The sequence below is a fragment of the Porphyromonas crevioricanis genome (genome assembly GCF_900167225.1).
In the GTDB taxonomy this organism is placed as follows: Bacteria; Bacteroidota; Bacteroidia; order Bacteroidales; family Porphyromonadaceae; genus Porphyromonas; species Porphyromonas crevioricanis.
Map to the genome: position 1 here is coordinate 193371 of NZ_FUXH01000001.1, position 88521 is coordinate 281891.

Genomic DNA, 88521 nt, shown 5'->3' on the forward strand with positions numbered 1-88521 from the left:
TGGATGGCATAGCGCACACAGGCTCCTCTGCTTTCCAACTCATCTGCCAGCTGTTTCACCTGATGCTGAGCCTGCGCCAAAGCCATACCGTAGCCGGGTACTATGATTACGCTATTAGCTGCTGCCAATATTTCTCCTGCATTTTTTTGAGTCGGTGCATCGGAGGAGCATTCTGCTGTTTGCTGAGAGACTTTCCCTTGCTCTTGGGGCTTTATGCTGCTTTGTTTTGCTTTGGGTTTGTTCGATACTCCCATCAATATGCTCACCAAGCTGCGGTTCATAGCTCTACACATAATTTGCGTGAGCAGCAGACCGGAAGCTCCAACAATGCCTCCTACGGCAACAAGGAATATATCCCCAATAGCCATACCGGCAATAGACCCGGCAACCCCAGATAAGGAGTTGAGTAGGGAGATAGTGATAGGCATATCAGCCCCCCCTACACGAACGGAGAAGTATAAGCCAAACAAACCAGAGAAGATCACGCAACCCAAGATAAGAATGGACATACTTCCATCCTGTGGAATTGCTTGAGAAAGCATGATAAAACTAAGTGTAACGACCAAAGACAAGATCGTAACGACAGAGTGGAAAGGCCAGAAAATAGGCTTTTGCGGTAATAGTCGATGAAGTTTGCCTGCAGCCACCAAACTGCCGACCAACGTGATCATCCCAACCGCAATAGCGAGCATGGATGTAAACCGTATGAAGGGAATATAGCCATCAGATGCAGTATTGAAAATAAAGCCAATCATCGAAGCCGAAAGGATACCTACCAAGGCCGATGCCCCTCCACCCAATCCGTTGAAGAGGGCTACGAGTTGTGGCATCTGTATCATTTTGACTCTCTGTGCCATAACTCCGCCTATCAGAGCTCCCACAATCAGAGCTGGGTAGATAGTCCAAGCACTCAATATATCACTATGGATGATTGTAAGAACAATGCCTACAAGCATAGCGAATGCAGAGATGGTATTCCCCATGACGGCTGTTTTCACTCGGCTCATCATGGCTATACCCAGAAGCACAGCCAAAGAGAGGATTGTGCTAATGATAACGACCGATGTGCTAATCATGACTGTTTGTCTCCTTTCTTCTTCTTGTTGAACATCTGGAGCATCCTATGCGTGATGCCAAAGCCTCCGACCACGTTAATTGTAGCCAATATAATGGCTATGGTGCCGAACAACTGGGAAACGAAAAGATGGTTGCGCATTAACAGGGCTACCCCGGTAGCCGACAGAGCCCCCACGATAGTAACCCCGGAAAGAGCATTCATCCCGGACATGAGAGGTGTGTGTAGCAGACTCGGTACTGTTTTGATGATGAAATAGCCAACTATGGTGGCAATAACAAATACGGCTAATAATATCAGTGGATGTATCATCGTTTCTTTTTCTTTTTTCTGGACATAAAGCTCAAAGGGTGGTCGCCGAGTTTTTCAATTCCACGGTGGCCACCCTTCGGTTATGAGTTAATATTTCGTTGATCTATATCAGATTCCCATTGCCTCACGAGCCCCAGCGTGCACCAACTCTCCGTCTATGCAAACAAGGCTTTTGGCAATTACTTCGTCATTTCTGTCAAGAACTACCTGGCCATCTTTTACCAGATATTTTACCAAGTTGTAGAGGTTGTTCGAGAACATCCAAGTAGAGCTTGTAGGTAACAAGCCAGGGATATTCTTGACTCCCATAAGGGTTACATCGTGCTTCACTACGATGTCTCCAGCCGGAGTCAGAGCACAGTTACCTCCTTGGTCGATAGAGATATCCACAATTACCGATCCTCGTTTCATACCTTTGACCATTTCCTCTGTGATAATGACCGGAGCAATCTTGCCAGGGATAAGAGCTGAGCAGAAGACAATATCCATCTCCTGTATCGCTGCTGTGAGGGCTTTTCTTTCGCGCTCCAGTACATCATCGGGCAGTTTGTTGGCATAGCCACCCTCTGCGATGGCCAGTTCGGCGGGTACTGTGGTGTCGATGACTTTGGCTCCAAGGCTTTGTGCCTGTTCAGCTGCTGCCGGACGTATATCGGCTGCATAGGTGATGGCTCCCAATCGTTTGGCTGTGGCCAGGGCTTGCAAACCTGCCACACCTACTCCGATAACCATAACCTTGGCTGCATCTATCTTGCCCACTGCGGTAAACATCTGCGGCAAGAAACTGGTCACACGGTCTGCGGCCATGATAATCCCTTTGTAGCCTGCACAAGTACTCATAGAGGTCAAGGCGTCGAGGTTTTGGGCTCTGGAGATACGGGGGATCCCATCCAAAGTGATAGCTGTTACTCCCTTGTTGGCAAGATTTTTTACCATCTCGTGGTTGACAGGAGAAGCTGGGTGGATAAAGGTGATCAAATACTGACCCTTGTGCATCATGTCTACCTCGTGTTTCCCGACCTTCTCATTGAAAAGAGGTTCTTTAACCTTAAGGATCATTTCAGCCTCGTTGTAGATTTCTTCGGGCTTGTCTATCATACGGGCTCCGGCTTTGGTATAGTCCTCATCTCGATAGAGGGCTGCATCTCCGGCTCCTCGCTCTACAAGTACAGTAAATCCGTCTTGAACCAACTTTGCCACTGTCTCCGGAGTGGATGCCACACGAGCTTCGTCGTGCATAATCTCCTTGGGAATACCAATAATCATGTCTTTTTGTTGTTTGAGTTTGTATGTTGCGAAATCTTAGGTCTGCCTAAAGATTTCTTTTTGCTTAAAACTTCGCAAATATAAGAAGTATAATGGTAGGATTTGCGACTTTCCTGCTAATTTTTGATACTGTGGAATGAAAGAGGGTATACTACTGGTCGGGTGGGGCTCAGTACCCCATCATGGTAGGCCAAAGAGCCGTTTACATAGGTACGTCTGACACTGTGGGAAAAGGAATAGCCATCAAAGGGAGACCAGCCACATTTCGATAGAACTCGGCCGTCCTGCACCAAAAGAGGACGATGAGGATCTACCAATACAAGGTCTGCCCGATAACCCGGCCTGATGTAGCCACGATCGGGAATGCCAAATAGCTCTGCCGGCTGATGGGCCATTTTGCTTACAACTTGTTCCAGACTGAACTCTCCCATTCGGCTCAACTCCAGCATAAGCAGCAGAGAATGTTCTACCAATGGCCCCCCACTGGCCGCTGTGAGTACGTTGCCTTCTTTCTCTGTCAGTAGATGTGGGGCATGGTCTGTTGCAACAATATCTATGCATCCGTTGCGTACTGCTTGCCGAAGAGCTGCTCTATCGGAAGCGGCCTTGATGGCAGGGTTCCACTTTATTCTGTTGCCCAAGAGGGCGTAATCACTGTCACTGAACCAAAGATGATGCACACAAACTTCTGCCGTAATTCGCTTCTGACTCAGAGGTAAATCGGAGCGGAAGAGCCCCAGTTCTCGAGCCGTGGATATGTGCAAAATGTGGAGTCGCGCATTTGTCTTATCGGCCAATTCGACAGCTTCGGAGGAGGAGCGATAGCAAGCCTCTTCCGACCGTATAAGCGGATGAAAATGAATATCCAGATTTTTGCCAAATTTCTCCGTATAATAGGCCTTATTGGATTGTATAATGTTCTCTTGTTCACAGTGTGTAGCTATTAGCAGATCTGTTTCTCCAAATATCCTTCTGAGTGTTTCTTTGTTGTCTACCAGCATATTTCCGGTAGAAGCACCGAGGAAGAGCTTTAGCCCCGGCACCGTATGTTTGTCTACTCGCTTTATCTCGTCTATGTTGTCGTTCGTTCCACCGAAGAAAAAACCATAGTTCCCCCACGAGCATTCAGCCGCTCTCTCCTTTTTGGCCTGCCAAGCCTCCAGTGTAACGGTGGGGGGCTTGGTGTTCGGCATATCCATAAAAGACGTTATTCCTCCAGCTATAGCTGCCCGGCTTTCACTATAGAGGTCGGCTTTGTGAGTTAGCCCTGGGTCACGAAAATGTACCTGATCGTCAATACAACCGGGGAGCAAATACAGCCCTTGGCAGTTTACGACTTCATCTGCAATAGATCGCAAATGTTCTTCCTTTTCCGGTTCATAGAGGACAGCCTTGATGTCCGATCCTTCTATCAATACTGAGCCTCTCAGTCTTTGTCCCTCATTTATGATAAGAGCATCGGAGAGCAGGGTTTTCATCTTTCAGTTCCTTTCTTTTTGGGGAAGCCTTTGAATAAATGCCAATACCTCAACTTCAAAACACCTAAGAAAGCTTCTCCAAAGATGGATGAATTCATCTTGGATGTCCCCAATACTCTATTGGTAAATGTGATAGGGACTTCCTTGATTTTGTACTTCATGCAATGAGCTGTGTATTTCATTTCTATTTGGAAGGCATAGCCTTTGAAGTGTATCGAATCCAAGTCGATCGAATTCAAGACTTCTCGTTTGTAGCAAACAAATCCGGCGGTTGTATCCCGAACATTCATCCAAGTGATAAGACGCACGTACACGGAGGCGAAGTAGGACATCAAAATCCGTCCCAAAGGCCAGTTGTCTACTCTCCCTCCACGGATATAACGAGATCCTACGGAGACGTCTGCACCTTCTTGCGAACAGGCTTGGTACAGCTCCAGTAGCTTGTCTACAGGATGACTGAAATCACAGTCCATCTCAAAAATATAGTCGTAACCTTTCTCCAAAGACCATTTGAAGCCGGCAATGTAGGCTGTTCCTAATCCCTGTTTGCCTGAGCGTTCGATCATATGCACTCGAGATGGGTAGTCCTGCTGTTTTTGTCGTACGATGTCTGCGGTTCCATCCGGAGAATTGTCATCCACAACAAGAAGATCGAATTTATGAGGCAGGGACATTACCTTGTCGATCATAGAAGCGATGTTTTCTCGCTCATTGTAGGTCGGGATAATTACAATGCTATCCATTGGCAAAATTCTGTCATACGAAACTGTGCTTGAGAGACCAAGAGCGTGGAAAATCTTTCACACAAAGCCCTTGCAGATTTTCCTCGAGATTTGAAAGTCAAAACCAAGACTCGAAGGAGAGTCAAGGTACGAGCTCAACCTCTAATTGTCGGTAATACTGCATACCTCACTGCGCAACATGTTTCAAATGCGTTATTATTGAGGCAAATGTATGCAAAACCCTTTATACATAGTTCAATTTGGAAAAGAGAGCACGAGAGATAGGTCTCGGTCTTTGCAAGTCGATAGATTGACTGAAATAAGAGTCAGAAATGTTGAGGTTGGTGGGGTTTTCGTAAGTTTGTCTATCATGAAAGAATTGGAACAGGTAAGCGAATTTCGTTCATCTCCTGAGCTGGTAGAGAAGCTCTATAAATACAGCATCCTCAAAACTTATGAAGCCGGTAGCGTTATCCTCAATGAGAATGCCTATATACGCTCTATCCCTATCGTAACTCGTGGAGTAATGCGGGTAATTCGTACGGAAGAGGATGGGCGAGAGATTTTGTTGTACTATATCAAGGCAGGGGAGAGTTGTATTATGTCTTTTCTTGGAGGGCTACACAACGAAACGAGTAAGGTCAGGGTAGAAGTGGAGGATGATGCAGAGATCCTTTTTCTTCCGATGGACAAGGTCTCGCTTTTTATGAAAGAGCATCCCGAGTGGCTCAACTACATCTTTCGATCTTATCACAAGCGTTTTGAGGAATTGTTGGAGACGATCAATGCTATTGCTTTTAAGAAAGTGGATGAGCGTATGTTATCTCTCCTTCGGAAGAAATCCGAACTTACCGGCTCATCTACCATTCAGATCACACATGAGCAATTGGCAACAGAACTGGGTACGGCACGAGCTGTTGTCTCCAGGTTGCTCAAACAGCTGGAAGAAGCTGGTCAGGTTCGTCTTGGGCGTAACAAAATCTCTCTTATGTAACCAAAGTAGCTGTACGAGTCTCGGGAGAAGAAGACCTTTGTGCTATTATTTAATCCCGAGGATTTATGTACATAGCAGGTTATTTAGCTTCTGTCTTTATTGGGGTTGCTCTTGGTCTGATCGGAGGAGGTGGTAGTATACTTACCGTGCCCGTATTGGTCTATCTGATGGGAGTAGACCCCATGTTGGCCACGGCCTATTCGCTTTTCATTGTTGGGATAACCAGTGCAGTAGGGAGTGTCTCTTATTTCCGTCTTAATTTGGTAAATATTCGTACTGCAGCTGTCTTTGGCTTCCCTTCCATTGTGGCAGTGTTTCTTACCAGAGCCTACTTGGTCCCTGCTATTCCGTATGAGGTCTTTCGTATCAATGGCTTTTTAGTTACACGGGGGATGCTGTTGATGCTGCTCTTTGCTGTCATGATGCTTGTGACTTCTTTGAGTATGATCCGAACAGAGAAAGACAAACCGAAAGCAGAAACTAATAGAAGTCATTTCAACTATGGACTTATTCTACTCGAAGGAACTATAGTTGGTACTCTCACCGGCCTTGTTGGAGCCGGTGGTGGCTTTTTGGTCATTCCGGCTTTGCTTGTTCTTGGCAAACTTCCCATGAAAGAGGCGGTTGGGACATCTTTAATCATCATTTCTGCCAAATCCCTTATTGGTGTACTTGGGGAGCAAGGGATTGCCTATTGGAATTGGAGCCTTCTTTTGTTAGTTACGGTATTTGCTTCTGTGGGCATTTATTTTGGTATAATACTTTCCAAGAGAATTGACAGCAATAAATTGAAACCGCTCTTTGGTTGGTTTGTCTTGGCGATGGGAGTATACATCATTTTTAGGGAAGTAATCGGTATATGATTTCGATTTCCCCATTTGTGTAACAAAAGTAGCTGTACAGCTAATTGCTTTGGTGGATCTTTGTGTTCAGAAAAAATAGACATCAAAATATTTAGAACGGATGAAAGTAGAACAGATTTATACCGGTTGTTTGGCTCAAGGAGCTTATTACATTTCCTCGGAAGGAGAAGCAGCCATTATAGACCCTTTGCGTGATACGAAGCCTTATTTAGATAGGCTTGCGCATGATGCCGTGCAGCTTAAATATATCTTCGAGACACATTTTCATGCAGATTTTGTGAGTGGGCATCTTGACTTGAGTCATGACACTGGAGCACAGATCGTTTATGGCCCCACTGCCAAGCCTGGTTTTGAAGCTATTGTCGCTGAGGATAATCAAATTTTCAAAGTAGGGAAGGTTTCAATTCGCGTGATTCATACACCCGGACATACGATGGAGAGCTCTTGCTTTTTGCTCACGGATGAGGAAGGGCATGAACACGCCCTTTTTAGTGGTGATACACTCTTTTTGGGAGACGTGGGACGCCCTGATTTGGCACAAAAAGCAGCCAATTTGACCAAAGAAGAGCTGGCAGGTCTGCTCTATGATAGCCTCTACAACAAGATATTGCCTCTTGCGGATGACATTGTTATCTATCCGGCACATGGAGCTGGATCTGCTTGTGGAAAAAATATGATGAAAGAGACGGTGGACACTCTTGGCAATCAAAAGCGTGTAAACTATGCTTTCAACCAACCTTCTCGAGAGGCTTTCATCGCTTCTGTGATTGATGGGCTACTACCCCCTCCGGCTTATTTTGGAGGGAATGTAGCAATGAATAAACTTGGTTATGACCATTTTGAAAAGGTACTTGGTCGCAGTCTTGAGGCTCTCTCTCCGGACGAGTTTGAGAGTAAAGCAAAGTTGTTTGGAGCATTGATACTTGATACCAGAGCTATAGAGGATTTTGCTTCGGCATTTATTCCTCAATCTGTGAACATTGGAGTAGATGGTGATTTTGCGCCTTGGGCTGGGGCTATGATCATAGATGTGCAGCAACCTATTCTTATTGTTGCGGATCCGGGTCGAGAAGAGGAAGTTATTACTCGATTGGGGCGTGTAGGCTTCGATCATGTATTGGGCTATCTTGGCAGAGGCTTTGAGAGCTGGCTTGCTTCTGGCAAGCAGATCGATAGGGTAGAGCGTATCTCTGCCGAGCAGTTTGCCCACACAGTTGATTTAGGCATTGATCTTGTGATAGATGTACGCAAAGAGAGCGAGTTCCTTTCTGAGCACGTAGAGGGAGCTGACAATAAGCCTCTGGATTACATCAATGACTGGATTGGCAAGTTACCACGAGACAGACACTTCTATCTGCATTGTGCCGGTGGTTATCGCAGTATGATTGCTGCAAGCATTTTGCAAGCACGAGGTTATCGCAATTTTACGGACATAATCGGAGGCTTTTCCGCTATTGCTCAGACCAATATTTCTAAAACTGATTTTGTATGTCAAAGCAGAGTATCAAAAAAATAGTATTAACCATCGTATATATATCAATCGTATTTATCATGTTCGGATTATTCAAGAATCTTTTCGGCCAGCCAGATAACAATCGTTTGGCACAGGCTATACAAGAAGGTGCTTATCTCGTAGATGTTCGTACTCCTGGAGAATTTGCCTCTGGCAGTGTGCGGGGAGCTGTAAATATCCCATTGGATCAGATTCAGGCCCAGATCGACAAATTCAAAGACAAGAAGACTATTGTTGTTTTCTGTCGTAGTGGAGGTCGAAGTTTGCAGGCCAAGAGCATACTTGAGCGAAATGGATTTGACAATGTGATCAATGGAGGAACTTGGGAGAATGTAGCCTCTGTCAAACAAATCTGTAGAAGCCAATAAGGAGGCCTTGTTTCTTGATGTGAGGAACAAAAAGGGAGGTCATAGAGAAGTGCACCCTGAAAGTTTTTCGTCCAATTTTTAGGGTTCACTTCGTAGTCCGAAAACTTAAAGTTTGAGTAGTGCTCTCGAATATGAAGATGCTCAAAGTAAATGTCTGATGCAGTTGCGAGTTAGATCATTGCTAAATTTTTTCGATCAAAATAGAGGATCTTCTTTTATGCTTTTACTTTTTCGAGAGGGGGTAGTCCAATTTTCTATATATTTGTCTCGGCTGAGGAATCAAACTCTCTGATGAATAGGGGTGGATTGTTTACGAGAGCGGTCTCTCGTAATATGGTTTAATTCTTGTTATCCTTGTTGTCGAGAGAGGTTGCTTTCTCTTCTTTTGTCTTATCGCCTCGCAATTATCTGAGAAATAGAGGAGCTCTGAGAATTGAGCAGAGGTGGTGATATAATTATCCTTTTGAGTGTGGACTCCTCTATCTAGTGATCGAAGAAAAACTATTCTAAAAATTGAAGTGAGATGAGCAAATCTACAATTTCTCTTGCCAAGTTTTTTGGCATACTGTTGTCAGGCCTGTTCCTGATGACAACTTATTCTTATGCAGTAGAACCAGTAGTAACTTTGACGGTGAACGATACGTCCGGTGAATGGGCATTCAGTATATCTGCTCGAGATGAAGATAAGAAAGATTGTTGGATCGACTGGAACAACAATGGTCAAAAAGATGGTGGTGAGGAAATTGATCAACAAGAATGGGAGGATATTATTAGACGTCCTATTACAAAGACAACAATTAAGCTGCATGGTAAGCTTTCTACTTTTGAATGCACCAGAGTCAATCAACTTTCTGCAGTATCTTTTTCCGAAAGTGAAGATCTGTATGAAGTTCTGATAGAAAATGGACAGCTGACAAGTTTAGATGTCAGTCCTCTAAAAAGACTTCAGGCTTTGCACTGCACGAACAATAACCTTTCTTCATTAGATGTTTCTTCTAATGAGTCTCTGGAGACACTTATGTGTCGAAAGAATAAAATAACCTCATTGAAGCTCCCTTCTTCGGATGACTTTACTACACTTACTTGTTCTGAGAATTATCTTGAGTCGATAGATCTGTCAACAGTTCCTTATCTGGAAATTTTTGGCTGCTCCGACAATAGAATATCTGAGATAATTATAGATGGTTTTGAGAGTATGGAGGAACTGGACTTGAGTAATAACAATCTTAGTAAAATAACTCTGAGTAATCTCCCTTCCTTGACAGCTCTGCATATAAGCAAGAATGGACTCGAAAAAATAGATCTTTCCTCCCTTAGCAAGTTGGAGAAGCTTGAGTGTGATAACAATAAGTTGAGTGAGATTGATTTGACTAAGAACCCACAGTGTCGAATCCTTAAATGCTACGGAAACCGAATTGGAGATGCATCTAAGATGGAAAAGTTGATATCTTCTCTTGGAGCTAAAACAGATGATCTTCCCGGTCTTTTTGCAGTTGTGGATACGAAGAATGCCAACGAAGGCAACAGAATTACTCCCACACAGGTACAGGGAATGAAAGCAAAGAAATGGAGAGTATTTGATCATAAGGGAGGCGCAAATGATGGTAAAAATGAATATGATGGAGATGGGACGGAAACACCTAAGTTTAGTGTAACTCTGGATTTTGATCCACAGTTTGCTACAATGCGTATCGAACAGGATGTTGATTTGAAATCAGTTGAGAGAGACACTGAGTTGAGTGTAATTATTGACTATAAGTTCCAAGGTATATATCTGTCCGAACTTACTGCCAATGGTGTGGATATTCGTGATAAAAAGAAATTTGTAGTGAGAGAAAATACGGTTGTAAAAGCAACTTTTGGAAGATTGGTTTACCCTGTAACAACTAAGGTTATAGGAGAGGGGGATGTTGTTGTAAAAGGATTTCATGATCTAAGCAAAGTCCCAGTAGGAGAAAAACTTACCGTTGAGGCCACACCTAAGGCTGGTTGGGCTTTGCAGAGTATCAAAGTCGGTAAAGAGGATATTACCGAGAATAAGGAGTTTCATCTAAAGGAAAAGAGCGAAGTGGTAGTGACATTCGTACAAGGTGGGGCTGCTGAAATCGTAGAAAATCCTTCTTTGAAACTCTATCCCAATCCCGTTGCAAGCTACATAACTCTTACTGGAGCGCGAGCACAAGCTGAGATACGTATCTTCTCGATTGATGGTAGCCCTGTATATACAGGACTGGCAGATACTCAGGGGCACGCTCTTATTGACTTGTCTGGCTTGTTGAATGGATTTTACTTAGTACAGGTGGGTAAAGATATTCAGACCATAGAGGTGCGTCATTGATCTTCCTTCCAATTTTTTAATACTAAATTCAGATAGAGAGTTCCCTTCCCGAGGAGATTAACCTTGGGGAGGGAACTTTTTTATTGTCTCTGTCTTGAGGCTTCTGATTCTTTTGAGACTGTTGCGTTAATGAGCATATGTAATGATCTCTTTTGTTTTTGATTTTCTCTCATGAAACTGCTTGAGAAAGCTGTTTCAACACTCTTTTCTGAGACTAAAGAATAAGTCTTAATAAGAGCCCATGAGTCGAAATAAAAGGCTACTTTTGCGAAGCAAAGGCCGATACAACGTGCCTTAAAACCTAAAACAACAATATGTTATGAAGCTTCCTTTTTCCGAATCTTACCGCATCAAAATGGTAGAGCACATTCGCAGAAGTACCCGTGAGGAACGTGAAGAATGGATCAAAGATGCGCATTACAATCTTTTCCAACTCAAAAGTGAGCAAGTATTTATCGATTTGCTTACTGACTCCGGTACCGGAGCGATGAGTGATCGTCAGTGGTCTGCCATGATGTTGGGTGATGAAAGCTATGCAGGAGCCAGTTCATATTACAATATGAAGTCAGCAATCAAAGATATTTTGGGGTTTGATTACTTCTTGCCTACTCACCAAGGGCGTGCGGCTGAGAATGTCCTATTCTCCACTATATTGAAGGAGGGAGATGTGGTGCCCGGTAATTCTCACTTTGATACGACTAAGGGACATATCGAATTCAGGCGTTGTGCTGCGCCGGACTGCACGATAGATGAAGCTGCAGATACTCAGTTGGAAATCCCTTTCAAAGGAAATATGGATCCTGCCAAATTGGAGAAAATCCTCAAAGAAACTCCACATGACAAGCTCCCCTGTGTGGTATTGACCGTTACAAACAATACGGCTGGAGGGCAACCTGTTTCTATGAAGAATATCAAAGAGGTTGCTGCTTTATGTAAGCAGTACGATGTACCTCTTTTGATGGACTCCGCTCGATTTGCCGAGAATGCATATTTCATCAAACAAAGAGAAGAAGGCTATGCGGATAAGACAATAAAGGAAATCGTAAGGGAGATGTACCAATACGCTGATATAATGACGATGTCCAGCAAGAAAGATGCGATCGTAAATATGGGCGGATTTGTTGCTTTCAAGAGCAAAGACTTATGGCATAGGTGCCAAATGTTCTGCATTATGAATGAGGGCTATATCACCTACGGTGGAATGAGCGGACGTGACATGAACGCTTTGGCTCAAGGATTGGATGAGGGGACCGAGTTCGATACTTTGGATTCTCGCATTCATCAGGTTGCTTATTTGGGTGCCAAATTGGATGAATATGGCATCCCTTACCAGCGACCAGCAGGTGGACATGCCATATTTCTCGATGCAAAAAAGATCCTTACGAATGTCCCCAAGGAAGAATTTATTGCTCAAACATTGGCTGTAGAGCTTTATCTCGAAGCTGGCATCCGAGGCGTGGAGATTGGTTCTATTTTGGCAGACCGTGATCCGGTTACAAGAGAGAACCGTTATCCTCGTTTGGAATTGTTGCGCTTGGCCATCCCGAGACGCACCTATACGGACAACCACATGGACGTAGTGGCTGCTGCCGTGAAGAATGTATATGACAGACGAGACAGCATCAAGAGAGGATATGTGATTACAGCAGAATTGCCAGTGATGCGTCATTTTACGGTGGAGCTGGACAAGGCCAAATAAGTGCGAACTTATCAGTATTACTACATAAAAATAACAGATTAAGTACAATGAAGAAGGACAATGTAATCTTCGACCTGATTGAGAAAGAGCATCAGCGCCAACTCAAAGGTATTGAGCTAATCGCTTCGGAGAACTTTGTAAGTGATCAGGTGATGGCTGCGATGGGTAGCTACATGACCAATAAATATGCTGAAGGATACCCTGGTAAACGGTATTATGGAGGTTGCGAAGTGGTGGACCAAAGCGAACAAATCGCCATAGATCGTATCAAGCAACTCTACAACGCCGAATGGGCGAATGTGCAGCCTCACTCGGGAGCTCAAGCCAATATGGCAGTGTTGCTTGCTTGTTTGGAGCCGGGGGATACTTTTATGGGGCTCAATTTGGCGCATGGCGGACACCTTTCGCATGGAGCTCCAGTCAATAGCTCTGGTTTGATTTATCGTCCTTGTGAGTATAACGTAGGCGAAGAGGATGGCCGTGTAGACTACGATATGATGGAACGTGTGGCTTTGGAGAAAAAGCCTAAACTGATCATTGGTGGTGGTTCGGCTTATTGTCGTGAGTGGGACTACAAGCGTATGCGTGAGATAGCAGACAAGATTGGTGCAATCCTCATGGTAGATATGGCACACCCTGCCGGGCTGATTGCTGCGGGTCTGCTTGAGAATCCGCTCAAATATGCCCACGTTGTAACTTCTACTACACACAAAACACTCCGTGGCCCTCGTGGTGGAATTATTTTGCTTGGCAAAGACTTTGAAAACCCATGGGATAAGAAAACATCTAAGGGGGAAATCAAGAAAATGTCTGCACTTTTGGATTCTGCTGTATTCCCAGGCGTGCAGGGAGGTCCTTTGGAACACGTGATTGCAGCCAAGGCTGTTGCTTTTGGAGAAGCTTTGCAGCCTGAGTTCAAGGCTTACCAACAGCAGGTTAAGCTCAATGCTTCTACCATGGCCCAAGCTCTCGTAGATAAGGGTTATAAACTCGTTTCTGGCGGAACGGATAACCACTGTATACTGGTAGACTTGAGGACTAAGTTCCCCGAGCTGACAGGAAAGGTGGCAGAGAAAGCTCTTGTGGCAGCCGATATTACTTGCAACAAGAATATGGTACCCTTCGACACACGTTCTCCTTTCCAGACCTCTGGGATCCGTCTGGGTACACCGGCGATCACTACCCGTGGGGTGAAAGAAGACCAAATGGGAGTAATTGTAGAAATGATCGACCGTGTGTTGTCTTCTCCAGAGGATGAGAAAGTCATAGCAGCCGTACGAGCAGAGGTGAACAAGATGATGTCGGCCTACGAATTGTATGCCTGGTAATTCTCTCGCAGTAAAGTTATTGCTCAATGAATGATTAAAAGCCCTCGCAAATCGTTTGATTTGACGAGGGCTTTTGGGTATATGAAATCTGTAGATTCTCTATATCTGACCTACAATTTAGAATTAAAGACAGAGGCTTGGCCGAACGAGACTTTGCCTCAAAACATCGAAGCGATATGATGAAAAATGAAGAGCTGAAAAAAAGCGGCTTTGCTACCCGCGCCATCCATGCCGGATCTGTAGAAAATGAGTTTGGTACATTGGCTGCTCCTATCTACCAAACTTCCACTTTCGTGTTTGAGAATGCTGCCCAAGGAGGTAAACGTTTTGCATTGGAAGAAGAAGGTTATATCTATACCAGACTCGGCAATCCCACTTGTACCATGGTGGAAGAAAAGTTGGCCATGCTGGAAGGTGGAGAGGCTGCGTGCAGTATGTCTTCTGGAATAGGAGCTATTAGCTCCGCTATCTGGGTCCTGGTTAAGGCTGGAGATCACATTGTAGCAGGCAAGACCCTCTATGGTTGTACCTTCTCTTTCCTGGAGCATGGTCTTAGTCGCTATGGAGTAGAGGTCACATTTGTAGATATGCGCGATCCAGAAAACGTGCGTAAGGCCATGAGACCCAATACTAAACTTGTGTACATAGAGACTCCTGCCAACCCCAATATGTACATCACGGACATTGATGCGGTAGCTAAGATCGCCCACAGTCAAGAAGGCGTGCAAGTAATGGTGGATAATACCTACGCCACTCCTTATCTCACTCGCCCATTAGAGCATGGCGCAGATATGGTAGTTCATTCGGCAACAAAATATCTCAATGGGCATGGTGATGTAATCGCCGGATTTGCAGTGGGGAAAAAGGAGTATATCGATCAAGTGCGTTTGTTGGGAGTAAAAGACCTGACTGGAGCTTCCATGAGCCCGTTCGATGCTTGGCTTATCAACCGAGGAATGAAGACTCTTGAGGTTCGCATGGATCGTCATTGCAGTAATGCTCAAAAAGTGGCCGAGTTCCTTGAGCAGCATCCCGCTGTGCAAAATATCGCCTATCCGGGTCTGAAGAGCTTCCCTCAATATGACTTGGCTAAAAGGCTTATGGATCAGCCCGGTGCGATGATTGCTTTTGAAGTCAAAGGCGGACGAGAAGCCGGTATTACTCTTATGGATAGCGTGCAACTTTGTTCTCTTGCTGTCAGTCTTGGAGATACTGAAACATTGATACAGCACCCGGCCTCTATGACTCACTCTCCTTATACTCCCGAAGAGCGTGCCGCCAGTGATATTTCCGAAGGTCTTGTGCGGCTTTCCGTCGGTTTGGAAAATCCGGAAGATATCATAGCTGACCTTAAACAAGGGTTAGACAAACTGATCTGATTATATCCCTATTTTCCCAAGCCTCTTTAGGCAGGATTTTTTTAGGACATTTATGTTGCCCCCCAATCGTGCTCGGTTGGGGGGCTTGTGTTTGGGAAAGTGCTCAAAGCAAATTTGTTATCTTCGCAGACAATAGTAATTCCTTTCTGTCTCACTAATCAAAACAACAAGTATGAAAAAAACGCTTTTAGCTTTAGCTCTGTTAGTTATGGTATCATCATGTACACAACGGGCAAAGCAGGGCGAAGAAAATCCCTTGCTCCGACCTTCCGAGCTGTTCATGGGTGCGCCCGACTTTGCCAGTATCAAAAATTCCGATTTTAAGCCGGCTTTCGAAGTGGCCATGAATGAGCAATTGGCCAAAATTGACTCTATTGTAAACAACGGTGAAAAACCAAGTTTCGACAATACGGTATTGGCTTTGGAACTTTCCGGTAAGTCTTTGCGCAGAGTATCGGCTGTCTTTTTTGGCTTGGTCTCGGCTCATACCAATGATGAGTTGAAAGCCATTGAATCTGAAATGATGCCCAAACTCTCTGATCATAGCGATGCGATCTTTCTGAATGAGGCTCTTTTTGCTCGTATCAAGAAAGTCTATGAAACACGCTCTGAGGCATTGGAGGGAGAAGACAAACGCTTAGTTGAGTATTATTACAATGATTTTGTCCGTGCCGGGGCTAATTTGTCGGCTCAGGATAAAGCAGAGTTGAAAAAGATCAATGCTCAATTGGCTTCTCTTTCTACTGAGTTCGGGCAGAAGCTGACTGACGCAACTTATGCCAATTATATTTTGGTTTCAGACAAAGATTCATTGGCAGGACTTACGGACATAGAGATTTCCTCTGCAGCTGAAGAAGCCAAGAAAAAGGGGCATGAAGGGAAATATCTGCTCCAGCTCACTAATACAACACAGCAACCTCAGATGGCTTTCCTCGAAAACCGAGAGGTGAGGCGTCGTTTCTACGAAGCTTCGGTAAATCGTTGCTCCAAAGGGGATGTCAATGATACAAGAGATATTATTCGTCGTATTGCCAAATTGAGAGCACAAAAAGCAAAGTTGCTTGGGTACAACTCTTTTGCCGCATGGAAAGTAGAAGACCAAATGGCTAAGACTCCTGAGCATATCTATGATTTGCTTGGTACCCTTGCAGCCGGTTATAGCAAAAAAGTTAAGACCGATGCAAATGAGCTTCAGAGCTATATGCAGAAGCTCACCGGAGATAAGAGTATGAAGCTCGAAGCCTGGGATTGGGCTTATTATGCCGAGAAGCTACGTAAGGAAAAGTACGATCTGGACGAAAATACACTGAAGTCGTATTTTGTGCTTGACAGCGTATTGCACAATGGTGTTTTCTATGCAGCCAATGCCCTCTATGGATTGAGCTTCAAGGAGAGAGATGACTTGCCTGTATATCAAGAAGATGTGAGAGTTTTTGATGTGTTTGACAAAGGTGGCGAACAGATAGCTTTGCTCTACACTGACTTCTATAAACGTCCATCTAAGAGTGGCGGAGCATGGATGAGCAACTGGCAAGAACAAAGTACAGTGGAGGGAACCAAGCCCATCATATACAATGTCTGCAACTACACCAAGCCGGAGCCAGGCAAACCTTGTCTATTGACTTTTGATGAAGTAGGTACTCTTTTCCATGAGTTTGGACACACCCTGCATGGGTTGTTTGCCTCGCAGAAGTATGTATCTCTGTCCGGTACAGCCGTACCTCGTGATTTTGTGGAAATGCCTTCGCAGTTTAATGAACACTGGGCCGTTGAGCCTTCTGTGCTGACTCATTATGCCAAGCATTATCAGACGGGAGAAGTTGTGCCAGATTCTCTATTGACAAAAATGGAAGAGGCCTCTCATTTCAATCAGGCATATAGCTTGGGTGAAAATCTTTCTGCTGTGACTATCGATATGGCTTGGCATAGCATTTCGGCTGATACGGACATAAACGATATAGAGGCTTTTGAAGCCGAAGCATTGAAGAAAATGGGGATATTGAATGCCCAGGTTCCTCCTCGCTACAAGTCTCCTTATTTCCGCCATATTTTCTCCATTGGCTACGCTGCCGGCTATTATGCTTATTTGTGGTCGGAAGTTTTGGATCAAAACATCTACACATGGTTCAAGGCTAACGGAGGAATGACAGCTGAGGGAGGGCAACGTTTCCGTGAAATGATTTTGTCTAAAGGACATACGGAAGATCTAGCCAAGTTGTTCTCTCTTTTCACTGGTCTGGAAAAGCCTAAAGTGGAAGATCTGTTGAAATCGAGAGGGGTGATGTAGTCAGTCCTTTTCTTGAGCTCAACAAAAACGACTCAAAAAGATAGAGAGAGTCTGCCCGAGAAGAAGGCAGGCACTCTCTATCTTTTTGATAGGAAAGGATTTGTTGGTTCAGCTTTTGGAGTCCGTCGTATGGGCATTCAAAATCTCTTTGCCTCGACTGTTTGATTGTATATGTTTTGTAAACTCTTGTGCCCTGTAAGAATTGGAAAAAGAGAAAAAAGAGAGACCTTTTTTAGGAAGTAAACAGCAGCCTTTTTTATGCATTATATCGACCTCTCAAAACCCCGATGAATAGGCTGTTCTGAGAGGGTCAAAATTCTCTCCTGAGAGAAATTTTGCTAACACAGGAGAAAAAGTTTGCTCTCACGGGAGAGAATTTTCGTTCTCTCCCGTGTTAGCAAAAAACGGCTCCCATGCACATCAAAAAAAGAGCAGAAAAACTCAATGAAGGACCTCTGATTTGAGTAGAGAAAACCTCTCAGATAGGAAACAATAGAATATAAAAATAAACAGAAGGAAGCATCTTGGAAAGAGCCTTGTGGAATGCAGATGAGACGAGAAAAATGCAGCCGAAAATCCGCATATAAAAGATTGCACAATCCGGAAGAGAGTGGATTGTGCAATACTCTCAAAGAGCTATGCGACTTTGAGACTGGAATGCTTAAGCGAATTTCCTTAGTATTTCTTTTTTCGCGAAAGGGTATAAGAGGATTTGTGTAGGATAAACACCGGCAAAATAGAGCCAACTCCCAAGGTGAAAAGTACTGTTACAGCAATAATCATATTCGTTTGGAAGTCTTGCATATACTGAATAGCCAATGCGCCCTCTTTGTGGTGTATCACAAAGCGTACCAAACTCAACACGGCATTGTAGGCATACATACCGGGTATCATGGGTAGAAGAGCTGGAATGTAGAGTACTGTCATGGGGCAGTGGGTCCACCAACGGCCAAATACATAACTACCAAACCCGATAAGGATAGAGGCTAAGAGAGAGGCTCCTACAATATCCACTCCCAAACGGTTCATTAGGAACCAGCGGAGTCCGTGCCCCAAAGCTGCTAATATGATAATTGGAGGAAAAGATCGGCGGGGAGGAACGGATACGGCTGCAAATCCAACTGCAGCCATGCCGGCAAAGAAAGCATCGAGTAAAAGAGGGGTGAGGAAGTCCATAAGCGATTATATTTGGGCTATAGTTCCCGTGGTGATTAGTAGGGTGATGGCCATACCGCAGGCTATACTTAGGATGATGAGAGCACTGTGAATGAGTCGAGAGGTTCCCGAGAGAGTATGCCCCTCCACAATATCTATAATACCATTGATCAGGGGAACTCCGGGGATAATGTATAGGACAGAGGTTGCGAGAGCTGTGCCAGGAGTCGTTGTCGGATATCCGAGATAAAGGGCCAGAGCCGGCAATCCGGAGGAGATCGCAGCGGCTATTGTTATGGCTACATAGGCATTCAAGCCTCGTTTCTCAATCAAATACTTACGAACATAGAAGCCCGCTGCTGTTGCGAAAGCAACCAGTATGCAGGCAAAAAAATCTCCACCGAAAAGAGCACAAAAACATGCATTGGATAGAGAGATCAATAGCCAGGCTTGCCAGAATTTTTGCCTGTTCGACTTGAGCAGCACTTCTTCATACCGCTCCTGCGCCTGATCTATAGAGAGCTTTTTGTCGTGTATTTCCCAGCTGAGTGCACTTAGTTCGGAGTTTAGTACGAATTTTATTGGGAGTGTGGGTATATCGATCACTTCAGTGATAATATCTCCGCTCTCTTGATCACAGACCGTGAGAGTCATGGTTTTCATCGAGAGGTTTAGGTGAACTTCCGCTCCGAGGGCATTCCCTATGCGTTTCGTATTGCGGACTGTCCGTGAAGTATGAACACCGGAGCCAATGAGTCTGGCAGAATATTCAGCCAAAAAAGTGGCGATTTGTTTGAGGTGGTTAATAGTCATTTTGCTATCTGTGCGGTAATTCCATAAAACAGGGCAGGATGTATATAAAATCGTATTACATAGACAAATAAATCCATATGAGGGTTGTTTTGTCGATTATCCTTTTGTAATCTTGGCAGAATAGCTTCCAGACAGGAATTTCTATCACCCAACTCTGAACATCAACACTGACCAATACAACCTCAATTTTACCTACACCCTTCCCAGCCTTGCCCGGGAAATTGATAAAGATTGTTAGGTCTCTTCCCAACTACCCCGACATACTTGTTTGGTGCAGCAAAGATAGCTCCTTTAGTTGTTTGGCAAGCGATCAAATGGAGGACATTTCTCGCACGGAACAGTTCAGACACTGTGAGGTTTTGCTTACTTTTGTAGTGCTCAAAACGAACAGTTAAAAGCAAATACATCTTAATAAACATATCCATAATGAACGTATTACAAGAAATTATCAACCGGGCAAAGGCCATGCCTCAGCGCATTGTCCTACCGGAGGGTAATGAACCCCGTACATTGCAGGCGGCTGACAAACTGTTGGCTGACGGCGTAGTGAAAGTAATATTACTGGGCAAATCAGCCGAGATAAAAGTCAAGGCTGATGAGTTGGGCCTGAAACATATCGGGCAAGCTGAAATCATAGACCCACAGAATAATCCTCACAAACAGACCTACATAGATCTTCTGGTTGAATTGCGCAAATCAAAAGGGATGACCCCCGAACAGGCTGCTAAGCTGGTCGAGGATCCTTTGTATATGGCTTGTTTGATGATCAAGAATGGAGATGCAGATGGAGAAGTAGCCGGTGCCATCAACACTACTGGTAATGTACTTCGTCCTGCCCTACAGATTATCAAGACAGCTCCGGGCTTTAGCTGTGTGAGTGGTTTCTTTATGCTCTTTACCAAGGCCGAAGATTTGGGCGAAAAGGGTATGATCTGCTGTGCTGACTGTGCAGTGATCCCCAACCCCAGTGCCGAGGAGTTGGCACAGATAGCAGTAGCTTCTGCTCAGTCTGCTCGCGTTCTGGCCGGCATCGAGCCTCGTGTGGCTATGTTGAGCTTCTCCACAAAGGGAAGTGCCAAACACGAATTTGTAGATAAGGTGGTAGAAGCAACCAAACTTGCTCAGCAGAAAGCCCCTAATGAAATGATTGACGGAGAATTACAGGCCGATGCGGCTTTGATCAAAGAGGTGGGTGAGCTGAAAGCTCCAGGCAGCCCGGTGGCAGGTAAGGCCAATGTGCTGGTTTTCCCGAGTCTGGAAGTCGGAAATATCGGATACAAGTTGGTGCAACGGTTGGGTCATGCCGAAGCGATTGGCCCGGTACTTCAGGGAATGGGGGCTCCGGTGAACGATCTCAGCCGTGGATGTTCTGTGGATGATATATACAAGCTCGTGGCTATCACGGCTAATCAAGCTATTGCTTTGAAAAAATAATTGATTGAATTTTCTTTAGACAGATATGAAGATATTGGTTCTTAACTGTGGTAGCTCCTCAGTAAAATATAAGCTTATAGATATGCCTCAGGGCAGTGTGTTGGCCGAAGGTGGAGTGGAGAAATTGGGCTTGCCCGATAGCTTCCTAAAGCTCAAACTTCCCAATGGAGAGAAGGTTGTGCTGGAGAAGAATATGCCTGAACATACTGTGGCTGTAGGATTTATTCTTGAGACATTGCGCAGTGAGAAATATGGCTGTATCAAGGATTACAACGAGATAGAAGCTGTTGGCCACCGTTTGGTACATGGCGGTAGCAAATACGCCAATAGTGTGGAGATCGATGTGAATGTGATTACGACTCTCCAAGAGTGTACAGATTTGGCTCCAGCACATAATCCTGCCAATATCAAAGGGATAGAGGCTATTAAGGCCATCCTCCCCAATATCCGCCAGGTAGGGGTATTTGATACGGCTTTTCATCAGACGATGCCGGACTATGCCTACATGAGTACTTTGCCATACGAGATGTATGAGAAACATGGAGTACGTCGCTATGGCTTTCACGGAACCAGCCACCGCTATGTAAGTCAGAGAGCTTGCGAGATACTCAACTTGGATATCAACAAAGTGAATATCATTACGGCTCACATTGGTAATGGAGCTTCTATCGCCGCTATCAAGCAGGGCAAGGTTATTGATGTATCATTGGGTATGAGTACAGTGTCCGGTCTGATGATGGGAACTCGCTGTGGAGATGTAGACCCGGGTGCCTTGACTTTTGTTATGGAGAAAGAAAACATGACTCTGGCTCAGCTCTCCGAGATGATCAATAAAAAGAGCGGTGTCTTGGGTGTAAGTGGTGTATCAAGCGATATGCGTGACATAGAAGGAGCCATCAAGGCCGGTAATCCTCGTGCGATATTGGCAATGAAGATGTATGACTATCGTATTAAGAAATACATCGGCTCCTACGCTGCTGCTCTCGGTGGTGTGGACGTGATTGTCTTCACCGGAGGGGTAGGCGAAAACCAATGGACAACTCGTGAAATAGCTTGCGAAGGGCTTGAGTTTATGGGAGTCAAGATTGACAAGTCCGTCAATACCAATATGCGTGGTGAGGAGAAAGTGATCAGCTCTTCTGACAGTCGAGTGAAAGTGATTGTCGTTCCTACAGACGAAGAATTCTTGATAGCTAAAGATACAATGGAGATATTGGGGTAATGTAAGCCCCTTCCTCTCGAATTTATAGATAAGAGGCGCGCCAAAATATGATTTTTTGGCGCGCCTCTTATTTTTTTGTTTTTATGGAGGACAGTCTTGCAGAAACTGTTGCTCCTTTTTTATGCAAATCATATTCTATGAAAAAAATCTCTCACTACCGAAATACCAGAGATGAGAGACTTTTTGTGGATTGCAGAGCCGATTGCAAACTCACTTATTCCATTCGTACTCCCATTCGTTGTGCAGCCCCATCTGTTCTATCATAGCCATATCATGAGCTACCTGTTCTCCGTCTGTGGTGAGCATATCTCCAGTGATAGCAGCATTGATCCCTATGTATATAGCCTTGCGTTGCTCCTCATCGGAGAGCCTTTTTCGGCCACCTGAGAAGCGTAAATAAGCTGTAGGATTGACAAATCGGAAGTAGGCAATGGTGCAGAAAATCTCATCTACAGACAGAGGGGGTGCTGAGCCAAGAGGAGTACCGGGTATAGGTTGTAGAATGTTTATTGGGATAGAGAGAGACCCGATGGAACGCAAATAGAGAGCCAGCTCGATGCGTTGCCGGGCGGTTTCGCCCATACCGATAATGCCACCTGAGCATATTTGCATTCCTACCCGGCGAGCGGCCTCTATCGTTGCAAGTTTGTCTTGCTGAGTATGAGTGGTGCAGAGTTGTCGGAAAAAGGATGGAGCCGTTTCCATATTGCAGTGATAAGTCTTCACTCCAGCCAAATAGAGCTTGGATAACTGTTCTTCATTAAGCAGTCCGAGCGAAGCACAGCACTTGATATCAGTAACTTGGGCAATGGCTTTGTATGTTGCCGATAGATGTTCGATTTCCCTGTTTGAGGCTTTTCGTCCACTGCCAACAAGGGAAAAACGGCTGATGCCGTTTTGTCGATTGTAGCGGGCTAGTTTGACTGATGGCTCGTCGGACAGTAGAGCATAAGCCTCTGCTTGAGTGCTGTAGTGGGCACTCTGTGCACACCATTTACAGTCTTCCGGACAATTACCGCTTTTGCAGTTGATGATGGAACAGGTGTCAAATCGCACTCCATTAAGACTCCGGGTGATGCGGTGAGAGGCCTCGTAAAGCCTTTCCCGAGCTGCTTCTTTACCTTGCTCCACATAGTCGAGTAGTGCGTAAGCTTCTGACTCTGATATAAGGCCGCCTTCTATAATTCTCGAGGCTAAAAAATCGATCATGTTATTCAGAAGGTATATGAGTTGTATCCTCGATTAATGAGGGTGGGTAATGAATTTGAGTTGATGGGAATTTCATTACCCTTCTCAACTCTCATTGCCCTCTATACGTCGGATACTTCCTGTTTCCGGGTCGAAATAGATCTGTATGGATCCTCCCTTTCGAGGTTTGAACATACGAGGAGCCAGAGCTTCCCTATGGCCGAATTGGACTATCGGAAGTCTTGTCTTGGCTATTTCTTTCCCATCCAGACTGAGTCGAACAATAGCTAAGCCTGGTACATTGTAAACAACCCCTTTGAGCTTTCGGTCGTGTTTGATTTCCTCTTCTGCCCGTGCAAAGGAGGAGTTTTCGACGATTTCCAGATCCAATCGTACCGGTCTGCCACTCAAATCGTCTGAGGTTGTGAGTCCCCATTCTTCGGAATAGCGGAAAAGAACTCTGTTGGAGATTGCATCTCCCGGCTGTATTCTTGCACGGAAATGTTTGTATTCTTTTTTCTCTTGGCCATAGAATAGCTGCATCGATGCTTCTTCTTGCTCGCTAAGGGCGTCTATGGCCAACTTGAGAGATGCTCCGTCTTTGGGCATGCTCTCCACATTCCCTTTCATCAAGTCTATCTTGGCTTCTCGTATCTCATAGAGATACCGGGCTGCAATCTCAGCCTGTCTGGATTGCGAACCTGCAATTGCAAATTCTTGAGGGAGAGAAGGTTGTATGGGGTTTTGTCTTTCTTGATGATTGAGTGAGTTCAAGTCGAAAGGTTCAGATTCTCTCAGAGGCCAATTGTGAATTTCGGAACTGCCGGCGTTGATGGCGCAGATGAGCCCACGATCGTTGAGAATTACGTAGGGGGCGAGTGTTCCCGATCGAAACTCCACCTTGTAGCTGTGGTTCGGGTCGGGTACCCCTTTGGAGGATATTTTGATGTCTTTAATATGGTATTGTTGCAAAGGCTGGGCCTTGGCTTCAGATCCGAGTAAGGATGATGCATAGATTGCCAAAGGACCTGGCTGATAGCTGGTGTGTTCGACTAAGACATCTACCACAATCTCCGATTGAGGCAAGGTATATGTCACTCCGTAGTCGTTGTCCTTTTCTGCTGTTACTTTGCTGACATGAGTTTGAGCCTGCATGGATAAATCCCCACATAGAGACAGGAAAGACAAGCAGAGCCAACTCCATATGATTATGGTTCGTTGCATATCGGTAGAAGTCTTGTTCCAAGTGTCGCAAAGCTAATACAATCTTTTTGGCCTGATTACCCTCTGTCTTTTCAAAGTCCGATTTTGAGAGATCGAGGTATAGGGATTGAGCCTATTTGATTCAAAGGTTTGGGTGAAATTAAACATTCATACCCTTTTGTGATCTGAGGAATAGGCGAGCGATCGTAGTGCTTATTATTTTTCGCTCTATTTGATTGTTTGATAATTGCGATAGATAAAAACTGTAAGTATGAAAGTAAACTTTTGGACACTTCTTATCCTCCTCCTTTGTGCCTTTTCCCCCTGGGGAAATGTATCTGCCCAAAATGACCTGCATACAGCTACCGGTTTGGTGTTGGATATGCAAGGTGAAGCCATTATCGGAGCACACGTACAGCTCAAGAATGATCAGAAAACATACGGTGCTGCCACCAATACTAACGGTTTTTTTTCGGTCAAGAATGTGCCGGCCGGCAAATATCGGCTTTCGGTTTCCTACATAGGGTACGCAACCGTGGACAAAGAGGTTAGGTTGAGCCGGACAAAAGATTGGCAACTGGGAAATATAAATTTGCGGGAAGATGCTTTGCATTTGCAAACTCTGACTGTGAAGGCCTTAGCTGCGGATATGCAGGTGCGAGGAGATACGCTGGAGTTTAGTGCAGCTAATTATGGCCTTTCCGAAGGATCTGTGCTTGAAGATCTCATCAAGAAACTTCCTGGAGCGGAAGTGGATGAGTCGGGGAAGATTAAGATAAACGGGAAAGAAATCTCCAAAATCTTGATAGACGGCAAGGAGTTTTTTGCCGGGGATCCCAAGGTAGCCGGCAAGAATCTGCCGACAAATATGATTGATAAGTTGCAAGTATTGGAGAGACTCTCCGACATGGCTCGTATGAGCGGATTTGATGACGGAGAAGAAGAAACGGTGATCAACCTGACCACAAAGAAAAGTCTCAGGAAAGGGCTTTTCGGGTCTGCTTATGGGAGCTATGGAACGGTCTCCAGATATGAGGCTGGTACTATGATTAATCGTTTCAGCGGAGACAGTCAATTCACTTTCATTGCTGCTGCCAATAATACCAATAATCAAGGCTTTTCTGACCTTGATTTGGATATGTCACAAGCATCCTTTATTAATCCAAATTCTGGAATGGGGCGTCAGAGAGGGGCTGTTGCTTCTCCAATGCAGGTACCTCGGATTGATCCGAGTAAGGGGCTTACTGAGTCTGTGGTTGCAGGAGTCAATGCTGCGACTGATCTGTTTTCCCAACTCTCTCTCAACGGGAATGGTCAGTATGGATATGCAGATCAGTTTGTACGTACAGATCGGTCTATTATCAACATCTTGCCAGACGGAAAGAACACTCATCAGACGGAGCACAGCTTAGATCGGAGTTACAGGCACAATGCTGGGGTTGAGTTACGCTTGGTGTGGAAACCCGATTCGCTCACCGAGCTTATATACAGACCCTCTTTGCGCATGAATATCGGGCGACGGCTTTATGATGTCGATTATCGTACAACCCCCGAGGGTAGTGAGACCTTGATCAATGAGGGACATTACGCAATGAAGGAGGACAGCCGTCTGTGGTCCACATTCCATTTTCTCAATTTCAGTCGCCGGCTCAATAGCCGAGGACGCACGATTTCTTCGATGCTTAGTTTCAATTATAGGGGAGAAGATCGTGAAGCTGATCACCAATCGGAAGGAATGCCTTTCAGGAAAGACAACAATGATATTTCCAGATATGGTTATCGTTTGTGGTTATCCTATGTAGAGCCTGTTTGGAGTAGCTTTTTTCTGCAAGGAACGTATTCGTTGAGGCAGCAGCAACAGGAAAACAATAGAAGTTGGGATCGATTTGTATCCAACGATGTGAAAACATCGAATGGGGAGTTCAGCAACCGTTTCACAAGCCAAAAATTGGGTGTCAATCTGAAGTACATCCGTAAGTTCAGTGATTTTACATTGGGTTTTAGTGTCGATCCGAGCCAGACCCATAGCAAAAGAGTCGGTAGCTCAGAGATTTCTGCTTTGGACACAACTATTAGGGCTCTCAATTTTGCTCCGATAATGAGCTTTACTTATAACCCTCGGAAGCAAACCTCCGTGCGCTTGACCTATAGAGGACGGAGCTTGCAGCCCGGACTTGAGCAGTTGATCCCAATACCTGATGACACCAATCCTTTGCTTGAGATTGTAGGTAACCCGACTCTTAAACCCGGATTTGCTCATAACTTATTTGCTCGCATACAGCACTATAATAGTGCTTCTAAATCTTCTATCCGGAGTTCTCTTTTTGCTTCATACTTTATGAATGCCATTGTCCCTTATTCTCAGTATGATCCTAAGACTGGTAAGCGAACATTGAGCTATACAAATGAAAGTGGTGGCTATATGCTCCATGGCAATGCTTCTTACACCAGACCTTTGGGAAATCGTGGGCTTAGCTTGAGGATGAGTTTGAGTGGTGCCTATTCGCAAAATCCCAGCTTTGTAAACGGACAAAAGAATACATCCAAAGGGTTGAGAACAAATAATCGTCTGACTCTCGCCTATCAAAACAGCTTCCTCTATACATCATTGAACGGTAGACTTGGATGGAGCTATGTGACGAATACGACAGCCGGGAAAAATGAGATCAATACACAAGACTACACATTCAATCACGAAATCACTCTTAATATACCTTGGGGATTGAGTTTAGGTTCGGACATGAATTATAATGCCAACTCCGGATTTAGTCAGGACTTCAGAAATAGAGCTGTTAATTGGGATACGTTTGTGTCTTATAGCTTCCTCGCAGAGAAGAGAGCTACACTTCGTCTCAAGATATATGATATGTTGGATCAGGGAGCAGCTGTTTCCTCAGTCAGCACCCCTTTGACACTTTCCGAGGAAAAAGTGAACTCGATGGGACGGCATGTAATGTTGCATTTTATATATAAGTTCGACTCGTTTAGTGGCGGAGCTTCCCATAAGGATATGAAGCTTCCGGCTTCGACGATGCCCGGTCCTCGTCGTCATTGATTTACCTCCAATAGATTATCTTTGCGAGTGGAGGGTACTAAGTTCGGTACTGCAATGTTGTAATATTTATAAACACAGGAAAAATGGGAAAAGTCTTGATAATAGGCGCCGGAGGAGTCGGTACTGTAGTCGCTAAGAAGGTGGCAATGAACTCCGATATATTCACTGAGATTATGCTTGCCAGTCGCACCAAATCGAAGTGCGATAAGATAGTCGCAGAGATCAAAAATGTACACATACGAACTGCTGCTGTAGATGCAGATAACGTTGATGAACTTTGCCGACTGTTCGATGATTTCAAGCCCGAGCTCGTTATCAATGTGGCTTTGCCATATCAAGATCTCAGTATCATGGAGGCCTGTCTCAGGTCGGGAGTAAATTATTTGGATACTGCTAATTATGAGCCTTTGGACGAGGCCAAATATGAGTATAGCTGGCAGTGGGCATACCACGATAGATTCCGTGAAGCCGGCCTTACGGCTATTTTGGGATGTGGTTTCGACCCTGGATGTACCAGCGTGTACACGGCTTATGCAGCCAAGCACCATTTCGATGAGATTCATTACTTGGATATTGTGGATTGCAATGGTGGCGATCATCACAAGGCTTTTGCAACGAACTTCAACCCTGAAATTAACATCAGAGAAATTACCCAGCGAGGAAAATATTATGAGGATGGAAATTGGCATGAGACAGACCCTCTGTCCGTACACAAGACTTTGAATTATCCCAATATCGGGCCTCGGGAGTCTTATCTGATGTATCACGAAGAATTGGAGAGTCTGGTCAAGAATTTCCCCTCTATCAAGCGTGCTCGTTTTTGGATGACTTTCGGGCAGGAATATCTTACTCACCTCAGAGTATTGCAAAATGTTGGGATGACGAGAATCGATCCTGTGTTGTACAATGGAATGGAGATTGTTCCCATCCAATTCTTAAAGGCCGTATTGCCAGATCCTGGAGAGTTGGGAGAGAATTACAGTGGAGAGACCTCTATTGGCTGTCGTATCCGAGGAGTGAAAGATGGTAAGGAACGTACCTACTACATTTGGAATAACTGTAGTCACCAGGCCGCTTACCAAGAAACTGGAGCTCAAGGAGTGAGCTATACGACGGGAGTCCCGGCTACAACCGGGGCTATGATGTTCTTCCGTGGATTGTGGCGCAAGCCGGGTGTGTTCAATGTGGAGGATTTCGATCCGGATCCCTTTATGCAAGAAGTTGCAAAACAGGGTCTGCCTTGGCATGAGGCTCATGATCTGGATTTGGAGCTATGAGCAAACAGCATACAGTGCTGATCGTAGATCCACAGATTGATTTTGTAAGTGGTTCACTCGCTGTGCCCGGAGGGGACAAAGCACTTGATTGGCTAGCTGTCTATCTCCGGGAGCATTGGGCGGATATAACCCAAGTGGTAGTAACCCTTGACGAGCATACCGCCGATCATTGCAGTTTTTTGTCCCAAGGAGGGGAATGGCCGCCTCATTGCATCCGATATACCGTGGGGGCAGCTATTTATCCTCCTATATCCGATGTCTTGGCTTTCTTTGTTTCCAAGGGAATCCCGATTCTTTATTTGGAGAAGGCGACAGATAAAGATGTTGATGCATACAGTGCTTTTGAAGAGGTTGTCCCGGAATGTCTTCGTCAAGCAAATCGCATTTGTGTAGCCGGATTGGCTGGAGACTTTTGCGTGAAGAAGTCGGTAGAAGACCTGAAAAAGTATGGGCTTGGAGATAAGATAGAGCTACTGCAGCGTGGGATTGCTTATATCAATTCAACAATATTGTAATTATATATGAGAAAGAGACTGTGTCGTAATTGATTTATGGCACAGTCTCTTTTTTTGTTTTCTCGAAGGAATAATATGCTTGATATCAAGACTGATACGGAGGAGAAGATCCTCACCCCGGTTTGTGTGGTTCCACTTGGTCCCGGAAATCCCGAGGATTTAACCTTGGGTTGTTGGCATAAATTGCAGGCAGCCGATCTGATATTCTGTCCCTCTACGCTTTCCGGAGAGAGCAAAGCTCGGCAGATCATGCTTGCTGTAGGTATCAAACCGGAGCAAATACGGGCTTATCCTTTGCCGATGTCGAAGGATAGGACAGCTGCTCTGCGTGCATACGACAAGGTTACAGAGGAGGCTGCCGAAAACTATCGTCTTGGACTTCGAGTGGTAATTACAGCGGAGGGAGACGCCGGCTTGTATAGTAGCTCGGGCTATATCTTTAGCCGACTGGATCAATTAGGGGTGCAGACAGAACGGAAGGCTGGCATCCCAGCTTTTGTGGCTGCAGCAGCCTTGTCGAAGGTAATTCTTACAGAGGGGGATGAATCTTTGTTGATTCTCCCGATTGTGAAATCTGCCGAGAGTTTACTCAATCAAATAGATCAGGGTGCCACTGTTGTTTTGATGAAATGTTCGCAATCAGTGGAAACCATAAAGTCAGCCATTCGAAAAAGACCGGATTTGAATTGGCACTATTTTGAATCTGTCGGATATGCACAGGAGTACTGCACCTCTTCTGTCGAGGAGATAATAGAGAGATCTTTCCCCTATTTTTCTCTTATCATTGTTCGGAGGTGAAGCCTTCTTGAGTGGCTGCAATTTGTTTCTTCTCGGTTTCATAATGGGAGCCGTGTAGTGCTCTTCTCGAGGTTGGTAATACACTTTCTTAAGGGTGTTTACATCCAAATCGCAGGAAAGTCCTCCATCGACTCTCTGGCACAAACTGACTATCGCAAGAGAACTATTGGAGACAAAGCATTCGCTTGAGGGGGATGTTTCTGCTCCATTTAGGTGCCACGCAAAAGAAGTTGCCGAATGGTGGCCCAAAAGATACCGGGCGATCGCAAGATTGCTCGGTATCTTTTTTTCGATTGCTCAGTATCCTTTCTGGGAAACTTCTAATTAGTGCATCAAAAACTCCTAAGCTTTTGATTGATTGCTTGGCACATTTTTTTAGAAAGCACCTGATGAGAGCATCAAAAGCAACTAAGCTTTCGAGCAAAAGCAACTAAGCTTTCGAGCAAAAGCAACTAAGCTTTCGAGCAAAAGCAACTAAGCTTTCGAGCAAAAGCAACTAAGCTTTCGAGCAAAAGCAACTAAGCTTTCAGACAAAAGCAACTAAGCTTTCACGCAAAAGCAGCTAAGCTTTCGAGCAAAAGCAACTAAGCTTTCACGCAAAAGCAGCTAAGCTTTCGAGTAAAAGCAACTAAGCTTTCACGCAAAAGCAACTAAGCTTTCAGACAAAAGCAGCTAAGCTTTCGAGCAAAAGCAACTAAGCTTTCAGACAAAAGCAACTAAGCTTTCGGACAAAAGCAACTAAGCTTTCACGCAAAAGCAATAAAGCTTTTGATTGATTGCTCAGCATCTTTCCCGAAAGCTCCTAATTAGTGTATGAAAAGCACCTAAGCTTTCGATTGATGCCTCAGTAGCTTTTGATTGATTGCTTGCCGGCTTTCTCCAAATTGGTAATACGCTTTCTCGAGATTGGCAATACATAATCTTAAGGCTGCTTACATCTAAATCACAGGAAAATCCTCTATTGACTCTCCGACAGACATCAACTGACTACTGCAGAAGAGCTATTGGAGATAAAGCTTTCGTTCGGGGGATATTTCTGCCCCATTTAGGTGTCGCTCAAAAGAACTTGCCAAATGGGCAACTTGTCCAAATCCTTAGTCCTTCCGTTACAGTTTGGATAACATTTCTAAATTCTTCCCTCAAGAGCTGAGAGCATACCGCAAGCCGCAGCTATGTCTTCTCCTCGTGATTGACGGATCGTTACGGTATGTCCCTTTCGCTCCAACATCTCTTTGAATTGGATTAGTCTGTCTTCATCGGTGGAGGGCAGGTCGACATTCGGTATTCGGTGGTATCGGATCAAGTTGATCAAGGCCGGCAGTCCCTTGAGGAGAGTGGATAATCTGTTTGCGTGGTTGAGAGTGTCATTGAGTTTGCCAAAGACGATATACTCAAAACTTAATTTTCGTTGCCCTCCAAAGTTGTGCTGTCTTAGCAGTTCTATTGTTCGTTCAATAGGGAAAGCCTTTTCGGTGGGCATTATTTGTGCTCGCTCTTCCGGAATTGCATTGTGAATGCTGATAGCCAAATGACAGTTGCATTCTTTGAGGAATGTCTCCAAGGCCTTTGTCACTCCAATTGTGCTGAGAGTTATTCGTTTGGGACTCCAAGCAATTCCCCAATTAGAAGTCAATATGCTTATGGATTTCATAACAGCCGAAAGGTTGTCAAGCGGTTCGCCCATACCCATGTAGACGATATTGGTTAGCAGTGAAGCTTCTTCTACTGAGAAGATTTGGTTGATAATTTCTGCAGCCGAGAGATGACCACTGAACCCCTGTTTCCCTGTCATGCAGAATAGACAATTCATTTTGCAACCGACTTGAGTGGAAATACAGAGGGTATATCGCCCTTTATCCGGTATCATTACGGATTCTACATATTGTCCCTCCTTGATGCGAAACAGATATTTACGAGTACCATCTGCAGATTGCTGTACGTATTGGGGAGCATATCGTCCTACTGTGTATTCTTGGGATAGTTTCTCTCTATTACTCAAGCTCAAATTAGTCATTTCCTCTATCTGAGAAATTCGTTTTACATAAAGCCAATCGGCTATCTGTTTGGCAGTGAATTTGGGCATTCCTGACCGGATAACGATCTCCTGTAATTCTTGTAGAGAAAGGCCTAAAAGAGGTTTCTTATTCTGCTCCATATGGCTCTTGGTGAGAAAGACTTTGTTGTAACCAATGAAAAGATTGAGATGTATATTCTTTACTTGCTTGCTTTGAGACGAGCTTCCAGCTTGTGCAGCTCATCTCTAAGCCTTGCTGCCTCCAGAAAATCCAGCTCGGCTGCTGCATCGAGCATCTTCTTACGTGTGAGCTCTATCAGATCTTTCAGTTTATCAGAGGTCAGCTTGTCTACTATCGGATCGGTAACTCGTCCTGCTGCGGGCTCTACATAGGCATGAAGCCCTCCCATATCTTTGTCGTCTAAATCTCTGTTATCCAGTATGGATTTGAGGTTCTTGACAACTTGTTTGGGCGTGATACGATTAGCTCGATTGTATGCCATTTGCTTCTCTCTCCTGCGCTCCGTCTCGTCAATGGTGCGCTGCATACTTTCTGTGATTTTATCTGCATAGAAGATTACTCTGCCGTTGATATGTCTTGCAGCACGTCCGGCTGTTTGTGTCAGAGAGCGATGAGAGCGAAGAAAACCTTCTTTGTCTGCGTCAAGTATTGCTACAAGAGAGACTTCCGGCAGATCCAACCCTTCGCGGAGCAGGTTTACCCCGACAAGCACATCGTACACTCCTCTGCGAAGATCTTCCATGATACGTATTCGCTCCAGAGTATCCACATCGCTGTGAATATAGGCTGTGTTGTAGTTGTGTTCGGATAGATAGTCGGACAGCTCTTCTGCCATGCGTTTGGTCAGGGTTGTTACCAATACGCGTTCTTTCCGTTCGATGCAACAGCTTATTTCCTCTTCCAAGTCGTCTATCTGATGCTCTGTGGGACGAACTTCGATGATCGGATCGAGCAGACCAGTGGGTCGAATCACTTGCTCCACCACTATGCCTTCGGATTCTCCCAGCTCATAATCTGCCGGAGTGGCACTGATATAAATTGTCTGATGAGTGAGGGTACAAAACTCTTCAAAGGTCAAAGGCCTGTTGTCCAGAGCTGCCGGAAGACGGAAACCATAGTGTACCAAGTTTTCTTTTCGAGAACGGTCCCCTCCGTACATGGCTCGTACTTGAGGGATCGTCACGTGGCTTTCATCTATCACCATGAGGAAGTCTTTTGGGAAATAGTCGAGTAAGCAAAATGGGCGTTCCCCGGCTTTCCTGCCGTCGAAGTAGCGAGAATAGTTCTCTATTCCCGAACAGTAACCCAGCTCTCGGATCATCTCAAGATCATAGGTTACTCGCTCATACAGACGCTGAGCTTCGAGAGCTTTGCCTTCTTTTTCGAGGAATGCCTTTTGAGTGCCCAAGTCTACGTCTATCAGGCTTACAGCTCTGTCTACCTGCTCTTTGGTTGTGACAAAGAGGTTAGCTGGATGTATTTGCAGACTGCTCATCGGGCCGTATTCCTCTCCACTGATCGGATTGAATGAGGCTATATGCTCTATTTCGTTGTCCCAAAATTCTATTCTATAGGCCATTCCCTCGTATCCCTCAATAGCCGGAAATACGTCTATCGTATCTCCTCGTACACGAAAGTCCCCACTGTTGAATTCTATTTTGTCGTTTGTGTAGTAGCTCTCTACCAGTTGTCTCATCAATATATTTCGAGAGAGCTTCTGACCGATCCTCAGATGAATAACTTTTTCTTCAAAAGCCTTTGGATCGGCCATTCCATACAAACAGCTTACAGAAGATACCACTATCACATCTTGTCTGCCACTCAATAAAGCGGCAGTAGCTTTCAAGCGAAGTTTCTCTATTTCAGCATTGATTGCCATATCCTTCTCTATGTAAGTATCACTTACAGGTATATAGGCTTCCGGTTGGTAATAGTCGTAGTAAGAAACAAAATACTCGACAGCATTGTCGGGGAAGAAGGATTTGAATTCACCATAGAGTTGTGCTGCCAAAGTTTTGTTGTGACTGAGCACTAAGGTTGGTTTATTGATTTGAGCTATTACGTTCGCCACAGTGAATGTTTTGCCCGATCCCGTTACCCCCAGCAAGGTCTGTGCAGCGTCTCCATTCCGCACACCTGCTACTAGTTGAGAGATGGCCTGAGGTTGATCCCCGGTCGGGACAAAAGAAGATTTGAGTTCGAATTTCATTTGTATGTAGGGAGGTGTTTATATGGCATCGACATCGAAGTGTATCTTGCACTTTTTGGAGTCTGGAACGGAGATGGAAAGCTCATTGTAAGCTGCGATAATCGCTTGACGCTCGGCATTTGAGTTCATGAAAGTAGGCCTGCGAAGTATAATTTGCCGGATGTAGTAGCGATCTATACGCTCAATGTCGGGAGTATGGATGTCGGTGATCAGTTCATGTGGAAGGTTTCGATTGATAATGGTTGCAAATTGTCTTGCAACATTGGATACAACAGACCTATCCAAGGCTCTTATAACTACTGTTGTGAGTCTGGTAAAGGGAGGAAATTGACAGGCTTGACGTTCTTGAAGTTGCTCCTCAATGAAAAGCCTGTAATCCCCGAGAGACAAGGCCTCTATAAAAGGGTTTTGAGGATCATTCGTTTGCAATATCATTCTTGTATTTCCCTCCTTTACTCCGAAGGAAGAACGGATAGCAAGTTGATACAGAAGTTGATAGGCTTTTTCGTCTGCTCTAAAGTCTGGAAAGGCTAAAATGCTGTCCAAGTTTATCACTCCAATGAGATCGATATCGTGCCAGATCGGGAGAGCAGCCATCATCTGTGTTCCTACTATAATGTTGACATTGCCAGTTTCTATCTGGTTGAGCAGAGTTTCCAGCCGCTTCTTGCTTTTCGCAATATCGGAGTCTATGCGGAGTATTTGGGCCTGAGGGAACAGCTTCTTTATTTCTTCGGCCACCCTCTCTGTGCCAAAACCATATGGCTGCAACTCTTCTCTATTGGGGTTTCCACAGCTCGGACAAATGTAAGGAAGCAGCTGTTCGTACCCGCAGTAGTGGCAGCAAAGTTTTTCACTCTGTTTGTGGTATGTAAGGCTTACGGAGCAACGAGGGCAACAGAGACTATTGTTGCACTTCTTGCATTTGACATACATTCCGTATCCTCGCCTATTTTGTATCAATACTACGCGCCGCCCTTTTTCCAAGATTGATTTTACAGCAGTTTCAAGTTGTGGAGAGATCGTTTCGTCCGATTGAAGACGTCTTTGACGGTAGAGTGTTTTCATGTTTACCGTTTCTATGTCTATCGGTCTGGGCCGGGGTTGTTCTTCTCCTTGTAGGAGATTTTTCCATTTCCCTATTGACATATTGTATAGCGTCTCAGCAGATGGAGTCTCGGAGGTGATGAGCACCTTTGCCCCTTTCAGTTGTCCTAACATGATAGCGGCATCTCGGGCATGGTATCGAGGTGCCAGGAGTTGTTGTTTATAGGCATATTCTTGTTCCTCATCGATAATGATTAACCCCAGACGTTTCATTGGCAGAAAGAGAGCAGAGCGATTTCCAATCACAACAACTGGTATATCTTGTTGAGCAAGTTGCTGAAAAAGAGTGATACGTTGGCTGGTTGTTTGTCGAGAGGAATAGAGCTGACATCTATCTCCATAACGTAGACAGAGTCTTTCGGTAAGACTGTCAGCCGATGGAGGGTATTGAGATTCAGGACTAAGAAGTAACACTTGTTTGCCCTCTGCATATGTTTGGCTTATCTGCTGCTCCAAAAAAAACTCCTTACGCTTAATACTCTCTTGATAGTGGACAGATACGCCCTCCGGCAGGATTATTTTCTCTTTTGGATTTAGTGGAGAAGTAGGAAAGACCGATCCAACAGTTTTAGTCAGTTTTCTTAGTCTTTCTTTTCGGATCAGAATACCTTTCCTGATCAGAGCTCTCAGGGTAGTAGCTTCATTCGCATTATTGCCACAGAGAAGTCGCAAAGGAATTTCTCCATGAGGGAATATGTCTTGAGAATCTAATAGAGCAATCAGTTTTTGCAATAGCTTTTGTTGTTTTGGTGCTCGGTGCAGGAGGTCTATTTGCTTCATCAGAAGCATTTCATCCTCAGCTAACGAGTCTGCTAAGGCAACCGTTTGTTCGTGTTTCCCTTTTGTTCTAATGTTAAGCTCTTCTTTCAGCTGTATGGCTCCTGATTTTACCAAACGTAAAAAAGAAGGTAGGGCAGGGCGACCGATACTTTTCTGTATTTCGGCTATGGATAAGGATTCTTTCCCTCTTTTGATAATGAGATCTAAGATGTTTAAGTCTGCACAAGGGAGAGGCTCCGAAGCTTCGTATTCAGGGTTTGCGATAACTTCTGTATGACTTTCAGGTAAGAGGGCAGAGGGCAGAGCTGTCCGGAGGACTTCTCCTTCAGTACACAAATAGTATTTGGCTATCCATGTCCAAAAAGCAATGTCATCACTACTGACCAGCGGAACTTCATCCACGACAAAAAGGATCGGCTTGATTTCTTTGACTCCCTCAGGTGGTAGTTGATCGATCCTTATAACAACAGCCGTATAAAAGCGTTTGCTGCCCAAGGGCACTGCTACTCGCATACCTACCTTTATCTTTTCTTCCAAATCCTGTGGTATGGAGTAGTGATAGCTCCCGGGGATAGCCAAAGGGATGAGGACGTTGGCGTACATTGTTCTTTGGCTGATTATAGAATGACTCTTTCCCCCAAAGCTTGGGCGAAGGACGCTTTTGTGTTGTTTAGGTCTTTTAACTCAGAGAGAAGGTCCAGTATTTGCTCGGATTCGTTATTTCGTTGGGCGATTACTATTTCTCGTTGCACTTCGTGAATCCGTTTTATTACAAATGCGTTTTGGAAAATCTGTATCGCTCGCACACACTGATCTGCCAAGCGTTTTTGTTCTTTCAAGGCTTCTGCTTCTTGCTCTTTTTCCATATCCTCATCCGATTTAAGCAGGTCACTCAGTCGATAACGATCGGAAATTAGATCCATAGCCAGGCAGTTGATTTCCTCTTGTGGATGGTGAATGAAGTAGGATTGACTGTTGAAGTCTCTATTTTCACGAGTCTTCATTGCGGCCTCCTCCAGTATTTGTCGGACAAGAGGCGTGGTAAAATCCAAAATTCCATCAGAGGCAAGTTCTTCATAGACAAAAGAAGCCAATACGATGCGATTTGCCGGTTTCCCATCCCTATCCAGAAAGAGGATATCTTCTCCTCCATGCTTTACCACAAGTCTGATAAGCTCCAGTTCTTCCTTTTTGGGAGGTTCTTTTTGTTTTGTCTCTTCCCGAGTTTGGAGAAGGGTTTCTTTTTCATTTGTCGTATTCTCTCTCGGAGTATTGTGAGCGGTGTATTTGCTATTTCTATGTTTCTGGACTTCGATCAGTAGCAGCTCTTCTGATATTTCAAGTTTTTGAGAAGTAGCTTGCACATAGACGGACCGATTGATGGCATCCGGTATTATGGATATGCTGTGCACAATGTCCGAAATGACTTTGGCTCGTTGCATCGGATCACTTCCCGAGTCATGCAACAGAAGATTGGTTTTGAAGCTGATGAAGTCTTGTTCGTTTCTCTGCAAATAGGTTTGAAACTCCTCCGCAGTATGAGATTTGGCGTAAGAGTCTGGGTCTTCCCCCTCCGGAAGCAGTACAACCTTTATGTTCATCCCTTCGGCCAGAAGCAGATCTATTCCTCTTAATGCAGCTTTAATACCTGGTGCATCACCATCGTACAAAACAGTGACGTTCGATGTAAACCTCTGTATTAGACGAATTTGAGGGATTGTAAGAGCTGTGCCGGAGGAGGAGACTACATTCTCAACGCCGGATTGTGTCATTTGGAGCACATCGAGGTAGCCCTCCACCAGATAGCATTTATCCAGCTTTGATATGGCTCGCTTGGCTTGGTGTAAACCATAGAGCTGGTAACTTTTGTCGTATATGATGCTCTGTGGAGAGTTGACATATTTGGCCAGTTTGTCGGACTTTTTGAGAATGCGTCCTCCAAAGCCCACTGGCTTGCCACTGACCGTGTATATCGGGAATATTATGCGCCCTCTGAACCGGTCTGTAAGGAGTTTCCCAGCCTGCGTTTGGGAAGACAGCCCAGTAGTGATCAGAAGTTCGGTTGAGAATCCTTTGTGTATGGCAGTTTCTGAGAAAAGATTCCATTCGTCCGGAGCATACCCCAGGCCGAAACGTTCTATTGTATCCGGTCGGATTCCCCGTTCTTGGAAATAGGACAGACCGATGCGTTTCCCCTCATCACTTTCCAATAGATATTTATGGAAATATTTAGCAGCAAATTCGTTGAGGATAAAAAGACTTTGTCGTTTGTCAGCCTCTCTTTTTTCCTCGTCGGTGAGTTCTCTCTCTTCTATGGGAATGCCATACTTGCGAGCCAGATACTTGAGAGCCTCTGTATAGCTCATTTGCTCCAGCTTCATCAGAAAGTTGATAGGATTTCCTCCCTCTCCGCAAGAAAAGCATTTGCAGAAGTTTTTCCCTGGAGTGACATAAAAAGAAGGGTTGCGATCGGCATGGAAAGGGCATAGTCCCACGTAGCTTGCTCCGCGTTTTCGTAAGGACACGAAGTCGCTCACCACATCTAATATTTGTGCGGCATCTGTGATTTTCTGTATGGTAACAGGATCTATCACGATTATTGCTCTGCTTTCAATTTTTCTATAGCAAGAGAGAGGTCTTCTGCTGTGTCTATGCCTATTGTCTCTTCTTCGGCCTGCAGCACACGTATGCAGTAGCCTGCTTCTAACCAGCGGAGTTGTTCCAAACTCTCCGCTTGCTCTAATGGGCTGACGGGCAGGTCTGTCAGTTCTCTCAGTATATTAGCACGAAAGGCGTACAGCCCTATGTGTTTGAAAAAGACATGAGAACTGGACCACTGTGTCGGGTCTACATTCCTTAGATATGGAATGACCGATCGGCTAAAGTAGATAGCATTACCAAATGAATTGACAATCAACTTTGGGGAGTTGGGATTAGACAGATTCGCAAAGCCACAGTCAGCAGGGAATGGTATAGCAGTAGTAGCTATATCTACCTTGTTGTCCTCAAAAGAAGAGGCCAGTCTTCGTATGAGTTTGGGGTCGATGAAGGGTTCATCTCCCTGCAAGTTGATTACGATATCTGCTTCTTCTCCCAATTTGTCGAGAGCTTCCCGACAGCGGTCCGTGCCAGACTTACAGCTCTCGGATGTGAGTATTGCTGTCCCTCCAAAACTCTCTACTGCGGAGATTATACGCTCGTCATCGGTAGCAACGATTACTCGTTCTACAGCTTTGCTTGCTTGCTCTACAACTCGCTGTATCATGGGCTTCCCAAGCATGTCTATCAGAGGTTTCCCAGGCAATCGAGTCGAAGCATACCGGGCCGGGATGATGGCTATTACCTTATCCATATGTGCAAAGGTACTATCTTTGGGTCACCAAGTTATTAAGTAACCGTCCTTTCTGAATATGAAGAAGACTTTGATCATAGTAGCTCATCCCTCTTTGAGAAAAAAATCAGTTATCAATAGCGCATGGTGTAATGCACTTAGTGGTCATGAATCCATAACAATTAGGGATCTCTATGCCGAATACCCTGACGGGAAGATAAACATTGCAAAAGAACAAGCTCTGGTAGAGGCACATGAGCGCATCATATTTCAGTTCCCCCTATGGTGGTATGCTGCTCCGGCTTTGCTCAAAGTTTGGTTAGACGAGGTTCTTACAGAGGGTTGGGCCTATGGAGCCGGAGGAGATAAAATGTTGCCCAAGGAAATCGGTGCAGCTGTTAGTTGCGGTGGGAAAATAACAGATTTTCAAGAAGGAGCCGCTCAGCGTCATACATTGGCCCACTATCTCGATGTCTTTGATGGTGTGGCTGCTTTCACTCGTTGTAAATACATTGGTTTCCACGCTGTGTATGACACTTACAATCCCGAAACCGTTGCTCATATTGATGAGAATTGCCGTGATTATCTCTCTTTTTTGGAGCGCTGATGTCCCCCCATTATGATATTCTTACCACGTATCTTTTTTTGCTTATACGCTGAGGCGTGGTTGAGACTTGTGTAGAATTTTGCTCATAGCGAATCTAAGATATGAATTCCACCAAAAAGAAGTTTATTTCCAAGCATCCTATTTTGTCTAGCTTGCTGCTCATGCTCGTATTATCTCTTTTGATTGTATTTGTATTGGGTTCGTTCACGGACATTTATACCTCTCATGGACAGGAGAGAGAGGTTCCCATGCTGAAAGGATTGACACAACAGCAAGCTGTCGAAAAGCTTGAGACTCTGGACCTGAAATGTGAGGTTGTTGATTCGGTTCATTTGGGTTATAATCGGAATGTCCTACCGGGTGCCATTGTTGAGAGTGTACCCGAGGCCGGATCAAAGGTGAAACCCGGGCGTATCATATTTCTCACGGTTAATGCCTTTTCTCCCCAAAAGGGGACTATCCCGGACCTCAAAGATTTGTCTTTGAGACAAGCAGTATCTGTCCTGAAGTCTATTGGATTTACCAATGTAAGGCAGAGGTATATTAGTGGAGATTTCTTAGATCTGGTTTCTGCGGTGGAGACAGCAGATGGGCGTGAGATACGCCCGGGAGATCGAATAGCCCTTTCGGATCCTCTTGTATTGGTCGTAATACGAGGAGGTTTTTCTCTTGTTGATTCTCTACAGCCTGAGCTAGAATCTGTTCCCGATTCTATGACCGTTGAGGAGGAAGGACCACGCAAGAACGATCGGGAAGAAAATGAATCTTGGTGGTAATTCATATTCAGATTTGGAGGAATGTTTGTAGAAGAATCTGAAAGAGTCAGTGTTCCGGATTCGGATTTGGATGAAGATCTGGATTGGGATTCCGAGCAACTAGCCGATACATCTACCCCTCTCTACGAGCATTACCGGTTTGTTGCCGACCCAGGACAGACTCCTGTCCGTGCCGACAAATTTTTGTTCGATAGGATAGGGCGTATTTCCCGCAATCGTATACAGTTAGCAGCCGAAGCAGGCTGCGTATTTGCTGGTGATAATCCTATCCGTAGCAGTTATAAGGTAAAGCCAGGGGATGTGCTGACTATCCGGATGGAACGCCCTCGGAATGAACTGGAGATACTTCCGGAAGATATATCTCTGGATATAGTATATGAAGACGATTCGCTTTTGGTGGTAAATAAGGCAGCCGGGATGGTGGTGCATCCGGGACACGGCAATTTTACCGGGACTTTGCTCAATGCCTTGGCTTATTATCTGCGTCATGATAACAATTTCGATCCTACCGATCCCAGGTTAGGCTTAGTACACCGTATAGACAAGGATACATCCGGATTGCTTGTTATTGCCAAAAATCCAGATACCAAAACACATCTGTCGAGGCAGTTTTTCAACAAAACGACACAACGAACTTACCGAGCTCTTGCTTGGGGACGATTTGAGGAGAAAGAGGGAACCATAGAGGGAAATATCGGTCGAGACTTGCGTAACAGAACCGTTATGGCTGTTTATCCCCCGAATTCAGAAGAAGGAAAACCGGCTGTCACACATTATAGTGTGTTGGAGGAAATGGCCTTTGTCAGCTGGATAGAATGTCGTTTGGAAACTGGTCGTACGCATCAGATACGCGCTCACATGAGTCATATAGGACACCCTCTATTTTCAGACGAAAAATATGGCGGTACTTGTATATTGAGAGGGAATAATACACCTAAGTATCGCCAATTCATCAATAATTGTTTCGATATTTGTCCTCGTCAGGCTTTGCATGCCAAGACTTTGGGTTTTGAACATCCGATTACAGGCCAATGGATGAGTTTCGACTCGGAATTACCTACGGATTTAGAAAAACTCCTCTTGCGTTGGCAGGCCTATACACAAACTCTTTTTGATAAATGAAACCTCATGTTATTGCTGTTGTAGCCGGTGGTTACTCCGGGGAGGCAGAAGTATCGCTTCGCTCTGCACAGTCTTTGATGGGCTGGATCGACAGAGATTACTGTAGCCCTTATTTGTTGAAGGTAGACCGGGAAAGCTGGACCGTATTGAATGGTCCTGATGGAGAGCCGGTGGATAAGCCGGTGGATAGAAATCTTTTTGGTTTTGAGGATGCAGACGGCAATTCAATTAAGTTCAAGTATGCGTTCATCACAATACATGGTACTCCCGGAGAGAATGGGCTGCTCCAAGGATATTTGGATATGATGGCTGTGCCATACAATACCGGAGGGGTGCTTACTGAGGCTCTCACTTCGGACAAGTATACTTGCAATAGATATTTATCCACTTTTCCCGATATTCATACAGCGCAGTCTGTCCGAATATCTTGTGAGGAACATCCGTTGGAAATAGAAGACTTGGTTTCCCAATTGGGGCTTCCTCTTTTTGTCAAGCCTAATACGGGGGGGTCGAGTATTGCTACATCTCGTGTAGATAAACTGCAGGATTTGTCGCCGGCTATTGATAAAGCCTTTGAAGAAACACCAGATGTTTTGGTGGAATCATTGCTCTCCGGTACGGAGCTTACTTGTGGCTGCTATATGTCATCCGAGGGTCTGCGGGCTCTTCCTGTGACAGAAGTTGTAAGCAAGAACGAGTTTTTTGACTACGAGGCTAAATATCAGGGAGCGGTGGAAGAAATTACCCCTGCTCGCATATCTCCAGAGCTGACTCTGCATATACAGGATCTTACGAAGAAGATATACAAATATGTTTCGGCGCACGGGATTATACGTGTAGATTACATCGTCTCTCCGGAAGGAGTTCCTTTTTTGTTGGAAGTAAATACAACCCCGGGGATGACCTCTACAAGTTTTATCCCCCAGCAGGTGACAGCTGCCGGTCTTTGTATGAAACAGGTGCTCACTGATATTATATCCCAAGATTTGGGCCGGAAAGAAAATTAAGCATAGGAAGATACTTATGGTAGACTGTAAATTCGATGATATTCGCCCCTTTAGTGATGAAGAGGTCCCTTCAGCAATGGATGGCTTGCTCAAGGATCCTGAGTTTGAAAAATTCCGTTCGGTAGTTTTGTCTGGGTTGTCCTCTGAGGAGTTTTCTTCCTATTGTCGCCAGTTTGTTACGGGCAAAGGCTTTAAGGAAAATGTAGGATACATGGTGGTAAACCATATTGTCGAACAGTCGGCTTTTTCCTTGGATGCTTCTGGGCGCAGTCGATTGAAAGAAGACAAGCCGTTTACCTACATCAGTAATCATCGGGATATCATTCTTGACTCAGCGTTTCTTAATGTTTGCCTGAAAAACATTGGTCATCGTATGTGCCAAATAGCAATTGGAGACAACTTGCTCAAACGGCCTTGGATCAAGACTTTAGTAAAACTCCTGGGGAGTTTTATTGTTAAGCGAAAACCTGATATTAGAGAGATGCTGCACGAGAGCAATAAGCTCTCCTCCTACATCCGAGCTTGTATCACGGAGCTGGATGAGTCTGTTTGGATTGCGCAAAGAGAAGGACGTGCCAAGGATTCAGACGACCGGACCCAGACGGCTCTTCTCAAGATGCTTGCCATGTCCGGCGAAGGTGATTTGCTTGATCGTTTCAGAGAACTAAACATAGTCCCTGTTTCGTTGAGTTACGAATACGATCCCTGCGACTACCTCAAAGCCCGAGAGCTTCAGGCCAAGCGAGATAATCCGCAATATGCCAAGTCTCCCATGGAGGATTTACTCAACATGTCCACCGGATTGAGAGGCTACAAAGGGCGAGTACATATCACATTCGGTTCTCCTTTGAACAATGTTTTGGACGGTGTAAATAAGAGCTTACCCAACAAACAGCAATTGGAAGCTGTAGCCGACTTGATCGATAGAGAAATACATAGGCATTACAGGCTATATCCTGGAAATTATGTTGCCTTGGATTTGTTGCACGGTGATGCGAAATACAGTGCCCATTACAGCGAGGACGAGAAAAGTAGATTTATCGAATACGTATTGCGACAGGTACATAAAATAGTTTTTGAAGACGGAATGGCCAAAGACGAAGCCTTTTTACATCAAGCCATCCTCAGAATGTATGCCAATCCTGTCATCAACCAGTTAGTTAGTCAAGGAGTAGATTGAAGAAACCAGATGGATACTCTTGCACGATATATTGATTAAGATCCGTTATTGTCAAACAAGGGAGGAAAGCAGATACTGTTTCCCTCTCTTTTTTTTGTCCTTGTGTCTCTTCTCTTTTGTATCGACCATTCTCATATTGATAAATGCCGTCATTTTGGGGTAATTGTGGATCATGGAGGACGAAACGGGGCGGAATCTTTTCAGATAGATTGTTTGTTTCGTTCAAGGCTCGCAGAGGATCTAATATCCGGATCATTGATGTGGCTTTGTAATCGTTGTTTTGTTGACCCCAAGGAGCCACTGCCTCTATTTGGGAAAATGACGATTTGTACTTGCACAATAGATTTAACAGAAGATCTTTGTCTGGCTTTCCTGTGCAGCCTTTTATCTCCATGGTATTATTACGTAAGAGATAGTATATCCTACTGTTTCTATTTTGTGATATTACACACCCTCCAACCCCAGCCAGAGATAGATCTTTAGCTACTATTTGTGCTTGTTTTTCATTGTGTAGCACGATTGGCCCTTTGCAAGCAGCATATTTCTTTGAGATTATTTCGGCCACTTGTTCGTGGGAATACTCGTTGGAGAAATGGAGTGTATCTCGGGTAAAAGCGGGCGAATAACTACTACTTTTTTGATAGAAGTCAAAAAGCCAAGGCTCTGCCGGAATGAGGAAGCTGTATATGTCTCCCTTTGCGTACATCATTTGTAAGGCCTCCTGCATCAACTGTGACATAAACCCACGGTTTCGATATTCAGGATGGGTGCAGGCTCCTGATATGTAGGAGGCTTGCATTGGCTCTTTGCTAGAGAAATGTAATTGATATGGAATCATTTGTACGTGGGCAACAGCTTTCTCTCCCTTCTCTTCATACAGCAAAAGAGTATTGTCATCTTTATAAACCTCGCTGAAGTATAGATTGACAAAGACTGCTGGATCATTGAAGCAAATCTCCCAAAGAGATCTGGCCGAAAGACCCTTGTCTGACAGGTGTAGCATACTGGGAAATTATTTCATAACAGAGTTATTCCCTGTTCTTAGTATTGCTGTTTCTTTGCACAATAGGATGTCCGGTTTGTACTGTAGCTTGGCCTTACGAAGGCCTTCGATACCCAAGTCTTCTTCCCTATTTATATAGGTGTACTGCTCTGGGATATGTTTGGCCATTTCGTTGTTGATGATGGCAAATGTACCTGGTATTGAGGCGTCTGCTTTTTCTATAGATACACCAAACGTATCCTTGTTGATTGGCATTCCGAGAGAGAAAGCTACGACCCGACCATCTACTCGTATAGCCCCCCCATATAACCCGATTGCTTCTCGCTGCTCTATGGCTCGTTGTATCATGGTCAGTTCATGCTTAGCCTTGTCGGCTTCAGACTTCGATTCGTTCCAGTCCTGAGCCAATTGTAGGCATTCTTGTTCATTTGCACTATTTATTTCTTCAAAGCTGTAGTCCGGGTATGTGCTCTTAAATCGATTGACAAAGTTTCTTCTTGATTGCAGTTTCTTACCAGCCAGAGTTGCGAGTTTTTCGCGGGTGTAGATATAGTCGCACCAATCTCGATCGGTGAAGAAAGTGAACTGTTCCGGATAAACCTCCTCCAAAAGTTGATGACATCGAGATGTAATACCCATGAGAGTGAGCGGATAATCACCTTTTTCGGCTTCTTCTGCCAACAGTTCGATTACTTCCCTCAATGCTCGAGGGGACTTATCCCTGCCTATAGGGAACAAATACAAGGGGTGGGAGGTATTATGCGTGCGATAGAATCTTATAACTAAGTGTTCGGCTATCACGGCCCAAGAGGTGTGATATAAAAAACCCCACGAGTATAAATTGCAGAAAGATAAATCGCAGATCGAGATATTTGCCTCATTGGTATAGTGCGCAATGATATCCTTGTCTTTGCATTCGATAGGTCTAAATTCCATAGTATAGATTTGTCTCGATTGTTTTCTTGCTTGCTAAACACTTTCTGGATTGAAACACATTTTCTCTAGGGCTTGTTTAGGTTTTTAACTTCAAATTTTTGATAGCATCTTTTAGACTGGAGAATACCATTTATTTCCTTGTGGTTCCATCTTTTTTATTGAGGGGTTTTCTCTGTTCGGATTGAGTGGCTTTTCAGGCTGTATTCGGTGTTTCTAAAAAAGCTACTGAGTAATCTCTTAAAAGCTTTATTGCTTTTGCTCGAAAGCTTAGTTGCTTTTGCGTGAAAGCTTAGTTGCTTTTGCGTGAAAGCTTAGTTGCTTTTGCGTGAAAGCTTAGTTGCTTTTGTCCGAAAGCTTAGTTGCTTTTGTCTGAAAGCTTAGTTGCTTTTGATGCTCTCATCAGGTGCTTTCTAAAAAAATGTGCCAAGCAATCAATCAAAAGCTTAGGAGTTTTTGATGCACTAATTAGAAGTTTCCCAGAAAGGATACTGAGCAATCGAAAAAAAGATACCGAGCGATCTTGCGATCGCCCGGTATCTTTTGGACCACCATTCGGCAACTTCTTTTGCGTGGCACCTAAATGGAGCAGAAACATCCCCCTCAAGCGAATGCTTTATCTCTAATAGTTCTCTTTTAGGAAGAGGTGTTTGTTTGCTTTTCTTTTTTCGAATAATTAGAGGTTAGCCAACGGCCTCCCTGAGAGAGGAAGCCATACCTCACACCTCTAATTGTCCTTTTCCTGTATTAAACCGTATCGGTATGCCTCGAGCAAATCCTTCAAGTCTTTTACCTGCTCAATCAACTCTTTCCCCTTATCGGTATCGCGTACCAAAATGCGGTGAGAGGTATGCTCTCGTACCACACTTACACTCTTTATATCTCTCATGTTCTCCACCGCTTCTCGTTTGCTGGTGAAAGGCTCATGTTGTACCAATTGCAAGCCTTGAGAATTGAATATAAGCGTATATCCGGCGATACCCGTAGATGATTGATAAGCTCGGCTAAAACCTCCATCGATGAGCATCAACTTTCCTCCCGCAAGTAGCGGCTTCTCTCCTTTCTTTGCTTTTACCGGTACGTGCCCATTTACGATGTGTGTGTCAGGGCCTTCCAAGCCAAACTCCTTGAGAATCATTTCACAAACTTCCTGCTCTTGACGGTAGACAAAGTACCACCCCTTTTGCTCATGGTGGGTTGTTTTGTCTTCGATGAAATATCGTTCAAAAGTTGTCATGGCAGATTTATCGAAAAGAGGAGAGTCAGGGCCACACCAGAGGTACCACATATAGTCTAAAGCCTCAAGTTGTTCAGGGCTTCCCGCTTGCCCATTGTGGGCTCTTCGCACCAATTCATCGATTTTGTCGTAGAGAGCCTTACCCTTATACGTCTTTCCCTCAACGGTTACTTCTTTGAGGGTCTTGTCTTCGTTTAGAGGTACGGATGCGTGGTAGAGCAGGGTCATATTGTAGGGCAAATACATAGAGCCTTTGCGGTAGAAACACTCCATGTGTCTATTGAGGCGTTCACTCTCACGGAAGCTCCTCATTAGTTTATTTACCACTATGCTTTCTTCCTCGGTCATTCGGTATGGATCTTTTGGATCTATTGTTGGGAAATGAGTGTCCAGCATTGGGTAAGTTTCTCCAGAGGGTAGGGTAATACTTCCGGATTTGAAATCAATGCGATGCAGTAAGTCTCTATCTGCCATCTTGTATTCTGGATGCCGTACAATCAGTTCGTGTTCGAGCTTGAATTGTATTACAGACATCGCTTTGTGCATTTGGCTGATCAGATAGACGCTTTTTTCATCATACAACTCGTCGGCCCCCGACAATTTGGGTTGAAATACAGCACAGGGATCATTGGCGTAGGTCTCCATGGCAAATCTTGCCAATGGCAGGATATTGATCCCATATCCATTCTCCATCGTGTCAAGGTTGGCATACCTGAGAGCGATACGAACAGTATTGGCCATGCTGGCGGCATTCCCGGCTGCAGCTCCCATCCAAAGCATATCATGGTTTCCCCATTGAATGTCGAATTGGTGATAATTCATCAAAGTGTCCATGATATGCTGAGGGCCAGGGCCTCTATCATATATGTCTCCGACAATGTGTAGGTGATCTACTACTAGACGTTGGATGGTATTGCAAATGGCGATGATGAAGTCTTCAGCCTTACCTATCTGCAATATGGTAGAGAATATACTGCTGAAATAGGCTGACTTCTGAGGGTTAGCTCCATCCTCGTGCAGAAGTTCTTGTATGATATAGCTATACTTGGGTGGCAAGGCTTTTCGCACTTTGGATCTGGTGTATTTCTCTCCTACCTTTCGGCAGAGTTTGACCAATTGATTAAGTGTAACCATGTACCAATCGTCATTGAGAGCTCCTTTTTCGTGCAACTCTGCCAATTTCTCTTGTGGATAATAGATGAGCGTGCATAGCTCACGCTTTTCCTCCTGCCTGATCTGGCCACCAAACAAGTTCTCCACCTTGCGAGCAATGGAGCCACTGGCATTTTTAAGCACATGGTTAAAGGCTTCGTACTCTCCGTGCACATCAGCCAAAAAATGTTCTGTGCCCTTCGGAAGGCTGAGTATTGCTTCCAGATTGATGATCTCAGTAGCTGCTTCTGCTGCTGTTGGAAAGCTTTTAGCAAGCTGATGTAGGAATTTTAGGTCTTTATTTTGCATTTCCTTGATACGGGTTAGGTTTCTGTTACAGCCGAATTAGAACCAAAAGTCTCACAAACCCCTTGGAACAAGCCAAATTCAGCGTGTATCTTAAATATCCGGATAAAACTACGAAAGTTTCCTATTGTTGCCAAAATGAATGTAATGTAAGACTGTTGTAGCAGTTTCATAATTGGTGTGATTTTACGGCAACTCTCAGTATATCGCAGTGAAAACAGACCAACGAATAGTAAAAAGAGTTGCTATTTTCATTCAGAAAGAGTACAAAGAGTTGCCGAATAAGAGCCGTCGAATCCTTTATTGCACACCCAAGAGCATTTGTGTATCTTTGCCCAAGACCAGATAATAACGAACTAAGTCAGAGCCTCATGCCCAACAATGCCGCCAGTCGCACCAAGGAGTTGATGATAGATGTAGCTAGACAGCTCTTTGCCAAGATTGGAATTTCCAATACAACGATGAATGACATAGCCGATAAATCAAAAAAAGGCCGTCGTACCATCTACACGTATTTTAGAAACAAGGCCGACATTCTCACCGCTATAATCCAAAAAGAGCTGGATACTTTGGCTGAAAACCTCAGGGCAGCAAAATCTGCACGTTTGAGGCCGGAGAATAAACTGATACACTTCATTTATATCCATTTGGAGTCCATGAAAGACATTGTAAATCGCAATGGCTCTCTACAAGCGGAGTTTTTCAGTGATATTCACATGGTGGAGCGTACCAGAAGGTCTCTGGATAGAGAAGAACGGGCAATGATCAAGGAAATACTGGATGAAGGGGTAGCCAATGGTCATTTCTCTATTACTAATACTCAGATAGCCGCTTCAATCATCTTGGGCTCGATCAAAGGGCTCGAAGTGCCTTATATTGCGGGGCGTATCAGGAACAAGAATGGAGAGATTTTCGATGAGTTTCGCTGTACAGTGGAGCAAATGCTCCTCAATGGAATTCGTCCGAAGCACCCCAGATCAGCATCATAATGGACAGATAATCAGAAAACATAAATACACGGAATAGTAGTATGAAACTTTTAGAAGGAAAAGTAGCTTTGATCACTGGGGCTGGGCGAGGTATCGGCAAAGCCATAGCACACAAATTTGCGACAGAAGGAGCTTCGGTAATTATTACTGATCTCAATATCGACAATCATGTACAAGATTTTGTTGCTGAGATAGAATCTATGGGCGTGAAAGCCAAAGCTTATGCCTCAAATGCAGCCGACTTCGAGGCTGCACACAAACTTGTGGAAGAGGCTGTGGCAGATTTCGGGCGAATTGATATTTTGGTAAATAATGCTGGTATCACTCGTGATGGCTTGATGATGCGCATGAGCGAACAACAATGGGATATGGTCATCAATGTCAATTTGAAATCGGCCTTCAATCTCACACATGCAGTTACTCCTGTGATGCTTAAACAGCGTTCTGGCAGCATTATCAACATGGCTTCCGTTGTAGGTGTATCGGGGAATGCTGGTCAGGCAAACTATTCAGCCTCTAAGGCCGGTATGATAGGTCTTGCTAAAAGTATAGCCAAGGAGTTAGGTTCCAGAGGCGTGCGTGCCAATGCTATCGCTCCAGGCTTTATTATCACGGATATGACAAACGAATTGAGTGAAGAAGTGCGCAAACAATGGGCCGCACAAATACCTTTGCGTCGAGGAGGTACACCAGAAGATGTGGCTAATGTGGCTACTTTCCTGGCCTCGGATCTGTCGTCCTATGTGACCGGGCAGGTAATTCATGTTTGTGGAGGGATGAACTGCTAAGAAAATTTCTTTGTTTTGTTTTCGAGCCATGGCTGCTCTGCTCTTTGTCAGCGCAGCCGTGGCTCGTGTATGTTGATAGGACTAAAGAGGCTCCAACAACAGGGAAGATCAGTAGGTAGACATTGTGCAAGTTTTCAAAGACCTGTTACAGCCATATATATTCATCAGCAAGTAATGCAAATAGTTTACGAAGACAATCATTTGATTGTGGTATCTAAAGCTGTGGGCGAAATCGTACAAGGCGATAAAACAGGAGATCAGCCTTTGGTAGAGAAGCTCAAAATCTATCTCAAGGAAAAATATCACAAGCCTGGAAACGTCTTTGTTGGCTTGGTACACCGCCTGGATAGACCTGTGGCTGGATTGGTGATTTTTGCTAAGACAAGTAAAGCTCTAAGTCGGATGAATAAACTCGTAAAAGAAGGAGGTGTACGCAAAGCCTATTGGGCTCTGGTGGAAGCAAAACCGACTCAAGTATCCGGAAGATTAGTGAACTACCTGCTCAAGAATGAAAAACAAAACAAAAGCTATGTAGTGGCAAGAAATCACCCTGGAGCCAAAAAGGCGTCGTTATACTATCGTCTGTTGGGGAGTGGTGAGCGATACCATTTGCTGAAGGTGTTGTTGGAGACTGGTCGGCATCACCAAATCCGATGTCAACTTTCTCACATAGGTTGTACGATCAAGGGTGATCTTAAGTATGGAGCTCGCAGATCCAACCCCGATGGAGGAATATCTCTACTAGCACATCAATTGAGCTTTGAACATCCGGTTTCTCATCAGACTATTGATTTAGTAGTTCCTCCAGAACTTATCGATCCTTTATTCACTTCCATTTCCCAGAATACGAGGGGATAAAGCCCTAGATACAGAAATCTCACCAGTGAACATTATTTTGTTATTTTACCTGCCAAAACGTAAGATTATACAATGAAAGACGCAATTATATTGGGGATTGAAAGTTCTTGTGATGATACTTCCGCCTCTGTTGTCGCCGGGTGTAAACTATTGAGCAACGTAATAGCTTCTCAAGCCGTACATAGTGCCTATGGTGGGGTAGTACCGGAGCTTGCCTCTCGTGCTCATCAGCAGAATATCGTTCCGGTAGTAAAGCAAGCAATAGAGAAAGCTGGTATAGGCATGAAAGATATAGATGCGATAGGCTTTACTCGTGGGCCAGGTTTGTTGGGTTCTTTACTTGTAGGTAATGGTTTTGCCAAAGGTTTGAGTATTTCTCTTGGCATCCCCCTTGTAGAAGTCAATCATTTGCAGGCTCACGTCCTTGCTCACTTCCTGTACGAAGAGGGGGAATCTCATGAGTCTCCAAATTTTCCCTATCTCTGTCTTTTGGTATCTGGGGGAAACTCTCAGATTATTGTTGTTCGTTCGCCTTTCGATATGGAAGTTATGGGTCAGACGATAGACGATGCCGCAGGGGAGGCTTTCGACAAATGTGCCAAAGTTATGGGTTTAGGTTATCCCGGAGGGCCGGTGATCAATCGATTGGCAACAGAAGGAAATCCTAAAGCTTTTTCTTTTGCCCGCCCCAGAGTGCCGGGTTTGGACTACAGCTTCAGCGGATTAAAAACGAGTTTCCTATATACTTTGCGAGATGAGTTGGCTAAGAATCCCAATTTCGTGGAAGAGCGAAGGGCTGATTTGGCGGCCTCTCTACAGTACACTGTGATCGAGATTTTAATGTCAAAGCTACGATTAGCCAGCAAACAACTTGGAGTCAAACGTGTAGCTCTGGCAGGCGGGGTCTCTGCCAATACCGGATTGCGGGCGGCATTTGAGGCCCATAGAGATCGTTACGGCTGGCAAATATTTATCCCCAAATTTGCCTACACTACGGATAATGCAGCGATGGTAGCCGTGACTGCTTATTTCAAATACAAAGCCGGTGATTTTTGTCCTCTTAATCTCCCTCCATTTGCAAGAGTTAGGGTTTAACAATGGAAAACACGACTACGTTAGTCAAGGCCATAGCCAGCAGTTTGATCGCAGCCAGAGAAACTCTCTCTACGGCAGAAAGCTGTAGTGGTGGAGTTTTGGCTTCCTCAATCACTTCTCAGAGTGGAGCTTCGGCTTATTTCGAGGGAGGAGTGGTAGCCTATTCGTATGCAATTAAAACATCCTTTTTAGGCGTTTCAAGATCAGATCTTTTGACTTATGGAGCCGTTTGCGAGACTGTGGCTGTACAAATGGCAGAAGGGATCAGAAGACGTTGTGGTAGTACTTATGGCTTGGCAACCACTGGCATTGCTGGTCCTGAAGGAGGTAGTCCGGACAAACCTGTCGGCACCGTATGGATAGCTGTAGCTACTCCTGATGGGACCTACACAGAGTGCTTGCATTTGGATGGATCACGACGTGACATAATGGGATTGACAGTCAATCATGTTTTAGATAGGCTTTATAAGCTCATATCGGAAGATAAATCCTGCTAATTACACAGAACACACAGCTTACTTAACTAAGAAAATTATGAAACGTAACTCCTTGTACTTCTCTCTTGCACTTTTGCTCTTCATTGCAGGACAGTTCCCCTCTCAGGCTCAGAAAAATGCAGATAGATATTGCCGTGTGGGAATGTCTTATGAAATAAGCTCCTCCAACAATTGGGGAAAAGGAAAGCCCGTACTTATAGGGGTACAGCCCGGAACCCCTGCTGCTGAAGCTGGTCTCAGAGCTGGCGATATCATTGAGAAAATCAATGGGATTCCTTCCTCTCAGATGAATGCGGAGCAGATCGATGCTGTTCTCCGTAAGAGTGCCGACAATATATTGTTGGAAGTCAGCAATTATAAATATCGAGGAAGACAAATGCCAATGGGGCGTGACTGCTATTCCAGAAATGAGTTTTCCGAAGCTGATATGGCTCAGGCTTTTGCCCATTATAGCTTAGAGGATGAATCGGAGAGACGTCTGGTATATCCTTTTGCATACACTGTTGATTCTCTTTTCTCCTTCGAACATTTCAAGACTTTTGCATTTGCTGTTTCTCAAAACAAAGCAACAGCTGAAGTAGATAAGGCTATCTATGAACTGGTGGCCCAATCTCTCTATGCAAAAGGATTGAGAGAAGACAGTAGCCAGCCCGACATCGTGGTAGATTGCTTCTACGCATTGGCCGCCAATCGATCCTATGATGCCAACTACGCAAAAGAAATTCCCCAACGTACATGGCGCTATGAACCTGCACTGAAAGATATGGTACAAAAACCTTTCTTACCAGTAGGAGCTCCTCGTGAAGCGGCAGAGCATACTCTTTCTTTCGGCTTGAGACTGCTGGATGGTAAGAATACAAATCACTTACTGTGGCAATGTCGAGCAGAAGAATATCTATCCGATCCAATGTCTATTTTCGACTACGCTCAGCTAAGCATTCCTATGATGCTCATGCAATTCCCTTTCGTTCGCTACTACAAAAAGCCGATATATACCATTGCACGTCATAGGTTTCTCTATACGGGGGTTCGTTATCGTGCTGATATGCCCTCGGAAGTATTCTCTGTAGATTTTAATTCCCCGGCAGCAAAGGCAGGGATATTGGCTCATGATAGGATCATAGCGATCAATGGACAAGAATTAGGAGCTAAATCTGCCACACAACATTCCAGTGAATACAAAGATTTTCTAAGCCATACACTCCATTACCGAGATGTGGCAACCTCTTTCACGGATAGTCGAGGAATTGAGCACTGCCGTTATTGGCACAAAGAGCACTACGACAAACTTGCTAAAATATTCAGTGGGAAAAAATTCAATACTCCTTTTGCCTATCTCTTTTTCTTTCGTCCTTATATTAATTCAGAGCAGATGTCTTCTATTGTGTTTGAAGTCGCTAACGAATTTGGGCGTCGAGCTGTAATCGTTTCACCAAGCCCGATAGACAATTCATATGTATCCCTTTACTAATCAAGATCTTATTTTGGAAGAACAACAATTGAATGAATCATTAAAACCTATTTGTCCTTGTCTGGGGATAACCTCCTCTCTCAGGATAAACAGATTGGTTGAAATAGGGGCTTATGTCGATGCTGCAGGTGTAGAGGTACTATTGCCTCGTAGGTATTTGCCCACAGGTGCTGCAGAAGGCCAAATGATCGATGCCTTTGTCTATCACGACAATGAGGGACGACTAATTGCGACTACTCTGCATCCTTTAGTCGAAGTAGGGCAGGTGGCTACCCTTACGGCCGTTAATGTGACCCGGCATGGAGCCTTTATGCAATGGGGAATCCATCGAGATTTGTTTGTGCCTTATGCTGAACAAAGCGATGAAATTCGAGAGGGGTACACTTATTTGGTTTATGCCTACATAGATGAATTGAGCGGGAAGATAGTTGGCTCGACAAAATTGTCCAAACATTTGGGAAATGTTCCTCCTTTGTACAAGCCGGGAGACAAAGTTGAAATTCAAGTTTATGGGCGGAATGACTATGGCTATAGGGTTGTGGTGGATCACCAACATTGGGGGATGATATACTATTCGGATATCTCGACTCACCTCTCTCATGGGGATAAGTCTGAGGCTTATGTTATCCGAGTGAGAGAAGATGGTCGTCTGGATCTCTCTCTTTCTGCTGTAGGCTATGGTAAAATAGCCTCTGAAGCAGAATGGCTGATGCAATTGCTCCACAAACACAATGGACATTTGCCGATAGGGGACAAAAGCAGCCCAGAAAAGATTCGATCTGTCTGCAAAATGAGTAAGAAGACCTTCAAGACAGCAGTCGGGATGCTGTACAAAGAGGGCAGGATCGTAATAGATGCAAACTTTATAGCATTAAAAGAGAAGTAGGATTGAGGGAGAATTCTTTCTATAGTATATGTCAGAGAATGTATCCGTATCTCAGAGGATGTGAGATATATGGAATATTTTTTTGGTGCAATCTGACGGAAATATCAATCGAAATATGTATATTTGCGCGGTATAGGTAATAAAAGATGACAGAAAATATATAAAGCGAATTAGTCAACTATGAAAAAGACAGCTACATTTTTATGTGCATTAGCCCTTGTCATGGGTTCAATGAGTGCACAAGAGGAGCGTTTGATAACCACCGACATTACTCCTTTCTCCCTACAGACTCCCTCGAACTCTTTTGGAGCTGGAAAATACCAGTGGAAGCCCTTGAGGACTACTAATGTTGAGCTCAAAGATGTTCTTCACAATAGAACCTATAACATGGATGCTATCCTGAAGGAAGGAAAGTCTGTTTTGATAGACTTCTCTGCTGTTTGGTGTGGCCCATGTTGGACGCTTCACCAGTCTGGGAACTTGGATAAGATTTTGAGGGAATTGGGTCCTGAAGGAAAGAATAAACTCGAACTCTTTTGGGTTGATATAGAGGGCTCCAGTATGGAAGTTTGGAAAGGTAAAAAACCTAGTTTAGGAGACTGGACTCATAATGAGACATGGATTGTCCCGATGGTTTCTGATGCTGATCTTTCCGGTAAGATTGGGGTTCCTGTAAAATTTGTTCCTACGCTAGTCTTGATTGGACCTGATGGCAAGTATATAGACGTCGCTGGTCCGGTCAGAAGTGGAAATATAACGGCTTTAGAGGATATCATGAGTGATAACATTACTCCCAATGACAAGCCTCAGGTGGTAGTAAAACCTTCTCGCTCTGTTTTGACTAAGGAGAGTATTGTGCTCTCTGTCAAAGTTGTTTCTATCCCAGAAGTTACCTATCAATGGACAATAGCAGGAGCAACTCCGAATTCTTCTACAGAGGCAACTCCCACTTGTGTATGGGCTACACCGGGAGAATATGAAGTGAAACTTGTTGTTACCAACAAGAATGGTTCTACAGAAGAGAAATTTATAGTGAAGGCAGAAGACAAAATACTTGTCAAGACATTCCCTTACAAGGAGGGGTTCAATGATGTAGATTTGTCTCCTCAATGGAAAACGATTGATGCTAATGGCGATGGAAGTACTTGGGAGACGACCATCAATGCTGTGGCTCCTTTTGGTGTTTCTGCTGATTTTGCCCAGAGTATTTCTCCGGACAAAAGCAGGAACAATATGCTCAATTGGTCTTTTCTGCCAAGTAGTATTGATGGAGGGGGTATACAGGGAAAATCTGTGTTCCCAAAGGATTATCTAATATCTCCTCAGATTGAGATTCCCAATGACGAAGATGCCAAGCCGGGATGTGTAATCTATGCATTAGAGTTGAGTCAAGAGAATAATACGATTGGTACAACGTCTATGTATGTGTCTACGACAGGACTGAAGCTGGATGACTTTACTGAGCAGGTACTGAGTCCTTCTGTACTGATAGGCAGCAATGGTTGGAAGAGCTATGCCGTTGATCTGAGTAAATTCAAAGGTCAAAAGATTTATGTAGCCATCGTACACGAGGATAAAGGAGACAAAGGACTTGCTCGAGTATTGGATAACTTCACAGTTACTATGGATGGGACCATTTCTACCAAGCCTATCGCTTCTGTAGCAGCGATTGTTACGAACTACGATGCTGCTGCGGCTGTACTTACAGTGGAGGCAGAAGGCTTACGTAGCGTGAGACTGTTTGACACGAATGGACGTGTTGTTGCTTTTGCCGAGGGAACCGATTGTCTGGAATTGAGCTTAGGGGATTTGGCACCTGATGTGTATGTAGTACAGATCAATACAAAGGACGGTGTTGAGGTTCGCAAGTTGATGATTCAGTAAATCGAATAAATAGACATGTATCTGAGAGAGGGGAGCACTTGAAAGTGCTCCCCTCTTTTTTTGATTTCATTTCATCAAAGTCTGGAGCTTTTTTCTTGAGTTCCAGTGTAGAGATACCAAACAAGAGACTTGCTTGTGTTGATTGTTATGTATCTTTGCGACTGAGGCTTCCGGTTCTTGCTCTGAACTTATCGAAAGTGATCTTGAGAATAGAGGACTTCAAGAGAAGAACAGAAGGGAGGACCTAAGATGAAACAAAGGATACAATCAGCATAGCAATTATGTGTGGAATAGTTGGATATATAGGACGCAGAGATGCTTATCCCTTTCTTATTTCCGGACTTAAACGTCTTGAATACAGAGGGTATGACAGTGCAGGTATTGCCCTGCATTCCCAAAACAAGAAACTCAATGTGTACAAGACCAAAGGGAAGGTAGAAAACCTCGAAAATTGTATGCAAAATGAGGACAAATCTGGCTATATAGGCATTGCACATACTCGTTGGGCAACACACGGAGAACCATCCGATTTGAATGCACACCCACACTATTCCTCCAATGGTCAACTCGCATTGGTGCATAATGGCATCATAGAGAACTATCGTGATATTAAGAGCGATCTGGAGGAGAAGGGCTATACATTCCGTAGCGATACGGATACAGAGGTCTTGGTGCAATTGATTTCCTATGTCAAATCCGCTTACAAGTTGAACACATTCGAGGCCACACAGCTTGCCCTAAAACAAGTGATCGGAGCTTATGCTATTGCTGTATTGAGTTTAGATGAGCCAGATCGTATCGTGGCTGCTCGCAAGAGCAGCCCTTTGGTAATTGGCATAGGGCAAGATGAGTTTTATTTGGCATCTGATGCTTCGCCCATCGTAGCCTACACCAAAGATGTAGTTTATCCGGAGGACAATGAAGTAATAGAGCTGATGCTCGGCCGTTCTATCCGAATAGAAAACTTGGAAAAACAAGCTGTATTTCACGAGGAGCAAAAAATCACCTTGGATATTGGCATGATAGAGAAAGGAGGTTACCCTCATTTTATGCTCAAAGAGATATTCGATCAGCCAAGAGTTTTGAGAGACTGTATGAGGGGGCGCATAAATGCCGATGCAAGTTTGGTAACCCTGTCTTCCATCATAGACTATCGTGAACGATTGTTGGCTGCACAGCGTTTTATTATCACAGCCTGCGGTACTTCTTGGCATGCTGCTCTGATTGGCAAACAGTTGATTGAGTCTATTGCTCGGATTCCGGTAGAAGTGGAGTACGCCTCGGAATTTAGATACCGAGACCCGGTGATTATGTCGAACGATGTCGTGATCGCCATTTCACAATCGGGAGAGACAGCTGATACCTTGGCCGCAGTCAAACTAGCTAAGAGCTATGGTGCATACGTATATGGTATATGCAACTCTATAGGTTCCTCTATTGCACGAGAGTCTGATACAGGCACTTATATACACGTGGGGCCCGAGATTGGAGTTGCTTCGACAAAGGCTTTTACTGGACAAGTCTGTGTACTGGTGATGTTAGCTTTGTGTCTGGCTCGTGAAAAAGGTACAATAGAGCCAATGAGATATAAGGAATTAGTGCAACAGTTAGCCGGTGTTCCCGATGACATAGAGGAGATATTGGCTTCAGCATCACAAATAGAGAAGCTGGCACCTATTTTTACCTATGCGCGTAACTTCCTTTACTTGGGGCGTGGGTATAACTACCCAGTGGCATTGGAAGGGGCTCTCAAATTGAAAGAGATATCCTACATACACGCTGAAGGATATCCAGCTGCTGAAATGAAGCACGGTCCTATAGCTTTGATAGACGAAGAGATGCCGGTTGTATTTATCGCCTCACACAATAGCCTATACGAAAAAGTCTTGAGCAATATCCAAGAGGTCAAGGCTCGTAAGGGACGTATATTGGCCATCGTAAGCAAGGGGGATACAGACATATGTCAGATGGCAGATTATGTAATTGAGTTGCCCTCTATCGATCCAGCTCTTGAGCCGTTGCTGACTGTAATCCCACTGCAGCTTTTATCTTATTATATAGCTGTAACCAAAGGTAGAGATGTAGACCAACCTCGCAATTTGGCGAAGAGTGTCACGGTAGAATAAAGGATATGAGAGCTTCTCCTTATTGTTCTATAGCCGAACTTTTTTCTCTCCCTTGTTCGGATTCTTCCGCATTCGTACTCATTCAGATGCCCGGCAGTGTAGCCCAGTATTGGCATTGCCCGACTTACTCAGCAGTGCAAAAGCTTCAAGATCTTACTTCTGAGGAGGGGTTTGTGTTCGCCCCTTTCTGTGCTACGGCACAAACCCCGATTTATTTTCTTCCTCCATTAGATGTAAGGGAATTTCCTCTCTCTACTTCTATTTCATTTCCATCTCATTCTACCGTTTCTTCTAAAGAGTCCGTTTTTGGTAAAAGAGATTACAAACCCAATGACACATACCAATCGGCATTTACCTCTTTCCACTCAGCAGTACGCTCAGGGCAATTCTCCAAGTTAGTCCTTAGCCGAGAGGAGGTATTGTCTCTTCAGGATACAATTACCCCGATAGATCTTTTTGCTGATCTTTTGAACTTGCAACAACCGGGAGCCAAATACCTGATTTTTATTCCTGAGATAGGGTTTTGGCTGGGTGCTACTCCGGAAGTTTTGCTCTGTAGCTCTCCACAAGAAACATATACCATGGCATTGGCCGGTACCAAAGCCCTTGGAAGAGAGTTTGAGATCGGTCAAGACTGTGAAGATTTTTTTGGTGCAAAAAACAATTCCGAACATGAGGTCGTGGTCGACCATATACGTACTGTCCTATGCTCGGAAGGTATCAAACTTGGTAAGACAGAAAAACGGGCACTGAAATCCTATAATGTGCAGCATCTTTGTACCAGATTCGATTTTGACAATTCGGATCATCTTGTTATAGCACGCTTAGTGGATAAGCTCCATCCAACTCCTGCCGTCTGTGGTATTCCCACAGAAAAAGCAAAGGATTTTATCCGAAAATATGAAGGCTATGAGCGTAGGTATTATGCTGGTTATCTTGGTTATTGGCAATACAGGCAACAAACCGAACTGTATGTCAATCTCCGTTCCGCATCCATAGACAAAGAAGGGAGTCTGCAAGCCCATTTGTATGCTGGAGGAGGGATTATGCCAGACTCTGACTATCTCTCCGAATGGGAGGAAACGAAGCTGAAAATGCAGCCTATGCACGCTCTCCTATCCCCATATATTACCCACTATTGTTTGCAATGAGAGGAAACGCATTCTATTCCTACAAATCTCTCTGTATTTTGCTATGAGTTTTTCTGCCAAGCCTCATGTACAACTATTGATAGGCCTACTAAGAGATTATAATATCCAACATTTGGTTGTTTGTCCGGGATCTCGAAATTCACCTATAATAGAGACTGCATATGAGCTACAGGCTTTTCATCTGCATTCCGTTGTTGATGAACGTTCTGCCGGATATGTGGCATTGGGGTTATCTGAGGTTTTGAATCAACCGGTAGCTGTCTGTTGCACTTCCGGAACAGCCCTGCACAACTTGGGCTCATCCATTGCAGAAGCCTATTTCAGAAGGATTCCATTACTCGTCATATCTGCTGATAGACCAAGCCGGGAGCTTTTTCAGCTTGATGGGCAGACAATCCCTCAAACCAATATATTTAGACGAATCACGCTACACTCTCTGGATGTAGAGGAGACGTACAACGATGATGATTTGGGAGCTTTGGCAAGAGATCTCAGCATGGCACTACTTTCTCTATTCCAACTTCCTAAAGGGCCTGTACATATAAACATACACATTCAAGATCCTGTACACGAGAGTGGCGATTGGTTGTACCAAACTGGGAGAAGAGTTAGGAGAGTAGGTCGATCTATAAATCCTCGATTTGAAGAGGTGAATTGGGAGAGCCTCCCGCGCAAAAGGGTGATGCTCCTGTTAGGACAAGAGGGTTTTGATCCTAATACAAGTCTGGCTATACGAAGGTTGAAAAGTCTTGGCTGTGTAGTCTTGGCCGAGCATACGGCTAATTTGAAGCCTGAGGATGATGTCATTAAGTTTTTCGATACGATCCTGTACGTAACAGACAAAAAAGAGTTCCCGTCTTTGGCTCCTGACCTGTTGATCACAGCAGGTGGGCATATCATTTCCAAGCGAATCAAACAGTTGCTCCGCCAATACAAACCTTGCGGACATTGGCATGTTGGGATAGACAGCTCGACTCCCATCCCTGATCCATACTTAAGTCTTACGCATATCTTTGATGTAGACCTGCCAACCTTTGCCATAAGTTTGGAACAGTATTTAAGAGAGAACTCTATCCCCAGCTTAGGTTCTGAAGAATACTTACAGAAATGGGAAGGTCTTCAGCTGCAGGTTCCTATGCCTCCTATCAATAATATCAAAAATGGACTGTCTGCCATTGGTCTGTTCCTTTCTCGTTGCAAGGCCGGAAATCATCTCTTATTAGGTAATAGCTCCATCATCAGGCTGGCTCAGCTTTATCCCTTGCCTTTCTTTTGTCACATCTATGCTAATAGAGGAACATCGGGTATAGATGGCCTTCTTTCAACGGCCGTAGGTATTGCTTTAGGCACTGCCGAAGAAGTTTGGGCTATCGTTGGAGACTTGAGTGCTTTCTACGACATGAACATCCTACGACATGATTTGCCCTCCAATCTGCGTATTATTGTCCTCAATAATGGAGGAGGTGGGATTTTCTTTCAGTTGCCTTCTCTGCAAGACAAGTCCTCTTTGAAGCAATACATTGGAGCAAGCCATAGTTGTTCCATGCAAGGCTGGGCAGAAGAAGCCGGGTTGGACTATTTCCAACCACAAACAGCACAGCAATTTCTGAAAGCCCTTGACAGAAAACATCCGACCAAAGCCTCTTTGATAGAAATATTCACGGATATCCGGAAGGATACCGAAGCTATACAAGACTATCGAGCACACGTATTCGATGCACTAAAACAAACTAAATCCTAATTACATGTAAGTCTATGCAAACTCAATGGACAAGTATCAAGCAATACGAAGACATTTTATTCGATTTTTTTGAAGGGATCGCCAAAATCACGATCAACAGACCTCATGTGCGCAATGCCTTTACTCCGCTCACGACAAGCGAAATATCCGATGCTTTGAGGATTTGCAGGGAAGACCCGAAGATAAGGGTTGTTGTATTGACAGGGGCCGGAGACAAAGCTTTTTGTAGCGGAGGTGATCAAAATGCCAAAGGCAAAGGTGGTTATGTGGGGCAGGATGGCGTTCCTCGACTAAATGTATTGGATGTCCAGAAGCAAATCCGTTCATTACCTAAGCCCGTAATTGCCATGGTCAATGGCTATGCTATTGGAGGAGGTCATGTCCTTCATGTTGTGTGCGACCTGAGTATCGCAAGTGAAAATGCTCGTTTTGGACAAACCGGACCCAAAGTTGGTAGTTTCGACGCCGGATTTGGAGCCTCTTTTTTAGCCCGATGTGTGGGACAAAAGAAAGCACGTGAGATTTGGTTCCTGTGTCGGCAATACTCTGCCCAAGAAGCGTTGGATATGGGACTGGTCAATGCTGTAGTGCCATTTGATAAGTTAGAAGAGGAAGTGATTAAGTGGGCAAAAGAAATCATGGTACATAGTCCTCTGGCTATAAGGTTACTCAAAGCCGGCTTCAATGCCGAGTTGGACGGGCAAGCCGGTATTCAAGAATTGGCGGGAGATGCCACTTTGCTCTATTACCTTACAGACGAAGCTCAAGAAGGTCGGGATGCTTTTCTGGAGAAACGCTCACCGGACTTTGACCAATATCCCATGTTCCCATAAATGAGGTGGCAAAGGTAAAGGTCTTTAGACAAGAGCTGAAGTTTGCTCACCCGGCTATTACATCCAGAGGGATTTACCGTAGCCGGAATGTTTGGTTTTTGGTTTATTATCCGCAAGATGACAGTGCTGTTCATCATATTGGTGAAATAGCTCCGCTCTATGATCTCTCTCCGGAGTATCACCCGGGGTTTGAGGAGGAAATCATATCCTGTGCACAGTCAATGGAAGAAATATCGCCCGCCACTCTTCTGCAGGATTGTAGAGCCTCCTCCATTCGTTTCGCTTTGGACTGTATATCGAGACAAAATCAAAGCCTCCCTCACGCACCTTTCGATGAAGTACCTATCCCGGTCAATGGCCTCATTTGGATGGGAACTAAGGAACAGATGACTGCTCGAATGAAGGAGAAACTCCAAGCTGGCTTTCGCTGCATCAAACTCAAAATTGGAGGGATCGATTTTGAGGAGGAGTTATCTATACTACAAGAGCTCCGCAATCTGGCCGGCACAGATATCACAATCCGGCTGGATGCCAATGGAGCTTGGCAAGACTACGATACTGCCATGAAACGCTTGGAAGCTTTGGCTCCCTTCGGGATTCACTCCATAGAACAACCAGTATTGGCCGGTCTTACTGAGACAAGTGCAAAAGTGTGTCGACAAAGTCCTGTTCCAATTGCACTGGATGAAGAGCTTATTGGTATTTGGTCAAAGCAGGAGCGAGAGGTTTTGTTAGCCACCATTCGTCCTCAGTATTTGGTACTCAAACCAACCTTACATGGAGGATTGAGTGGAGCGGAAGAATGGATTCGATTAGCAAAGCAATATGCAGCTGGTTATTGGGTGACCTCTGCTCTGGAGAGCAATGTGGGATTGCGAGCCTTGGCCGAATGGATTTTACCTACACGACCCCTCTTGGCACAAGGCCTTGGCACAGGAGATCTCTACCTGAACAATATGCCCCGTAACCATCGGTTACATAAGGGATATTTCTATCTTGTGAGTCATTCTCCCTATTCTGTTTCTGATTTGAAAGGATCTCTCCCTGTATATGGATAGTTGCTTTATGTATAATAGATTGGGTATGTGTTAATGTGGTTTGTCTCTTTGAAAATGCCGATGAATAGGCTGTTCTGAGGGGGACAAAATTCTCTCCTGAGAAAAATTTTGCTCTCTCCTGTGTTAGCGAAAATTCTCTCAGGAGAGAATTTTTATTTCCTCCTATGGTAATATTTTGCCCATGTATAGCTTCCTTTTTATAACAAGCTTTAACGATGGACTGTGCTAAAAATAGAGATAATCAGAATAAACAAAAACAGTAGGACCTTTGAACTATGGGCTTTAATTCTTTCGATGTTTGACGTGCGTTGTTTTTACAAAATAATGCTCTTTCAACCGATTCTCTATTTCGCTGTCTATATTGATACTTTCGAGCTGCATCATTAAGAGTTACATTGGTCATTCAAATCGATTGAGTTTCTAAATCGGAAAACTTTAGTCTAAATCATGATTACATAGAACCTCATTGATGAAATCATAATATGCTGTTTTCCATATTGTTATAATATACTCTGTTGGATGCTTAATTTTCATTTTGGAAAACTTTAGTTGTCTGATCTGGAAGTTTATTATCCAATTTGATTTGTTTTAGTTCCCAAATCTAATTGTTTTCTATCCGTTTTTGTGTAGTTTTGTGGCATCTATAGAGAGGTTCTTCTTTCAATCTTTAAGAGAAAAAGAGCTAAATCCTTGGATGCTAATAGAAAAACAGATAAACGCATAAAACGAACAATGGAAAATTCACAATCTCCAGAGCTATACATCGTCAAGCGCGATGGAAAGGTTCAGATTTTCGACCCCAATAAGATCCGACAGGCGATCATCAAGGCTTATAGAGCTGGTGGTATCAATGAAGACGGCAATAAAGTAGATCGGATTGTAGCCCACATCACCGATCTGGCCAAACAAAGTCCCGAAAGGAAGTTGGCAGTGGAGGAGATACAGGATTTAGTAGAGCAACAACTGATGAGCTGCGACCCTTATATCGCCAAAAAGTACATCATATATAGGGAGTGGCGTAATGTGGAGCGCGATAGAAAAACTTCTCTGAAGCAGACCATGGATGGAATCGTGAAAATAGAAAAGAACGATACCAATTTGGGGAATGCCAACATGAGTGCTCACACCCCATCTGGACAAATGATGACTTTTGCTTCAGAAATCACCAAGGACTATACACGCAAATATTTACTATCTCCTATTTATAGCCGAGCGCATAACAATGGGGACATACACATCCATGACCTCGACTATTACCCCACTAAGACAACCACTTGTGTGCAATATGACTTGGAAGATATATTCGAGAGGGGATTCCGTACTAAGAACGGTAGTGTACGTACGCCACAGAGTATCCGCAGCTATGCAACTTTGGCCACGATAGTGTTTCAGACAAATCAGAATGAGCAGCACGGAGGACAATCCATACCGGCTTTTGATTTTTTCATGGCTCCCGGTGTGGCCAAGTCTTATCGTAAGCACATAGTAAATAATCTCTCTTTCATACTTGATCTGAAGTCAACACCGTCGAACAGGGATCTGTCGTCTTTGGTTGAGAAAATTGCACCCAAACTCACGGAAAACCAAGAAGAAGCCAAGCGAGTAACCACCGCCTTGCAAGCCACCGGCTTAGCCTTGGATTTGCATGAAGTTTCGCATGCCCTAAAAAATGCCTATGTGGCCACGCGCAAGGACACACATCAAGCTATGGAAGGATTTGTTCATAACCTCAATACAATGCATTCTCGTGGAGGAAATCAAGTCGTTTTCAGCTCAGTGAACTATGGAACGGATACCAGCCCAGAGGGGCGTATGGTGATTTTGGAGCTTCTCAAGGCTACACAAGAAGGTCTCGGTCAGGGAGAAGTGCCCATATTCCCGATACAAATTTTTAAGGTCAAAGAGGGAATAAACTATTGCGAAGAAGACTACGAATTGGCAATAAGTCAGTTCGACAAAGCTCTCAATGGAGAATTGCAATACAAGACTCCTAACTTCGATTTGCTGATAGAGAGTTGCAAGGCTACAGCCAAGGCTTTGTTCCCGAATTTCCTATTCCTCGATACTCCATTCAACAGCAATGAGCTATGGAAAGCAGATGACCCCAAACGTTATCTCTACGAGGTGGCCACAATGGGCTGTCGTACTCGTGTATTTGAGAATTTGAGAGGGGTAAAGTCCAGCGTAGGCCGTGGAAATCTCTCTTTCACTTCTATCAATATGCCTCGGTTGGCGATAGAAGCGATACGAGAAGCAGAGGAGTTTAGCCCTGATGGAAGCAAAGAGCAACTCAGGAGAGAGGCCCGGATTATCTTTTTCGATAAGGTTCGCAAAATGTCTGTCTTGGTTGCTGATCAACTTTATGATCGTTATTGTTACCAAAGGAAGGCTTTGGCTAGGCAATTCCCCTTCATGATGCGAAACGATGTGTGGAAAGGAGGACAAGCTCTTCAACCTCAAGACGAAGTTGGTGATGTCATAGCTTCCGGCACACTGGGTATCGGTTTTATCGGGGGGCATAATGCCATGGTAGCTATCTATGGAGAAGGACATGCACATAATAAGGAAGCATACAATACTCTATATGAGGCTATACAGGTAATGAATGAAGTGGCTAACGAGTACAAACGGAAATACAATCTGAACTATTCTGTGCTGGCAACTCCGGCCGAAGGTCTCTCTGGTCGCTTCACTCGTATGGATCGTAAGAAGTACGGTATTATACCCGGCGTGACAGATCTGGATTATTACGTCAATTCCTTCCATATCGATGTGCGTGAACCAGTGGGAATAGCCGAGAAAATCAAATTGGAAGCACCTTTCCATGCCATCACTACCGGTGGACACATTACCTATGTAGAACTTGATGGCGAGGCAAAGAAGAATGTATCGGTTATCCTCAAGATTGTTCGTACCATGAAACAGGAGCAAATAGGGTACGGCTCAATCAATCATCCAATAGACACTTGTCTCAAGTGTGGTTATAAAGGTGTTATCTATACCAAATGTCCTATTTGCAAGTCCGAACAGATAGAGCGACTGAGACGTATCACCGGATATCTCACTGGTAGTCTGGATAGTTGGAATAGTGCCAAGCAAGCCGAAGAGCATGATAGGATAAAGCATCACTAAAAGTCTTTTAATCTCCATATTAGGTACAGCGATCCCGATCGGAGGTTTTGTTTTTCCTCCGGTCGGGGACTTGCTACTTCTATATGCGTGTCCTAAATATATATAAGTCCACTATCAGCGATGGCCCTGGCTTGCGCTATTCGATCTATTTGTCAGGCTGTAGACATGCCTGCCCAGGCTGTCATAACCCTCGGTCATGGGATGAAAATTCAGGCATATTACTCACCCCTCAGGCTTTGGATCAGATCACCGAGGAAATTAATAGTGATCCGCTGTTGGATGGAATTACGATTAGTGGAGGAGATCCCTTTTTTAATCCAGCCGAACTAACTGATCTATTGGCCGAGTTAAAAATAAAAACCAACAAAAATATTTGGTGCTATACAGGCTATACGATAGAGACCATTTTGGCCTCCGAGAAATTGAGTGCTCCTCTCCGATACATAGATACGCTTGTGGATGGCCCATTCATCCAATCTCTCTATGATCCTACCTTACTCTGGCGGGGGAGTAGCAATCAACGTGTCATTAGACTACAATCTGGTAGGCCTTTGCCTTGATTGTCAGCGACCTGCAAAAAGGAAGCGGAAAGCATCTTCAACCTTACTGATAGGTATAAGCTTCAGCCTTGTCGTCTTGATCTCTCCATCACTATCCAAATTCCCCTGAGGATAAAGCATTGTATCGAAGCCCAAGCGTTCTGCCTCGGATATTCGTTGTCTGATACGACTAACGGCTCTTATCTCTCCTGCCAACCCCACTTCTCCACATAGGCATACCCCCGGACTGACTGCAATATCCAAGCTTGAGGATAGTATAGCCGAAATAACGGCCAAATCGGCTGCCGGATCAGCAGTGCGTATCCCTCCGGCAATATTCAGAAAGACATCCTTTTCTATCAGTCTGAATCCACTCCTTTTCTCCAATACAGCCAATAGCATATTCAGGCGCCGTATATCAAAACCTGTAGCCGAACGTTGTGGGGTAGAGTAGACAGCCGAACTTACCAAAGCTTGCGTTTCGATGAGCAAACTGCGAGCACCTTCCATGCTGCAAGCAATCGCAATACCGCTAAGTCCAAGGCTCCGATGGTTGATAAGTTGCTCCGATGGATTCTCGACAGGTCTTAATCCTTTCCCTGTCATCTCGTAAATACCAATCTCGGCTGTATTTCCAAAACGATTTTTTATTGCTCGTACCAAACGATACATATGCTGTTTATCTCCCTCAAATTGGAGCACTACATCCACTGTGTGCTCCAATAGTTTAGGGCCAGCTACTTGTCCCTCTTTCGTTATATGTCCTATGAGAATTATCGGTATGCCCGTTATTTTGCAGAATCGTAGAAGCTGGGCTGCCACTTCTCTAATTTGCCCCACAGATCCGGGGGTGCTCTCGGATTGCTCAGTGTAAACAGTTTGTACGGAATCTATCACAAGCAAGTCGGGCTGCAACTTACCAGCTTCAGCCAGTATGTGCTCGATACGGGTCTCTGTATAGATATGACAATGAGACTGTTCTTCTCCAAGGCGATCCGCCCTCAGCTTAATCTGTTTGGCACTTTCCTCTCCCGACACATAGAGCGTTTGTAGATGTTTTGCTTGCATTACGGTCTGCAAAACAAGAGTGCTTTTCCCGATGCCAGGCTCTCCGGCCAGCAAAACAAAGCTCCCAGGTACGAGCCCCGATCCCAACACACGATTAAGCTCCATATCACAAAGGTCGATTCGAGGTTCTTTTTCATAGGAGATTTCGTTTAACCTCTGTGGTGAATTCTCGCTCATGATATCTGTCCATCCATATCTTTTTGCCGGATTATTTGCCGGAGATGGATGTTCAATTTCTTCCTCAATTGTATTCCATTCTCCACAAGCATTGCATTTACCCATCCATTTGGGATAAATGGCACCGCAATTAGTGCAAGCAAAGACAGATTTGAGCTTAGTCATGATTTTTTATTCCCTTACAATAGGCATAGTTGAGCATCGCAGTAGTCCACCCATCTTGGATATCTCGAAATAGGGTACTGGCTCGACCTGTATCCCCCATTCCTCTTGTAGATGGTTGTTCAATCTGGAAAACCTTTGCTCACTGATGACCACAGAGGGGCTGATCGAGAAGATATTCGTATTCATGTAATAGGCCTCTTCTTCTGTAACGGCAAAGAGATTGCTTTTGCCGAAGATTTCCTCTATCACCCCCTTACTTTCCTGATCGGCGAACCCCTTGGGATAGTATATCGCTTTCCCCGTACCGACCGGCTGAAAGGCACAGTCCAGATGAAGTACGCTTTCGGCCGTGTTTTGATCATGTTTTTTTAGGACAATCGGGACAATTGTCTTATGAGGGAAACGATCTCGCAAAAAATCTACTGCATAACGATTGGTCCGAGCTGTTTTATAAGAGTCAAATGTCCCTTCTGGACAAGTTCCGACGAACAAAATATCATCATACAACAGCACATCTCCTCCTTCTACTCGGATAGGGGCAGGCAGTAACTCCAAGTGATCCCCTACTTGAGAAAAAATGTCTGTGAAAGCTTCTGTTTCTCTCGAACGATCTGCAATAAGATTGGCAACAAACAGAGTGTCGTCTATTGTGAAAGCAACATCTCTAGCAAAAACTTGATTGTAATCCTCTAAAGAGGAGGGGCGAAGGACTTCTACTTGGTATTTGTTCAAAATCTCCAGTACCGCCTGCATCTCAATTTTGCAATCTCCTTCCTTAGGATAAATGCCCTTGACTACAGAGTCATAGCTTTTGGCATCATAGGTTTGCTCTATGCTTGGTTCTGGCCCTTGTTTGTCCGGGAGTCCTAGTACGACAGTACATAGTCTCGAGGTCTCATTGGTCACATGTGGAGTTATCATAATTGTGTTTTTGTTCGTGTTTGGTTTTCTTGAAAGAGAGGGATGTGTTGGGAATAAAGGATTGTTTTACAAAGTATTGAGTACTTGCTCTCGTATTTGCTCCAGTTCGTCCTTCATTTCCACTACAAGTTGTTGCATACGTACCTCATTGCTCTTGGAGCCTAAAGTATTTATCTCTCGTCCTATTTCTTGTGCGATAAAACCGAGTTTCTTCCCTTGACCTGGCTCTAAATTCATTGTATCGACAAAGTAGCTCAAATGATTACGTAAACGGTTACGTTCTTCACTCACATCCAGTTTCTCAATGTAATAGATCAGTTCCTGCTCCAAACGCCCCTTGTCATACACGATGTCGGATGGCAGTTGAGATAGGCGTTCTTCTATTTGACGACGAACGGATTCTATGCGTAGAGGTTCTATAGTCTCTATTTTATCCACCATCTGATTGATGCGACCTATCGCATTGGTGAATACCTGTTGAAGCATTTGACCTTCCTGCTCACGGAACTTGGAAAATTCATTTAGCGCTCTATCTGTTAGACTCAAAATCTCAGACCATTCAGCTTCACCAACATCGCTATCCTCTTCCTCCTCTTTTTCTTTATAAACCTTGGGGATAGAAAGAGCTATTTGCAACAAATTATCTGGCTCTGCCATATCCAGTTCTTGACAAAGCTGTCGAATAAGGTCTACATACTCGGTGGCAGCTGCCTTGGAGAAAGGGGCAAGCTCATTATTAGCATTGATTGGTTCGATGAATAAGGTAAAATCAGCTTTCCCTCGAATTAACTTCTTCCCAATTCGGGTCCTAAGCTCCAGCTCTCGTTCCCTATAGCGTGATGCGATACGTGTACTTAGATCCAGCTGCTTGCTGTTCAGAGAGCGTACAGTAGCTGTCACCTTGTATATTCCAATTATTGTAGAGGCTTTACCAAAGCCTGTCATGGATAATATCATGATAAGATGGGGATTAAGAAAGAAGGCCATCTATAGAACTTTCATTCTGTAGACAGCCTCCTTTCCCATTATGATTAGTTTTTGCCGTGACAATTCTTGTACTTCTTTCCGCTTCCACAAGGGCACAAGTCGTTCCTTCCTACTTTGTTCTCAACTCGGATCGGTTCTCGATGTTGGGGTTGTTGGCCAGCAGAGGAAGAAGCTTCGCGTTGTGCATGCTCATGCTCCGCTATGTCATCTTTTATTTCTCTGTATTTCGTCTTATTCTGCCTACTTTGGATCTCTTCGGCTTGCTTGATGGCGATACGCTCCTGTTCTTCAGCTGAAGGCTCAGGCATCGGAATTCGAGCTCTCATGAGGATGGATACGAGCCTGCGGTTCATCTGCTCCAACATCTTACGAAAAAGCTCATAAGACTCCAACTTATAGATGAGTAGGGGGTCTTTGTTTTCATAGCTGGCATTCTGTACCGAATGACGCAGCTCATCCATTTCACGTAAGTGCTCTTTCCATGCTTCATCTATTGAGAGCAACACAATCGCTTTCTGAAACTCCTTGATAATGCTCTTACCCTTGCTTTCGTCAGCCTCCTTTAGGTTGCATGGTATATTGTACATCCTCTTGCCATCGGTAACAGGGATTACAATCCGCTCATAAACGTTGCCCTGCTCCTCGAACACTCGGTGTAATACGGGATAGGCTATTTCGGCAATCATATCCATCTTGCGTGAATATGCATGATAAACAGCATCGAAGATAATGTCGGTAAGATTTTCGGCTTTCTCCTTCCTAAACTTTTCTTCGCTGAGAGGGGATTCTATTGCAAGTGTGATCATGAGATCGGTCTTAAACTCCTGGAAATCATCCGATCCGGCATAGGTTTCAGCTATGAGTTTTGATGTATCGTAGAGAGTATTGAGCACATCCATCCCCACACGCTCTCCCATAAGAGCATGTTTGCGCTTGGTGTAGATTACCTCTCGTTGCGTATTCATCACATCGTCATACTCAAGAAGACGCTTACGGATACCGAAGTTGTTTTCCTCTACTTTTTTCTGAGCACGCTCCACAGATCTACTGAGCATATTGTTCTCCAAAACCTCTCCCTCTTTGAAGCCGAGCTTATCCATGAGAGAAGCGATCCTATCCGTAGCGAACAATCGCATCAAATGGTCTTCGAGAGAGATGAAGAAGACAGAAGAACCTGGGTCTCCCTGTCTACCGGCACGCCCTCGTAGCTGCCGGTCTACTCGCCGTGACTCATGACGCTCCGTACCAATGATAGCCAACCCTCCTGCATCTCTAACTTCCGGGGACAACTTGATGTCAGTACCACGTCCGGCCATGTTGGTAGCAATAGTTACGGTGCCAGTTTTTCCGGCTTGAGCTACAATATCTGCCTCCTTTTGGTGCAGCTTAGCATTGAGGACATTGTGCTCTATCCCTCGGAGTTTGAGCATACGGCTAAGTAACTCAGATGTTTCTACATTCGTTGTCCCCACCAAGACAGGACGACCGTCTGAGATAAGTGTTTGGATCTCTTCGATAACGGCTGCATACTTTTCTCTTGCCGTCTTGTAGATCCTATCATTCATATCATTTCTTGCTATCGGACGGTTGGTTGGTATCACAACCACATCCAACTTATAGATATCCCACAGCTCTCCGGCTTCAGTCTCGGCCGTACCAGTCATACCGGACAGCTTATGATACATACGGAAGTAGTTCTGCAGTGTAATAGTAGCAAAAGTCTGAGTTGCAGCTTCTACTTTCACTCTCTCCTTGGCTTCTATAGCCTGATGTAACCCATCGGAATAGCGGCGGCCATCCATGATGCGACCGGTTTGCTCATCAACGATCATAACCTTGTTGTCCATCACCACGTACTGGTCATCTTTCTCAAAGAGAGAGTACGCCTTTAGTAGCTGATTGACAGTGTGTACGCGTTCGCTTTTGATCGAATAGTTGGATAGCAATTCATCACGATGCTCCGCCAATTGAGTGCTGTCATACCCCATGTTTTCAAGTTCTGCCAACTCGGATGCTATATCCGGTAGGATAAAGAAAGAGGGGTCGTCAGTTCCGGATGTAAGTAGGTCTATCCCCTTGTCTGTAAGTTCGATGCTATTATTTTTCTCATCAATAACGAAGTAGAGCGGATCGGTAACAATGTGCATATTGCGCATATTCTCCGCCATATACTGCTCTTCTGTCTTCAGCATGGATGACTTAATACCTTGCTCACTCAAATATTTGATAAGCTGTTTGTTCTTAGGCATACCCTTGAAAGAACGGTATAGTAAAAGTGATCCCTCTTCTTGAATGTTCTTCTCAGAGCTACTCATCTTTTGCTTGGCATCAATCAAGAGCTGAGCACAGAGCTTGCGCTGGGCATTGACCACTTTCTCCACGTTTGGCAGAAACTCTTCAAATAACTGATCGTCACCCTTGGGGGTAGGCCCCGAAATAATCAAAGGAGTACGAGCGTCATCAATGAGCACTGAATCGACCTCGTCCACAATAGCATAATTGTGCTTCCTCTGTACAAGATCCGAGGCACTCATGGCCATATTGTCTCGAAGGTAGTCGAATCCGAATTCATTGTTTGTCCCGAATGTGATATCTGCATTGTAAGCCTTGCGTCTGTCATCCGAGTTGGGTTGATGCTTATCGATGCAGTCCACAGTGAGGCCATGAAACATATAGAGTGGTCCCATCCACTCTGAGTCACGCTTGGAAAGGTAATCGTTGACAGTCACCACATGGACTCCATTCCCGGGCAAGGCATTGAGAAATACGGGTAGGGTAGCAACGAGAGTTTTTCCTTCCCCCGTTGCCATTTCCGCTATCTTCCCTTTGTGGAGCACTGTGCCACCGAAGAGCTGTACATCGTAGTGCACCATATCCCAAGTGATTTCATTTCCTCCCGCCATCCAATGGTTCTGATATATGGCGGTATCTCCTTCGACCCGAACAAAATCATGATTGACCGACAAGTCTCGATCAAGTTGGGTTGCATCTACTCGTATTTCCGAATTTTCGGCAAAACGTCTGGCTGTGCTCTTAACTATCGCAAAGGCTTCAGGAAGTATTTCCTCCAGTACAACTTCGATCTTATCTAGAATATCTTTCTCCAGATTATCCACCTTTTTCCAAGCTTCTTCTCTTTCGTTTAGCTCCTTGCTTTCTATATCGGCCTTGATTTTCTCGATCTCGGCACGCTCTTGAGTCACGCGTTCGTTTATCCGCCCACGAAGTTGAACAGTAAGAGCTCTCAACTCGTTGTGAGAGAGGGCATCTATCTTCGTGTATGCCTCTTTTATCTTAGCCACGTAGGGCTTAATCTCTTTGAGGTCTCGTTGCGACTTGTTACCAAAGAGTTTAATGATGATATCGTTGAATCCCATATTGTGTAGTTGTTCTTTATTTTCTATTGATCTTTTTATTTACTGAGGAGTCTACCGGTTATAGCTGGTAGTGGAATATCCCTATTACAAGGAGGTCTAATGCGCAAGACATGTGCAAGGCTTGGTGCTATGCGCCTTACCGAAGGTTTTTCATCAGCATAGATTGCGGCTTTGATACCCCAACCGAAGAATATAACAGGTGAGTCACAAGGCATCTTACGGTATTTCCCTTGTAGACTTGTGTCTCGGATGTCTATTATATTCGGCTCTACATACCAACCTGGAAGGATTTGAAGTATCAAATCGGCCTTTTCCTGCTTATGTATTCCATTGGCCAAACTTTGTTCAATTCCGATATAACTCTTCCTTGACAAAACAGGGATACAACTGGCCACACCAGCCATCTCTGACGTAAATTGGGCAGCCTTGATTTGAACTTCTTCCAAGGAAAGTTTGCGTTCCTCTACCAAGGAACGGTTCAGGTATATGTAATTATTTCGGTAAGACTTTATCCACTGACCCTGACCATATACGGCCATTAAGTACATATTGAGTAGTGCCTTGCATCGTTCTGGACTGAAATTGCGCGTGCTCCGTTTCCCGTTAGCAGAGCGAACAGGGGGCTGTCTGTATGAGGAATAACCTGTACCGCTCAACATCACAAGACAGTTAGATAGGCCTATTTTTCTCTCTACTGCATTTAGCAGTCTGGCGATGTTTGAATCTAAGCGAACATAAGCATCTTGCATTTCAGCTCCTTGTTCATAGTCCATAGCACCGGGATAGGGAGCTGCTGTATAGACCACGGAAAGCATATGAGGAGATGTTCCTAATTCATAACCATAATGTTCTACAAAGCTGATTGCCAGGTTTGTTACATCATCATTTACAAGTGGGGTCTTTTTGTATTGTTCAACACTTTCACCGATTTTGTGATAAAAAGGAGCAAAAGTCCCAGTATAAGGCAATAGTTGTCCCTCTACTTTCCTGCTGTTTTTCCAAGTCTTTCCACTCAATAATGCTCCGATGTTATTAGGAGTGCTATTAGCTTTCTCTACAAACCAAGGTAGTTGTTTGGTATAGTAGGTAGATGTCGCCCATCTCCCTTTATCATTTTCGATCCAGTATGCGGCGTCGGCTTCCTGTCCACCAGCCAGAATAGCTTCTTCCGGATTAGGAGCTATGCTGTATACCGAAGAGCGGCCTGCCGAAGCGTATTTGAGCTCATCCCCGATTGTAGACATTTGCAAAGCCAATGGGGAATATCGTTCCGAAGTATAGTTCCCCATGTAATTGGAATCCTCCACTACGGAGCTGCACTTATTAGTCTCTTCGTCATAAACAAGAGAGGCTCCGATACCATGCATGGAGGGGTATTCCCCGGTGTAAATACTAGCAATGGCAGAGGCTACATCCAATGGGTAAACGTCAAAATCAACAGAAGGGTATACTGCTCCTCCACTTAGTATTCGCCTCCAACCTTCCTGACTATACAGAGGAGAAAAGCCTATCAACAAATCACTTCGTAGCTGATCCACACTTATGCAGAGAAGCAAACGAGGAGTATGAGTTGGGGAAGTTAGCGATCCTGCATACACATTCATGGCAACAGAAAGAACTGCCACCAATGAAGCAAGTATGCCACGAGTTGAGTGACCGCCAGAATTTTCTTTTATCTGTTTTTGCTTAGCCATGTTTGATATATGGATACAGAAGCAATCGCAATAATAATGCCAACGAAAACTGTATTGATCCTCTGAGGCAGCAATAACGCTGTTGGGAAATAAATAATTACAGCTCCCAAAGCAGCTATTGGATAGAAACGGCTCAAAAAGCCATTCTTCCCCCAAAAAAGTAGGGGAAGACCAACAAACAAGTGAAAGGGGTGGAAAAATAGCAGATTGGCATTAGGCCACATAGCCGGATGCTCAGAAATGAAAGATAAAAAGAACAAGACAGACCCAAGCAGTCCAGAGACAAGAAGAATAAATGCACTATAGATATTGACCAAGCACCTGAATCTCGAGCTGCAAGGACGCATAGCCACAACGACTAACAAAGTGGTCAGCAAGGCAATGCCAAAACTGAAAAGGACAGGACTATCGAATGGGACCGTCTCTATATCAGGATCTTTGTAGGGGCTATGATATACCTGCTTTGCTTTTACCAGGCTTACAGCAGGTTTGTCTGCATAACGAATCTCAGACAACGGTAAAAATTCGGCAACCTTGGTTGGTAAAAAAAACTGTGTACGCAAGCTGACTTTTTGGTCTGCGGGAGCCGCAACAGCCAAATCCGTTCCAAGGATGAGCCACGGCATAGGTCTCTCTGCCTCATTGATCAATTGCCGAAGCGTGAGACTGTCCGCCGGAGGGATGTGTAGCTCTCCTCCCATTGCCTGCTCTATCATATCAACAGGACGAGTGGAGCAGTTATCGTAGAAAAAGTTGTAACGATATACTCGATTCTCCGGCTTCATGTTCTCTGTCAGATTCTGCTCCAATCGGAATATTGCCAGACTATCCATATCCAAAGCCAACTCAGTGAGGTCACTGCCACGACAGAGATAGTGGCTCATATATTCAGAAGCCTCAGAAACTCCCACCATATAGTCGGTTTGCCCATATACAAATCGACGCAGAAAACCCGGAGTATGAAAGTCAAAAAGGCCCCAATTATAAACCAAGTCTTCATCTGTATCTGGCTTTTGGATTCGTAAGCCGACATGACCATACAGGGTATATACTTCCTCCGTAATTGGAGAAGCGATCAGCAGACTTACGTTGATTTGTCCTCTATTGTCTTCTCGCTGGGCTGAGAGCTGTAGCACACTACACAGCAGCAATAACCCTAGATATATTACCCGGATACGAACGCTTGTCGCTTTGTTTTTGAGGATATGTAGATGTCTTGTTTGCATAAGAGCGAAGCAAAGGTAAGTTATCTGCATCAGCTACCCAAAGAGTAGAGAGTTAAAGAATAATTCCATTTGCTCTCAAAGATTTTATTATTTATTTAGCTCCTTTTTGCGAAAGACAAGTAGAGAAAGTTTTGTCACTAATGGATAGGAATAGGATTGAGAGCAAGATTTCTTTGATATTTCTTTCCAACGGCATTATTTATCTTTGCCAAAACTCATTGTCAAGTACAAATACACAATAAAATAAATGTAATTCATCATGGCAAAAAAAGTAGCAGAGACTCCTCTCATGAAGCAATACTTACAGATGAAAGCCAAACATCCCGATGCGATATTGCTCTTTCGTGTAGGAGACTTCTACGAGACTTTCTCTACCGATGCCATTGTCACAGCTGATATCTTGGGAATTACACTCACCAAGAGGGCCAATGGCTCTGCCAGTCATGTAGAATTAGCCGGATTTCCACACCATGCTCTTGATACCTACCTGCCCAAATTAGTTCGAGCGGGCAAACGAGTGGCTATTTGTGATCAGCTGGAAGATCCCAAAACAACGAAAACGCTGGTCAAACGAGGAATTACCGAACTGGTAACACCGGGTGTAGTGATGAATGACAATGTATTGCACAATAAGGAGAATAACTACTTGTCTGCAATCTATGCCCTTGCTCCACACGGCTATGGTATTGCCTTTTTAGATATATCCACTGGGGAGTTTATGGCAGGTCAGGGCAATGCTACCTTTGTAGATCGTCTGTTGATGGATTTCGCTCCCAAAGAGCTACTGGTGGAAAGGTCTCAGCGGGAGCAAATAATGATGAATTTCAAACCTTCAACATTCATCTATGATCTTGACGATTGGCTCTTTGGCCCTGAAAATAATGAGGAGCGGATTTGTCGCCACTTCGGGCTGAAAAATCTTAAGGGCCTCGGCTTGGAAGGCAAAATACCTGCAACCATTGCTGCCGGTGCCATATTGAACTATTTAGACCTCACCAGCCATAAAGAGTTGGAGCATATTTCTTCTCTTCGTCAACTCAATGAACAAGAATATGTACGTCTGGATCGCTTTACCATACGAAGCTTGGAATTGATCTCGGCAAACGATCCAAGTGGTATAAGCTTGTTGAATATTTTGGATCGCACTGTGTGTCCCATGGGGGGAAGACTGTTGCGCAAATGGTTGCTTTCTCCCCTGAAAAACATTGAAGCCATCACCAGACGACAATCAATGGTAACAGACCTGGTAGAGCAACCCGAACGGAGACAAATACTGCGTACTCACCTGAGTGAAATAGGAGATTTGGAACGTCTGGTCGGCAAGGCTGCAGTAGGCCGAATTAGCCCCAGAGAGATGCTTCAAGTAGGATTGGCACTTGATTCTATAGCTCCGATTCAAGAGGAGTTGTTGAGATCCTCACAAATCACAAGTCAAGAGATGGGTCAAGCCTTGGAGTTATTACCCGAGTTAGGAGATGAGATCCGAAAATCTATTGTCCCTGATGCCCCTATTGCTGTGGGGCGAGGTAAGGTGATTGCTGATGGTATTTCATCCGAATTGGACGAGCTCAGGGCTTTGGCAGGATCGGGGAAAAACTACTTATCCGAGTTGGTGAAACAAGAGATACAGACAACCGGAATTTCTTCTCTCAAAATAGGCTACAACAATGTTTTCGGCTACTACATAGAGGTGCGCAATGCACACAAAGACAAAGTGCCGGACAATTGGATACGAAAGCAGACTTTGGTGAACGCAGAGCGCTACATCACAGAGGAGCTGAAAAGCTATGAAGAGAAAATACTCGGAGCGGAGGAACGGTCCTTAATTATAGAGACAGAATTGTTTACTCAATTGGTAGGCAAACTTACTCGCTACATAAAGCCTTTGCAAAAGAATTGCAGATTATTGGCCGAATCGGATGTGTTATCGTCTTTTGCCGAAGTTGCTTCAGCCTATAGTTATACTTGTCCCAAGCTACACAATGGCTACTCATTACACATCACTGCTGGACGCCACCCCGTGATCGAACGGACACTACCGGCATCGGAGCCTTATATCCCAAATGATATTTATCTGGATAATGAGAAACAGCAGATTGCAATTATCACAGGCCCCAATATGAGCGGAAAGTCGGCTCTTCTTAGGCAAACAGCTCTCATTACCCTTTTGGCCCAGATTGGTAGTTATGTTCCGGCAAAATCCGCAGAAATAGGCGTTATCGACAGCCTCTTTACTCGAGTCGGTGCTTCGGATAATATTTCTATGGGCGAATCTACCTTCATGGTAGAAATGCAAGAAGCAGCTGGGATTTTGAACAACATCACTGATCGCAGCCTTGTCCTCTTTGATGAATTGGGACGTGGTACTTCCACCTATGATGGTATATCCATAGCCTGGGCTATTGTAGAATATCTGCATGGGACAAATAATGGGCGAGCAAAAACGCTCTTTGCTACACATTATCATGAATTGGGAGACTTGGAGAAGCAGCTATCTCGTGTTGTAAACTACAATGTATCGGCCAGAGAAGTAAATGGCAAAATGTTGTTCTTGCGAACGCTGGTGCCGGGCTGTGCCGAACATAGTTTCGGGATACAAGTGGCACGTCTGGCAGGTATGCCCAAGCCGATCACAGAGCGAGCAGAAGATATCCTCCGAATCTTGGAAAGTGACCAATCTGCGATAGAGACTAAAGTTGATGGTGCCAAGATGGTACACCGAGATCATTCTCACAATAAAAAAGAGGGGGCCTACCAGCTCAGCTTCTTCCAGTTGGAAGATCCCTTATTATCTGACATACGTAGAGAATTACTTGATATAGATATCAATACCCTTACCCCAATAGATGCCTTAAACAAACTGGATGCTGTCCAGCGTCTTTTGCGAGGCCATTGAACAATTCTTTTGAGAGTTACCTCGTGCTACAATTGATAGTTTGCAACAGTTCTGCATGTTGAGACCATTTCAAAGAAGAAAAATGCTCAAGAGATTGTATGGTTGCTCGGCTAAGTTCTTTGTCGAAAGGATTGTAAAGCGTGAGTTTGCTTATCTTTGCCCGATACTAAACCTAAGTTGCATGGCCAATGGCAGTAAAACTGATTGCCATGAAACTTTCTAAACATCATAATCTACTAAGTTGTATGGAATGGAAACGCTATCGTTTGGCCAATAATGTCCTAGGATGGTTCTCCTTTTTTGTGGCTGCCGTAGTCTATCTACTGACTATTGGCCCGACTGCTAGCCTCTGGGACTGTGCTGAATTTATTGTGTGTGTCAATAAATTGGAGGTCGGCCATCCACCTGGAGCTCCGTTCTTCATGCTTGTCTATAATGTGGTAAGCCATTTCACTTCAGACCCCTCTCTGGTCGCTTGGCTGTGCAATGCAACTTCGGCCTTGCTGTCAGCTTTCACCATACTTTTCTTGTATTGGACTACGACGGCTCTCGTGCGAAGAGTAGTTGCTCCAAAATATCTCGATCAAGAGCTCACTCTCCCTCAAGCAATTGTAATCTTGGGAGGAGGTTTGGTGGCTGCCTTGACGTATACTTTCACGGATTCTTTCTGGTTCAACGCGGTAGAAGCTGAGGTCTATGCCTTCAGCTCCTTCTTTACTGCTATTGTCTTTTGGCTCATGCTCAAATGGGCCGATCGAGCAGACAATGAGCGCAGTGACCGTTGGCTTATCCTCATTGCCTATCTCATGGGGCTCTCTATTGGAGTACACTTGCTCAACCTGCTGTGTATACCCGCAATGGGACTCATATACTACTATCGACGCTCCTCGAAAACCACAGCCAAGGGATGGTTAGGGGCAATCTTGTTGAGCTGCCTCATAGTAGGGGTAATGATGTATGGTGTGATCCAGGGGGTAGCCAAAGCTGCTGGGACATTCGATCTCTTCGCTGTAAATACATTGGGGCTTCCTTTCAATTCCGGTATATACATCTACTTGGTGATATTGGCTGCAGCTCTTGTTTGGGGTGTGTACGAATCCGACCGTGCTACCAAGGGATACTTCAGAAGCGAGATGCGCGTGAAGATGAGCTTTCTTCTCACTGTATTGCTAATGGGTATTCCGTTCTTAGGCTCCGGTTTATGGCTGGGTTTGATCCTCTCTGTCGCTCTGGGGATATATCTGTTTTCATCCAAAAACATAAGTGTGAAACTGCTACATATGTTGCAGATGAGCCTTATGGTGATTGTGATTGGCTATACCTCCTATGGCGTTATTCTGGTGAGAGCCGCTGCCAAGCCCCCTATGAACGAGAACGATCCGTCCAATGCCTTTGCCATGCGTTCCTATTTGGCTCGTGAGCAATACGGATCCAACCCTCTGTTGTACGGACCTACATTCACCGCCCGTGCTTATCAATTTGAGTATGACAAGGTTTACAAGAAAGATGTAACAGCTGGTAAGGATCGCTATATACCACTGAACAAAGATATTCCCGAGTATAAGTACCGCAGCGAAGATAAGATGCTCTTCCCTCGGATTTTTGATCCTTCTCCCAGCCATGTAGAAGGGTACAATATATGGATGGGTAGAAATCCTAATGACATGAGCACTCCTACGTTTTTGGACAACTTGAGATTCTTTGCTTCCTATCAGGTCAATTATATGTACTGGAGGTACTTTTTTTGGAACTTCGTGGGGCGTCAAAATGATTTGCAAGGCGACGGCTCTCTAACCAAGGGAAATGTGATGACCGGCATTTCGCCAATTGATAATGCTCTCATAGGGCCGACCGATGAGATGCCAGATGATATAGTGGCCAATAAGGGGCATAATGTCTATTATTTGCTTCCTCTGCTATTGGGGCTTTTGGGATTTTTGTACCAGGTACTCAAAGGGGAGAGAGGTAATCAGGCTTTTTGGATCACTTTTGCCTTGTTCTTCATGACGGGCTTAGCCATCGTGATCTATGTAAATCAATACACAGGTCAGCCACGTGAGCGAGACTATTCGTACGTGGGTTCGTTCTATGCTTTCTGTATCTGGATTGGTTTCGGGTTAGCCATGCTGTATGAATTATTGACAAAGATCAAATCTTTACCCCGAGTGGCTGCCGCTTTGATAGCCACGGTTTTGTCTTTGGTGGTACCGATCCAGATGGCAGCACAGAATTGGGATGACCACGATCGATCCGGACGAACTGCTACCAAAGACTTTGGAACTAATTTCTTGGAAAGCTGTGAGCCGAACTCTGTTATTTTCTGTTTTGGAGACAATGATACTTTTCCTCTCTGGTATTGCCAAGAGATAGAGGGTATACGCACCGATGTACGAGCTTGTAATCTCAGTTATTTAGGGGCAGATTGGTATGTAGATCAGATGAAGCAAGAGGCGTACCGAAGTCAACCTCTACCAATGAATACCTATCAACCGAATTTCTACTCTGTCCATAACATCGTACGTCTGAACCCTCAGGGCTCTCCGATGGATATAGGTCAGGCATTGGATGCAACTTATGCCGATAATCGATCTGAGTACCCTCTCTTACCATCTTCTTCGTTAATCCTCCAGAATGATAGTGCTGCTCTGAATATATTGCCCAATGAATTGAAGCCTTACTTTCAGCCACAAATGGATTTGTCTTTGGCTGGGAAGAGTTTTGTCGGGCGTACTGAAATAGCTCTACTCGATATGCTCCGGCACAACCGATGGGAGCGACCACTTTACTGGTGTATCTCTTCTCCAACTGAGACTCTATCAAACTTGAGAGATTATCTCGTGCAAGAAGGCATGGCTTTCCGTATGTACCCGGCAACAGGTCGTCAATCATACGCATTGGGCAACTTGGATAGATCATACCAAGTATTTATGGAAAAGTTTGCTTTCGGTGGGGCTCACGATCCTTCGGTTTATTTCGATGCAAACGTGAGAGGAATGGCTGAAACAGTTCGTTCCAATGCTGCAGCTCCTTTGGCCAAAGCTCTGGTCGCTCGTGGAGACAAAGAGAAGGCTCAAGCAGTGCTTCGTAAGACCCTCAAAGGAATAAATCCCAAGGTAGTGCCTTACGATCGGGTACGCTCATTGTCCTTTGCGCAAGCACTCTATGCGGCAGACATGAGACAAGAGGGCGATGAAGTAATATCATCCATTTGCAACTCTGCGATCAAATCTTTGCGTTGGTTTTTGCGTCTTAGCCCATCTAGGCTGGAGCGCGTGATTAAAGAGGGAGATGTACAACTCTGTTTCCTATCCGCTACCGAGTGTATAGCTTTAGCTCAAGCGATGAATAGCAGTGTGCTCAATGAGAATGAGAAGGAAGTAAGACGATTGTATGCCTTATTTACCGGAAGTCCGTATGAAAACGCTCCGCAGGATAGTCAACAAAAGACTGATCAAGCAGAAAAGGCAACACCAGATGCTTCTCCTGCCGATTCCTCTGCAGAATAAAGAACTCCGATTTTGATAGACAGGATCATATGCCGTGTGCCGATGTGGTACCGGGCACTTATACCAGGTGCCCGGTGGCGAATCCCTGCCCGAGAAGGGAAGAGTATCTATCTGACTTTTGATGATGGGCCTATACCCGAGGTTACTCCTTGGGTTCTGGACGAACTGGACAGGCTGGGAGTAAAGGCAACTTTTTTTTGTGTTGGAGATAATGTCAGGAAGTACCCTGACTTACTGGTCGAAATTCTTCGTCGTGGGCATGGTATTGGCAATCATACTTATCATCACATACAAGGGCTCAAGACTTCCGCAAACCGATATTTAGAAGATGTAGAAAAAGCCGATGCCCTTATTGGTTCTCGCTATTTTCGTCCGCCACACGGACACCTGCGACTGTCTCAAATCAAGAAGTTGAGCAATCGATTCGACCTGATCATGTGGGATGTTGTGACTAGAGATTACAATGCTTCTCTATCTCCCGAAACAATCATGGGCTATGTGCGTCGTTATGCACGTAATGGCTCAATCATTGTTTTTCACGACTCACTCAAGGCGCAAAAGAATATGCGCATTGTGATGCCACAAGCGGTAGAATGGCTCCTAGAGCAAGGGTACCGCTTCATGCGCATAGGGGATGATCTTGATCCCATAGATACCTCCTTGCCCAGCAGAATACGAGAGATCATCTCTATGGGGCAGGATGAAGAACAATCATCATCCTCTCTACTTCTATGACTATGTCCCCTCAAGCAGAAGAAAAGCCCTTTCTTGTCACTACTGAAGATGGTTCCCCAACTCTCTACAGACGGGAGAATAAGGAATATTATCATTCCATACACGGGGCTGTCACGGAGAGTACACACATATTCATAGAAGCAGGCTTAAAGTATCACGTAGCTAAGTTAGGCCCCGGTTGCTTCTTTTGCTCGAGACAACCTTTGCGATTGTTTGAGTTGGGCTTCGGAACTGGTCTCAATGCTTTGCTAACACTTGCCGAAGCCGAAAAACTTCGGCAAAGACTCATTTACTACAGCATTGAGTTGCATCCGATCGAGGTCGACATCTACGAACAACTGGAGTACGAATTGCCTCACTCGGACAAATTGCTCATGCGGGATTATCTAAGAGAAATGCACAGAGCTCCATGGGATGAACCCATTGCCCTAACTCCATACTTCACCCTGCATAAGATCGAAGGTGATGTATTGCGTAGAAAGCTGCCTGATGACATCGACATTTTCTATATGGATGCCTTCTCTCCTGAGTCTCAATCAGAACTTTGGACACTCGACTTATTTAAGCGATTGCAGCAGATTGCCAACCCGGGGGCTACCCTTACGACTTATTGCGCTAAAGGCGATGTACGACGCACTCTGCTCGAAGTCGGTTTTTCTGTGGAAAAACTCCCTGGACCTCCCGGTAAGCGACATATTTTACGCGCCACCAAACTGAACTAATCCTATCCGATGCGTGTTCTGACAAGGAAATCATATCAAATATAACAACATATTTCTATGGACAACAACCAATCTACAACCTACACCCTGCTCGATGGGAAGAAGGTCTCTCAAGAAATCAAACAGGAGATTTCTGCCGAGGTACAACGGATGGTCGAAGCCGGCCTCAAACGTCCTCATTTGGCCGCCGTATTAGTCGGGCACGATGGTGGCAGTGAGACCTATGTGGCTAGCAAGGTAAAAGCTTGCGAAGAAGTGGGTTTTGGATCTTCTCTGATTCGCTTTGAAGATGATATCACCGAAGAGGAGCTCCTTGCCTGTGTGGATCGTCTCAACAAGGATACAGACGTAGACGGCTTTATCGTACAAGTTCCTTTGCCCAAGCATATCAACGAACAAAGAGTTATTGAAGCGATCTCTCCATCGAAAGACGTAGACGGCTTCCATCCGATCAATGTTGGTCGTCTGAGCATCGGTCTACCTGGATTTGTATCTGCTACGCCCAAAGGTGTGATAGAACTACTTCGTAGATATAATATCCCCACAAAGGGAAAACACTGTGTGATACTGGGGCGTAGCAATATCGTGGGAAAGCCGATGTCTATGCTCATGGTAGAGAAAGCTCAACCAGGAGATTGTACGGTGACTGTATGTCATAGCAGAACAGCCAATCTCGAAGAAATTGCTCGGTCGGCTGATATCCTGATCGCTGCTATGGGACGTCCTGAGAGTGTAACAAAGGAGATGATAAAGCCCGGAGCAATCGTGATAGATGTGGGCACGACCCTCGTACCGGATGCTTCTCGTAAGAGTGGAGTAAGACTGACCGGAGATGTGAAGTTCGACGAAGTAGCCCCTCTTACCTCTTTCATCACTCCGGTACCCGGTGGTGTCGGTCCCATGACTATTGCTTGTCTGATGATGAATACACTGGAGGCTGCAAAGGCTGCTTTAAAGTAAAAAGTAGCTCTCAAAGTATTTAGCAAACAAAGCAAAGATCAATAATGAGGAAATATTCGATCGAATACTAAACTTGCCTTCTTTTTCCCCTCTTTCCAAGTTCCGATGAATAAGGCTTTCTGGAGAGGGCGAAATTATCTCCTGAGAGAATAATCGTTAGCTCCTGTATTAGCGAAATTTCTCTCAGGAGATATTTTTGCTCCCTCCTGTTTTATTTTACGTCTCTCTTAATGGGATAATTTTCGTTCTTTCTCGTGCTAGTCAAAAAAGACTCCTCTCGACATAAAAAAGTTAGCTTTGAAAAAACAAAAACCTAAAATTATCCTGAATGAGGTGACAGTCATCTCTGACCAGTAACAATTCAAATCAGTGTAGACCCCATTTCGAATTACCCTTCCCTCTTGACGATCTATTTTTTCAGTGCACGTTAGACCATAAATGATATATTTAACTCATATAACAGTGTAGAACGATGAAAAATATCGGACATTACTTCGCAATCTTTTTTCTATGCCTTGTTGGTATATCCAATCAGTCTATTTGGGCACAGACTTCCGAGGTTTCTTCGGATGACGACTCCTCCCAACAATTGTTTAAGTGGATTTCTCTCTCCTTTGAAACAGGCCGAGGAACTGCCTTTCTGAATAGTGATATTACGTCGGGGGAGAATCAAATTTCCAATTACAGAGATGTGATGAGTGGATACAATATACGAATGGCCCTATACTTCAAGGATAAAACTCGCAGTAATCTGGGGCTTTTCGTCAATAGTCTTAACTATTCCAATCAGTCACCACATAGGAAAGTAGCCGAGATTACAAAGTTGGATTTTGGTTTGGCATCACGTACCCGCATGTACCAAAGAGGAGTACATCGAATCTATTCTGAAAGCGAATTGGGTGCTTCCTACACGACCTTCACTTCAGCTCAGGAAGTGACCGAGGTGGTGCCCTCTTCTCGTTGGGGCCTTGCAGTCGGACTCTCCTTCCAATATGCTCATAGACTTGATTGGGGACAGGAAATTGGTGTTAAAGCCTTTGTTAATGCCTCTCCGTTCTTTGGTAAAACTCCTGCTAGTGTGACTATAAAACCTCTTGGCTCCTACTCTCTAGGGCTCGGTGTTTCTCTTACTCTGTAAACTCCGGAATTTTTATAGTGAAACTAGTCTAAAGTAAAAGGGTGTGCCGAATATTTTCAGCACACCCTTTCTTTTTAGTTTTCAGGTTCAATAGAAGCTGTGCAGAGCTCTCCCTCAAAGGCAACATAGAAGGCTTTGGGAGATTTTGCGGAATGTTGTAATCGCAAAGAGTTTTGAAAGCAGGGTAGGGGAGCATCAAAACAACTTAAACCATGAGTTAGTCGTTTTTTTTTGCGAAAGCTGTTCTAATCTCGTGTGTATTACTCCAAAAACAGAATCAGTATCCCATGTGTTAAATACGTATTCGGATAAATGTGATTAACCGAAGAGTGAGCCATTAATGCGGATTTTATTGTCTTGATATTATGCTTCAAAGTATTGTTCATTATACCCTGCACTTCATTGCTCCTTTGAGATTGGCATATATCTTTTTCCCGAAGCAATGGAAAAGGGCCTACATGGCAATGTTCTTGACAATGTTGGTAGATTTAGATCATCTATTTGCGATTCCAATTTTTGATCCGAACAGATGTAGTATAGGTTTCCATCCTTTGCATAGCTATTGGGCGATAGTGGTGTATTTGGTGATGTGCTTTTTGCCTTACAAACGTTGGGGGCTTCCTTGGTGGTTGAGAGCAGTTGGTATAGGCCTTCTATTCCACATGATTACGGATTTTCAGGATTATTACCTATGGAGATACCTCTACAGCTTAGTTTAGTTCGGATTATGAAGAAAATTCTCTCAATTCGATAATTATGGGGAGGTATAGTTTTTTTGGCAGGTATGCTATTATGTTGTATAGTACGTAGACGGGTGCTGCTTCTATTATTCG

Annotated in this window: 66 protein-coding genes; 42 read left to right on the forward strand and 24 right to left on the reverse strand. The window is 44.5% G+C overall.

From position 1 onward, the window contains the following. The 5 genes from B5D48_RS00830 to B5D48_RS00850 form a co-directional block, all read right to left on the reverse strand. On the reverse strand, positions 1-1076 hold a 1076-nt coding region (locus B5D48_RS00830; protein ID WP_143742781.1), incomplete at its 3' end, for an NAD(P)(+) transhydrogenase (Re/Si-specific) subunit beta. Then, positions 1073-1384, reverse strand: coding sequence for an NAD(P) transhydrogenase subunit alpha part 2 (locus B5D48_RS00835; protein WP_036887747.1), 312 nt, complete (start codon positions 1382-1384; stop codon positions 1073-1075). The genes B5D48_RS00835 and B5D48_RS00830, both read right to left, overlap by 4 nt. A 111-nt stretch (positions 1385-1495) precedes the next feature. Then, positions 1496-2653: an NAD(P) transhydrogenase subunit alpha gene (locus B5D48_RS00840; protein WP_023937480.1), complete on the reverse strand. Its 1158-nt coding sequence runs from the start codon at positions 2651-2653 to the stop codon at positions 1496-1498. Positions 2654-2769: 116 nt separating this feature from the next. Beyond that, positions 2770-4131, reverse strand: coding sequence for a dihydroorotase (locus tag B5D48_RS00845; protein ID WP_023937479.1), 1362 nt, complete (start codon positions 4129-4131; stop codon positions 2770-2772). After that, positions 4128-4874, reverse strand: coding sequence for a polyprenol monophosphomannose synthase (locus tag B5D48_RS00850; RefSeq protein ID WP_023937478.1), 747 nt, complete (start codon positions 4872-4874; stop codon positions 4128-4130). Before B5D48_RS00850 ends, B5D48_RS00845 begins: the two co-directional genes overlap by 4 nt. Before the next feature lie 349 nt (positions 4875-5223). Here B5D48_RS00850 and B5D48_RS00855 point away from each other — a divergent pair, with 349 nt between their 5' ends. The 9 genes from B5D48_RS00855 (at position 5224) to B5D48_RS00895 (ending at position 17622) form a co-directional block, all read left to right on the forward strand. Further along, on the forward strand, positions 5224-5847 hold the full coding sequence (locus tag B5D48_RS00855) for a Crp/Fnr family transcriptional regulator (protein ID WP_036890327.1): 624 nt from the start codon (positions 5224-5226) through the stop codon (positions 5845-5847). Between the two features lie 65 nt (positions 5848-5912). Continuing rightward, positions 5913-6710 carry a sulfite exporter TauE/SafE family protein gene (locus B5D48_RS00860; RefSeq protein ID WP_023937475.1) on the forward strand — a complete coding sequence of 266 codons (798 nt, stop codon included), beginning with the start codon at positions 5913-5915 and terminating at the stop codon, positions 6708-6710. 100 nt (positions 6711-6810) lie between these two features. Then, positions 6811-8226, forward strand: coding sequence for an MBL fold metallo-hydrolase (locus B5D48_RS00865; RefSeq protein WP_023937473.1), 1416 nt, complete (start codon positions 6811-6813; stop codon positions 8224-8226). Next, a complete protein-coding gene (locus B5D48_RS00870; protein ID WP_042120251.1) occupies positions 8199-8591 on the forward strand; it encodes a rhodanese-like domain-containing protein in 393 nt (130 codons plus the stop codon). Before B5D48_RS00865 ends, B5D48_RS00870 begins: the two co-directional genes overlap by 28 nt. A gap of 523 nt (positions 8592-9114) precedes the next feature. Beyond that, on the forward strand, positions 9115-10929 hold the full coding sequence (locus B5D48_RS00875; protein WP_023937470.1) for a T9SS type A sorting domain-containing protein: 1815 nt from the start codon (positions 9115-9117) through the stop codon (positions 10927-10929). A 319-nt stretch (positions 10930-11248) separates the two neighbouring features. Continuing rightward, the gene (locus tag B5D48_RS00880) at positions 11249-12628 is read left to right on the forward strand and encodes a tryptophanase TnaA (RefSeq protein ID WP_023937469.1); all 1380 of its coding nucleotides are present in this window, start codon (positions 11249-11251) and stop codon (positions 12626-12628) included. 47 nt (positions 12629-12675) lie between these two features. After that, positions 12676-13956 carry a serine hydroxymethyltransferase gene (gene glyA / locus B5D48_RS00885; RefSeq protein ID WP_023937467.1) on the forward strand — a complete coding sequence of 427 codons (1281 nt, stop codon included), beginning with the start codon at positions 12676-12678 and terminating at the stop codon, positions 13954-13956. A 179-nt stretch (positions 13957-14135) separates the two neighbouring features. Further along, entirely contained in the window at positions 14136-15335 is a 1200-nt protein-coding gene (gene megL / locus B5D48_RS00890) for a methionine gamma-lyase (RefSeq protein ID WP_200805327.1), read from the forward strand. Between the two features lie 172 nt (positions 15336-15507). Beyond that, complete coding sequence (locus B5D48_RS00895; protein WP_023937463.1) at positions 15508-17622, forward strand: M3 family metallopeptidase; 2115 nt, start codon at positions 15508-15510, stop codon at positions 17620-17622. 675 nt (positions 17623-18297) lie between these two features. On the opposite strand, the gene B5D48_RS00900 is transcribed toward B5D48_RS00895, so the two are convergent. Both B5D48_RS00900 and B5D48_RS00905 read right to left on the reverse strand, forming a co-directional pair. After that, on the reverse strand, positions 18298-18798 hold the full coding sequence (locus B5D48_RS00900; protein ID WP_023937460.1) for a threonine/serine exporter family protein: 501 nt from the start codon (positions 18796-18798) through the stop codon (positions 18298-18300). 6 nt (positions 18799-18804) lie between these two features. After that, positions 18805-19590, reverse strand: a complete 786-nt coding sequence (locus tag B5D48_RS00905) for a threonine/serine exporter family protein (protein WP_023937459.1) — start codon at positions 19588-19590, stop codon at positions 18805-18807. A gap of 426 nt (positions 19591-20016) precedes the next feature. Here B5D48_RS00905 and pta point away from each other — a divergent pair, with 426 nt between their 5' ends. Beyond that, positions 20017-21024, forward strand: coding sequence for a phosphate acetyltransferase (pta, locus tag B5D48_RS00915; RefSeq protein ID WP_023937457.1), 1008 nt, complete (start codon positions 20017-20019; stop codon positions 21022-21024). Between the two features lie 25 nt (positions 21025-21049). Continuing rightward, positions 21050-22246: an acetate kinase gene (locus B5D48_RS00920; protein ID WP_023937456.1), complete on the forward strand. Its 1197-nt coding sequence runs from the start codon at positions 21050-21052 to the stop codon at positions 22244-22246. Between the two features lie 210 nt (positions 22247-22456). Here the strand turns inward: B5D48_RS00920 and bioB are convergent, their stop codons facing one another. After that, positions 22457-23455 (reverse strand): biotin synthase BioB, encoded by a 999-nt coding sequence (gene bioB, locus B5D48_RS00925; RefSeq protein ID WP_023937749.1) that lies wholly within the window; start codon positions 23453-23455, stop codon positions 22457-22459. 84 nt (positions 23456-23539) lie between these two features. Beyond that, a complete protein-coding gene (locus B5D48_RS00930; protein WP_042120319.1) occupies positions 23540-24658 on the reverse strand; it encodes a DUF4831 family protein in 1119 nt (372 codons plus the stop codon). A 250-nt stretch (positions 24659-24908) separates the two neighbouring features. Here B5D48_RS00930 and B5D48_RS00935 point away from each other — a divergent pair, with 250 nt between their 5' ends. The 4 genes from B5D48_RS00935 to B5D48_RS00950 all read left to right on the forward strand — a co-directional run bounded on the left by B5D48_RS00935 (position 24909) and on the right by B5D48_RS00950 (position 30282). Continuing rightward, entirely contained in the window at positions 24909-27692 is a 2784-nt protein-coding gene (locus B5D48_RS00935; RefSeq protein WP_023937747.1) for a TonB-dependent receptor, read from the forward strand. A gap of 83 nt (positions 27693-27775) precedes the next feature. Then, positions 27776-28969, forward strand: a complete 1194-nt coding sequence (locus tag B5D48_RS00940; RefSeq protein ID WP_036887635.1) for a saccharopine dehydrogenase family protein — start codon at positions 27776-27778, stop codon at positions 28967-28969. Then, a complete protein-coding gene (locus B5D48_RS00945; RefSeq protein WP_042120317.1) occupies positions 28966-29484 on the forward strand; it encodes a cysteine hydrolase family protein in 519 nt (172 codons plus the stop codon). The genes B5D48_RS00940 and B5D48_RS00945 overlap by 4 nt, the downstream gene beginning before the upstream one ends. 75 nt (positions 29485-29559) lie before the next feature. Then, a complete protein-coding gene (locus tag B5D48_RS00950; protein WP_023937743.1) occupies positions 29560-30282 on the forward strand; it encodes a precorrin-2 C(20)-methyltransferase in 723 nt (240 codons plus the stop codon). 1126 nt (positions 30283-31408) lie between these two features. Here the strand turns inward: B5D48_RS00950 and rlmN are convergent. The 5 genes from rlmN to kdsB are packed head-to-tail and all read right to left on the reverse strand — an operon-like array spanning position 31409 to position 39766. After that, positions 31409-32437 (reverse strand): dual-specificity RNA methyltransferase RlmN, encoded by a 1029-nt coding sequence (gene rlmN / locus B5D48_RS00960; RefSeq protein ID WP_023937500.1) that lies wholly within the window; start codon positions 32435-32437, stop codon positions 31409-31411. A gap of 59 nt (positions 32438-32496) precedes the next feature. Continuing rightward, entirely contained in the window at positions 32497-34527 is a 2031-nt protein-coding gene (uvrB, locus tag B5D48_RS00965; protein ID WP_023937498.1) for an excinuclease ABC subunit UvrB, read from the reverse strand. 18 nt (positions 34528-34545) lie between these two features. After that, positions 34546-37017: a replication restart helicase PriA gene (priA, locus tag B5D48_RS00970; protein ID WP_023937496.1), complete on the reverse strand. Its 2472-nt coding sequence runs from the start codon at positions 37015-37017 to the stop codon at positions 34546-34548. A 14-nt stretch (positions 37018-37031) separates the two neighbouring features. Next, entirely contained in the window at positions 37032-39008 is a 1977-nt protein-coding gene (gene dnaG / locus B5D48_RS00975; protein WP_023937495.1) for a DNA primase, read from the reverse strand. Between the two features lie 2 nt (positions 39009-39010). Then, positions 39011-39766 (reverse strand): 3-deoxy-manno-octulosonate cytidylyltransferase, encoded by a 756-nt coding sequence (gene kdsB / locus B5D48_RS00980; protein WP_023937494.1) that lies wholly within the window; start codon positions 39764-39766, stop codon positions 39011-39013. Between the two features lie 58 nt (positions 39767-39824). On the opposite strand from kdsB, the gene B5D48_RS00985 reads away from it, so the two are divergent. From B5D48_RS00985 to B5D48_RS01005, 5 genes are all read left to right on the forward strand, one after another. Continuing rightward, positions 39825-40352 (forward strand): NAD(P)H-dependent oxidoreductase, encoded by a 528-nt coding sequence (locus B5D48_RS00985; RefSeq protein ID WP_023937493.1) that lies wholly within the window; start codon positions 39825-39827, stop codon positions 40350-40352. Between the two features lie 101 nt (positions 40353-40453). Then, positions 40454-41128 (forward strand): PASTA domain-containing protein, encoded by a 675-nt coding sequence (locus tag B5D48_RS00990; protein WP_023937492.1) that lies wholly within the window; start codon positions 40454-40456, stop codon positions 41126-41128. Between the two features lie 21 nt (positions 41129-41149). Continuing rightward, positions 41150-42250, forward strand: coding sequence for an RluA family pseudouridine synthase (locus B5D48_RS00995; RefSeq protein WP_023937490.1), 1101 nt, complete (start codon positions 41150-41152; stop codon positions 42248-42250). Continuing rightward, positions 42247-43257, forward strand: a complete 1011-nt coding sequence (locus tag B5D48_RS01000; RefSeq protein ID WP_023937488.1) for a D-alanine--D-alanine ligase — start codon at positions 42247-42249, stop codon at positions 43255-43257. Before B5D48_RS00995 ends, B5D48_RS01000 begins: the two co-directional genes overlap by 4 nt. A gap of 16 nt (positions 43258-43273) precedes the next feature. Further along, positions 43274-44437, forward strand: a complete 1164-nt coding sequence (locus B5D48_RS01005) for a 1-acyl-sn-glycerol-3-phosphate acyltransferase (RefSeq protein WP_023937486.1) — start codon at positions 43274-43276, stop codon at positions 44435-44437. Here the strand turns inward: B5D48_RS01005 and B5D48_RS01010 are convergent. The 4 genes from B5D48_RS01010 to B5D48_RS09075 all read right to left on the reverse strand — a co-directional run bounded on the left by B5D48_RS01010 (position 44418) and on the right by B5D48_RS09075 (position 49241). Further along, positions 44418-45440 (reverse strand): GNAT family N-acetyltransferase, encoded by a 1023-nt coding sequence (locus B5D48_RS01010; protein WP_023937484.1) that lies wholly within the window; start codon positions 45438-45440, stop codon positions 44418-44420. The two genes, B5D48_RS01005 and B5D48_RS01010, sit on opposite strands and share 20 nt — an antisense overlap. Positions 45441-45449: 9 nt before the next feature. Beyond that, a complete protein-coding gene (locus B5D48_RS01015; RefSeq protein ID WP_023937483.1) occupies positions 45450-46376 on the reverse strand; it encodes a DUF2156 domain-containing protein in 927 nt (308 codons plus the stop codon). Between the two features lie 724 nt (positions 46377-47100). Further along, a complete protein-coding gene (locus tag B5D48_RS01025) occupies positions 47101-49071 on the reverse strand; it encodes a fructose-bisphosphatase class III (RefSeq protein ID WP_023938395.1) in 1971 nt (656 codons plus the stop codon). Between the two features lie 14 nt (positions 49072-49085). Beyond that, entirely contained in the window at positions 49086-49241 is a 156-nt protein-coding gene (locus B5D48_RS09075) for a hypothetical protein (protein WP_023938394.1), read from the reverse strand. 198 nt (positions 49242-49439) lie between these two features. On the opposite strand from B5D48_RS09075, the gene B5D48_RS01030 reads away from it, so the two are divergent. The 15 genes from B5D48_RS01030 (at position 49440) to nrdG (ending at position 68137) form a co-directional block, all read left to right on the forward strand. Next, positions 49440-50057, forward strand: coding sequence for a TetR/AcrR family transcriptional regulator (locus B5D48_RS01030; protein WP_023938392.1), 618 nt, complete (start codon positions 49440-49442; stop codon positions 50055-50057). 41 nt (positions 50058-50098) lie between these two features. Next, positions 50099-50845, forward strand: coding sequence for a 3-oxoacyl-[acyl-carrier-protein] reductase (gene fabG / locus B5D48_RS01035; protein ID WP_023938391.1), 747 nt, complete (start codon positions 50099-50101; stop codon positions 50843-50845). Between the two features lie 174 nt (positions 50846-51019). Beyond that, on the forward strand, positions 51020-51703 hold the full coding sequence (locus B5D48_RS01040) for an RluA family pseudouridine synthase (protein WP_023938390.1): 684 nt from the start codon (positions 51020-51022) through the stop codon (positions 51701-51703). Between the two features lie 72 nt (positions 51704-51775). Then, positions 51776-52798, forward strand: coding sequence for a tRNA (adenosine(37)-N6)-threonylcarbamoyltransferase complex transferase subunit TsaD (gene tsaD, locus B5D48_RS01045; protein WP_023938389.1), 1023 nt, complete (start codon positions 51776-51778; stop codon positions 52796-52798). 2 nt (positions 52799-52800) lie between these two features. After that, complete coding sequence (locus tag B5D48_RS01050) at positions 52801-53295, forward strand: CinA family protein (protein ID WP_023938388.1); 495 nt, start codon at positions 52801-52803, stop codon at positions 53293-53295. 37 nt (positions 53296-53332) lie between these two features. Beyond that, a complete protein-coding gene (locus B5D48_RS01055; protein ID WP_023938387.1) occupies positions 53333-54766 on the forward strand; it encodes a PDZ domain-containing protein in 1434 nt (477 codons plus the stop codon). Beyond that, positions 54750-55652: a CvfB family protein gene (locus B5D48_RS01060; RefSeq protein WP_023938386.1), complete on the forward strand. Its 903-nt coding sequence runs from the start codon at positions 54750-54752 to the stop codon at positions 55650-55652. Before B5D48_RS01055 ends, B5D48_RS01060 begins: the two co-directional genes overlap by 17 nt. A 180-nt stretch (positions 55653-55832) precedes the next feature. Further along, positions 55833-57536 carry a T9SS-dependent choice-of-anchor J family protein gene (locus B5D48_RS01065; protein ID WP_023938385.1) on the forward strand — a complete coding sequence of 568 codons (1704 nt, stop codon included), beginning with the start codon at positions 55833-55835 and terminating at the stop codon, positions 57534-57536. A gap of 281 nt (positions 57537-57817) precedes the next feature. Beyond that, a complete protein-coding gene (glmS, locus tag B5D48_RS01075) occupies positions 57818-59662 on the forward strand; it encodes a glutamine--fructose-6-phosphate transaminase (isomerizing) (protein WP_023938240.1) in 1845 nt (614 codons plus the stop codon). Positions 59663-59667: 5 nt separating this feature from the next. Then, a complete protein-coding gene (locus B5D48_RS01080; RefSeq protein ID WP_023938241.1) occupies positions 59668-60813 on the forward strand; it encodes an isochorismate synthase in 1146 nt (381 codons plus the stop codon). Between the two features lie 43 nt (positions 60814-60856). Beyond that, positions 60857-62554 (forward strand): 2-succinyl-5-enolpyruvyl-6-hydroxy-3-cyclohexene-1-carboxylic-acid synthase, encoded by a 1698-nt coding sequence (gene menD, locus B5D48_RS01085; RefSeq protein WP_023938242.1) that lies wholly within the window; start codon positions 60857-60859, stop codon positions 62552-62554. 14 nt (positions 62555-62568) lie between these two features. Continuing rightward, a complete protein-coding gene (menB, locus tag B5D48_RS01090; RefSeq protein WP_023938243.1) occupies positions 62569-63387 on the forward strand; it encodes a 1,4-dihydroxy-2-naphthoyl-CoA synthase in 819 nt (272 codons plus the stop codon). A gap of 5 nt (positions 63388-63392) precedes the next feature. Next, on the forward strand, positions 63393-64445 hold the full coding sequence (locus B5D48_RS01095) for an o-succinylbenzoate synthase (RefSeq protein WP_023938244.1): 1053 nt from the start codon (positions 63393-63395) through the stop codon (positions 64443-64445). Positions 64446-65177: 732 nt separating this feature from the next. Continuing rightward, positions 65178-67577 (forward strand): anaerobic ribonucleoside triphosphate reductase, encoded by a 2400-nt coding sequence (locus tag B5D48_RS01100; protein ID WP_042120565.1) that lies wholly within the window; start codon positions 65178-65180, stop codon positions 67575-67577. A gap of 83 nt (positions 67578-67660) precedes the next feature. Then, positions 67661-68137 (forward strand): anaerobic ribonucleoside-triphosphate reductase activating protein, encoded by a 477-nt coding sequence (gene nrdG / locus B5D48_RS01105; RefSeq protein WP_023938569.1) that lies wholly within the window; start codon positions 67661-67663, stop codon positions 68135-68137. A gap of 3 nt (positions 68138-68140) precedes the next feature. Here nrdG and radA read toward each other — a convergent pair whose 3' ends face one another. The 6 genes from radA to B5D48_RS01135 form a co-directional block, all read right to left on the reverse strand. Continuing rightward, positions 68141-69526 (reverse strand): DNA repair protein RadA, encoded by a 1386-nt coding sequence (gene radA, locus B5D48_RS01110; protein ID WP_023938572.1) that lies wholly within the window; start codon positions 69524-69526, stop codon positions 68141-68143. 6 nt (positions 69527-69532) lie between these two features. Continuing rightward, positions 69533-70447: a dimethylarginine dimethylaminohydrolase family protein gene (locus B5D48_RS01115; RefSeq protein ID WP_023938574.1), complete on the reverse strand. Its 915-nt coding sequence runs from the start codon at positions 70445-70447 to the stop codon at positions 69533-69535. Between the two features lie 66 nt (positions 70448-70513). After that, the gene (locus tag B5D48_RS01120; protein ID WP_023938575.1) at positions 70514-71434 is read right to left on the reverse strand and encodes a YicC/YloC family endoribonuclease; all 921 of its coding nucleotides are present in this window, start codon (positions 71432-71434) and stop codon (positions 70514-70516) included. Between the two features lie 44 nt (positions 71435-71478). Continuing rightward, positions 71479-74811: a preprotein translocase subunit SecA gene (gene secA / locus B5D48_RS01125; RefSeq protein WP_023938577.1), complete on the reverse strand. Its 3333-nt coding sequence runs from the start codon at positions 74809-74811 to the stop codon at positions 71479-71481. A 35-nt stretch (positions 74812-74846) separates the two neighbouring features. Further along, positions 74847-76505 (reverse strand): alkaline phosphatase family protein, encoded by a 1659-nt coding sequence (locus B5D48_RS01130; RefSeq protein ID WP_023938579.1) that lies wholly within the window; start codon positions 76503-76505, stop codon positions 74847-74849. Then, entirely contained in the window at positions 76484-77731 is a 1248-nt protein-coding gene (locus B5D48_RS01135; RefSeq protein ID WP_158441720.1) for a lipoprotein N-acyltransferase Lnb domain-containing protein, read from the reverse strand. The genes B5D48_RS01130 and B5D48_RS01135 overlap by 22 nt, the downstream gene beginning before the upstream one ends. A gap of 259 nt (positions 77732-77990) precedes the next feature. Here B5D48_RS01135 and mutS point away from each other — a divergent pair, with 259 nt between their 5' ends. The 7 genes from mutS (at position 77991) to B5D48_RS01170 (ending at position 88407) form a co-directional block, all read left to right on the forward strand. After that, on the forward strand, positions 77991-80627 hold the full coding sequence (gene mutS / locus B5D48_RS01140) for a DNA mismatch repair protein MutS (protein WP_023938583.1): 2637 nt from the start codon (positions 77991-77993) through the stop codon (positions 80625-80627). A gap of 188 nt (positions 80628-80815) precedes the next feature. Further along, positions 80816-84133: a glycosyltransferase family 117 protein gene (locus tag B5D48_RS01145; RefSeq protein WP_234985381.1), complete on the forward strand. Its 3318-nt coding sequence runs from the start codon at positions 80816-80818 to the stop codon at positions 84131-84133. Between the two features lie 42 nt (positions 84134-84175). Further along, complete coding sequence (locus B5D48_RS01150) at positions 84176-84868, forward strand: polysaccharide deacetylase family protein (protein WP_078801634.1); 693 nt, start codon at positions 84176-84178, stop codon at positions 84866-84868. A gap of 2 nt (positions 84869-84870) precedes the next feature. Further along, positions 84871-85590: a tRNA (5-methylaminomethyl-2-thiouridine)(34)-methyltransferase MnmC2 gene (gene mnmD, locus B5D48_RS01155; RefSeq protein ID WP_023938590.1), complete on the forward strand. Its 720-nt coding sequence runs from the start codon at positions 84871-84873 to the stop codon at positions 85588-85590. A gap of 57 nt (positions 85591-85647) precedes the next feature. Further along, the gene (folD, locus tag B5D48_RS01160; RefSeq protein ID WP_023938592.1) at positions 85648-86550 is read left to right on the forward strand and encodes a bifunctional methylenetetrahydrofolate dehydrogenase/methenyltetrahydrofolate cyclohydrolase FolD; all 903 of its coding nucleotides are present in this window, start codon (positions 85648-85650) and stop codon (positions 86548-86550) included. A 472-nt stretch (positions 86551-87022) separates the two neighbouring features. Next, the gene (locus B5D48_RS01165) at positions 87023-87688 is read left to right on the forward strand and encodes a hypothetical protein (protein ID WP_023938594.1); all 666 of its coding nucleotides are present in this window, start codon (positions 87023-87025) and stop codon (positions 87686-87688) included. Positions 87689-88053: 365 nt separating this feature from the next. Continuing rightward, positions 88054-88407, forward strand: a complete 354-nt coding sequence (locus B5D48_RS01170) for a DUF6122 family protein (RefSeq protein WP_023938598.1) — start codon at positions 88054-88056, stop codon at positions 88405-88407. Positions 88408-88521 lie beyond the last annotated feature (114 nt).

Bases quoted from the DNA above. Each gene is read 5' to 3' on its own strand.
- mnmD (WP_023938590.1), top strand. From the start codon at position 84,871: ATGTCCCCTCAAGCAGAAGAAAAGCCCTTTCTTGTCACTACTGAAGAT.
- B5D48_RS01150 (WP_078801634.1), top strand. From the start codon at position 84,176: ATGTGGTACCGGGCACTTATACCAGGTGCCCGGTGGCGAATCCCTGCC.
- B5D48_RS01080 (WP_023938241.1), top strand. From the start codon at position 59,668: ATGAGAGCTTCTCCTTATTGTTCTATAGCCGAACTTTTTTCTCTCCCT.
- B5D48_RS01130 (WP_023938579.1), bottom strand. From the start codon at position 76,505: ATGGCTAAGCAAAAACAGATAAAAGAAAATTCTGGCGGTCACTCAACT.
- B5D48_RS00875 (WP_023937470.1), top strand. From the start codon at position 9,115: ATGAGCAAATCTACAATTTCTCTTGCCAAGTTTTTTGGCATACTGTTG.
- B5D48_RS00840 (WP_023937480.1), bottom strand. From the start codon at position 2,653: ATGATTATTGGTATTCCCAAGGAGATTATGCACGACGAAGCTCGTGTG.
- B5D48_RS00855 (WP_036890327.1), top strand. From the start codon at position 5,224: ATGAAAGAATTGGAACAGGTAAGCGAATTTCGTTCATCTCCTGAGCTG.
- B5D48_RS01100 (WP_042120565.1), top strand. From the start codon at position 65,178: ATGGAAAATTCACAATCTCCAGAGCTATACATCGTCAAGCGCGATGGA.
- pta (WP_023937457.1), top strand. From the start codon at position 20,017: ATGAACGTATTACAAGAAATTATCAACCGGGCAAAGGCCATGCCTCAG.
- B5D48_RS09075 (WP_023938394.1), bottom strand. From the start codon at position 49,241: ATGAAACTGCTACAACAGTCTTACATTACATTCATTTTGGCAACAATA.
- kdsB (WP_023937494.1), bottom strand. From the start codon at position 39,766: ATGGATAAGGTAATAGCCATCATCCCGGCCCGGTATGCTTCGACTCGA.
- mutS (WP_023938583.1), top strand. From the start codon at position 77,991: ATGGCAAAAAAAGTAGCAGAGACTCCTCTCATGAAGCAATACTTACAG.
- B5D48_RS00845 (WP_023937479.1), bottom strand. From the start codon at position 4,131: ATGAAAACCCTGCTCTCCGATGCTCTTATCATAAATGAGGGACAAAGA.
- B5D48_RS00865 (WP_023937473.1), top strand. From the start codon at position 6,811: ATGAAAGTAGAACAGATTTATACCGGTTGTTTGGCTCAAGGAGCTTAT.
- B5D48_RS01025 (WP_023938395.1), bottom strand. From the start codon at position 49,071: ATGCAAAATAAAGACCTAAAATTCCTACATCAGCTTGCTAAAAGCTTT.
- menB (WP_023938243.1), top strand. From the start codon at position 62,569: ATGCAAACTCAATGGACAAGTATCAAGCAATACGAAGACATTTTATTC.
- B5D48_RS01030 (WP_023938392.1), top strand. From the start codon at position 49,440: ATGCCCAACAATGCCGCCAGTCGCACCAAGGAGTTGATGATAGATGTA.
- B5D48_RS01060 (WP_023938386.1), top strand. From the start codon at position 54,750: ATGTATCCCTTTACTAATCAAGATCTTATTTTGGAAGAACAACAATTG.
- B5D48_RS01145 (WP_234985381.1), top strand. From the start codon at position 80,816: ATGGCAGTAAAACTGATTGCCATGAAACTTTCTAAACATCATAATCTA.
- B5D48_RS00945 (WP_042120317.1), top strand. From the start codon at position 28,966: ATGAGCAAACAGCATACAGTGCTGATCGTAGATCCACAGATTGATTTT.
- B5D48_RS00950 (WP_023937743.1), top strand. From the start codon at position 29,560: ATGCTTGATATCAAGACTGATACGGAGGAGAAGATCCTCACCCCGGTT.
- B5D48_RS00850 (WP_023937478.1), bottom strand. From the start codon at position 4,874: ATGGATAGCATTGTAATTATCCCGACCTACAATGAGCGAGAAAACATC.
- tsaD (WP_023938389.1), top strand. From the start codon at position 51,776: ATGAAAGACGCAATTATATTGGGGATTGAAAGTTCTTGTGATGATACT.
- megL (WP_200805327.1), top strand. From the start codon at position 14,136: ATGAAAAATGAAGAGCTGAAAAAAAGCGGCTTTGCTACCCGCGCCATC.
- B5D48_RS01015 (WP_023937483.1), bottom strand. From the start codon at position 46,376: ATGGAATTTAGACCTATCGAATGCAAAGACAAGGATATCATTGCGCAC.
- uvrB (WP_023937498.1), bottom strand. From the start codon at position 34,527: ATGAAATTCGAACTCAAATCTTCTTTTGTCCCGACCGGGGATCAACCT.
- B5D48_RS00990 (WP_023937492.1), top strand. From the start codon at position 40,454: ATGAATTCCACCAAAAAGAAGTTTATTTCCAAGCATCCTATTTTGTCT.
- nrdG (WP_023938569.1), top strand. From the start codon at position 67,661: ATGCGTGTCCTAAATATATATAAGTCCACTATCAGCGATGGCCCTGGC.
- B5D48_RS00985 (WP_023937493.1), top strand. From the start codon at position 39,825: ATGAAGAAGACTTTGATCATAGTAGCTCATCCCTCTTTGAGAAAAAAA.
- B5D48_RS01170 (WP_023938598.1), top strand. From the start codon at position 88,054: ATGCTTCAAAGTATTGTTCATTATACCCTGCACTTCATTGCTCCTTTG.
- B5D48_RS01115 (WP_023938574.1), bottom strand. From the start codon at position 70,447: ATGATAACTCCACATGTGACCAATGAGACCTCGAGACTATGTACTGTC.
- B5D48_RS01005 (WP_023937486.1), top strand. From the start codon at position 43,274: ATGGTAGACTGTAAATTCGATGATATTCGCCCCTTTAGTGATGAAGAG.
- menD (WP_023938242.1), top strand. From the start codon at position 60,857: ATGAGTTTTTCTGCCAAGCCTCATGTACAACTATTGATAGGCCTACTA.
- glyA (WP_023937467.1), top strand. From the start codon at position 12,676: ATGAAGAAGGACAATGTAATCTTCGACCTGATTGAGAAAGAGCATCAG.
- B5D48_RS00900 (WP_023937460.1), bottom strand. From the start codon at position 18,798: ATGGACTTCCTCACCCCTCTTTTACTCGATGCTTTCTTTGCCGGCATG.
- B5D48_RS00920 (WP_023937456.1), top strand. From the start codon at position 21,050: ATGAAGATATTGGTTCTTAACTGTGGTAGCTCCTCAGTAAAATATAAG.
- B5D48_RS00940 (WP_036887635.1), top strand. From the start codon at position 27,776: ATGGGAAAAGTCTTGATAATAGGCGCCGGAGGAGTCGGTACTGTAGTC.
- B5D48_RS00870 (WP_042120251.1), top strand. From the start codon at position 8,199: ATGTCAAAGCAGAGTATCAAAAAAATAGTATTAACCATCGTATATATA.
- B5D48_RS01065 (WP_023938385.1), top strand. From the start codon at position 55,833: ATGAAAAAGACAGCTACATTTTTATGTGCATTAGCCCTTGTCATGGGT.
- secA (WP_023938577.1), bottom strand. From the start codon at position 74,811: ATGGGATTCAACGATATCATCATTAAACTCTTTGGTAACAAGTCGCAA.
- B5D48_RS01050 (WP_023938388.1), top strand. From the start codon at position 52,801: ATGGAAAACACGACTACGTTAGTCAAGGCCATAGCCAGCAGTTTGATC.
- B5D48_RS00935 (WP_023937747.1), top strand. From the start codon at position 24,909: ATGAAAGTAAACTTTTGGACACTTCTTATCCTCCTCCTTTGTGCCTTT.
- B5D48_RS01165 (WP_023938594.1), top strand. From the start codon at position 87,023: ATGAAAAATATCGGACATTACTTCGCAATCTTTTTTCTATGCCTTGTT.
- folD (WP_023938592.1), top strand. From the start codon at position 85,648: ATGGACAACAACCAATCTACAACCTACACCCTGCTCGATGGGAAGAAG.
- B5D48_RS01000 (WP_023937488.1), top strand. From the start codon at position 42,247: ATGAAACCTCATGTTATTGCTGTTGTAGCCGGTGGTTACTCCGGGGAG.
- B5D48_RS00905 (WP_023937459.1), bottom strand. From the start codon at position 19,590: ATGACTATTAACCACCTCAAACAAATCGCCACTTTTTTGGCTGAATAT.
- B5D48_RS01120 (WP_023938575.1), bottom strand. From the start codon at position 71,434: ATGGCCTTCTTTCTTAATCCCCATCTTATCATGATATTATCCATGACA.
- B5D48_RS00895 (WP_023937463.1), top strand. From the start codon at position 15,508: ATGAAAAAAACGCTTTTAGCTTTAGCTCTGTTAGTTATGGTATCATCA.
- B5D48_RS01010 (WP_023937484.1), bottom strand. From the start codon at position 45,440: ATGCTACACCTGTCAGACAAGGGTCTTTCGGCCAGATCTCTTTGGGAG.
- rlmN (WP_023937500.1), bottom strand. From the start codon at position 32,437: ATGGAGCAGAATAAGAAACCTCTTTTAGGCCTTTCTCTACAAGAATTA.
- priA (WP_023937496.1), bottom strand. From the start codon at position 37,017: ATGTACGCCAACGTCCTCATCCCTTTGGCTATCCCCGGGAGCTATCAC.
- B5D48_RS01135 (WP_158441720.1), bottom strand. From the start codon at position 77,731: ATGCAAACAAGACATCTACATATCCTCAAAAACAAAGCGACAAGCGTT.
- B5D48_RS00860 (WP_023937475.1), top strand. From the start codon at position 5,913: ATGTACATAGCAGGTTATTTAGCTTCTGTCTTTATTGGGGTTGCTCTT.
- B5D48_RS00880 (WP_023937469.1), top strand. From the start codon at position 11,249: ATGAAGCTTCCTTTTTCCGAATCTTACCGCATCAAAATGGTAGAGCAC.
- B5D48_RS01040 (WP_023938390.1), top strand. From the start codon at position 51,020: ATGCAAATAGTTTACGAAGACAATCATTTGATTGTGGTATCTAAAGCT.
- B5D48_RS00995 (WP_023937490.1), top strand. From the start codon at position 41,150: ATGTTTGTAGAAGAATCTGAAAGAGTCAGTGTTCCGGATTCGGATTTG.
- B5D48_RS00930 (WP_042120319.1), bottom strand. From the start codon at position 24,658: ATGCAACGAACCATAATCATATGGAGTTGGCTCTGCTTGTCTTTCCTG.
- B5D48_RS01055 (WP_023938387.1), top strand. From the start codon at position 53,333: ATGAAACGTAACTCCTTGTACTTCTCTCTTGCACTTTTGCTCTTCATT.
- bioB (WP_023937749.1), bottom strand. From the start codon at position 23,455: ATGATCGATTTTTTAGCCTCGAGAATTATAGAAGGCGGCCTTATATCA.
- fabG (WP_023938391.1), top strand. From the start codon at position 50,099: ATGAAACTTTTAGAAGGAAAAGTAGCTTTGATCACTGGGGCTGGGCGA.
- radA (WP_023938572.1), bottom strand. From the start codon at position 69,526: ATGACTAAGCTCAAATCTGTCTTTGCTTGCACTAATTGCGGTGCCATT.
- glmS (WP_023938240.1), top strand. From the start codon at position 57,818: ATGTGTGGAATAGTTGGATATATAGGACGCAGAGATGCTTATCCCTTT.